Genomic DNA, 115,343 nt, shown 5'->3' on the forward strand with positions numbered 1-115,343 from the left:
GCATTACCTGCGCTCTTATACCTCGTGATACCAAGGGTCTAGAAATTGGCCGTCGCCACTTCCCGCTTAACACGCCGTTCCAAAACGGGCCTATTCGCGGTGACGATATTTTTGTTCCAATCGATTACATTATTGGTGGCCCCTCAATGGCCGGTAAAGGCTGGCGTATGCTGGTAGAATGTTTATCGGTGGGTCGTTGTATCACTCTCCCTTCATCTGCAGCGGGTGGTGCTAAGGCGATTTCATTGGCAACCGGTGCTTATGCACGAATTCGCCGCCAATTCCGTATGCCTGTCGGCCATATGGAAGGTGTAGAAGAAATGCTTGCCCGTATTGGCGGCAACGCTTATTTAATGGATGGGGTGACCCGATTCTCTACCGTTGGTGTGGATTTAGGTGAGAAGCCTTCGGTCATTTCTGCCATTTGTAAATACCATCTTACCGAGAAAATGCGTCAGGTCGTAAATGACTCGATGGACGTTCATGGTGGTAAAGGCGTCATGCTTGGGCCAAACAACTACCTAGGTCGCGGTTATCAAGGTGTGCCCGTGTCAATTACAGTAGAAGGTGCGAATATCCTTACCCGAAATATGATGATTTTCGGTCAAGGCGCAATGCGCTGCCACCCATATGTACTTCAAGAGATTCAAGCTGCGTCTATCGACGACAAGAAAGAAGCGCTAAGTGCATTTGATAAGGCGGTATTTGGGCATATTGGCTTTGCCATTGCTAATACTGTGCGTAGTGTGTGGTTCTCTCTAACAAATGGTGCATTTAGTGGCGCGCCATTCGCCGACGAAACCGCACGCTATTACAAGTTACTGCAAGGTTACAGTGCTAACCTAGCGTTACTTACCGATGTTTCTATGGGCGTGCTGGGTGGCGATTTAAAACGTCGTGAACGTTTATCTGCCCGCCTTGGAGATATTTTAAGTGGCTTGTATCTTGGCAGTACAACCCTTAAGCGGTTCGATGAAGATGGCCGTTTGAAAGAAGATTTACCTTTGCTTCATTGGGCAATGCAAGACACCTTGCACGACATTGAAACTGCAATTGATGATTTTCTAGCGAACTTCCCGAACAAAGTTATCGCTGGCGTTATGCGTGCACTAGTGATGCCTTTCGGTCGTCGTGTTGGTAAACCTTCAGACAAAACTGAACACGCGATTGCGCAAATGTTACAAACACCGTGCACTGCACGTAGTCGCTTAGGATACGGACAGTACCTCACCCGTGAAGAAGGCAACTTGTTTGGTGATTTAGAGCAAACCTTGGATGACGTGCTTGCAGCTGAGCCTATTTTCGAGCGAATCTGTAAACACAAGAAGGCTAAGTTGCCCTTTACTCGCTTAGATGTACTGGCTGATGAAGCGCTATCGGAAGCGTTGATCAATGAAGATGAGGCGAACTTACTGCGTAAAACAGAAGCAGGCCGTTTGCGTACCATCAATGTTGACGACTTTGATCACGAAGAGCTTATTGCAAAAGTGAACTCACAAAGCGAAGAGAAAAAACGCAGTGGAAAAGCCGCGTAGTTAAAGGCGTTACTTAACTAAAAAGGTCACGTTTAACGTGACCTTTTTTTTGAAAACTTATTCATAGCATAAAACAAATAAAAAAGGCGCTTTAACAATAAGCGCCTTTTTCGTCAGTACTTTAAGCCTGTATTTAGCTTAACTGAAGTTTATCCATAAGCAGTACCGCTTGAGTACGCGTATTAATTTCTAGCTTACGCAAAATTGCACTGATGTGTGCTTTAATCGTTGCTTCAGTCACGTTCATTTCGTGGGCAATTTGTTTATTCATAAGGCCGTCACGAAGATAAGAAAGTACCTGAATTTGCTTAGGCGTAAGTTCTCTGAATCGTTGTAATAGTAATTTCAACTCATCATCCACTTTCTCAAGCTCGTCTTCCATACCTTCAGGAAGCCACTTTTTGCCACCAATGATATCGATAATCGCTTGTGCAATTTCTCGGGTTGGCGACACTTTCGGAATAAAACCTTGTGCGCCTAAGCTCATTACTTGAGCGACGACTTCAACAGTATCGCTACCAGACACTACACCAATTGGAATATTTGGAAATTGTTCACGCAAGGTAATGATGCCGTTGAAGTACTCTCCACCGGGCATGTTGAGGTCGAGAAGAACTAACTCAACACCGTCATATTCATTTAACTTAGCGACAGCATCGTCTAGGCTGCCTGCTTCAAGAATTTGGGCGTTTTCAAAATAGGGTTCCAACGCGCCGCTTAACGCTTCGCGAAATAATGGATGGTCATCTGCTACAAGTATTCTTGTCATTAGCGTTACTACTTCCTTATTATCTTTACAACCTAGGTTAATACGTTAACTAGAATTCGGAAAGCCCTATATCGGAAAAAATAGCATATTTTAGCGAAATTTCTTCTTTTTCAGCGGCAATTTAGTTGTTGAGGGGTTGGTGATAAAGGTAAAATCGCCCGCAAGTTTTAGCAATGAGTAAAAAATACGTGCAAAAACACGATAACCTGTTTGCCAACCCTTTGAACAAGGTTGCTGATTTTAAGTTTGATGAATCGGTTGTAGACGTATTCCCAGACATGATTCAACGATCGGTTCCTGGTTATGAATCCATTATTCATACTATTGGGGAATTAGCCAAGTCCGTGGTAACAGAAGACTCCAATGTTTACGACCTAGGTTGTTCACTGGGTGCCGCCAGTTTATCCGTTGCACGGGCTACCGAATCTAAACGCTGCAATATTATTGGTGTAGACAGTTCGCAGGCAATGGTTGAACGCTGCAAGCGCATGGTTCAAGCATTTAATTTGCCCAACCCCATCGATATTATTCAACAAAATGCGCAAGACACCACCATTGTTAACGGGTCTATGGTTATCATGAACTTTACCCTACAGTTCATTCCCCCCTCTGATCGCGCTGCCTTGTTGGCTAAAATTTATGAAGGCCTCAACCCTGGCGGGGTGTTGGTGCTGTCTGAGAAAATCAAACACCCCACTGTGGCGGGCAATGAATTGCTAATCGACCTTCATCACCAATTTAAACGCAATAATGGTTACAGTGAGTTGGAAGTGAGTCAAAAACGTGCATCGCTGGAAAAAGTGATGTTGACTGACACATTCGCCGAACACGAAAAGCGCCTATTAGAAGCTGGGTTTAGCGATGTTGTCATGTGGTTTAAATGCTACAATTTCACCTCTCTTGTTGCCATCAAGTAAGCCAATACCTAACGGAAGGACTAAATGAGTAAGCCAGAAGCGCAGTGGTTTAACGACTGTTATAAATCTCTTTTCGATACCCCTTTAAGCCATTGGCTTCAAACGTTGCCAGCTCAATTAGATCACTGGCAACGCAACAGTAAACATGGTGAGTTTGATAAGTGGTGTCGCTTACTTGCCAAGTTACCCTCAACCACCCCTTCTAATATTGAGTTAGATGAGAAAGTAGCGGTAGGCTCCCTTGCCGATGTAGATGTCTACACGCAAAAGAAAATTAGCGGGTTATTACAGCAGTTTATGCCTTGGCGTAAGGGCCCCTTTTATGTGCATGATATTCATGTCGATACAGAGTGGCGTTCAGATTGGAAATGGGATCGGGTATACCCACACATTACGCCACTAAAAAATCGTACGGTTCTCGATGTGGGCTGTGGAAGTGGCTACCATATGTGGAGAATGCTCGGGCAAGGCGCATCTCGGGTTATCGGTATAGACCCTACCCAACTCTTCTTTATTCAATTTCAAGCAATTAAGCACTTTATTCCGCGAGATGACATTCACTTCCTGCCTTTGGGAATTGAAGAAATGCAGCCGTTGAACGCCTTTGATACGGTGTTTTCTATGGGGGTGCTTTACCACAGAAAAGACCCTATTCAATTTCTTAACCAGCTTAAACTCCAGCTTCGCAAGGGCGGTGAGTTGGTGCTTGAGACCCTCGTGGTAGATGGTGATGAGCAAACCGTGCTGATGGCCGGCGAGCGATATGCACAAATGCGTAATGTATGGTTTTTGCCTAGCACAAAAGCGTTAGCAGTGTGGCTAGAAAGGGTGGGATTCGAAAATATTCGTGTGGTAGATGTGAATCACACGACCCTCGATGAACAACGCTCTACACCGTGGATGGATAGCCAGTCACTGAAAGATTTTCTCGATCCTGAAGATATTACGCGCACTATTGAAGGATACCCTGCACCACAAAGGGCTGTTTTAATTGCCAATCGTAAATAAAAGGGGCAACCGCTGCCTTTACGTGATATTGGCATAAATGTTGATACCTCAATCTTTAGTGAATGTGCTAAATCCGCTTTGATTGAGGTAGTAACATGGATATTAAAGGGTTTTTAAAGACACAACGATTGCCCCTCGCCTACGCGGACACTGCACAAAAATGGTTCATACCTTTATGTGAGCGTCTACTAGAGCACCAAAAAGGTGCAAAGAAAACATTTATCGTGGGAATTAACGGTAGTCAAGGGTCTGGAAAATCTACACTGACGGCGTTTATTGCCGCCTATCTGGAGAGTGTGCATAACAAAAACGTGGTCGCTCTCTCTATTGACGATTTCTATTTCGACAAAGCGCATCGTGGTGAGCTGTCTTCACACGTTCATCCGTTATTAGCCACGCGCGGCGTGCCCGGAACACACGATATTTCACTTGCTCTTGATACCATTAATGCGTTGCAATCAGCACAATCGGTGGCAGTCCCGCGTTTCAATAAAGCCACTGATAATCCATTCCCAACCGCGCAATGGCCGTTAGTTGATGGCCCCGCCGACGTGGTTATCTTGGAAGGATGGTGTGTGGGAATTAAACCTCAAATTCCTTCACAGTTAAATGCGCCTGTAAATTCTCTAGAAGAAACTGAGGATCCGCTTGGTATATGGCGCAACTTCGTTAATACTGAACTGGCGAGCACCTATCAAACATTGTTTTCTCTCATTGATTATCAAGTGATGTTAAAAGCCCCTTCTTTCGATTGCGTGTTTAACTGGCGATTAGAACAAGAAGATAAGCTTCGCGCCGCCACCGAAGGCGAGTCGACCGGTATCATGAGTGAGAGTGAAATAGCGCGCTTTATACAGCATTATCAACGTTTGACTGAACATGCGTTAGAGACATTGCCTGACTCTTGCGATACCGTGTTTACGTTAGATGAAAACAGAGCCATAACATCATAGGAAGTTTGTTAATGACAAAAACGCTTGTTTTCACCGATATGGATGGCACTTTATTAGACCATCATACTTATTCATTTGACGCGGCGAAGCCCGCGCTAAACGCGCTAGACGAAAAACACATACCCGTTATTCCCACAACCAGTAAAACGTTTGCTGAGTTACAACCGCTAAGAAAATCTATCGGCCTCGACGGTCCATTTATTATTGAAAATGGGGCAGCGGTTTTCATACCACATGGCTTTTTTAAGCAAAAACCCACTGGCACTGTATGGGTAGATGGGTATTGGTGTAAGTCTTTTATTTCGAATCAGAAATACTGGATTAAGCTTATCGATAAAATTAACGCAGATTTTGCGGGTGAATTTAAACAGTTTTCTAAAATGTCGGTTCAAGACATTCAAGACGCCACGGGGTTAGATGAAGCCTCAGCGAAACTTGCGGCTAAGCGACAATTTGGTGAACCCGTTCTGTGGACGGGTTCCGAAGAAAGAAAACTCGCCTTTATTGAGGCTATCAAGGAAAGGGGGGCATACCCGCTTGAAGGTGGGCGTTTTGTCCACGTTTCAGGTAACTGCGATAAGGGTCAAGCCCTAAAGTGGCTTGCTCAAGAATTTCAAAAACAACACAACTGCAAGGTTCGCACACTGGCACTTGGCGATGGAAAAAATGATATTGCCATGCTTGAAGCTGCGCATGTTGCTATACGAATCATTTCACCGGTAAACCCTCCGCCAAACGTAAAAAAAGAAGAGGTTTATACCAGCACCCTACCCGGCCCTGAAGGCTGGAACGAAATGCTTACTCAATTGCTTTCCCTATGATCAGGAGGACACATGGCTGATTTTTATCAAAATGGTGTGGTTACAACGTTACATAATTTATCTCGTCGACCTACAGAGGAACTAGAAGCCGAGTTACTCCGTTTTTCTCAGAAAAGACCCATGGCGCTTATTCTGCCCTCACTTTTTTCTGAGTTAGAAGGAGAAGCTTTACCTCATATTGTGGAAGAACTGACCCAAGTGCCCTACTTATCTGAAATTGTAATAGGCCTTGATAGAGCAACCCAAGATCAATACAAACATGCCTTATCGTTTTTCGACAAGCTTCCCCAACACCACAGAGTACTGTGGAATGACGGACCACGCTTAAAAGCCATTGACGAAGAATTGCAAGCGCAAGGCCTAGCACCAAAAGAATTGGGTAAAGGGCGCAACGTATGGTACTGCATGGGGTACGTTCTCGCCTCTAATCGCGCTGAATCGGTTGCCTTGCATGATTGCGACATCGTGACGTACAACAAAGATCTACTGGCTAAGTTAATATACCCCGTCGCCAACCCAACCTTTAACTACGAGTTCTGTAAAGGGTATTATGCCCGTGTAGCAAATGGAAAAATTAACGGTCGTGTTTCTCGTTTGTTAGTTACACCGCTACTTCGCGCCCTTAAACGCATCATGGGCGATAACGAATATTTAGAGTTCATGGATAGTTTCAGGTATCCACTGGCGGGCGAGTTCTCCTTCCGTCGAGATGTACTAAATGATATCCGCATTCCCAGCGACTGGGGCCTAGAAATTGGTGTTCTTTCTGAGATGCACAGAAACTATTCACACAATCGTTTATGCCAAGCAGATATTTGCGATATTTACGATCATAAACATCAAGATTTGTCGCTGAACAATGACCAAGGCGGCCTATCAAAGATGTCTATCGACATTACCAAAGCGATTTTCAGAAAGTTAGCAACCCAAGGCTACACTTTCAGTAATGAAATGTTTCGCTCGATTAAAGCAACCTACTTTAGAATTGCATTAGATTTCATCGAAACCTATCACAACGATGCCGTGATGAATGGTCTTACGTTAGATATACACAGCGAAGAAAAAGCGGTAGAAATGTTTGCAAGTAACATTATGAAAGCTGGCGAGAACTTTTTAGCCAACCCAATGGAAACGCCGTTTATTCCAAGTTGGAACCGAGTAACCAGTGCTGTACCCGACATTTTAGAGCGTTTATTAGAAGCCGTAGAAGCCGACACCGCAGAATTTATGGAAAAGTAAACTATGACTTGGAATATCCTCCATGACAAAGTAAAGCACCACTTGGAATTCATCTATGCTGATGTGGATTTACCGTTAACCATAGACCAGTTAGCAGTATCTTTGATGAAAACCATAGGAATTGATGATGAGGTGGATATCGCTCAACCTCAGTCCCATTACAATTATTGGGACGAGGACGACATCATCATGATTACTTATGGTGATAGCGTGATTGATGGTGACGAGCGACCGCTTGTCACCTTAAACCGCTTTTTGCACCGCTACTGCAAAAACACGGTCAATAATGTTCATATTCTTCCTTTTTTCCCTTATAGCTCTGATGATGGCTTTTCCGTCATCGATTACTCTAGTGTCAATGAGTCGTTAGGTACATGGGAAGATATTGAAGCCATAGCAAAAGACTATGGTCTAATGACGGATTTGGTGATTAATCATTGCTCTGCCCGTAGCGCCTGGTTTGACAACTTCGTCAAAGGTGAAGGCACAGGTTCAGATTTTTTCTTTACCGCCGACCCTGCCGATGACCTATCTATGGTGACACGGCCACGTGTTTCACCGTTATTGCGTGAAACCGAAACGGCCAAGGGTACTAAACACGTGTGGTGTACCTTTAGCCACGATCAGGTAGATTTTGATTTTAGAAATCCAAACGTCTTATTGGCCTTTGTCGATATCATTCGCCTGTACATCGATAAAGGCGCGAAACTGTTCAGGTTAGATGCGGTGGCGTTTCTTTGGAAAATTGTGGGCACAAATTGTATTAACTTGCCGCAGACACATGAAGTTATTCGCTTATTACGTACCCTCATTGAGCATGTAGACCCGTCAATTATTATCATTACCGAAACGAACATCCCAAATAGAGAAAATCTCACCTATTTTGGCAACGCCAATGAAGCCCACGCTATCTACAATTTCTCGCTACCTCCCTTATTAGTAAACACCTTGGTTAGCGGTGATTGTAAGTACCTTAAAAGCTGGATGATGAGTATGCCACCGGCTCAAAATGGCACGGCATATTTTAACTTTATTGCCTCTCATGACGGCATTGGTCTTCGCCCTGCGGAAGGCTTGTTAAGTGACGAAGAAATATCTGAACTTGTGCATACTATGCAAAACTTCGGCGGTAAAATTTCATGGCGAGCGTCTGATCACGGCCAACAAAAGCCTTATGAAATTAATATTACCTTGTTTGACGCACTACAAGGCACGATCAAAGGGCCCGATAGGTGGCAGATCGATCGCTTCATATGTGCCCATGCCATTATGTTAGGCATGGAAGGCATACCCGGTTTATACATTCATAGCTTGTTAGGCACATCCAACGACTACGAAAAGGTAGCCAATACGGGGCAAAACCGCTCTATTAACCGCAGGCGCTGGGAGCTAACCGAATTAGAGGCACTGTTAGATTCGCCTTACTCTCAGCACCATAAAGTGCTAACTCGTCTATCGCAGCTTATTCGGGTAAGAAAAGCCCAACCAGCATTTCATCCTAACGCCACCCAATTTACCTTGCAGTTGGGAAATCAGATATTTGGATATTGGCGACAAAGTCTCGATCGAAAACAGAGCGTTTTCTGTATCAGTAATATCAGTGACGAAGAGCAATCTGTGCTTTTGTCTGACATTAACCTTATTGGTACAGATAACTGGATTGACTTAATTACACGTCAAGAAATTGCGTTATCAAGCAGCTTTTTACAAATGAAGCCGTATCAAACACTGTGGATCAGTAATCAAGATTTTGAATAACATTGACGAAAGTACCTCGTTGCCGTCTGCACAAGACGGCGCGTTCATCTTTGATTTAGATGGCACCTTAGTAGACTCTGTTCCAGACATTACCCGCGCTATCAACCTCGCCTTAAAGGCACTTAAGCGTCCAACTTGTGAAGAGGGTGACGTTCGACATTGGATAGGAAATGGCGCGAAGGCGCTTGTGAGACGCGCCGTATCCTCTGGGTTTCGCCCTACCATTGACGTGCCACAGAGACTATTGGAAGAGACCCATACCCAGTTTCTTAAATACTATAGCGACACACTGTGTGAAAGCTCTACCCTTTACCCTGGTGTAAAAGAAACCCTCGCCGAATTGAAACGCATTGGCTACCCATTGGCTATTGCGACTAACAAGCCTGCGCGTTTTATCGCGCCAATATGTGAAACCTTAGAGATAAACACTTTTTTCAGTCTTTGCGTAGGGGGAGATTCATTACCCGAGAAAAAACCTTCACCCTTGCCTCTTGCGCATCTATGCCACCAGCTCAACAAACAGTCTCACCATTGCATCATGGTGGGCGATTCTAAAAATGACATTTTGGCTGCCAAAGCCGCGGGCATGCGAAGTGTTGGCCTTACCTATGGGTATAATTATGGCGAGTCAATAAGCCAATATCACCCTGATTGGGTGTTTGACGATTTTAGCGAAATCACCTCCCTGTTACCTTAATCACGGTTGCGTTTGTTATCCTATTTACACTGCGTTGTTCCCAAGCAAACATAGGCCGCAAATGGCCTACCCCGCTTTCTTAATTATCACACATTAATCTTTGGTATAACCGCAATTTTTCTGTAATATCCTGCTGTTCAAAATATTCGAGGAGTTATTAGGATGTCAGCGAGTTGGCTTTCACTGGAGAGCGCATTAGACAAAGCGTTATCTGCCGCACACACAGTAACAGAATGTGAAACCGTATCGCTGTTTAGTGCTAATAACAGAATTGTGGCGACAGACATTGTTGCCACTCTAGATGTCCCGCCTTGGGATAACTCAGCCATGGATGGGTACGCAGTGAATACTGCCGGCCTGTCTACGTCATCCCCGCTAGAGGTTCAGGGTACTATTACCGCCGGCATGGCCGCTGATACCCCGTTATCAACTAATCGTGCTTTTAAAATTATGACAGGGGCTCCCGTGCCACCTAACGCTGATGCGGTGGTGATGGTAGAGAATACGGAACAACGGGAAAATAAGGTCATCATCAAATCCTTGCCAACGTCAGGTGAAAATATCCGTTTGAAAGCTAACGATATCTCAGCCGGCGAAGTACTTATCGCAAAAGGCACGCGATTAAATGCTGAACATTTAATGTTGTTATCGTCTCAAGGGCTAGACAAAGTCTCAGTATATAGAAAGCTTAAAGTCGGCGTTGTGGCCACTGGCAGCGAATTAGCACAGCCAGGTGACAACCGAAGTTCAACGCAAATATTTGAATCTAACCGTGTTGGCGTTTGTGCAATTTTAGGCAATGAAAACCTGGATATCGTGGATTTTGGTATTGTTGAGGACGACAAAGACAGCTTGCAGCAACTGTTTGAAAGTGCAATAGGCCAAGTGGATATTATGGTAAGCAGTGGCGGCGTTTCAGTGGGCGATGCCGACTACGTGAAAGAAATCATCAATCGTCTAGGTGGCGTAGATTTCTGGAAAGTCGCCATTAAGCCAGGGAAGCCTTTCGCCCTAGGTTATTTACAACAAAGTGATGCGCAAAAAAATAGCCAACGTACCTTATTTTGTGGGTTACCCGGCAATCCCGTGTCTTCCTTTGTTACCGCAAAACTCCTTGTCGTACCGGTGATACGAAAAATGCAGGGACAAGTCAATGTGTCTGCACCGCTAACGATGAATGCAACATTAACTCACCCCATTAAGCGCCGTGCTAGGCGACGGGATTTTCAGCGCGCAACCATGCACAAAATGGCCGATGGTGGCTACGAGGTAACGCCGTTTAAAACTCAGAGTTCCGGTGTCATGACCTCTATCACCTCAGCAAATTGCTTTATGATCCTTCATGAAGACGTGAGTCAATTAGACGCTGGCGACACCGTACCTGTGATGCCATTTACACTGTAACCTTTTTTTGACGAAAATGGCGAATACGTCGTGTCCGGTACAACACTAGGGTGACGTCCTCGTGTTGTTTTAATCAAACAATATTGAATTATCTGGCCCATAAGCACCTCTGCATGTGGCCATCATTGAAAAGAGTACTAGGGTGAATAAGAAACGCTTTTTGCTAGAAGCTAGAGATGTATTAAAACTGGCCTGGCCGTTGTTGATAGCACAAATAACACAGATGCTCATGGGCGTGAGTGATACCATTATGGCTGGCCGCTACAGTGCCACCGACATGGCCGCTGTAGCACTGGGTTTTAGTATCACCATTCCGCTACTTTGTTTTATTCAAGGAATCGCCCTCGCGCTTCCCCCCATTATTTCAAGGTTACAGGGGAACAAAAACTTAGCGGGCATTGCGGATGCTAGCCAACAGGCCGGCTACTTGGTCTTTTCCGTAGGCGTAGTGATTACGGCTTTTATTCCCTTTGTTTCCAACATTGTGTCTATGTTCCCCATGGCTCCCGAGCTTTACACCATCACGGTCGATTATGTCACTTATGTATTGCTTGCTATGCCTGGGTTCGCCTTGTATCAATGGCTACGTAATTATTGTGAAGGGCTAGGTAAAACCAAACCCACTATGACCATTACTGTCATTGGCCTAATGGCCAATATCCTGGGTAACTATTTGTTTATTTACGGTGCTGGACCTATTCCTGCCATGGGGGGGGCCGGCTGTGGTGCCGCTACCGCTATTGTTATTTACACCATGCTCATTGCCACCGTCATTTACGTGCGATTTGCTCCGGCATTAAAAATGTATCGCTTATTTGATACGCTATACCGCCCTAACCTAGCCGTGATTCATCGAACCTTTAAAATGGGCTTGCCCATTGCAATGACCATATTGTTTGAAGTTACGCTGTTTTCAGTCATTGCTCTTTTACTCGCGCCATTCGGCGCCACCATGGTGGCTGCCCACCAGGTGGCGCTAAACTTCTCTGCACTGATGTTTATGTTTCCTATGAGCATTGGCATGGCGGTGGCCATTAGAATAGGGTATAGAATTGGTCAGAATAATCACAGACAAGCGAAAATTGCCGCTCGTAGTGCAATAATGATTGGCTTTTTCACCTCCGTTTGTACTGCCACCTTCACCCTGTCTGCCAAAGCATTTATTATTGGCTTATATACCAGTGATGAAGCCGTCTACTCTCTGGCGAATGCGCTACTGATATACGCCGCCCTTTTTCAACTGTCTGATGCCGTGCAAGTTATTTCAGCCAATGCACTTCGCGGTTATAAAGATACAACGGCAATGTTTATTATTACCTTCGTATCTTACTGGTTGATTGGCTTACCTACAGGGGTCATTCTAGGGCGTACACAGTGGTTAACGGATGAACCTATGGCTGCGGCAGGCTTTTGGATTGGCTTATTTGTTGGGCTAAGTGCGGCGGCCATTATGCTTGGTGCTCGCCTACTGTATATTCAACGGCCTTCGGCGCGAGTCGCTAGCTGATCCCAATCCTCGGGTGTATCTATATCCCATTGTGCATTGGGTATAGATACAGCCGTTACTTTGCCGTTCTCCTGCCAATGCGAGATCAGGTGTTTAGCGCCTTTGTCCCCACTCAGTTGTATTAGCTCTTCAAACGCCTTTTGGGGGAAAATAGCCGGTACCGTATAGTTACCTTGCCATTCACAGCAAATAATATGCTCAGGTTCACGCTCACTGGCGTGAAGCAGCGCACGGTAATCTCCGTCGGTTAAACAAGGTAAATCGGCAAGGCCCACCATAATATGGGATGGCCTAGAAGAAAATGGCTGTGATTGCGACATAACGGACGACACCCCCAAGCTAAGGCTTGTCCCCATGCCCTTATGCCAATTGGGATTAAAAACGCTTTGCACTGGCAGGGCATTCAGGCTTGGTTGAATGGCTTTTTGCCATTTACCCGTGACCACCACTACCGAAGGCGTTGTGGCCTGATAACTCAAAGCCTGAATAAATCGTGCGGCAGTATGGCTCAATAATGTTTGGCCTGTTTCTGGGTGACAGGACATTAACTTATTACCATGGAACCGGCGACTTTGCCCTGCACTTAGCAGTACACCGGCTACCGTTAACTTACTCATTCACGCTTTTTGCCCATAAGTTGATGAATTAACGAGAACGACTTAACCCTTTAATGGCTTGGGTTAATCCTTCTAAAGTTAACCCATACATTTTATCTTCCACTATCTCTTGCATAATTTTTATAGAAGAATAATAAGGCCAATATTGCTCAGGCTGCGGATTAAGCCACACCGCATGGCTAAAGTGATTGAGCAATCGCTGCATCCAAGCGCTTCCCGGCTCTTCGTTCCAATGTTCTACGCTTCCACCTGGATACGTAATTTCATAGGGGCCCATGGTGGCATCTCCAACGAAAATAACTTTATAGTCACTGCCGTATCGATGAATAATGTCCCACACAGGAATACGCTCTTTATCTCTGCGCGCGTTATCTTTCCACACCTCTTCATACACGCAATTGTGAAAGTAAAAGTACTCAAGGTACTTAAATTCAGTTTGCACGGCGGAAAACAGCTCCTGTGTGGTTTTAACATGGGAATCCATTGAGCCACCTACATCGAAGAACATCAGTACCTTAACCGCATTGTGCCGTTGCGGCGTCATGTGAATATCTAACATGCCCCCTTTTTTAGCGGTTTCTCCGATGGTAGTGGCCACATCAAGTTCTTCACTTGCCCCCGTTCGGGCAAACTTGCGTAATTTTCGTAGTGCTACCTTGATATTTCGCGTACCCAGTTCAACGTCTGAAGACAGGTTTTTAAACTCTCGTTTGTCCCACACCTTTGCAGCAGAAAATTTTCGATTCCCTTTTTGCCCTATGCGTACGCCTTCAGGATTGTCGCCATACGCACCAAAAGGCGACGTTCCGCCAGTGCCTATCCATTTATTTCCGCCTTGGTGACGCTTTTCTTGCTCTTCTAAACGCTTCTTCAGCGTTTCCATCAGTGCCTCTAATCCCCCGGCTTGCCGCAAGGCTTCCCGCTCTTCTGGGCTAAGGTTTTTTTCTAATTCTTTTCGCAACCACTCTTCAGGTATGTCTTTGCCGAACAAGTCTATGGACTCAACCCCCTCGAAATAATCCGCAAATGCCCTATCGAATTTGTCGTACTGGGTTTCGTCCTTAACCATAATCGTGCGAGATAGGCTGTAAAACCCGTCGAGATCGGCGTAAACCACGTGCTTTTCTAACGCTCGCAGCAAATCAAGCAATTCCCGTAGGGTGGTTTTAACCTGATATTTTCGTAACGTAAAAAAGAACTGAATAAGCATTATCGACGCGCCATAAAGACCAGTTTTTCAAACAAATGAATATCCTGCTCGTTCTTTAACAACGCACCGTATAAAGGCGGGATAGCCGCTTTGCCATCTTTATTGTGTAGAGCTTCAGGAGAAATATCTTCCGCCACTAACAATTTTAACCAATCAATCAGTTCTGAGGTTGATGGCTTTTTCTTTAATCCCGGTACTTCTCGAATGTTGAAAAACGCCTTTAACGCCTCATCCAATAAACGCTTTTTCAAGTGTGGAAAGTGAACGTTGACAATCTCTTGCATATCTTCTGGTGAAGGGAATTGAATATAGTGGAAGAAGCAACGGCGGAGAAACGCATCGGGTAGCTCTTTTTCATTATTAGAGGTAATAATAACAATGGGTCGCTGTTTTGCCACAACTCGCTCTTGAGTTTCATAAACAAAAAATTCCATTTTATCTAACTCAAGGAGAAGATCGTTTGGAAACTCAATGTCGGCTTTATCAATTTCGTCAATCAATAACACGGGGCGCTTTTCAGCGCTGAACGCCTCCCACAACTTGCCTTTAACAATATAGTTACCTATATCGTGAACGCGATCATCCCCTAACTGTGAATCTCGCAAACGCGAAACGGCGTCGTATTCGTACAACCCTTGCTGAGCTTTCGTCGTAGATTTGATATGCCACTGAATAAGATCGGTACCAAGACTTTCAGCCAATTCTTCGGCTAACATGGTTTTACCTGTGCCCGGCTCACCCTTAATAAGCAGCGGTCGCTCTAGGGTGATGGCTGCATTAACGGCCAGTTGAAGATCTTTGGTTGCGATATAGTTAGACGTGCCACTAAAAGCCATTGTGCTCTTACTCCGTATAATTCTTCGTCTTCATGTATTTTAACAATAACATATAGCTAAAAAACACTTTGCATTTTTACGTTTGGGACCAATGATATAAGGGTAAAGTGAAATTCCCTAATTCAGGCTATGAATTATTAACTATTATTAGTGCCTGTATTCTTTGTTCACAACTAACACGACAGACGGAATTTCCACATAAATCAGGAACGAGTTAAGGATTAATAATGAACGTATTTGACGACAATTCGCTTTCTATTGGCCGTACGCCACTAGTTAAATTAAACCGCGTAACCTCAGGTAACGTGTACGCTAAAATTGAATCGCGTAACCCAAGCTTCAGTGTGAAGTGCCGTATCGGTGCCAATATGATTTGGGATGCTGAGCAACGTGGCGTGCTTACGGAAGGTAAAGAAATTGTTGAACCTACCAGTGGTAACACGGGTATTGCATTAGCCTTTGTGGCGGCTTCACGCGGTTACAAGCTAACCCTAACTATGCCTAGCAGCATGAGTTTAGAACGCCGTAAGCTACTTAAAGCATTAGGCGCAAACTTGGTGCTTACCGAAGCGCCTAAAGGCATGAAAGGTGCCGTCGCCGCAGCGCAAGAAATTGTCGCCTCTGATCCTGATAAATATGTCTTGCTTCAACAATTCGACAACCCTGCTAACCCCGCTATTCACGAAAAAACCACTGGCCCTGAAATTTGGGAAGACACAGACGGTAAAGTAGACGCGTTTGTCGCAGGTGTGGGCACAGGCGGTACTATTACAGGGGTAAGTCGTTACCTTAAAAATACCCAAGGCAAAGCGATTACCTCCATTGCGGTAGAGCCTACTGATTCACCGGTTATTACACAAGCACTGGCAGGTGAAGAATTAACACCAGGGCCGCACAAAATTCAAGGTATTGGCGCAGGTTTCATTCCTGGTAACCTCGATCTGGATCTGATTGACGAAGTTGAGCAAGTCACCAACGAAGAATGTATGGAAATGGCTCGCAAACTGATGACAGATGAAGGGATACTTGCGGGTATTTCATCTGGTGCAGCAGTAGTGGCCGCTAAACGCTTCGCTGAACGCCCAGAAAATAAAGACAAAGTTGTGGTGGTTCTACTTGCCAGCGGAACAGAGCGTTATTTAAGTAGCCCACTTTTTGCGGGCGCATTTGATGAGCAAGAAGAAGTGCAGTAACGCACGCATTAAATGTAATATAACGATGAAAAGCGAGGTTTAGCCTCGCTTTTTTGTTTATGTATTGTAGCCGTAGGAAGTTTGTAGAATAATTTACCTTCTGAGGTGGTCTTTTCGACTAAATTCGCCGGTTTGAAATTGAAACACTGGTGCCCTCATACTATGTATTAGAAACGGACGTCGACTTAAAAGGTAACCTATCTATGACTACACGTAAGTGGTACGCCCTCATTGGGCTTTTTACGGTGGTGTTTTTAACCGCATGCGGTGAAAAAGAAAAAGGCATTGGCCGATACGGAATGCTTGACGAAAGCACCCCCGAGTACGTGACTGTGGTCTTTTTGCAAAGTATTTATGAAGACGATAATTTGGATTTAGCCATGCGCCTGTCGAGTGACAGATTAGCGCGCATTTTGAAGAAATATCATACTAATCGGAACGTACAGCGGCATTTATTAAATTTAAAGTACGATTCAGTAACAATAACACCGCAGAGCAACAATAGCGTTGGACGAAGCGAGTTCGCTGAAAAATCCACCATCACCGTGTTTCTTAGCGGACAATACGACAACGATAAAGTTGAAGATATTCGAAGCCTAGATTTAGAAAAAATAGATGGTGAGTGGAAAGTCACAAAAATTCACCCCGATCATTTCTTTTAAACGTAGCGAACATAAAATCGATAGTAAAAGGCCGCGTGATACGCGGCCTTTTTCGTTTTTCATCAGTGCATTACTGGCCTACGGCCACTCCTTCTCGGCGTGGATCTGCACCACCAATTAATTTACCTGACTTAAACTGGATCCCATGCAAGCCACTGTTTAAATCTACCACTTTCACTGTGTGACCTAGCTTTGTTAACGGCGCCTCTAAATCGGCGATGGGCGTACCTTTCTCCAGCGCGGTGTAGTCATTTCTATTGGTCATTTTTGGCAGGTTGATAGCCTGTTGGATATCAAGACCAAAATCGATAATACCAATCAGGGTTTGCGCCACATAACTAATGATACGCGAGCCGCCTGGCGAGCCAATCACCACTTCGAGGTCCCCCTTATCATCGAACACCATCGTTGGGCTCATCGCACTGCGTGGACGCTTTCCAGGTTCAACCCTGTTCGGCACAGGGAAACGATTCTTGGTGGGTGAGAACGAAAAGTCGGTAAGCTGGTTATTTAACAAGAAGCCCCCCACCATAATGCCCGAACCAAACATAAATTCGATACTGGTGGTCATCGACACCGCATTCCCTTCTTTATCTACTATAGAGAAATGCGAGGTATTGGGCAGCTCCATTGACGTGCCCATGGCAATTTCAGCATCACCATATGGATTTCCAGCCTTCGCTTTGCGCCATGGCTTGTCAGCATCAATACTTTCAGCGCGTCTGGCTAAATAAGCGGTATTGATCATGGCTGCATAGGGCAATTTGGTAAAGTCCGTATCCGCTATAAACTTTTCGCGGTCGGCGTAGGTTAGCGCGCTCGCTTGGCTATACACGTTCGCAAAGGCCACTGAGTCTGGTTTCATGGTACTCAGTGGCTGGCCTTCCAGCATTTTAAGGAGTTGGAACACGTTAATGCCGCCTGAACTCGGCGGAGCCATTCCGCAAATACTCTTATCACGGTAAACACCGCATACAGGATCGCGTTCTTTTGGCGTATAGTTTGCTAAATCTTCCAGCGTCATTTTACCTGGGTTGATACTTGCGGTATTCACCGCTTTGACTATTTTCTCAGCCAGTTCACCGGTGTGGAGGTAATCAGCGCCATGCTCAGCAATACCCGTTAAAGTTTTGGCAAGTGCCTTGTTCTTTTTAATGGTGCCTTCTTTTAACGGCATGCCAGCGGGATAAAAATAAGTTGAACTGCTAGGAAAGGTTTTTAACCCCGGATGATAGTCCAGTGCCACCAGCTTAGCTAAACGTGGCGATACCTTAAAGCCTTTCTCCGCTGTTTCTATGGTATCGTCGAATAAGGTGTTCCACGGTAACTTGCCGAATTGTTTATGCGCAAGTTCAAGTGCTTTAACCGCACCGGGCACCCCCACTGATTTGCCTCCGACCACAGCCTCTAGCCACTTCATTGGTTTGTTGCCATCCATAAACCAATGCCCATCTACAGCTGAAGGCGCCATCTCTCGGCCATCAAACGTATGTAGCACTTTATTTTTATTATCCCAATATAAAATAAAGGCCCCGCCGCCGATTCCAGAAGATTGAGGTTCAACCAAGGACAACATAGATTGAATGGCTACCGCGGCATCTATTGCACTCCCCCCTTTCTCAATAATATTCTTACCGGTCCACGAAGCATAAGGGTTAGCAGCCACCACCATGTAGTCCTCTGCCACAAATGCCTTTTTCTCAATATAGCCAGTTGCCGCTTCGGGTTCACCAACCTCACGCTTTTGCTGCGCGCTGGCAGAAAAAACAATACAACTCGTTAATGCCAATGTAATGGCAGATGAATAGAACCAAGAACGTCGTATCAAAATGTGTGATCCTCATTATTTGAATTTGTCTGGATTAATTGGGCGCTTATTTAAGAAAGCATCAAAGGCTTCTTGGGCTGCATCCATACCCATAGCTTGAATAAACACATCTAGCTCTATGTCCATCTGTTGACGGATAAGATCTGTGTCGTTGTTTAAAAGCGATTTAGTTTGCAGTAATGAAAACGCTGGTTTCTCTACTAGCTTCTTACACACTGACATGACTTTATCAGACAAGCTTGTCTCGGGCACAATGTCAGTAAGTAGGCCAAATTGATAGGCATCTTCTGTGCCAAAGGGTTCGCCTAGCATTAACCACTCGCTGGCTTTTCGACGCCCAGCTATTTTGGGTAAAAGATAACTTGAGGCATATTCAGGAACAAGGCCTAAGTTGATGAATGGCAGAACAAATCGGGTATTTGGTTGGGCATACACAAAATCACAGTGTAATAGCATGGTGGTCCCTATCCCTACCGCAACACCATGAACTTGAGCAATAACCGGCTTTTCACAATCCATTAGCGCGCGCATAAAGGCTGCAGTTTCTGCTACGTGCTCGCTCTCTTCTTTGCTGGCAAAATCCTGAATATCGTTGCCAGCGGTAAAACAATCTCCGTGACCCTTCAATAAAATAACCCGTATGTCTGGGTGATGCTTTGCATCAAAAATAGCATCCGCCATTTGTTGATACATACTACGAGTTAAGGCGTTTTTCTTGTCTACGCGATTGATGACAATGTGTAAAACGTGATCTTCTATATGGGTGAGAATGTGAGACATACCTACCTCCTGCGATTAGGTGTAGCGTCCAACACCTATGTAGCGGTGGGTGATCACCCTACACAATGGACGAGTGAGAATTTTGCCAAGCTTTTACACGCTCAAGGCTATTTTTTTGTATCATAGCCAGCAAATCACTATTTCAACAATAATTTACAATGATAATGTCACTGCCGTATTCGCTTAAGTATTCTCTTGGCCCTTTAATTTTAGCCTTCATCACAACCTTAGCCTTTTTCTTCGAACCCGCTTCAGGCCAATACTTCGCCTATGACAGATACGCCATTCAGGGCCTAGAAACATGGCGCTTGCTAACCGGTAATCTGGTTCACACTAATGGCTACCACTTATTGCTCAATTTAGCTGGCGTCGTATTACTGTGGGCGTTACATGGCGAACACTACAGAGCGGGCTTATATTTAAAAGTATTTGCGTGGTGTGGTTTGGGCACTAGTGCGGGTCTTTATTTCTATGCCCCGGATCTTATTTGGTATGCCGGGTTATCGGGTGCGCTGCATGGCATTTTTGCATGGGGCGCATGTATGGATATTCTCAATCGTATGAAATCAGGTTGGGTACTACTGGCTGGCGTGGCAGTTAAAGTGATTTACGAACAGACGGTGGGCGGCAGTGCTGATGTGGCTGCACTTATTGATGCCAAAGTCGCCATTGACGCGCACTTATTCGGTGCAATGAGTGGCGTACTTTTGTTTTTCCTTATGTGGTTAACGAAATTACCCTTTCGCAAAACGGCGAAGTAAAAAATAAGGCGCCCATGAAGTGCGCCTTACTCATCTGTTGTTATACCGATAATGACTAAAGGTGAGTTTCAAACAACTTGTAGATACGTCGGTACTCATCTAGCCACGAGCTAGGCTGCACAAAGCCATGGGGTTCGACCGGGTAAATTGCGGTTTCAAAATTTTCTTTTTCTAATTCGATTAAACGCTGCACTAAACGCACGGTATCATGAAAAAACACGTTGTTATCCACCATAGGTGCATTAATCAGTAACGGCTTTTGCAGCCCATCGGCAAAATAGATAGGCGAGCTGCGCTTATAGGCAATAGGGTCGATTTGAGGCGTGTTTAAAATATTCGACGTATAACCGGTATTATAATGCGCCCAGTCTGTTACCGGCCTTAACGCAGCGCCGGCTGCAAACAAATCAGGTTCTTTGAACATGGCCATAAACGTAAGGAAACCACCATAAGAACCGCCGTAGGTCCCAATTCGTGATGTATCCACATTCGCATGGTTGGCTAACCAATTTACCCCGTCTCGTAAGTCTTCAAGTTCTGGTTTGCCCATGTGGCGGTAGATAGCCGTTCTCCAGGCACTGCCATAGCCCGCGGACGCACGGTAATCCATATCGAGCACGACATAACCTTGCTGTGCCAACATGCTGTTAAACATAAACTCTCTGAAATAAAGCGACCAGCCATAGTGTGCATTTTGTAAGTAGCCTGATCCATGGTTAAAAACCACGGCTTTATTCGGTGTACTGCTGTCGCTATTTTTCGGCAAATACAGTCTGGCGTAAATTGGCGCTTCGGTATGGCTTGAAGGTATTTCAATAATGCGTGGTTCAGTCCAAGGCATCGCATTGTAGGCGTCGGTGGTACCGAACGTCACTTGCTGGGCAGCGCTATCTTGGCCAATCTTTTTAACATACAACTCAGGCGGACGCTGGATTTTGCTGTGGGTTAACAGCAGCGTTTGTTCGTCGGGACTGAGTTTGTAGTCAGCCATGCCGCCCAAATTCGTCAGGGCTTCTGACTGCAGCGTCTCCACATTCACCCGATAAATCTCGTACATACCGGGGTGCTTGACATTCGCCTTATAGTAAACGTATTTGTCATCCTTGGTTAACGTAGGATGACTGGCCACAAATGAGCCGGCAGTCAGCGCCACAGGGCTTTCATTTAACGCTTTGATATAAAGGTGAGCGTAACCCGTTTCTTCTGATTGATAATAAAGGACATCTGAATGGTGAAGCCAGCCAAACGCATTGTGACGGTAATTAATCCAAGCGTCATTGTGTAAGCGATGTTGATTCACCAATTCGCCATTCTTAAAATTTACTGTCGCAATCCATCGGTCTTTATTGTCCCAGGCCTCCAGCATGACGGCCACTTTTTCACCCGATGTATTCCAACGAATTGTGGGTTTGTTCCAACGGGTAGCAGACATTAACCGAATATCCCGTGGAAGGCGGTTTATTTCGTAGCGCTCGCCTTTCGCTTCTGCATTTTCTCTTTTAACGTCTGCCAATACGTCTTCGTTAAAGCCGGGTAAATTAAAATACGTCAGTTCACGCTTTTCTCCAGCCGTTAAATCAATTAACCACAATTGATGGTTAACTGGCTTAGCATCAACTACACGCTGACGGACAGACTGGCTCGCAATACGCCCATCTTCTTGAATATAGTGAGGCATAATGTCGGATTTATCGCGAGTTGCTCGTTTTTCTTTAGTGGCGATAATGGCATATCGGCCATTTGGCGAGACACTCACTCCCGCCAAAGTGTGAGCGGCGTCAAAGTAAAATGGCACAGGAGCAATACTGTTATTGTACTCAGCGATTTGACGTTTTTGCGCTGCTTTTTCTGTTTTGTTGTGACGTTGTTTCTTTATGTATTCAATTAAGGTTTGTTGCTCTTTAGCAATGTAATCCTTAGCAGGCTTCACCGGTGAGGGCTTTTCGCCGAATACCCACTGAAGTAGTTCTTCACGTTGACCATTTTCTAAGTTAATGGCAATAAATCTATTGCCATTAAGTGCCATTAGTCGTCCATCGGTCATAAACGACAGCATGGAAAGTCGTGAGCCCCCCCTGGTTAACTGGACAAGCTCACCATCGGTAAACTGTACATACGCACTGTCGCCGTAAAGAAATGCAACCACGCCATCGTTACGTTCTACCCGCTCTTTGAAACGATATTTATGAAGTTGGCTTAACGGTGCCTTTTGTGTTGCCGTTGGCGCGGTTAACGGCGCAATATAGGTTTCTCGATTCACGCTTCCTTCTTCGTTAAGTTCGTAGACTAACGCCTTACCATCGACAGACCAGTTCATAGAAACAGGAAAACGCCCCATCCAACTGGGATCTGACATGATTTTCTCTAACCTAATGACGGTTTCGCCATTCTGTTTGAGCGACGACGACTGAGAGGTCGATTCCAAGGTATCATTGTTGCTTAAGCCCTTGATATCTTGAGTTATCGCGGATTCTGACTTTACTGCATGAGAGGGAGCTTGCTTCTCCGTAGACGTTGTTTGACACCCTGTGACCACCACTGTCATTAATGTGGTCAAAAATAAACATGACGAAACTTTCATAATTACTGCAATTTCTTTTTAGTTGTTTTAATTTGTACTCAGTATACCCAATTACGCTAGATTAGGGCGCGGCGCTTGCCGCTCACTATTGTCTAACAAACGCATACTTAACCCTAATAACGTTTAACCTAAACCACTTTGCTAATAACGCTGTGTAGCAAAGCCATAATACTAATACACTATAGGACAGCCACTGTGAAGTTATTCAGCCGACACACCATTGCCTCAATACTGACCCTTGTAAGCTTATTCCTTGCCCCCACCATCAGCGCAAGTGAATGCCCCGCCGTACTTAAATTTATGAAACGAAAATTAAACTCGCAAGAAACCGTCAACCTATGTGAAGACTACGCAGGAAAAACCGTGCTTGTGGTTAATACCGCCAGTTATTGTGGTTACACGCCGCAATTTGAAGGATTGGAAGCCTTATACAGTGATTATAAGGATAAGGATTTTGTGGTGTTAGGCTTTCCTTCTCACGACTTCAACCAAGAAGATAATGACGAAGGTAAAACAGCAGAACTTTGCGAGCTCACCTACGGCGTGAAATTCCCCATGTTTGAACCCACATCGGTGAAGGGAGATGATGCTGATCCCATGTTTAGAATGCTGGCAAAAGCCACGGGGAAAGCACCAAGTTGGAATTTCAATAAATACCTAATCTCACCGGATGGAAAAACCATTACTCACTATCCTGGTTCAGTAAAACCTTCTGATTACGGATTTATTGATGATGTAAAAGCGTATGTAGAAAATTAAGCGTTTGTGCCTATTCCTACACTGGCAAACATAAAAAAGCCCCGCGTGATACGCGGGGCAACAAGCACACTCAACTTGGAACACACTTTAGCGGTAACGTAGAAGATACGTTTCGCCAACTGCAATAATTTAGTCAACAAACTAGCTTAAGAGTTCAACAATTTCGCCCTTCGCTTGCTCAATACTTTTCGTTGCTTGTTCCTCACCCATGTTAAGTCCTTCTGCATAAACAAAATTAATCTCTTTTATGCCAATAAAATTAAGGAAATGTTTTAGGTATGGTGTTTGGGTATCAAAATCTGAGCCCGCATAAATTCCACCCCGCGCAGAGAAGACGGTTGCGGACTTACTCTCAAGCAAACCAACCGGCCCGGTTTCAGTGTACTTAAATGTAATTCCTGCCCGCGCAATACGATCGAAGTAGGCCTTTAAGCTTGAAGGAATACCGAAGTTGTACATAGGAACCGCGAGTACAATTTCATCCGCCTGTTTGAGCGATTCAATCAGATCATCAGAATGTTTCGCCAATGCAACTTGCTCATCAGAGCGAGCATTTTCTTCTGTCATCCACGCTTGCATCTCAGCCTGCGTTAAATGAGGCAAGGCGAGATCAGCAACATCTAAAGTAGTCACCGACGCTTGGTCGCTCGCCGTCAGCTTATTTAAATAGTCACGCGCTAAGGTTGTAGAGTTACCACTTTCGCCATTTAAGCTAGAAAATACAGCAAGTACCTTTTTCATATCTGTTCTCCAATAATAAAGTGAGCCCACTTTATTGCATATTTAAAAGAACAAAAATAAGAAAAAAACCTTACTAACATTTCAAAAAAACGAATGGTAATGCAGAAGGGTATGGAAAGAACACCGATGATATGCTGCAAGAAGCATGATCCTATACATATTTCGTCACGCAATCGAGTTTGCCACAACACAATTAGGAAGAACTAAGATGCAAAGGACCAAGATGCTTCTTGCAAAAATAATACTATCACTGTTTTTACACGAGATGCGACTTTATATTTAACGAACAGCTCTGGCCGCCCGTTAACACCTATCGCCGACACCAACATTTCCGTTAGCCGAAATACTCCGCGTTTAATGCCTGTAAAAAATCGGCAATCAAATCGTCTGTATCTTCAATACCTACTGATACACGCAGCATATTGTTTGAAATGCCCATCTCTTCGCGTTCTTGGGCACTGTTTTCAAAGTAGATGGTTGGTGCTACGGGCAATGCCAAAGTGCGGTTATCCCCTAAGTGCGTTGCACATATGACCAAATCCAGGTTGTTTAAAAACGCCACGGGGTCAATACCGTCAATTAAGTCGAAACTTAAAATTGCGCCATACCCTGCGTTTAATTGCTCTCGTGCCATAAAGTGTTGCGGGTGATCGACCAAACCTGGGTAAAACACCTTCGCTACGTTAGGATGATTGTCTAAGAAGGTCGCTAGTTTCATTGCATTTTGCTGACTACGCATCAGACGCAGCGCTAAGGTTTCCATTCCCAATGCAATAGCACTAGCAGATTGCGGCGATAATGTTGCTCCTAAGTCGCGCAAACCGCGCTTCTTAATTTGGGTTAAGCCCCATTGTGTTTCATCAGCCACTTGATAAGCCGGCTTAATGCCTCCAAACGCTTTCCAATTAAACAAGCCAGTATCAATAACCGCACCACCCAATACATTGCCATGACCGGCAATATACTTGGTTAAGGAGGTAAAAATTAATGACGCTTTGTAGTCTTTAGCACGCAGTAACGGTGGCGGCGTCATGGTATTGTCAACCATAAACAGAATGTTCTTTTCTTCACAGAATTGACCAATGGCGTGTAAGTCAGCGACCTGAGTCACCGGATTTGCAACCGTTTCTGTGTACACTCCTCGGGTATTCGGCTGGTAGGCATCCATAACCAATTCAATGTCAGTCACATCGGTATAGGTCACTTGTACACCAAAATCTTTAATGGTTTCAAAGAAACTGCGGGTATTACCAAAAAGGTATTGGCTAACAATGAGGTGGTCGCCAGCTTTAAGTAACGCAAATAAACTGCTGCTGATTGCCGCCATTCCGGTAGCATAGCAAAGTGCACCAACGCCCCCTTCTAACTCGTTTAGCATTGCTTGTAACGCCGCCACAGAGGGTGACGATGAACGAGAGTAAACATGTGCAGCCTGCTTGCCCTGAAATGCATCAATTATGCCTTGGGCATCTTTAAATTCGAACAGAACAGAGTTAGAGGTACTCGTATGAACGCCACCATGTTCAGGCGTATTAAGCATGCGATCAGCATGCACTTGTCGGGTGGTGAATCCCATTTTTGTCACGGGTGAAGCTCCGAAGTCAATATACGCGCCAGCCCCGAATTCTGCCTGACATGACAGGCTCACGCCTTCGCCTTACGCGTAGGACATCGTAAACTAGGGCTGCGTTATGCAGTTTTTAGGATATTTGCCGCAAACATTACCATAAAATGCATAAATAGTTTGCATTTGTTCGTGGGTATTCGTGACTTCGCGAATTACCGGCCCAAAAACAATCTGTTTATGTTTGTAGTCCAGCCCAATTAGTTGAATCGGAATTTGCGCTTGTTTAGCGATATGGACGAATCCTTGTTTCCAGGGAAAAGCGGCTTTTCTCGTGCCTTCTGGCGCAAGGGCCAATATGAGATCTTCCGATTGGCTTATTTGTGATGCTATGGCTGTCACCACACCATGAGCCCGGCTACGTTCGATAGGAATGCCGCCTAACTTTCGAACAATGTAACCAAGGGGGGGAACGAAAATACTGTGTTTGCCGAAAAAGCTTAGCTTCAACTGACACGAAAACACCACCAGCAAGCCAATAAAAAAATCCCAATTAGAGGTATGAGGCGCGACCGCTAAAATCGCTTTTGGCGCATTGATTAACTCACCTTTTACCGTCCACCCTCTTTGTGTCAGTAACCAGGAAGAACATCGGGACAACCATTGAGGCCATTTTCGCGGCATTAATTCACCTATGGATACTTGCCCAATGTACGACACCTGTTCTGAATATTGAGGATCATTTTTCATTTTTATTTTTCTGTTACCGCACAATATGTTAATAAGCAATTGGTTAAGCATAATGGAAACATGAATCCATGATTATTGCTAACATAAATTTAACAATGCTCGCACTCTCTCTTTTATGGTGAACCCACAAAGGGTATAGATGCTTATTCATTAACAAGACACAATTAGGCGAAAGAGTAGATTATGTGTATTTTGTTTATTGCTCGTAGAAAACGCGCTGACTACCCACTTATTATTGCGGCCAATCGTGACGAATTTTACCAGCGCCCTACCGCGCCCTCGGCGTTTTGGAAACATCATCCACACATGCTTGCTGGGCAAGATTTAGAAGCACGTGGGACTTGGATGGGGGTAACCCGCCAAGGCAAAATTGCTGCCTTAACCAATGTACGCGCGCCATCAGAAATGAAAACTGACGTAAACTCTCGCGGCGAACTCGTGGCTAATTGGTTGCAGCAACCCTTGGCTGATCATCAAAATAACAGCCTCGTGGCGATAGATGAATATTTGCAGTCGCTGCATCTATCGCGAAACCAATACAATGGTTATAACCTTTTGTTCGGCGATGTCGCGCATCTGTGTGTTTATAACAACGTGAATGACACCACCCACGGCGTTGAACAGGGCGTGTTTGGTTTGTCGAATGCAGATATTGTCACCCCTTGGCCTAAAGTTACTCAAGGTGTCACTGCATTAAATCAGTACGTTGACGCACAAGCTAAAATTGACTGTGAAGACCTATTTGCGCTTTTGAAACAAGACACAAAAGCCCAGGATCAAGCGCTACCTGACACCGGAATTGGCTATGAGTGGGAAAAGGCACTTTCCTCTATTTTTATTCAGACGCCTAAATACGGCACACGCACCTCAACCTTGCTGCTTGTGGATGCTAACAACGTGCTGACATGGAAGGAAAGAAGCTTTTCAGACACCGGGCTAGCAACGCAAACACGGGAATTTAGTTTTCAAATTTAGTGCATTTTTAGCATGACGCTTTCGCGTTTTATTAAAAAGCCGCTTTATTGAAATATTTTCAACTAATAGGGGTCGTTTTTTCTATCATCGGTGGCATAATGCCTGCCTGCTACTTTTTGCATACCAACGTGAGGACATAACGTGTTTGAAGTATTACCCCATCTCGCCCCAGATCCAATTCTTGGCCTGTCAGCTGCTTATCGCGAAGACACTAACCCTAATAAAATTGATTTAGGTGTAGGTGTCTATAAAGATGAGCAAGGTAATACCCCTATTCTTTCAAGTGTAGCGAAAGCACAAAAGATGCTATTAGAGACTGAAACCAGTAAAACGTATATTACCCCGCAAGGTAATCAAGGTTTTATTGATGGCATGCTATCGCTATTGTTAGGCAAAAGCAGTCCAGTGTTGTTATCTGATCGTGTTGCTGCAGTGCAAGCCCCAGGCGGTTGTGGCGCACTGCGTATTTTGTCTGAATTACTTGTACGTTGTAACGATAATGCGAAAGTATGGGTCAGCGATCCCACATGGGCAAACCATATCCCGCTCATCGGTTCAGCTGGCCTTAAGATTGAGAAATATCCTTATTTCGACAAAGCGACTGCTAGCATCCGTTTTGATGCCATGATGGAAACACTACGCCAAGTTGAAAAAGGCGATGTGGTATTACTTCATGGTTGCTGCCATAACCCTACGGGCGCAGATTTAACCAACGCGCAGTGGGACGAAGTACTGGAAGTGGCAAAAGAGCGTGAGTTCTTACCCTTTATCGACGTTGCATATTTAGGTTTTGGTGAAGGTTTAGACGAAGACGCCTACGGCCTTCGCTTACTCATTGAAAACCTGCCTGAAGTTATCGTAGCGGCGTCTTGCTCGAAAAACTTTGGTTTGTATCGTGAGCGTGTAGGTCTCGCCGCTATTATTACCGAAGACAGCAAAACCCGTAATATTGCACAAGCGCAAATTCAATCTATTGCTCGTGGCATTTACTCTATGCCGCCTAGCTACGGTGGCGCTTTGGTGGATATTATTTTAGCTGACGAAGCACTTAATAATGAATGGGTAAGCGAAGTTAATGATATGCGTGAACGCATGAAAACGCTGCGTGCTATGTTGGTGAAAAATCTTCACGAGAATGGCTCGCCGAAAGATTTCAGCTTCGTAAACGATCAAAAAGGCATGTTTTCGTTCCTGTGTATTACCCCAGAGCAAGTGCGCGAAGTTCGTGAAAAACACAGTGTCTACTTCGTCGACTCAAGCCGCGTAAACATTGCAGGCATTAACCAGCAAAATGTTGAAACCTTAGCGAAAGCGCTGGTATCCGTACTCTAAAATAGGTGTGATACACAGAATACATCTGTGTACCAATACCCTAAATAGAAAAGTCGCCATGCTTTTTAAAAGCTGGCGACTTTTTTGTTTTATTTGCTCTATTTGCTAAGCATGTCAATTCGGTGTCATACTCCTATCACCGATAAAATGAGGCACAGCAAACCCATGAAAATGAACCGCCTAGTAAGCCAGTTTACCAAGAACATCACGCCTCACGTTGAAGCTGAGCTTCGCCTGGCCCAACTAGCCAGCTCAAATAACCAATCATCGAAGGCGTTTTTTCACTTAGAAAATGCCCATGTACTTGGGCAAGAGTCTACGTACTGGCACGTAAAGGTTCATTTGCTGATGTTTTTGTGGGCCATTAAAAATACAAAACTCTCTGAATGTCTCGGGCAAGCTTTTCGTTTAGTTGGTGCTTTAACAAAAACGGCGCTGGGGCTGGTACCTAAAGGTAATACCGGAGGGAGCAATATAAGCCCGTTTAAAACACTCCCCTTACGACCTGAGCATGCTAGGGCCATCCAAGCCGCTAAAGGTATTTAAAAACGCGGATAAAAAACAGCGTTTCATCAAACGCTGTTTTTTATTTAGTCAACGGGATTGGCTAGCCGAGTTCGCCTCGGACTATGGCGGCCCCGGCACTCAGCGCTTGCATTTTACCTTCGGCAACAGTGCGTGAAAGCGGTGTCATACCGCAATTTGTTGACGGGTAAAGTTTGTCTGCATCAACAAACTGCAGCACTTTTCTTAAGGTGTCAGCCACTTCCTCAGGGGTTTCTATGCTATTCGTTGCGACATCAATTGCGCCTACCATGACCTTTTTACCACGTATAAGCTCAATTAAGTCCATTGGCACCCGTGAGTTTTGACATTCTAACGAAACAATATCGATAGTAGAACTTTGTAACTTAGGAAAAACATCTTCATACTGACGCCATTCTGAGCCCAGTGTTTTCTTCCAATCGGTATTCGCTTTAATGCCATAGCCGTAGCAGATATGCACGGCGGTTTCACATTTAAGGCCCTCTGCTGCGCGCTCTAATGCCGCTATGCCCCAATCGTTGACTTCATCAAAAAATACATTAAAAGCAGGCTCATCAAACTGAATGATATCAACCCCAGCCGCTTCTAGCTCTTTAGCTTCTTGATTAAGTAACTTTGCAAATTCCCATGCGAGCGCACCACGATTCTTGTAGTGGTCGTCAAAAAGTGTATCCACCATTGTCATGGGGCCTGGCAAAGCCCACTTAATGGGTTGCTTGGTGAGTTTACGCAGAAACTTAGCATCTTCCACAAATACCGACGAAGGACGAGTAACCTCATCCACCACCATTGGCACACTGGCCTCGTAACGATTGCGAATTTTAACTGTTTTACGCTTTTTAAAATCGACACCATTGAGCTGTTCAATGAATGTGGTGACAAAATGCTGGCGAGACTGCTCACCGTCACTAATGATGTCTATACCAGATTGTCTTTGATTTTGAAGGGCTAAGCGCAGTGCGTCTTGTTTCCCTTCGACTAATTCTGCGCCCTGTAACTTCCATGGTGACCATAGCGTTTCAGGCTGAGCGAGCCACGCAGGTTTAGGTAGACTTCCGGCGATTGACGTAGGTAATAGTGTATTCATGTTTGATACTGCTTATAGGTAAAGTAAATTAAAGGGCGGCGCTAGCTGACCACTGCTCAAGGGCAGATTGATACGGTTTTATGAAGTGCTCTTCTACGTATTTCCCCTGTTTCACTGCTAATTGGCTACGCTCTTCACGATCGTAAACAATGCGTGTTAAAGAGTGATCTTGTTGTCGCAATGAAGGCTTATAACAAGCTCCGGCGACTGCATTCGCGTTATAAATTTCAGGGCGATAAATTTTTTGAAACGTTTCCATTGTGCTGATAGTACTGATTAGCTCAAGATGGGTGTAATCATTGAGAAGATCGCCAAAGAAATAGAACGCTAGCGGAGCCACACTGTTCGGCGGCATAAAATAACGCACCTTCAGCCCCATTTTGTTGAAATACATTTCGGTTAGCGACGACGAATCAGGCTGATATTCGATACCCAATACAGGGTGACGATTCTCGGTTCTATGATAGGTTTTATTTTCTGACACACTTAAGCAGATAACCGGCGGTTTCTTAAAATGGGTTTGATAAACATCAGAATTAACAAAGTGTTTAAATATCTTGCCGTGCAACTCGCCGAAATTCTCTGGTATGGCGAATTTAGGCTGACCCTTATTGTAGTCAGATAACACAATGCTGAAATCGTAATCGCGCACATAGGATGAAAAGTTATTCCCCACTATGCCTTCAATGCGTTTCTGGGTATGCGTATCGACGATATTCGTTTTCAAAACTTCAATGCTTGGGAACGTTTCCCCATTGCCTTTTACATCGATATCCACAGAGACGATTTCGAGTTCAACAGAATAGCGATCGCCCGATGCATTATCCCAATGTGCGAGTGCGTTAAATCGGTTATCAATCATTGCCAGCGTATTACGCAAGTTTTCTTCACGCTGAGCGCCGCGCGCTAAGTTTGCAAAGTTAGTTGTAATACGGGTATGGCTAGATGGACGATAAGATTCATCAAAGCGCTGGTGCTTTACGGTAAATGTGACATCTTTATTCATTGCAATCTACTGTGTTGTATTTTGACAAGTTAAACCTAATGGCGACATGCGCATTGTGCGCTTAACGAGGGTTATACGCGGTTTAACCCATGAATAAAAATGACATTATTTCATTAATTAATGAACAATCCTCATAGTTTGAAATGTGAGCGTAGAAAAAAGAACGAAAAGAAAGGAGAAAGCGCGCAAAGTTACTTGGCGCGCATGCCTTGTGTAAGCAGTCTGTCTAGGGAATTAGCAAAGTTTTGTTTGTCTCGCTGGGAGAACGCTTTAGGCCCACCTGTGTGTTCGCCGCTTGAACGTAAGGTATCCATAAAATCCCGCATGGTGAGCGCAGCACGAATAGAAGACTTGTCGTATTCATCCCCTCGAGTATTAATGGCGCTGGCATTTTTCGCGAGCAAATCTGCGGCTAACGGGATGTCATTGGTGACCACAAGGTCACCTGGCTGCACTTTCTCAACAATATAGTCATCGGCGGCATCAAAGCCTGCGGGCACCAATGTAAGGGTGATATGTTTGTCTGGTGGTACAGACATAGAATGGTTCGCAACTAAAGATAAAGGCAGACCAGTACGTCGGGCTGCCTTAAAAAGTATATCTTTAATGACACTAGGGCACGCATCAGCGTCTACCCATATATGCATAGTAAAATCTCGTTCGCTTTTATTTTTACGCTAGCATACCACCATCAACAACCACTGTCGTGCCTGTCGTATAGCTTGAGGCATCGGACACGAGGTACAACACGGTGCCTGCCATTTCGTCAGGATCCGCTACCCGTCCTAGCGGGATAACCTTAAGGGCGTGTTTTAATATTTGCTCATTGGTGGTGAGCGCTGAAGCAAACTTAGTATCGGTGAGCCCTGGCAATAACGCATTAACACGAATATTCAGCTTTCCACACTCTTTGGCAAATGACTTAGTCATGCTAATAACCGCAGCCTTAGTGATAGAGTAAATGCCCTGCATATCGCCAGGGGTCACGCCGTTAACTGACGCCGTATTTAAAATAACACCGCCACCCTGCTCTTTCATCATCTTGCCCGCTTCAATGGACATAAAGAAATAGCCACGAATATTAACATCAACGGTTTTATTGTAAGCGCCTAAATCGGTATCAAGAATGTGACCGAAATAGGGGTTTGCCGCCGCATTATTTACCAAGATATCCAGCTTTTTAAACTCTTGCTTGATCGTGGCAAAGGTATCCGTAATTTGAGCCATATCCCCCACATGGCAGGCCATGGCTGTTGCTTTACCGCCGGCATCTCGAATGGACGACGCCACCGCTTCACAGCCGTCTAATTTGCGGCTAGATACAATAACGTGCGCACCATACTGGGCTAAAAGTCGAGCAATTGACTCTCCAATTCCGCGACTCGCACCAGTCACTAGTGCCACTTTTCCCGTTAAATCAAATAAATCTTTCATGTATTTTGTCCTTTTTCACTCTGTTTGCCTAAGCCAACATTCCACCATCAAGTACCACAGATTGGCCCGTCATAAACGATGACTCATCACTACACAACCAGGCAATCGCATTGGCAATTTCCTCAGGCTTGCCCAACCGTTTCATTGGGTTTGCCGCAACCAGCCCTTTTTGGCCTCGCTCATCTAATTTTGACAACACCCCTTGTACCATAGGCGTATCAACAAAACTGGGGCACACAGCATTAATACGAATATTGGCTCTGGCGTACTCAACAGCGGCAGATTTCGTTAAACCAATAACGCCATGCTTAGATGCGCTATAAGCACTGATCATGGGCGCTGATCGCAACCCTGCTACCGATGCCACATTAATAATGTGGCCCCCACCTGTTGCCGTCATGTGTTTAAGCGCATTTTTCATGCAATACCACACACCGGCCAAATTCACTTGAATGTTTTTCATAAACATCTCATCGTCAACATCGGTCATGGGAGCGGGGAAATGGTCAATACCCGCGTTGTTGATGATCACATCAATTTTTTCAACCTGGGATAAGGCGCTTTCAAACATGGCTTTTACTTGCTCAGGGTTTGTCACATCCACAGTCACCGCATAAGCTTTGCCGCCAGCGGCTTGTAATTCAGCGACTAAGGCATTCGCGTTTTCTTCATTCACATCGGCCACGCCAACAATAGCGCCTCTGGCACATAAGACAGTCGCCGACGCCGCACCAATACCAGAACCTCCGCCCGTTATTAAGATATGTTTACCTTCAACATTTGCCGCTACGTTCATTCGTTGTGCTCCACATTTATTCTGTTAGAAATAGCTTGCTTTAACGTTGTTGCATGTAGCATTTTGGCCACGCAACACTTCTATATCTCTTGAAACCAAGGGTAATTCCCAGTGTAAAAAGTATTCTGCTGCCGCCAATTTACCTTCGTAAAAGTCCACATCATGACCCTGTATACCCGTGCTTAATGCACGCTCTGCCACATTGGCTTGGCGCAACCAAATCCAACTCACCACACACGCTGAAAATATGCTTAAAAAGCAACTTGCGTTGGTCAGTAGTACAGATTGTTTGTCTGATGTTAAGTCTTTGCCGGCCTGTTGAATTAGTGCACCTAATTCGTCTAAGTAGGGTTTTAGTTTTGCAGCCAGAGCCTGTGCTCTAGGGGTTTCTGCACGGGTCATGTCATCAGTCACGCGGGTTAGCAACACTTGTAAACCTTTACCCTCGTGTTGCCATAGCTTTCTTCCCAACAAATCTAGCGCTTGAATACCGTTGGTTCCCTCATGAATAGGGTTAAGTCGATTGTCGCGCCAGCATTGCTCAACAGGGTACTCTCGGGTGTACCCTGCCCCCCCTAAAATTTGAATAGCGAGATCATTCGCCTTGGGGCCAAATTCTGACGGCCATGCCTTAAAAACAGGGGTTAATAAATCCAGTAATTGAGAGAGTTCTGCGCGCTTTGCTTCATCGACTTCGGTTTCTAATTCGTCAATTAACATACTGCCATAAAGGCACAATGACATGCCGCCTTCACAGTAGGCCTTTTGCGCTAGGAGCATTCGCCGTACATCACCGTGATTTATAATTGGCGTTGGGTCGTCCTCTGGCGCTAAATGAGGTGCTGCCCGGCCTTGCGTTCTATCTTTGGCATAGTCTAATGAGTAACGGAACCCTCTATAGCCAATCATGGCCGCGCCATAACCAACGCCTATACGAGCCTCGTTCATCATCATAAACATATACCGCAAGCCTTGATGGGGCTCACCAATCAAATAGCCGTGGCAATCGCCATTTTCACCGAAGGTTAATGCGGTAGAGGTGGTACCACGGTAGCCCATTTTGTGTATAAGCCCCGCTAATGTTACATCGTTACGCTTATCCGGGTTTCCTTCCTCATTCAATCGGTACTTAGGCACGGCGAACAGCGAAATGCCTTTTACCCCAGCAGGCCCACCTGGAATTTTTGCCAAAACTAGGTGAACAATGTTGTCAGACAGCTCGTGTTCTCCGCCTGAAATATAGATTTTACTCCCCTTTACCCGGTAACTGCCGTCACTTTGTAACTTTGCAGAAGTGCGAATATCAGCGAGTGATGAGCCAGCGTGAGGCTCGGTTAAGGCCATGGTGCCAGTAAAATCCCCGCTAAGCATCTTCGGCAAAAATGCCTGTTTAATTGTATCTGAGGCAAAATGCTTAATTACATTCGCGGCAGCAGCGGTGAGAAAAGGGTATGCAGTGGAAGAGGGGTTGGCGGCTAAGAAGTAGCCTGCGCACGCATTCATCACCGTTACCGGTAATTGCATCCCCCCCTCTTCAAAATCGAAATGACCCGCAATAAAACCGGCATCACGATAGGTGTCAAAAGCGTCCTTTACCTCATCAATCATTGATACTTTGGTGCCATCGAAGGTGGGCTCGTTCTTGTCTGCGGTGGCGTTATGGGGCAAGAACTTCTCTTCTGCCATCTTTTCAGCCATATCTATAACCGCATTAAAGGTTTCAACATTGTGTTCGTTAAAGCGAGTTCGACTGCACAGGCCTGCCGTATCTAAAACTTCATATAGTTGGAATTGCATTTCTCGACGAGGAATGAGTTGGTCGGCCATAATGATCTCCACGAATAATTGTTAATGCATTGTGTCATATTCGTTACCATGGCATTATTGTCATTAATGACACAATTATGGTGAAAACTGCCAACCATAATTTAAACTTATCCACTCAAATAAATTATATTACTCATATGAATAGAACGCCTTTTATTGTTACTGTGTTCGGCTTTGAACATGCACTGGCGTCGGCCATTACGGGGGCGTTAGATTTGTTTGCTTTTGCCGGTATCAGTTGGCAGCGTATCCATCATCAACGCCCCACGCCCCAATTTACCGTGCAATTAGCGAGCTCCCACGGCCAACCCATTGTGTGTTCAAACCAATTAACACTGAACCCTCATTTAGCCATTGAAGATGTGGCACACACGGATATTTTGCTTATTCCCACCATTGGCGGCGATATTGATACTGTGCTGCAAAACAACGCAAATCAATTGGTTCAGTTACGACGGTTACACAAGCAAGGTGCGGATATCGCTGCAAACTGCACAGGCACATTTTTGCTAGCAGAAACGGGAATTTTGAATGATAAAGTCGCCACGACCCACTGGGGTTATGCAGATAAATTCAAAGCGCGCTATCCAATGGTAAATGTACAGCCAGATAAAATGGTGACCGAAGATAACAGCGTGTTTTGTGCTGGTGGCGGAATGGCGTGGATTGACTTAGCCCTGTTGCTTATTGAACGGTATTGCGGGAACGGCATAGCAAGTGACACAGCCAAATCTCATGTACTCGATTTGTCCCGAGCTAATCAAACTGCCTATGCAAGCAGTCGACAATTTAAGTTTCATCAAGACAAAGATATTTTGGCGGTCCAACACTATATTGACGCCCATCTGCACACGCCGATGACCCTCAACGAATTAGCGGGAAAACATAATCTTACGGAACGCACGCTTATTCGTCGGTTTAAACATGCATGTGGGTTTACCCCCTTACAGTACTTACAACGCATCCGATTGGAACGGGCGCGGAAACTACTTGAAACCACGCATGCACCTATAGAGAGCATAGTGAACCAAATTGGATATGAGGATCTCAGTTCCTTTTCACGACTTTTCAAAAAGAACACTAGCCTCTCTCCATCGCAGTACCGGTCTAAGTTTCAGCGGTTTTAATTTATTAAAAATAAAGTGAAGTTTTTATTAACCGAATTGTGTAAACTATCTCGCCGCGTGCATGATGATTATTTTTTGCACCAAAACACTACAAAAGCATAAACTACAATTCTTGGTGGACACATGAGAACACACAACTTAGCGACATTAGCGCTGGCTATCAGCACAGCGTTTAGCGCCCCCGTTCTTGCTCAAGACACAGAAACGACAGAAAAAAAACAATCTGCGCTTGAACAAATCACAGTTACAGCCCAAAAACGCACCCAGTCAATTCAAGAAGTACCTATTTCCGTTGCTACCCTAAGCGGAGAAAAGTTTGAAAGCCTATTCTCCGGTGGAGAGGATATCCTGGCACTTGCTGTACGCGTTCCAGGCCTTTACGCAGAATCGTCCAATGGACGCGTTGCCCCTCGATTTTACATTCGCGGATTAGGTAACACCGACTTTGACCTAGCGGCGTCGCAGCCAGTGTCAATTATCATGGATGAAGTGGTTATGGAAAACGTTGTACTAAAAAGCTTCCCGCTTTTCGACGTACAACAAGTTGAAGTACTTCGCGGTCCTCAGGGTACGTTATTTGGACGCAATACCACTGCAGGTATCATTAAGTTCGATACGGTTAAACCCACTCAAGATGTTGAAGGTTATGCAAAGGCTGGTTTCGGCTCTTACGGTACGATGAACTTTGAAGGTGCTGTCAGCGGTGGACTTACCGATGAGTTATCAGCACGTCTCTCATTACTTTCTCAAGAACGTGATGACTATATTGATAACGCGGCTTCTGGTCAAAAGGACGCACTAGGCGGCTATGACGAAAAAGCGTATCGCTTGCAACTTCTGTGGGAACCGTCGGCAGACTTTTCTGCGTTACTGAATGTCCACGGTCGTGAGTTAGAAGGCACAGCGTCCATATTTCGCGGTAATGTCTTCGATGAAGGTAGCAATGAACTTAATGATAGCTACGATCGTGACACCGTCAATTATGATGGTGATTTAGAGGCCGATGGCACCGACAACAATCCTCAAGAATACGAAGGTTTTGGCGCGTCTCTTAAGCTTGAATATGATATGGACGAGGTCACTTTCACCTCAATTACCGCCATGGAAACTGCCGAAGGCTCAAGCCTTGGCGATATTGACGGTGATGCTATTGCCTCGCAAAACTTTGTCACTCAAGACGACCTCAACGATTTGGAACAATATACCCAAGAATTTCGTTTAGCGAGCAATACCTCAGATGCGATTAACTGGCAATTAGGTGCCTTTTACTATGACGCATCCTTCAACGTTACCACCACTGATGGGTTCTTCGGTGCGACGACGGTATTCCATGATAACCAAACCTGGGCCCTGTTCGGCCAATCGTCTTACCAAGTTAATGAAAGACTAAACATCACTGGCGGGATCCGTTACACCCACGATAAGAAATCTCTGATATTGGGTGAACAAAATGCAGATAGTTTGGGCGTATTGCTAGGTTTTGTGAGTGTTCAAGCGTATGACGACATCATGGTTGATGATGGGCAAACCAGCTACGAGTTGAGCGCAAATTATCGCGTGACCGACGATATGTCAGTATTTGCTCGCTATGCGAATGGGTTTAGAGCGCAAAGTATACAAGGGCGTGCGGTCGCATTTACAGAGTCTCCATCGGTGGCTGACGCTGAAACAATTAACTCATTTGAAGTGGGTGTTAAGTCGGATTTACTGGATGACACGCTACGCTTAAATGCCGCAGCATTTTTCTATACCGTCGACGATATGCAGTTTTCAGCCATCGGCGGTTCAGATAACCTAACCCAGCTGGTGAATGCCGATAAGGGCGAAGCGTATGGCTTTGAAGTTGATGCTCAATGGTTGGCCACTGATGAGCTTACATTCACTGCAGGTTATAGCTACAACCACACTGAAATTCAAGATGACACTTTGACCGTTGCGCCATGTGGAGCGAGCATAGCCACTGCTACCCAAAGCCACTGCACTGTATTAGACGATCGTCCTGACGGTTACAATGCAGTCATCGACGGAAACCCCTTCCCCCAAGCACCAGAGTCTATATTCAACTTTACTGCGCGTTACACCATCCCTATGGGTGATGACGGTGAGTTCTTTGTATTCACTGATTGGGCATTCCAGGGCGAAACAAACATCTTCTTATACGAAGCTGCTGAATTCAAAACAGACGATAATTTCGAAGGTGGCCTACGTATTGGTTACGAGAACTTTGCCCATAACTACACGGTGGCCTTGTTTGGACGTAACATTACCGACGAAAATAACGTTAAAGGTGCAATCGACTTTGCAAACCTGACTGGTATTGTTAACGAGCCGCGTATCTGGGGTGTTGAGTTTAAATACACCTATTACTAAACGGCGTTTTTGACCCATTCTGGTTTACCAAAGCGGCAATGTTATTCATTGCCGCTTTTTTATATAAGGTAAGCAACGTATTAACACCATTGTGCTTAGCCATGATAAACCCGGCCGTAATACTCACTGACCTGCATCCATTAATGTACTAGCTATGCTGCTAAGTGAACATCCCGAGACGTCCCTTGCACTAATTGCTGTAATTTTTTACACACTTTTACCCAGCGCGTCACACGTTGGTAATAGACTTGTTCAATTAATACCCCTTTCTCATCAAAAAGGAAGCTGGCTAACTTGCCTTTGTTCGACGGCAGATAGAAGTGATGCACCGTAAAATAGCGCGACAGCGGAGCATGAGATATTTTCGTATACATACAAAAAGGCAGAGTATCGGCTCGCTTATCTCCCCCCGTTAAGCGCATTCTGCGTTGAAAGGTATCGTAGCCCGGACAAGACATAATGCCGTGCTTAACAATAAGTTGATCTACTGCTTTTACACCTGTTTGCATACGTTAACCTCGCTTTCTGATAGTCGGCATTGACAGCGCTTTGTTCTAACGCGCCTCGCGCTAGAATGACTTACGGATAATGATGTGCGGAAATCATCGTACCAACAGAAAAATAGCACTCAAAATAAACCGCAGATTCATTTTAAACCATACTGATTTTTCATACAGTATAATCATGTTTGTACGAAATGCAAACAAAAAAGCCGCTGACACTTTATTCAAGCGTCAGCGGCTATGACTTTATCCTTCTGCCAGGTAGCAGACGGTTTAGGACGTAGGAGGTTCTGAATGTGCCAAATGAGAGTGCTTTTTCTTATTCACGAACACATTTTTGATGTCATTAAGAATGAGATACAGTGCAGGCACTAGCAGCAATGTAATAACGGTGGCAAAAAGAATACCGAACGCTAATGAAATCGCCATGGGGATAACGATTTGTGCTTGTAAGCTTCGCTCGAACACAATTGGCATCAAGCCCATAAAGGTCGTCAATGAGGTCAGGATAATAGCGCGAAAACGCTGCGTCCCGGCACTTATTGCTGCATCAATCAGCGACAAGCCTTCTTTGCGCGCGCGGTTGACGAAGTCCACCATAATCAAGCTATCATTAACCACTACTCCGGAAAGCGCGATAATGCCACAAATAGACAGCACGCTCACGGCCATGCCTAGCACCAAGTGCCCTATGATTGCCCCTACTATGCCGAAAGGGATCACAGACATAATGATAAATGGCTGGCTGTAAGATTTGAGCGGGATAGCCAACAAGGTATAAATGGCAAACAGCGCAAATAACAAACCTTTCATTAAGCTAAACATCGCATCCGCTTGTTCTTTTGAATTGCCCTGCAATTGAAATTCTACGTTAGGGTATCGAGCAAGTAGGTCTGACATGAGGTTATTGACCACGTCATTGGTAATTTCAGAAGGATCCATCAAGGCTTTATCAACCACAGCCGTCACGGTAACCGAACGCTTTCCATCTACTCGAATAATTGAATCAAAGCCTTGACCCACAGTAAAGGTGGCCACTTGTTGAAACGGGATCTCTTGACCGTTAGGTGCGCGTACTCGCATGTTCTCAAGGTGCTCTATGGAACTACGTTCAGATTTAGGGTAACGAACCATCACCTTAATTTCTTCATCATCCCGCTGAATGCGCTGTACTTCTGCACCATAAAAGCCAAACCTTACCTGTTGACCTAGTTGCTGTAGGGTAATACCAAGTGCATCAGCTTGCGGCTTAAGTGCCAATTGAACTTCTTCGCTCCCCCCGGAGAAAGTATCGTTTATATCTGTGACCCCTTCATAAGCATCTAGGGCTTCTTTTAACTCATTGCTGATCGCTCGAAGCGCTTTAATATCACCTGAACTAAATTCAAAACTGAGATCTGCGCCGCCACCAGGGCCGCCTGGAGAGCTAATGTTAAATGATTTTACGCCAGGTATTTCAGGTAGCTCTTGTCGCCACCTATCTTGGATTTCAAAATCTCTTAACGTACGGTTTTCACCCTTAGTCAACTCAACAAGAATTTGACCACCTAAATTCCCTTCATCGAAGGCTATAGCATGTTTCACCACACCTTCGCCGTCGTCTTCGGCTATTTTGTCATCCATTATCTGCATGGCATCACGAAGTGTATTGAGCACATTATCGCGCTGCTCTAGGGAAGAACCAGGCTCAAGCTCGAAACTGGCGACCATGAAATCATTAGGAATACTCGGGAAAAAGACAAAACGCACAATGCCACCACCGAATAAGCCCACGGTCAAAATTAACATCGCAACAAACACCGACACTGTGGTGTAACGATTTCGAATCGCTTTAGCTAAAAATGGCGCATAGGTATTTTGAATGAAACGCTTTATCCCTTCACTGAATATATCTCTGAATCGTTGGAAACCATTCGCCGTTGCCTGGTCGTATGGCTTCAACTTCATGTGAACTAAGTGAGCAGGTAAAATGAGTTTGGATTCGATCAAAGAGAAGGCAAGGCAAACAATCACCACCATACCGATGGTTTTCCAGATAATACCAAATGGTCCTGACACCATCAGCATAGGCGCAAAGGCAGCGATGGTGGTAAGAACTCCAAAGGTCGCTGGCATGGCAACTTTTTTCACGCCAGCGATAACGTTATCGGTACTGTGGCCTTTTTTATCAATTTCAGAATAGGCTGATTCGCCCATAATAATGGCATCATCGACGACAATCCCCAATACCAATATGAAGGCAAACAAGCTAAGCATGTTAATAGAAACGCCTATCATATCTAACGGCATCACGAGTAACGTACCCAAAAAGCACACTGGCAGGCCGACTATCACCCAAAATGCCAGTTTAATTTTTAGAAATAGCGACAACACCAAGAAAACTAGCAACGCCCCAAAGAACATATTTTCCAGCATCATATTCAAACGGTCGGCCAGATAGAAAGAGCTATCTCCCCATGTATCTGCCGTAATATGTGCAGGGAATATGTCTTTTTGGCTGTCGATATATTGATTAACTTGTTTTGAAATTTCTAGGGCATTTTGGTCGCCTACTGCGCGGACGCGCAAGCTAACAGCGGGTTTGTTGTCGAACAAGGCATATTGATTGTTTTCAATGAATCCATCATTGATGTACGCCACATCGCCCAGCGTTACTCTGGTTCCGTTTGCATTGGTGACTAATACAATTTGAGAAAAGTCCCACCCTGTATAGGCCTGGCCTTTAGTCCGTAATAAAATGTCGCCGTTTTCGGTTCGAATAGAGCCACCAGGCAAATCAACGCTGCTTTGACTCAAACGCGTGACTACGTCTGCAAAAGTAAGGTTGTACTTTTGCAAGTCTACCTCGGATAACTCAACTGAAATTTCATAATCTCTTGCGCCAACTACCTGTACGCTAGATATTCCCGGTAAATTGGCAATGTCGTCACGAAGGTTTTTGGCAAACTCTTTCAGCTCTCGCTCTGTGGCATCACCATAGACGGACACCCAAATAACGTCCTGCATCACTTTTTGACGATAAACCACCGGCTTTTCTGTGTCTGCCGGGAAGCTGGGAATGGCATCTACCTGCACTTTTACTTCATCAAGCAACGATTGTACGTCGTAGTCTTCTTCCACTTGAATCGTTACAGTACCCATTCCCTCTACAGCCGTTGAGTTGAGCTGTTTTATACCCTCGAGGTCTTTTACCGCTTCTTCAATCTTAAGCAACACCCCTTCTTCAACTTCTTGTGGCGCAGCGCCCAAGTAAGGTACCCGTACGTTGACAACATCAAACTCAAAACTGGGAAATACTTGTTTTTGAATACTAAAAGCACTGAACAGGCCGCCCACAACCAGCAGCCACATCAATAAATTCGCCGCAACGCTGTTACGAGCAAACCAGGCAATCAGCCCTTTTTGCGTATCAATTCGGCTCATTATCTACCTCCGTCAGAGGCGTCGCTAGGCACCGCATCGGTGTCGCTAGCTTTGTCTGATTCTGCTTCTTCCGATAACACAGGATCGTCGCCAGGCAAACGGACTTTCATTCCATTGTACGGGTTTGGTACCGCACTGGTGACCACCAAACTGCCTTCGTCTATGCCACCAGCAAGGTAAACATGGCTGGCAGTCGTACGGGCAACCTCCACCGGCTTAATCTCAATTTCTCTATTGTCGTTAACGACTAACACGGTGTTATCCAGCCGCAATAGGCTACGCGGTAACACCATGAGATTTTCTTGCTGACGTGATGTCACTTGTGCTTCAACAAACTGTCCAAATCTGAGCGGCGCAGCGTGAGTGGCGGCAAGGTTGTAAGGGTCTGAAACCTCCACTATCGCGTACACTACTCTACTTCCGGTATCTAACACACCTTCTGAACGCACAAGCTTGCCTTCCCAAGTACGAGTCATCCCGCCCACCGTGGCTCGCAGTGACACAGGGGCACCTTCGCTAGATTGACCCGCGATATCAATAAACATCAAATCACTGTCAGTGATAGGTAATCTAACTTCTGCTGTGTCGGTTGAGTACACGGTACCTATGGGTGTGCCCGAGGTCACAAATTGTCCTAAATCAATATTTCGTTCTACCACAATACCATTGTAGGGAGCCCGAATACGGGTACGCGCTAAATTACGTTTGGCACGTTCTAACTTTGCCTCTGCCGCTTTTACATTCGCTTGCTCTTTTGCCAATTGCGGTTTGCGCAAACCTAATTCTGGCGGCGCCACACTGCTCACTGAACGCCATTCTTGCTCGGCTACCTTACCGCGCGCAATTTCTTCTTCTAACGCCGCTTGGGCCTGTGCTAACTCTGCCTCAGCAAGCTTTACGTCGGTTCTGTAATCATCTTGCTCTAAGGTGGCCAGTACGTCCCCTTTTTTAAACGTACCGCCGACAATAAATTGAGGGGATAAACTCACTAGCTGGCCGCTCACTTGCGCGCTCAACGACGTTTTATTTCGGGGAACCACGTTACCTTGAGACGTAACGATAAAATTAACCGGCTCGCTATTCGCTGGCTTGGCATCAACTAAAAATGCGGGAATTTCGACGGGTACTTGTTCGGGCGGCTTTCGCGAACCAATCATGATTACTGCGGCTACTACAGCTACAAGTATAATCACCAACGGAACAACACTTCTTATCAGGTTGGAGTTTTTCATTTACTATCCCTAGGAATGCTAAAACATAACGCGTGGTGAGGGCTTGAAACCTATATTCACCCTGTACCGACTCAACGCCGTATGCATTAATGCAAAGCAAGATTGTTTTATTATTAATAACTGCGTAAGAGCAAGTTGCTCTAGTCTACTTTTTTTATTGTCGAAGCGCTTGCTGAAGATTGTTAGATTTTGTGAATACATTCAGCATTTCTTATATTTAACCTCTTTTTCTTGCAAGCCTAATATAAAAAATTATCAAAAGATTACAAAGTAAGATTGATAAATAATGCCTTTTCGTTGATTATTTAATCACCCACTGTACATGGGTTAACCGATGAGCCTGTTAAAACTTAATGAACGCTCAACCAGTTATCGGGACAATCAAGATTTCGCTACATTGAAGGGAAAACACACTATGAGTCTCAAGAAGCAATACCTTAAATCAAAACCTCTGTGCAAAGTAACTTTTCGACTAAATGCGGAAGCCGCGCAAGACGTGAAAGAAGCCGCGCTTTGCGGTGACTTCACCGACTGGAAAACACAGCCTCTCACAATGAAAAAGCTCAAAAGTGGTGACTTCACGCTGACGGTAGACCTAGAAAAAGATAACGAGTATCAATTCCGCTATTTACTCGATGGGGAAAAATGGGAAAACGACTGGGAAGCAGATGCGTATATTCCCTCCCCGGTTAGCATTGAGGATAACTCTGTTGTCAGGGTTTAATCCTCGCAAGGCTGTCATTTAATCAGCTCGACGCCAAGCAGATATAAAAAAGGCTGCAAGATGACCCCTTGCAGCCTCATTATCTTATTGCGTTTGCTTATAACGAACTTTCTAATTCAGGAAGCACTTCAAACAAATCACCGACTAAACCGTAGTCGGCAACTTGGAATATTGGCGCTTCTTCGTCTTTGTTGATAGCCACAATAACTTTAGAGTCTTTCATACCTGCAAGGTGCTGGATAGCGCCTGAGATACCTACCGCGATATAAAGCTGTGGTGCAACAATTTTACCTGTTTGACCTACCTGCATATCGTTAGGAACAAACCCAGCATCAACTGCAGCGCGGGATGCGCCGATAGCAGCACCTAGTTTGTCTGCAATACCTTCGAGAAGTTTGAAGTTGTCGCCGTTTTGCATACCACGACCGCCAGAAATAACCACTTCTGCCGCCGTAAGCTCAGGGCGCTCTGACTCCGTCAGTTCTGCAGAAACAAAATCAGACTTTTCGCTGCCTTTAACTACATCAATTGCTGCAATTTCAGCGCTGCCGCTTGTTCCAGCTGCATCAAATGATGCTGCACGTACAGTAATCACTTTTTTACCATCAGACGATTGTACAGTTGCGATAGCGTTACCCGCGTAAATCGGACGAACAAACGTGTCTTCACTCTCAACACCGATAATGTCTGAGATTTGCGCAACGTCTAATAATGCCGCTACGCGAGGCATGAAGTTTTTACCCGTAGTCGTAGCAGCAGCCACAACATGACTGTAATCACCTGCCAGTTCAAGCACTAAGTCAGCGGTATTTTCAGCTAATTGATGTTTGTACGCAGCGTTGTCAGCAACCAGTACTTTTGCAACACCGTCAATTTGGGCTGCGGCTTCAGCAACGGCTTGGCAACCTTCTCCCGCAACAAGTATATGGATGTCGCCACCCATTTTCTGCGCGGCATTCACAAGCTTATGGGTTTCCGTCTTCAAGCTTGCATTATCGTGTTCTGCATATACGAGTACGCTCATGAGATCACCTTTGCTTCATTCTTTAACTTTTCTACCAACTCAGCAACGTCTGCTACCTTAATACCACCCTCGCGCTGCGGTGTTGGTGTCACTTTCAGTACTTTCACATTTGATTCCAGTGAAACACCAAAGTCAGCTGCCGCTTTTACATCAAGAGGCTTGCGTTTTGCCTTCATGATATTGGGTAGTGACGCATAACGGGGCTCGTTCAAGCGAAGATCGGTAGTGACCACGGCGGGAAGCGAAAGCGCGACAGTTTGAAGGCCGCCATCAATTTCACGAGTCACATTCACTTTTTCGCCATCTACAACCACTTCTGACGCGAATGTGCCTTGGGGCATACCTGTCAGTGCTGCAAGCATTTGGCCTGTTTGGTTATTGTCAGAGTCGATACTCTGCTTACCAAGAATAACAAGTTGCGGTTGTTCTTCTTCAACGACTTTTGATAAAAGCTTTGCCACTTGAAGTGAATCAAGATTTTGATCGGTATCGATTTGAATACCACGATCAGCACCTAGGGCAAGTGCTGTACGTATTTGTTCTTGGCAGCTTTTGTCACCAATTGAAACAACAACGATTTCAGTGGCAACGCCTTTTTCTTTTAATCGAACGGCCTCTTCAACCGCAATTTCACAAAAAGGATTAATGGCCATTTTCGCGTTTGTAAGGTCTACGCCAGATTCATCGGCCTTCACTCTTACCTTAACGTTGTAATCGATCGCGCGTTTGACCGGTACGAGTATCTTCATATTTACCTCAATTGTTGAGTTCGTCGGTGCCGATTACGTTTCACTAATAATTATCTATTAAAAAATAAAAACGTATTTCTTCACCACGCTTTTTGAAACTTTAACAATGCACGCTACGTTAAAATGAATCCGTGGAACGTACGTCTTGTAAAGGCTAGCTCCAAAACGCCGTTAACACCACGTTTACGAGCATATAAAATGCTTCGCCAGTTAACGTTAACGTAAACTGCCCTGCAATGTACTTACTGTTGACGTAAACGTCAACCTGCATTACCTTTCAGGTCGACATTTAATTTACATGTTTTTGACACATCGCATTATTTGTTTCATCAATAGTGCACTATAAAAACACGAACATAAGGAGCCTCCCGTGGAACGAGAATCGATGGAGTTTGACGTTGTCATCGTCGGTGCCGGCCCAGCTGGACTATCAACCGCGTGCAAGCTGATGCAGCTTGCCAATGAAAAAGACCAAGAGCTCATGGTTTGTGTGGTCGAAAAAGGCTCAGAAGTCGGTGCACATATTCTCTCTGGTGCGGTGTTTGAACCTCGCGCTATGAATGAACTTTTCCCCGATTGGAAAGAAAAAGGCGCGCCACTCAATACGCCGGTAACCGAAGACCACATTTATTTACTTAATGACGAAACATCTGCCAAAAAATTGCCTAACGGCATGACACCCAAGACAATGCATAACGACGGCAACTTTATTGTGTCTATGGGTAATGTGTGTCGTTGGTTGGCAGAGCAAGCGGAACAACTTGGCGTAGAAGTATTCCCTGGATTTGCCGCCTCCGACGTTATTTATAATGACGATGGCAGTGTGGCGGGCGTGCTTACTGGCGACATGGGTGTAGGTGAAAATGGCGAACCTAAAGAGGGTTATATGCCGGGCATGGAGCTTCGCGCTAAATACACTGTGTTTGCAGAAGGCTGTCGCGGGCATCTAGGTAAAGACCTCATTGAACACTTTGCGCTAGACAAAGACAGCTCACCTCAACATTACGCCATCGGGTTTAAAGAGATTTGGGACATCGACCCCGCTAAACATCAGCCGGGCTTAGTGGTTCATAGTGCAGGCTGGCCACTTGAGGATGCCACCGGCGGTAGCTACTTGTATCACGCAGAAGACAACCAAGTGTTCGTTGGCTTAATTGTTGACCTTAATTACGACAACCCGTATTTAAGCCCCTTTGATGAATTCCAACGTTTAAAACATCACCCTGTATTTAAGCAATATTTAGACGGTGGAAAACGTGTATCTTACGGTGCTCGTGCCATTGCAAAAGGTGGTTTTAACTCACTACCTAAAATGACCTTCCCTGGTGGCTTGTTAGTGGGTTGCGAAGCGGGCACTTTAAATTTCGCCAAAATTAAAGGTAACCACACAGCAATGAAATCAGGCATGTTGGCAGCGGAAAGTATTTTCGAAGCCATCAGTGAAAATGCAGACACACCAGAAAAAGAACTTACTCGCTATACGGATAAATTTAAATCGTCTTGGTTGTACGACGAGCTGTTCCGTTCGCGGAATTTCGGCCCGGCAATTCATAAATTAGGTAATTTCTGGGGTGGAGCATTTAATACGTTGGAGCAAAACTTCTTTAACGGTAACTTATTTTTCACCATGAAAGATGAGCATAAAGATTATGCTCAACTTAAAGAAGCCCAGAGCAGCAAAGAAATTAATTATCCAAAGCCTGATGGTGTGTTGAGCTTTGATAAATTATCTTCCGTTTTTTTATCAAACACCAACCACGAAGAAGACCAACCTTGCCACCTTCAATTAAAAGATCCATCAATTCCTTTGCAGGTTAATTTACCTAAATTTGCAGAGCCAGCGCAACGCTACTGCCCTGCTGGCGTGTATGAGATTATTGAAGAAGAAGGTGAAAAGCGCTTTCAAATTAATGCCCAAAACTGCGTACATTGTAAAACCTGTGATATAAAAGATCCCAGCCAAAATATTAAATGGGTAGTGCCGGAAGGTGCTGGTGGCCCAAATTATCCGAATATGTAATTAACGTTATTCATCTTACTAAATTAAAAAGCGGACTTTCTCCGCTTTTTTTTTGCACTAAATTTCTTTATTATCCGTTTAAATACTTCCCACAAACGCATAAGGTTAATAAATGATCGATTTTATAGATATTTTAACCCATGGAAGACGTTTACAAGGTGCTGTTAAGGAATTAAGCATTGAAGAACTTGAAAGTGTGCAAGAAAAATTAGCAAACATTGTTAATAAGCGTAAAGAAAAAGCACTTGAAGAAGAAAGAGCTGAAATTGAAAAACGTGAAAAGCTAGCGGCAATTCAAAAACAAATGGAAGAAGCAGGCTTAAATGTAGAAGATTTGCAAGCCTTAACTCAGGACGCACCAAAGAAAACCGGCAAGAAACGCCCGGTAAAATTTGAACTGACAGACAGTGAAGGTGTCACCCACCCTTGGACTGGCATTGGACGCATGCCTCGCGTTTATAAAGATGCCCTTGATAGCGGAAAATCTCTAGACGATTTCGCTATCGAAAAGTAAAAAATTTAACGGCATATCAGGCCATCTAATCAGGCTCTGGTATGCCACTTTTACTTCACTTCCCCCTTGCCTTTTAAGGTATATGCCCCACATTAATGTCGTGGTTTTTTATTTAAAGGTGCTATGTGAACCTGCATTATAATTTATCAGAAGCGTCCTCGTCTTCTCCTTGGCTAGTGCTTATTCATGGACTATTTGGCAGTGCTGATAATTTGTCTGTGGTAAAACGTCATTTTGAGAAAACGCACAATATTATTAGTGTTGATTTACCCGATCATGGCCAATCACCATGGAGTGAAGGTTTTAGTATTGTGGATGCAGCGGAAGATGTACTTTCTCTCTTGTCATCGCTAAACGTTCAGCGTGCCGCATTTTTAGGCCATTCGTTGGGTGGCAAGGTAGCTATGCAAATTGCCTTACGAAAACCAGAATGTGTCGCTGCACTTATTGTGGCAGATATAGCACCCTCTGCGTATACGCATAGACATCAATCTGTTTTCGATGGTTTAAACGCGGTTGATTTAGAAAATATTCAATCCCGCGGCGATGCAGACAAAGCTATGTCTAAATTTATTGATGAACCAGGAGTTCGCCAATTTCTTTTAAAAAGTTTATATAAAGATGAGCATAATCATTGGGCTTGGCGTTTTAATTTAGCGGGTTTAATTTCAAGTTATTCACATATTATTGATTGGCCTCAAGACAATCGACAATTTAGCGGGTTAACCTTATTTATAAAGGGTGCAGAGTCAGATTACATCACCGCCGCAAATCGTGATGATATTGCTAAGCATTTTCCTCACGCGAAGGCACATATTATTGAGGGCACGGGGCATTGGTTGCACGCCGAAAAAACCGCCGCCTTTAATGCCGTGGTCTCCCGCACACTCAATAAGGCAGAACGCCTCTAGCGTCACTGCAGATGCGAATAACAATTATTACCAGATTTTGACCCATTGGGTCTCTGCTCGGCGTATATACTGTGATATAGTTGCGCCAGATTTTTTAAAGTAAAAACACTATGCTTGCAGAAAACTTTGAGCTTATAGAGTCCATAATGCTGTACGGCGGCTTATTTGTACTGTTTGTACTGATGACATTCGCTGTCCACGATGTATTAACAAAAAATAACGTGCCCCTTATCGGTCGCGTTGTAACCTACGGTGTGCTCGGGCTCGGTGCAATTGGCTTTTTAGCCAAAGGCATCATTGAATGGTTCTGGTTAAGCACAGGCGTATAAATAGTAACGATTAATAGAGGTTTGATATGGCAAGCGTTGGCCTGTTTTTCGGTAGCGACACGGGTAACACCGAACATGTAGCAAAAATGATCCAAAAGGAATTGGGTAAACAGCTCATTGATGTAAAAGATATTGCCAAAAGTAGCAAAGAAGATATTGCCGAATTCGATCTGTTGATTTTCGGTATTCCCACTTGGTACTACGGCGAAGCGCAATGTGACTGGGACGACTTTTTCCCAGAATTAGAAGACATCGACTTTACCGATAAGCTAGTGGCCATCTTCGGCTGCGGTGACCAAGAAGATTACGCTGAGTATTTCTTGGACGCAATGGGTATGGTACGTGACATCGTTGAAGCTAAAGGGGCTATATTAGTGGGTCAGTGGTCTACTGACGGCTACGATTTTGAAGCCTCTAAAGGGATGGCAGATGACAATCACTTTGTCGGTTTGGGTATTGACGAAGACAGACAACCTGAGTTGACTGAATCACGTGTTAAAGCATGGTGTCAGCAAATTCACGATGAGCTTTGTTTATCTGAACTAGCCTGAGGGCCTCAAAGGGTCTCTTAAAACTAACGCGCCTCTAGCACGATGAGGCGCTCGTTTTCTCTTTTATAATTGAAACCGCTCCACGGCTTTCCGTAAGCTTTCGGTTTGCGCATCCAATAACATTGTAGATTCATTCGCCTGACGGGTGCTAGTTGCACTAGAGTCGGCTAAACTGACGATGGTATTAAGGCTTTGTGCCACATCGGCCAGTAAAACATCCTGTTGTTGCGTGTCGGCCACAATATGCTCATTAATGTCATGTAATCCAGCAATTATCTCCCGTATTTCTGCCATTTGCGACGCCACCTGCTCTGTAATTTCAACGCCTTCCCGGGCTTGCTCGCGACCATCACGAATGGCCGTTACCGCTTCACTCGCATCTTTTTGCAAATTCCGGATCATGGCTTCAATTTCTTCAGTCGAGTCATGGGTTCTATTGGCCAAGGTTCTTACCTCATCTGCCACCACCGCAAAGCCTCTTCCTTGCTCTCCTGCTCTCGCAGCTTCAATAGCGGCATTCAAAGCTAGCAAGTTTGTTTGCTCTGCAATGGTCTTGATAACGTCTAAAATGCTACCTATGTTGCGGGAGTTTTCATCGAGGCGGTTAATGGTTTTGGCCGATGCTTCAGCCAGTTTCGCTTGGTGAAGCACTTGACGTTTATTCTCGTCCACAAGCTTACCGATGTCGCCACTTTGTTCACTCACCCGATGCAGTGATTCCATGGCTTGGGTAATTTGAGCTAAATTACTTCGACTTGTGTCTTGAACGTGTTGCGTATTAGTAGAGGTGGCTGTGACATGTTCACGTTGGGCATTCACCTCTGTTAAACTTTTCTCACCTAAGGCCACACTGTCTTTGGTAATTTCGATTAAACGCTTTTCTTGTTCAAGGATATTGCCAACAAGGGCTCTCAAACCATCGGTTAAACTATTCACTTTTGCCGAAAGCGCGGCAAATTCATCACTGCCATTTTCCGGCAATTTGTGACTTAGGTCTCCCTTACTCAATTGACTTAAGCCACGATTAATACGCCCAAGGGGACGGGAAATACTGCGGGTAGACACAACAGCCAGCGCAATAGCACCAAACAAACCAATAATGGCCACCACAACATTTTTAAGTAAATTAATCTCTACTGTATCTGCAATGGCTCGCTGCCCCGCTATCGCCTCTGCTTGCACCTTTTCAAATAACGCATTTATTTTTTCCAGCGCTTGGTTGAGTGCATCAATCGCTGCTGAACGTTTAGCAAAAGCAATGTCGATAAACGACAGCTTTTGTTTTTGCAAGGCAATTAAGCCGTCACGACTATTCAGCAAAGTTAGTAGGCTATCAAATTGCGAATTAAAGGCTTCAACCGTGCCCCCATCGTCTACATCAGCAGCCAAACGATTGATATACTCCTTGTCCACTTGCAAGTTGCTTATCTGGTAGCTTAAGTCATCAATAATATTCTGTGTTGCTTGAGAATCGGTGTTTTCGGTTAATTCACTAAAGGTATCGTTCATGGTCAGCAGCTTGTTGTCGATAGCAGTGCCTGCCCCTATAAGGGTTTCTACCACGGGGACATCGCTTTCTAAATAAGACAAATCAAGCATGAGTGCACTGGCCTCATCCGCTGCTCGTAAGACCTCTTCAAGTTTAGCCTCCAGCGCTATTTCAGTGCTCATACGCGATGCTAATGCTTGGTACATTTGCTTGCTATTCTCTACATACAAATTGCTCGCCTGTACCGCGTCGTTAACAAGAGGGGTATTGGATAAAGACTGACTAAGCGCGTTAAGGTCTTCTACGAACAGCACAGACAATGAAGAGAACTCTTTTTCATTTTCTGCGAGCAAACTGGGGGTGGCTTCATGAAAGCCATTCGCGGTTATCACCGATAAAGACAAAATATCTGTTTTTACTTTTACCATCTGGGTTTGAACTGGCATTTTGCGTTCAACCACATCGTCTGCAGAATGACGGATGTCACTTAAACCCACGTAAGAAAGGATACTTGTGAGAAGTAATAGGCAACCAAATAATCCAAATCCGAGTTTAATCTTATTTACTACTGTTAACTGCATACCGTGTCCGCTATTAAGAAGGTACCTAAACTGAAAATTTTCGTTTACCGTTTCATTTAGTTTAACAGGATGTTAACAGCTTGCATTAAAACTTTGCATTTTTTTGTTGAATTGTTCGGTATAACGGTAACTTACAAACTGGTCTGTCCTGAAAAATGCCGTTCGGAATTTACGCCACAAAGCTAATTAAAAAAACTGATTAAGGTAATTTTTCGCCAACTGGACACAGAAATAACGGTTTTACTTTTAAATCCTTGTGAGTTACCTATAATACCCGCAACAGACAATTGCTCTTTCTCAGTAGGTTGAAATGGATCAAAATAAAGAACTTAAAAAAGCAGGTCTAAAAGTTACCCTGCCACGCCTTAAAATTCTTCAGATACTTCAAGAGCCTGAAAATCAACATATCAGTGCTGAAGATGTCTACAAGATCCTTATTGAGCAAGGAGAAGAAATTGGCTTAGCGACCGTGTACCGCGTACTAAACCAATTCGACGATGCTGGCATCTTAAATCGTCATCATTTTGAAGGCGGCAAGTCTGTTTTCGAAATTAGCCACAAAGAACATCATGATCATCTTGTGTGCCTAAAATGTGGAAAAGTGATTGAATTTGAAGACGATATCATCGAAGAACGTCAAGAAATGATTGCGAAAAAACACAATATTAAGCTAACTCACCACAGTTTGTATTTGTACGGTGAGTGTACAGACGGAAACTGCGACAACGCTGAATAATTTATTTGGTAAATTAAAAAAGGCCCGCGACAATCGCGGGCCTTTTTGTTAGAGGTGGGCATTCAGCCTGTTTTTATGGCCAAGTACCTAGCGTTAAGCAATAAACTTGTAATCGTGATAAGCCTTAATGGCCTTCTGCCACATATCACCCACATTACCATCACCAATCGCCATGCCGTTAACTTCCACCACAGGCGCAATTTCTTTGCTTGATGAAGATAGCCATACTTCATCCGCATTGAGTAAATCATCAATACTAAAACGAGACTCTTCTACTTCAATGCTTGCTCTCGTAAAGGCTTCTAACGCGATACTTCGGGTAATGCCTGGCAATAATTGATTATCCAGTGGAGGCGTATACACAACGTTATTTTTCACGATAAATACGTTGCACGAGCTGGCTTCCGTAATTTCACCCGCACTATTGTGCAATATCGTTTCATTCACCCCCTGCTCTACACCTGTTTGGAAATGCAATACATTCCCTAACAGCGAGGTTGACTTTATATGGCAGCGTTGCCAACGTTTGTCTTCCTCGAGTGCCACTTTAAATGCTTTAACGTCGTGTTTATTGAGGGGCTGCGCTGGCGCAATTTCAAATGCAAAACCAAATACTGTTGGGGCAATATTGTCTGGAAATGCGTGAAAGCGCTTGCTGTCTGTTCCTCTGCTTACATGAAAGTAAATACCTATGTTGCCACTAGGAATATAAGGGCTATTTTTCTCCACTAAGGTCGCTAGAATGTCCCGCCATTGCGTTTCGTCATAAGGATTGGTAATGGAAATAGCAGATAAGCCACTTTTCAATCTGGCCATATGCCCTTTCATGCCCACGGGTTTAGCTTGGTAAGTAGGGATCACTTCGTAAATACCATCACCAAATAAAAAACCTCTGTCCATGGGCGAAATTTTTGCTTCAGACAGCGGTAGAAAATCACCATTTAGAAAAGCGATGGTCATTGAATGTCTCCTGATAAACGAAGGCGTTTTTGCCATTGTAAAAGAAAGCGGGCGCGAGCGTTGTCGCTATGTTCACGAACAAAGCTTACGCATTCTCCAGGCACAGCTTGTGCCAGTTTAGTTAAGTCATTAGGGGTAACACTGCCAATTTTGGGATAGCCCCCGAGTGTTTGCCTATCTTTCATCATAACGATAGGCTGGCCATCTTTAGGTATCTGAATGGCGCCTAAATGTATCCCCTCTGAGTACATACTGTCTTGTGTACTTTGTACCGGCGTACCAGATAAACGGTATCCCATACGGCTTATATCAGACGTTACCTTGTAGTCACTAGTGAAAAAAACCTGCTTAGCCACACCACTGAAACTATCGCTTTGATAGCCCTCTACTACCCGTAGGGGCTCGGTTAAATCATAACTCGGCCAGTATTTCTCAGGCAACGAACGAGAACGAAATACACGGGAAGTATCATTGTTCACTGTGATCTCTAATCCATCACCTATCTGAAGCGGCTTTCCATTGTTATGTAGTCCGCCAATGTGTTCTCGGGTGACCGTACACGCACTACCTAAATGCCTTGGCACCTGCCATAGGCCTGCCACCGCTAAGTAAGTTCGGCTACCCAACGTTTCGCTACGCAGGCTAATCTCATCCCCCTCTTTAACCCTGTAGCTCGTATAGGGGGACTTTTGCTGTTGATTAATATAAAGCACAGCATCTCGACCAGTGGCGGCAATGGTGCCATGCAATGCACATATTAAGGCTAGCTCTCCCACAATCTCGATACATGGAGTACCATGGGGGTTTGACACCAAAAAATTAGCCCACCAATATGCCTCTTCGTCCATGGCACCAGACTGGCAATACCCTTGATGCTGATGACCTTTTCTTCCCTCATCAACGAGAAGGCTTTGCATACCATTTTGTGTGATTTTAAGATGCATTACGCGCTCTAAACTCTTGCTCTGATATGGGTTCAAATTTCACACTATCGCCTACGGCTAAAAAGCTCGCGTGATTGTGACTGTCGACTAAAAGGTCTGGACATAAACCTAGCAGGTGCCAGCCGCCGGGCGATTCAGATGGGTAAACCGCGGTTTGGTTATCTGCAATGGCAACAGCGCCCTTGGGCACTCGCTTTCGCGGCGTAGACAAACGGGGACAATGTAACTGTGGCGGCGTATCCGCCATATAAGCAAAGCCGGGCGCAAATCCAACCGCATAAACTTTGTATATCGTTTCCCCATGCATTTGCACTATGCTGTCTTCGGTTAGTCCTGTGGTTTGAGCCACCCGTGCCAAGTCGTTTGCGCCTTCGGCGCCATACCAAACCGACAACACCTTAATATCCTGTTGTTTTTCCAGCGATACGTCCTGCGTAGCCAAAGTAGATAACGCCATATACACACCGTGACTATCAATAGTAAAAGGGTCAAATACCAGCATAAGCGAGTCGTAAGCCGGCACACACTCTACTATCCATGAAAACCCGCGTTTTTCACGGGTTAACGCATGCACCCACTGCTGACAATATGCGTTTGCCTCGTCGAGCTTTTCACCCTTAAAATAAATCATCAGTGCGTCTATCCCAACAGGAACAATCCGTTGTATGGTTCCAAAGGGTTGCATCACCTGTTTCATGGCTACTATTATTCCTACTTAATAAGGTTAAAATGTGGCGTTCGTGAGGAGTTTTCGGGAAAAAAGCTAGCGAAAAAGGGGGAATTATCCACTCTGCTTAACCTGTAAAGCTTTTATTTGCCTAGCAATGACCACCGCCCCCGGTGTATCACCATGCACACACAGTGAATCTGCATTTAATAATAAGGAGCGGTTAGACACCGAGGTTACCCTTCCCTCGCTTAATAATTGCTTTGCTTGGTTTAATGCTTCTTGCTCACTCAATACAGCGCCAGGTTCCTGTCGAGATTTCAAAAAGCCGTCGTCGGTATATTGTCTATCTGCAAACGCTTCAAAACGTAACCTTATACCAAACTCATCAGCGACGGTCTGACGGGAGAAATTATCTGGGGTAGCCTGAATCATTAACGCTAGTGGCACGTTTTTAGACACCCCCGAGACGGCTTCCATGACGCTGCGCAATATTGATGTGTTTTGCATCATATCGTTGTAAAGGGCTCCGTGGGGCTTAACGTAAGTTACCTGTGCCCCTACTACCTCCGCCATGCCTAGTAGCGCGCATACCTGATATTGAACGCACGCCACAAGCTCGTCGCTTGCCATGGCTAAGCTACGACGACCAAAGCCTTGTAGATCGGGGTACGAGGGATGCGCCCCAATTTCCACACCATGTTGTTTTGCGAGGGTTAGCGCTTGTTTCATCACTATAGGATCGCCCGCATGAAACCCACAGGCCACATTGGCTTGATCAATAATAGACATAATCTCGTCGTCTACTGGCATTGTCCAAGCCCCGAAACTTTCACCTAAATCGCAATTTAACTTCATAATGGTTTAGCTCTTACCCTCAATCCGATATCATGTTACCTGTTCTTGTAAAAACAGTCAGTCTTAATGATTACTATCGGAAAAATTAATACATTACGCGTTATCGCGGAATACCCCTTCGGCTACGCGTTAGCGCCACTGGTCGATTCACAAGATTACGATGATGAAAATGACCTACCTACGGTCACACTCTCTCGCGATCATGTTGAAACGCCCCTTACCCTAGAGCAAACCTTAGACGTATTTGTTGCCACAGATCAACAAGGTGAACTGTACGCCTCGATCACTGTACCTCACATACAGGTAGGTGAAACAAAGGTGTTGAAGGCCGTATCTGCTACTCACTTCGGCGCCTTCTTTGATTGGGGGTTAGAGAACGATCTCCTCATTCCTAACGACTATCAAGACACGCCGATTAATCCAGGTATGCATTACGTTGTGCATAGTTTCTTTGACGAAAAAACAAACCGGATTTTGGGCGCTACTCGCCTTCATTACTTCTTGAAGGAAGGCAGTGCCTACCTAAATGAAGGGGATGAAGTGGCGTGTTTAGTGTACGCGAAGTCAGATTTAGGCTTTAAAGTGGTTATTTGTGAAAAAGCACTGGGTCTCATTTTTCATAGCGACGCCTTTAAACCGCTAAAAGTGGGGCAAAAAACCACTGGCGTTATTAAACACATACGTGAAGACGGTAAAATAGATGTGTCTTTACAACGCCAAGATAAAACCGGTCGAGATACGCTTCAACAAGCCATTCTTGATGATCTGCATGCCCATGGTGGCATTTCTACATTAACGGACAAAAGCGCCCCTGACGCCATTTATCAGCACTTTAATGTGAGTAAAGCGGCTTACAAAAAAGCACTAGGCGCCTTATACAAGCAGAAGAAAATCACCATCAACCCAGATGCCATCAGGCTCGTAAAATAAGGAGCACAATAAAGTATGAAAGCAAACGTTTCTTGAGATAAAGACCTGACCTTTACGGGAACCACAGAAAGCGGCTACAAAACGGTTATGGACGGCAGCGGTGATGCCATTTCACCCATGGAATCGGTTTTGTTATCGGTAGGCGCTTGTTCAAGCATCGATGTGGTGGATATTTTAAAGAAAGGGCGTCATCAAATTGATGGATGTCAGTGCGAACTTAATGCAGAACGCGCAGAAAACCCTCCAAAGGTGTTCGAAAAGATTCACGCTCATTACACGGTAACGGGCAGCGGATTAACGGACAAGAGTGTGGCACGCGCCGTACAACTGTCGGCAGAAAAATATTGCTCTGTTATGCTGATGCTAAAAGGCAACGTAGCCATAACAACCAGTTACTCCCTTGAAGAAGCTGCGCAGTAAATGGGTTTAAGCGGGTGATGCGCACAAGCACGTTGCCACCCGCTTTCCACACAAAGCATGAGTTTAGCTTCGTGAAGTTAGATATTCACGCACAGCACTCGCATCACGCTCAACAGCGAAATCGATAAGGCTGATACCATTACAGGTTAAACCATCTTCTGACGTGACAAGGCGTAAAACTTCACGTTGGCTTGCACCAATACGACCTACATTACGCGAAAGGCTAGAACGCAGTACCTTCACATCATCCAATACAATCGCTTTGCAAAATCCAGCAAATTGCGTGTCGCCCACAAAGCGTACGTCTTTTTGTGGTCCAGCAGCAACAGCGTTAAATGCAAACGAAAGTGCAGCAGTAGCAGCAAGTGTCTTTAACAGTTTCATCATTAATTCCTCAAATAAGTTGGCAAACTCGGTAACGCAATGTGTCGCGACCCCTTTGCAGGTTGTCGCTGATTGCCCTTTATTTATGAACTAATTCTTAAAAATGTTCTGTTGAAAGATTGTGTTAGGAAGGTAAATTATCGGTAAATCAGAATGTTACGTAAACATTAACAATTTATATGGTTGATTTTTAAAGCATTCTTGAAATCTTATATTTCTAACCAGAATAAAAAATACTTTTTAGTGTCAATTTAATCTAATACTTTGGTCGTAAAAAGGGGCTAGGCGCCCCTTATATAATGAAAGTTTTACAAAATTTAGTACTAAAATCCGCTTTAATCATGAAAAGTCGTTAATTTTGTTGTAATAAAACTACATTTTATACGTATTTCCTTGCGCGCTTAGTAGAAATAGTATCGATATAAGCGTGCCACGAGGCATACCCGATAATGGGCATCAACACAATAAAGCCGATAAACCCAGTAACGTATCCAATCGCCACAGCACTAAAAATAATACTGCCCCAAATTACCATAGGTACTTTGTTCACCCACACTGCGTTAACTGACGTCAATAACGCCGTAGCAAGATCCACTTTTCGCTCCATCAGAATAGGTTGCGTAAAGGCGGTGATAAATAGCATTGCTAACGTAAACACGCCCCCGGCAATCGTACCAAGCACGAGGAAAGGCATCAGGCTTTCAATAGTGGTTTCCGTGTATGAGGGGTAAAGCGCGTGAATAAGGGAGGCAACCCTAAGCCAAAATATCATCATCACCATCAATAACACGCCAAATCCCCATTCGTTAACTGCGTTTCTGCGCATGGCTCGAAGGGAATGTCGAAATGAAGGCTTATGTCCCTTTTCCAGCTCCCAGCTAACGTCATATAACCCCGCAGCTAAGAAAGGACCTACAAGCATAAAACAAACAATGGCAGGAAGAATGACCAGGTGCCAACCTGTCATCTCAACTAAATACATAATAAACCAAGGTATAACAGCGAAGATAACGCCGTAAATGGCAGTGATGACTGGGGTTCTTAAAGCATCCTGTACTGCTAACGAGAGCCATTTAATAGGATCGCCTACATCGAGTTCTTTGCACGGAATGACCCGCGCAATGCCACTTTGCGTTATCGCATTTTCTGGAGCTTGTTTAAAAGGGTGCGACATAGTTTAGTAACCTCTGCTTGTAAAATTTTTCATTTATAGGGCGTTACACGGCATACGCCTTACTATTACGATAGGCATAGATTTAAAAGTTCACAAATTATTAACAGGAATTTTATTATTTTTTTAAATAAGTGAAAAAAGAGGAGGTTCTGCACACGAAGGTAAATGAATGAATTGCCGCTAAGGTTGAAATAATTTTGCGTAAAAAGGGCTATTCCGCCACCCGCATTGCGCCATGCAGGTGATAATTTAACCAAGTCGATAAAAAAATGGTTTTAAGGTTAAATAAGCTTTAGCAACCCAACCTAGTTTGCGATACTCTCACGGTATGTAAATCAACCATATAGACCATGAAAACTGTATCACGCTCACATAAATTAGATAACGTTTGTTATGACATTCGCGGCCCTATCGCAGCGCAAGCGCGAAAAATGGAAGACGAAGGCCACCGTATTTTAAAACTGAACATTGGCAACCCTGCCCCGTTTGGTTTTGAAGCGCCAGATGACATTGTTAAAGACGTTATCCATAATCTCCCTACGGCTCAAGGTTATTCAGATTCAACAGGGATTTATGCCGCCCGTGTAGCCGTGATGCAGTACTATCAGCAGCGTAATATTAAAGACATTCGTGTGGATGATGTTTACATTGGAAACGGTGTGAGCGAAATGATCATGATGGCTATGCAGGCACTGTTAAACCATGGTGATGAGGTGCTGATCCCCAGTCCAGACTACCCACTTTGGACCGCTGCGGTCAGCTTGTCTTCTGGCTCACCTGTGCATTACCGCTGTGATGAACAAGCAGGATGGTTTCCAGATTTAGACGATATAAAAAGTAAGATTACCAGTAAAACCCGCGCCATTGTGCTTATTAACCCGAATAACCCTACCGGTGCGGTTTACAGTAAAGCCTTACTGCAAGATGTGGTAAATCTCGCCCGCGAGCATGGCTTAGTTGTCTTCAGTGACGAAATATACGACAAAATTCTTTACGACGACGCTGAGCACACCTGTATTGCCTCATTAGCTGACGATGTTTTCTTCGTGACCTTCGGCGGGTTATCTAAAAATTATCGGGTGGCAGGTTTCCGGTCTGGGTGGCTCGTGGTCAGTGGAAATAAAAGATTGGCGCACGATTATATTGAAGGGTTAAATATCCTGTCGTCGATGCGAATGTGTGCCAACGTTCCCTGTCAAAGTGCGATTCAAACCGCCTTGGGTGGCTATCAAAGTATTAATGACTTAGTGAAAGAGAATGGACGTTTACGTATACAACGCGATGTTGCTGCAGATATGTTAAACGGCATTGAAGGTATTCACTGTGTTAAACCCAAAGGGGCAATGTATTGTTTTGCTCGGGTAGACGAGAAGAAATTCAACATTCACAATGATGAACAGATGATACTCGACCTATTGAGTGAAGAAAAAATCTTACTGGTTCACGGCCGCGCATTTAACTTAACCGAAGGCGTTTACTTTAGACTAGTGTTCTTGCCCCACAGCGACGTGCTAGTACCAGCGCTACATAAAATTGGCAATTTCTTCCGCCATTATCAGCAAGGAGCATAAGGTGTCTGACCGAAGTCATTTTTTCGCGCATTTGGCACGCTTAAAGCTAATCAATAGATGGCCGCTTATGCATAATGTGCGTACTGAGAATGTACAAGAGCATAGTTTGCAGGTTGCCATGGTGGCTCACGCGTTGGCCCTTATTAAAAACAAGTTCTTTAATGGCACGTTAAACCCCGACCGTATTGCCACTATTGCTATGTTCCATGATGTATCTGAAGTCTTAACCGGCGACCTCCCTACGCCCGTTAAATACTTTAATCCGGCAATCAAAGAAGAATACAAAAAGATTGAAAAAATTGCCGAAAACAAACTTATCGAAATGGCACCGGAAGCTTTTCGTGAGGATTACGCCGCGCTAATAGACCATCATTACCATAGCGAAGAAGATGCTTTTATTGTTAAAGCAGCAGATGTGCTTTGTGCTTATCTAAAAACCCTCGAAGAATTAGCTTCTGGTAATCAAGAATTCAAACTTGCCAAAAAACGCTTAGATAATATTTTAAAAGAGTATCAGTCTGAAGAAGTTGATTACTTTCTTACCCGTTACGTACCTAGCTTCTCGCTTAGTTTAGATGAGATCACGCAAGACGAAATGTAGTAAAAGGAAACCACTGTGACAGCAAAGGTGTGGGAAAACGAGTTGCAAGCGCGGCGTTTGCCCCGTAGTGCAAGCCGTGATGGTGACCATAGGAATGCATACCAGCGAGACAAAGCGCGAGTGCTTCACAGCGCTGCGTTTCGACGCCTACAGGCCAAAACTCAGGTATTAGGGGTTGGCCTGAGCGATTTCTATCGTACTCGCCTTACCCATTCCTTAGAAGCTGCTCAAATTGGAACCGGCATTACCGCTCAATTATGTGGTAAGTTTCCCGACATTGCAGACACCCTTGCCATTGATGCTAACTTAATAGAAACCCTTTGTTTAGCCCACGATATTGGCCACCCCCCCTTTGGCCACGGTGGCGAAGTTGCGCTGCATTACATGATGTACGAACATGGAGGCTTCGAAGGCAATGGCCAAACCTTTAGAATTATCACCCAATTAGAGCCTTACACTGCAGAGCACGGCATGAATTTGTGCAGACGCAGCATATTGGGCTTGGTTAAATACCCTAATTTCATTGATACCCTAACGAATGCCACTACCTACAAAAAGCGGCCTTCATCATTACGCCAAGTAAAAGCAGACGACTGGCACCCACCTAAGGGGCTTTTTCGTTGCGACGAGCCGTTGTTCGATTGGCTGCTTGCCCCTTTCAGTGAGGCAGATAAAGACACCTTTATGAAGGTGAACGTCCACACGCATAAACATAAGAAAACACGCTTTAAATCATTCGACTGTTCAATTATGGAATTGGCGGACGACATTGCATACGGCATTCATGATTTAGAAGACGCCATTGTGATGGGCATGGTGAATAAACAAGATTTCACCCATATGGTATCTGTACCATTAGCCAATTTAGCCATCAAGGGGCTATCAGATATTCTACCTGCGCTCACAGATAAACTGTTTAGTTCACTGCACCACGAGCGTAAAAATGCAATTGGGGCATTGGTGAACAGCTTTATTACCGCCATTGAAATTATGCAGGTAGAGGGGTTCGAGCACCCGTTATTGGCGTATAACGCCAAAATGCCCGATAAGCACCACGAAGCATTAGAGCTGTTTAAGCAATTTGTTCTGAAAAAGGTGATACGACGCCCTGATGTACAGTTATTGGAATACAAAGGCCAATTGGTTGTGATGGAGCTGTTTGAAGCCTTCAGCTCCGATCCTGAAAGATTGCTTCCAGAAAACACCCAAGAACGCTGGTTGAAGGCACAAGACACAGGCAATGGCATGAGAGTCCTCTCAGACTACATTTCAGGCATGACCGACGAATTTGCATCGCGACTGCATGGTACCCTATTCTCACCGAAGCAAGGCGGCGTACAGGATAACTTCCACGTGTAATAGTTTCCAACCAGGAGACCCGCCCCCAATAATCGAGGTTTGAGATAGCCCCCTTGTTCCTGTTGACTTTACGACGCCTGTTTATTGTCTAAGTATTGGAGGGGGTCATCATTTACGTCCAACCCCTTCACCGATAATGATTGTATACACAATGAAAACAACTCGGATTGCGTGGCAATATCTAATTTTTGATAGATATTTTTGCGATGAATTTTCACCGTACTTAAAGAAATATTGAGTTTACTCGCCAGCGATTTCGAAGAGTGACCATGTAGAATACATTTCACCACCTCTTGCTCTCTTTTGGTGAGAATCGACTTGCCGAAGGCATCAAAAAACGAATTATAATGTGGAGGCTTAGTGTTGCTGACAGACTCAGACGCCTGTTGGTATTCCTGCTCCCAATGCGCTTCGATAAGTTGGGTGATCATAGGGGAAATAGCGATAAGATCGGCTTTATCTTGTTGCGAAAAATGCCCACCTAGTTTATTCAGATAAAAATCGACGTAACAATTATTGATGTTAACAATAAAATCGTATTCATCGGTAATACCAATAGGCTTAACAAAGGATTTATAGTACTTACTTTCGTGAAAGCAGTCAGGCTCAATATCTTTAAAGTGGTAAAGCCCTGTCTCTACCCCGTTTGATAAAAAGCTGTAATGAGGATCAAGTAAATACATGCCGTCAAGGTAGCGATCTAGGTATCGGCTGTATTCCTTTGGGAGCTTCCCTTCAAATACATTCGTCACCTTATTCCCATCGTAAAATATCACACCCGTGCAATCTATATGAATAATTTGCGACAAGGTTGAAGATAAAAACTCAAAGAAATGTGCTTTTCCTACTTCGCGGGTTAATCGTGCCAGCGAAGCGTACCAACCTTTACTATGGGGGCGTACCATCAATATTTACTGTGTGGAATCTTAACTACCGTCAACACTAACTAAAATACGACGAAGAGTAAAATACCTTTCGTCGTCTGAAGCTTTTAAACTGCGCTAACTTACTTGTTGAGATATCAGTCAAACCCTATCAGTGCGCAACCCTCTCACCCACTAAGCGCGCCTTACTTTTCATTGAGGCGATATAGACCACGAATGAAAATATAAAGGTAGGCAGGGTAACCCCGAACATATTATTCGGTATATTGACTAACCATAACGAGAAGAGAAAGCCCCCTAACCATGTCAATACCGCCAAGAGATTTACGCCCTTTTGGTACCAATAACGGCCTCCCTTTCCTAGCAGAATGTCTTGGTGGTAACTCGCCTTTTTAAGCCAGTAATAGTCAGCAATCATGATGGCGAACACAGGCACAAATAAGGCGCCAATCAGCGTTAAAAATTCAGTAAATTTATCGAGCATGGCTAGCCAACTCGAGCCTGCTACAGAAATAGCGCCTATTACCAGTGCCACTTTCATAAACGACCATTTTTTATTTGGCGTCAAATTTATCACTGACGATACCATGCCATACACCACCATAGTGTTGGTCGCTATAACCGACAGAAAAATAGCCATTGCAAGCGGTATTCCGAATGCGTTAACTATTTCTATAGGATCGAAGCCATTCACTGCATTTCCTTGTAGCGTGAGGTAACCCATCAGCGTTGCACCTAGGCTCATTGACAGTACAGTAGAAATAACATACCCAATACCGGAACCAAGTACACCGGCCTTTTGAGTCTTTGCTAAGCGATTAAACTCAGCCGACAGTACTGTCCATGATATTGCTGTAGCGATGACCACGTCTAACACTCCGACCTCGTTCCACCCTAAACTGGCGTTTATTGGCAGTGCCTCAAACTGCGCGAGAGAGAAGTTAGAAAATGCAATAAAAAAGACATAGGCAATAATTGCCAGTATGACGAATGCGAGCCAAGGCTCTACCCTTGCAATCCCTGCATGACCAAAAATAGCAAGGCCTACCACTAACAGTTGGCACAAGACTGAGAACAAAACGGGATTAGAAAAACCAAACAGCTGCGCTGACAGAAAATTAACAGTCACCCCAGCTAAGATGGCTTGAACCCAACTCCACCCCATTAGAATGATGACGTTAGCCATGGAGGTGGCATAAGCGCCACGCAGCCCGAAAGCCCCCTTGGTGAGCCCCATCGTCGACAAGCCAGTACGCGTCCCCATATTGCCTACAAGGACTAAAACACTGGCCCCAATGACGGTGCCGATAATGATGAGTGAAAGTGCAATATGCCAAGCTACACCAGGTACGAACAGCGTACCTGTGAGCAAGGTGGTCACCACCAAATTAGCTGCTAGCCAAATCATACCAATTCGATAAGACGACAATGTGCCTTTGACCGGCCCGTATCCATCGGATTCAGCCTGTTCGTTATACCCACATTTCGTTAATGACAAATGTACCTGTGACATTATTTATTCCTTAACTGAAATGCTTAAAACGTGTATTTATAATCAATACCGTAGGTGCGTGGGGCGCCACGAAAGAAGAATAATCCATTCCAATCGGCGACTAAATCAACAGAATAAGTAACATATTCTTTATCTGTTAAGTTTTTCACGTAAAGCCCTACTTTGTGACTCTCATCACCAAACGTAACGTTTACGCGTGCGTTATGAATGCTATAGGCAGGTTGTGCCAAACGGTCATCATTAAAGGGTTCAAAATACTGCTTCGAAATATAACTGCCGTCATAATGCAATTGCACCCACAAATTGTCACTTTCCCATAGATCGTAATCGAGCATCAGGTTCACATTGACTTCAGGGGAAGAAGGTAACGTATTGCCCGACAAATCAACGCCCGCATACCGCATACTTACGTATTCGGCGTCTAAAAGCCCTACGCCCGCGTTTATCGTTAGTTTGTTAGTCGCTTGGGTTGTCAGTTGAAGCTCGGCCCCCTGTATTTCCGACTCGCCAGCGTTTAACAGATACTGAAGACCCGCATCAAATATTAAAAATTGTTGGTTTTCATAGTTATAGTGGAACACAGCGCCGTTTAGGCGAGTTCTGCCGTTTTGGAGTGTGGATTTGAACCCGAATTCCCACGCTGATAACTCTTCAGGCTCTACGGAAGTAAACTCTTCTGGGGCAAAGGCAAAGCCATTAAACGCGCTTCCTCGATATCCTGTGCTATAGGCGCCGTAAACCAACAAATTATCCGCTATTTTCCAATCTACCCCTAATTTTCCTGAGGTATTGGCATCATCAATTTCATCACTTTCGTTATCTAGGCCTAAACTTCCTAATATGGGGCCATCACTTTCCTGGTAATAGCTATTCTCTGCTTCTCCATACCAAGAAGAATAGTTATCTATTTCTATGGTGTCTCTCGTGTGCCTTAATCCAAAGGTTAATGAGACCGCCTTGGTAACATCAAAAGTACTGTGAAGATAAATGGCTTTGGTACTGCGTGACTGTTCGTAGCTATTTGCGTAATAGCACCCATAAAAAAAGGTATCTTCGCAGTTATTAGACAGAGCCATAATGCCGTCGCCATAATCTGCCAGCCAACGGTATCTTGTTGCGCCATCTGTGGAGTCTGAACTGTAAAAAAGACCGGCAATGAAATTGAAGGCGCCACCGTAACTAGAAGAAACACGAATATCTTGTGTGAATTGATCAGTCTCTGCGAAGAAGTCATCTTCCAACAATTTAAAAGGGCTTCCATCAGCGTCCTCGGGAACAAAATATTCTCCACTATCGAAAGACGTTATCGACGTTAGCGTATAATCCTCTACGGTATAATTTAAGGTGAGATTAACACCGGTTAGATCAAACTCTTTCTCTTCAACTCTGTTTGATTCAGTTTCATGAAATCCAAGGTCTTCGCGTGCATAGCCGGTATACCCTAAACCCACACCCCCGTTTTCACCACCACCGTCTGCTTCTATTAAGAGAATACTAGAATGATTTGCCCTACTTCTACTTTTATGAACACGCAATATGCCATTTAGATTGTCGCCTTCGTACATTAATGAAAAACGCATTGCTTGTTCATCAATTTGGCTAGGATTTTCTACATTATCCAACTTATTTTCTACGAAGCCGTCGTTTTCAGACGAGGTAAATGCTAAACGTGCCCCCCAATTATCAGCTAATTCAGTATCGAAGGCACCACTGACGGTTTTATAGCCAAAATTTCCTACACCGACATCTAAGTAGCCACTAGTACCAAGCATTTGAGGCCGGGTAGTCATAATATTTGCTGCCCCCCCTGTCGTATTTTTCCCATACAAGGTACCTTGTGGACCTAGCAACATCTCAACGCGGTCAATATCAAATAACTGCACACCCGACGCCAAGGGGGTCGCTCCCATGTAGACTTCATCCACATATAACGCAACGGCTCCACTGCCATTAGGGCTATAGTCAGATTGCGTAACTCCTCTCATGCCAAGTACCAGTTGCGCATCACCATTACTGCCCAGCATTTGTACATTAGGCGCTTGAGATACAATCTCTTGGCTATTGCGCATCTTCATGTTGCCCAATTTGTCTGCACCCAGTGCCACAATGCTTACGGGAACACTTTGAATATCTTCAACTTTCTTTTGTGCTGTAACGACTATTTGCTCTAGTTTCAACGATGATTCAGAACCCTGAGAATCTGGCGCAGTAGCCTCAGAAGAAAATGCAGAAAAAGAGATGCTTGCTGCTAAACTCAGCAAGATGGGGTTCAATTTGAACGAACGCATGTGTATTCCCTATATGAATATTTATTATTTTATTTACTATCTAACACCTGTATTTATTCATGAAACTACGTTTTTTATTCAGTTGAAATAGTCCTAAAGAACTATAAGCGTTTCACCTATTCAATTAATGACATGACAGTAAGCGTAAAAATGAAATCTTTCCTTTGAATGGCAGGTCTTATGTAGGGTGAGCAAAATATCTTTTCATGTTGTACGTATTTAAACACATACCCAGAATAAAAAGTTTATTTTTCAGCTTGTTATACGCGGAGTATTTCTATGCCAAAACCTTTTAAACCCTCTGTGAGGCTGACAGATAACGATGTTACTGATGAAAGCCTGTATTTTAATCGCCGAAAACTTCTTAAATCCATGGGGTTTGTCGGTGCATCCACATTGCTAGGCTCGCCTGTCAAGGCTTCTGGCTGGCTATGGGGCGATGATGATGAAGATAACACCGTCACGCCATCGCCGCTCTCCTACAGTCAACCTAAGCAGTACCAAATAGATGAAACAAAGACACCCGAAGAAAAAGTCACCTCATACAACAACTTTTATGAATTTGGCACTGGCAAAGACGATCCCGTTAAAAATGCCGGCGGATTCAACCCTGACCCTTGGACATTGCGTATAGATGGTTTGGTTGAAACACCGACTACGCTTGATCTCGACGCGCTACTTACCCAGTTTCCTCTAGAAGAACGTATTTATCGACTTCGCTGTGTAGAAGCGTGGTCTATGGTAGTCCCTTGGGTTGGCTTTGAACTGGCAAAATTAATTCAACGGGCGAAGCCTCTCGCTTCGGCTAAATATGTGGCGTTTGAAACCCTGTATGACCCAGAACAAATGCCTGGGCAAAAAAATAGGTTTATAGGAGGGGGGATTAACTACCCTTATGTTGAAGGCCTAAGGCTCGATGAAGCCATGCACCCGCTTACACTTATGTCAGTGGGCCTTTACGGAAAAACCCTGCCACCGCAAAACGGAGCCCCCATTCGTTTAGTCGTTCCGTGGAAATACGGATTTAAAAGTATTAAGTCTATTGTGCGCATACGTTTAACAGATAAAATGCCGCCAACTACATGGAATCGATTAGCCGCCAATGAATACGGCTTTTATGCCAATGTTAATCCGCAGGTATCTCATCCACGCTGGAGCCAAGCCAGCGAAAGGCGGATAACTACCGGCGGCCTGTTGTCTCGAAATCGCGTTCCAACGCAGCTATTTAACGGCTACAGCGAGGTTGCTCCCTTGTATAAAGATATGAATTTAACTCGTTATTATTGAAGCACTCATTTAATGAAACCTCGCAGTAAAAAGCCTTGGCGCTTTTCCCATTTTCAAAGACGGGCGCTAAAAGCCGTCATACACCTCATCGCAACCGGCTATTTAGTTGCCCTTTTTTACTTAGGCGTAAATGACCAACTTGGGCCCGACCCAGTAGATGCATTGCTCAACGAAACCGGCATTTGGGCTATACACCTATTATTCGTCACCCTATTATTAAGCCCGCTTGCCAAGCGTCTACCCAGTCCAGAACCGATTAAATTCCGGCGAATGCTAGGCATCTATGTTTTTGTTTATGCTATCGCGCACTTTTTTACTTATGCTTTTTTTGAGCTGCAACTCGATTGGCATTTACTCACCAGTGAATTAGTCAAACGCCCCTATATTGTGGTGGGCATGGTTGCGCTTATCTTGCTTATGGCATTGACGGTAACGTCGTTGTCTGTATTACGAAGAAAGATGGGTAAACAATGGCAACGGCTTCATTACAGTATTTACGCTATTTTACCTTTAGCCTTGCTGCACTTTTCTTGGTCACAAAAAACATTTTGGCAAGCGCCTATTTTCTACTGGCTAATTGGGCTTATTATTATGCGTGGAAGGATAACGCGCACTGCCGCTAAAACAGTGAAACGATTGAAAGCCTATCAGTAAAAATAATACACAATAACGCCATATCTCAGCGTTTTCGTACACGCTACCACACTAAGAAAGAACCAAAACTGTGTTCTGAGCACACCGCCCATCAGGGTTAGGGGATCACCAATAATAGGGACCCAGCAAAGTAACAAGCTCCACTTACCCCATTGTTTAAACATCTGCTGCGCACGTAAAAATGTACGCGGCTTAATACCAAGCCATGACAAGACGAATGTCTCTCCATATCGCCAACCTAAAACATAATTGACGAGCGCCCCCAATACATTGCCCACACTTGCCGCCACCAGCAAGTAGGCCTCATTTGCACCTGTACTGAGTAAAGTCACTAAGACAATTTCTGAACTAAACGGGAGGATGGTAGCGGCCAAAAATGCCGATAAGCACATACCCACATACCCTAAGTTCGCTAAATCAAGCATGCTGTTTGGTCAGTAGCCATAAAACGATAATCCTCCAATTTTACTAAAAAACAAAGAGATAGATAGCGTTAACAGCCCAAGAGCGAAAATAAAAACGACAAGGTGTTTGCTGCTGATTGAAAAAAACACAATTTATGCTTGCAATATGATCAAAGCGCAACTACTGTATACATATACACACTGTATATTTAAACATGTTAAATTAAAGCGTCGGACTAACGCAATAATCTTTATACAGACGTACTTTCTTAACTAGATAGTGAGGCCACAGTATGAATACATCATCAGTAGATAGACTTAACGCCCTTAGAGCTTCCGCTTCTAATGTGGTTCAACTACCCTTGCCTATTGAAGGCTTTCCTGGCGACAATAATAAGAACGAGAATAAAGGTTGGAGTTATCTGCTGTCTCACTCAGTATCTTTTAAGAAAGACGTTGATCATGCTATTCGTATTCAGAAGCCGAAAAAGGAACAAGTTCCAGAATGGATCAGTAAACTGATTACGGGCGGCCAATGTAAAACACTGTATGTGGAAAACCTAGACTTGGATCTACAACCTACTGATAGCGAAATGATACGGAAACTATGTGATTTATATTCTGTATCGCTGATTAATGTAAGAGTAGAAAAAGAAACCACCGCGGTGGCAATGGGGCCATGGTAATTCGTTAAAAATCCCGCTAGCATTGCCATTTCGCCATCTAGTAGGAATATTCTAATATGCGCTGTTACTGTTGTTCATCTCTGGCTTTCGCAGACTGTTGTCACCCCTTTGTTACACAAAGCAAGCAACCTGAAACAGCCGAACAACTTATGCGCAGTCGCTTCACCGCCTATGTATTAGCGAATTTCACCTATGTACTGAATACGTACAGTAGCGAAAAACAAATTGGATTGAGCACTGAAGGGCTAAAAGAAAGTGCTGGAGACGCGGTTTGGTTTGCGTTGAAGGTGGCAAATAGTTCCGCCGATACAGTGGAATTCACCGCCTATTTTTTTGAAAACAAAGGCCTTTACCAACTCCACGAAACCTCAACTTTTGTTAAAGAAGGGTCTTTATGGCGCTATCATGATGGCATTCTGCATGATGATTGCGGCAAATTAAAATACGGAAGAAATTTACCTTGCTTATGTCATAGCGGTAAAAAGTTTAAGCAGTGCTGTGCAAATAAAATGCGTTAACTGATAAAGGGTAACCTAGACAGGCTTGTTAGGCCTCTCTGTGAAGTGCTCTTTGCTTTAGGATTAACCCAGCAATAAATCACCTGAAATAGGATGAAAAACACTGGCAGACATTGACAGTGAATCTGCAGTGAGCTGAGGTACGCCATACACTTCCACGACCTTGCCTTTTTCTTTGGCTAACTTATTGACTAATAAATCAAAGTCACCATCTCCAGAGACCAAAACGAACACGTCTGCTTGGTTGATGGCATCCATCATATCGATGGTTATGCCTACGTCCCAGTCGCCTTTTGCTGAACCATCGGCGCGCTGAATATAAGGTTTGAGTTTAACGGTAAACCCTATTCCCCTGAGTATATTTTGAAAGCTTCGTTGCTTAGCGTCGTTACGGTGAATGGCATACGCGTTTGCAACCACAGGCGTTCGGTTCAGCGTTGCTCTTCGCCAAAACTGATTGTAATCAAAGTGCTTTTGATAGGCTTGACGGGTTGTGTAATAAACATTTTGCACATCAACGAAAATAGCAACTTTTTGCATGCTCACCATAATAAACTGTTAAAAACGGCCCGCACTATAGCATGTAACTGATTCAATCACTTGCCCTAAAACCTCGGCACTAGGATTTAATCAACCAGTCTTTCTCTTCAATAATTTCAATAAGCGTAGTGCTAACTTTTACATGCTCAAACGTATCTTGGTTTTGTGTAGCCGTACCTGTCATTTCCAGCCTTTTGTTCATTTGCTGAACCAAGGCATCGCTTAACAACTTTAACTGAGTATGGTTGAGGTCGTGAACAGGCAAGTTTCCGCGCTCGTGAAGCGCCAAAAGTACCTTACTGCAGGTTTCACGTTTTCGTTGGAAGGACGCTCTTTGCCATGCAAGTGCATTAGCGTTATGGAGTAAATCGGCGTCGTCCGAGACAGTGCCCACCGCCACTTGGATAGTATCGGCAACAGTGGCTTGCTTTTGGGAAGAGCCAGTACCGTCGCTGCATGCTGATAACGCGCACACAGAAATCGTCAGCGTTGCCATCGCAATAGGGTTAAGTTTCATTATCTGTCCTTGATAAATGTAAATACAATAAAAGTGTAGATTAAATTTGAATCGAATGCACCTTTAAAACGGCTTAGCCATGCTTATTCATTTAACACGCTGTTACCATTATGCTTTTTAAACATTACCTAACTATGGTGCATTCGAATTTTTCTCAGCGAGCTAATTTCTTCTGCCAAAACACCGCATTACCCGCTTCAGGATCGAGTTCATAACTGGAAAAGCCGAATTTTTCATAGGCCGATTTTGCAGCGGTATTATTGGTTAATACTTCTAGTGTTAACTTACAACAGCCTTTTGCTTGGGCAATCGATTCTACTTTTTCTAATAACCGTTGGCTTAAGCCAAGGCCCCGGTAAGGGGGTAATACACACATATCGTGAATATTCACCAGAGGTTGGCACGCAAAGGTAGAAAACCCTTCAAAGCAATTGGCTAAGCCTGCGGGCTTATCGTCTACATAGGCAATCACACTAAACGCATGGGGAAGTTCACTTAATCGAGCCACCAGGTTTTCTTTCACGGCCTCGTTGAGCGCTTCTCCCCCACCCATTGGATCGAGCGCATACTCGTTGAGCAAATAGGGAATATGCTGTCGATGCTGTTCATTGAGGTAATCGGCTTGCACTAATTGAATTTTCATCTTTACCTTATTAACGTTGATATGAATGGCTGTCTCCCATTATTCCATAGCTAAAGGCAAGATTACATTAGGCTTTTTTGCTAGCACACCCACGCAAACCGCGTTGCATTCGTCCATATATTCTCACCCACTACTTTTGTACGATTTTTGACTAGATGAATTTAGGTTAATGTAGTGCTTCATGCGCCTAGCCGAGCAAATAATGAAGTCGATTATCTCTAGAACATTTCTTATCCTAGCCCTTGTTCTTTTTCCCCATTGTGTATTCTCGCAAGAGATGCCTAGCTCTCTTCCCTTGTTTAAAACCTATGGTTTAAGTGACGGTCTTTCTCAAATTTCAGTTTCAGATGTCACCGAAGACAAACACGGCTATTTGTGGCTAGCCACCCAGGCTGGATTAGACAGATTTGACGGCTATGACTTTAAACACTTCGGTAAGTGGAAAGAAGACCAAAACGATGGGTTGCATGCGATAACGAGTTTTCAAGTTGAGGCCAGCCATGATGGCGAGTACATTTGGGTAGGAACTATCGCGGGAATTAGTCGCTTCCATGTAGATACAGAAACCTTCGAACATTACACACTCCCCAACAACAGCAATATAAAGCCCGGCATCATAAAACGCATTTACATAGACAATAAAGGCGGTGTGTGGGTAGTCAGTGGTAAAAACCTGTACTCGTTTTCTCAGCGCAAAAATGCCCTAGAACCTATAGCTTATCTAACCACCCCAACCAGCACACTCACTGACATTTTTATTGATTCCAATAACACCATATGGCTTGGCGCCACCTCGGGAGTTTACAAGGTAGATGAGGATGCAAACCGTATTGCCTTGTACAGTCACAGTGGGAAAAACATTTCAGTGCTCTACCCTAGCCCACTGGGTGGTATTTGGGTGGCCAGTGAAGCAAAAGGTGCCTGCTATTATTCTTCCATGACTGACACCAAAAGCGCGCCCCTATATTGTTATAACAAAGCCTCGGGCCTGCCGAGTAATAGTATACTGGCCATTTTGGAGCTTGGTAATGGCGATGTTTGGATTGCCACAGAAGCGCAAACGGCGATAGTTTTTAAGAATAATGCCCAAAACCCAGTACTCTTGTCACCCACCTCCACCCGTATTGCTAACCGAAGAATTAATACCCTATTTCAAAGCGATAGCGGGCTTATTATTGCTGGGTCTAGAGACAACGGCTTCTCAGTGTATAACCCTAAAATCGCCCGTTTTAGTAGCTATGCGATTGCCGACACACCGAATGTGACCGACTTAACCTTGGCCGCCAACAATCAAATGTGGTTTACCAGCGACAGCGGCCTTTGGCGTTATAATCCCCAAACAGGTGATAAACTAGGGCCTATAAAAACGGCATCGCAAAACAACGAATTAGATTCATTAGATATGCTGTTGTCACTTCAATATCATCAATCGACAGGTGATATTTGGCTAGCCACGCGTAAAGGTTTAGGGCATTTCCGGCCGGGTGACTCCCAAGTTGATATTGTCGCTCTTGAAGGTACTTCTGGCTACACAGTAAACGTTGATGACGCGGGGGATGTGTGGTTTGGTGGCTATAGCGATGGCGTATTTGTGTACCGTCCTAGTGAGCAAAATGTAGTGAGACACTGGCCACTTCCCTTGACAACAAAGATACATTTTCAAAATAGTGAAAGTGCGTGGATAGCCACGGTATCGGGGCTATATTTTGCCAACAAACTCACTGGCGATATCACCAACATCGGCGAACTATACGAAGGCTTTCCTTCATCAGCAGTCGTCACATGGATTTCACCTAGCATGCGTGGCGGATTTTGGGTAGCCACCCAAGCCAACGGCATCTATCTGATTTCGATAAACGCGCAAAAGTCGAATGTTGAATTTGTCACTCCGGTAACTCCGCACCCGCATCTAAGTGAAATTTCACTGGGCGCCATTGAAGAAGATGAAAACGGCAGCATTTGGGTATCTCACAGCGAAGGTATTGCTTATATCTCTCCAGATTTAGAAAAGGTTTCTTATTTTGGCGTGGAAAATGGCGTATTTGAAAACGGCTATTACGTAGGAGCCTCTGTACAATCCGATGATGGCACTATATTCATGGGCGGTCCGAGTGGGATTACCCAGTTTAACCCTAAAAACATTACCCATTCTCCGTGGTTGCCCAACGTTAAGATTACGCAGGTTGAAGTGGTCAACTACAGTGAAGGTAGCGCCAATATCACGCGCATCGATAATGTGGAAAAGTTAACCCTTCAGCCCAACGAAATGTCATTCTCCGTTGAATTTGCTGCGCTAGAGTTTACACGCCCTAACGACGTTAGCTATGCGTACAAGCTGGCTGACTTCGATCCAGCATGGCGATTTACCGACGCTTCACGACGAATTGCCACCTATACGAATTTAGATGCAGGAAGCTACACCCTTATTGTGCATGCCATTAATAAAGAAGGGGTTTGGAGCAATGAGGCAGCCCGAATGGAGGTGATAGTTGTGCCTGCATGGTGGGAAAAAACGCTTTGGCAAAGCATTTTCGTGCTCACTTGCTTTTTACTGGTTGTGCTTATAATGAAGCTACGAATAAGTGCACTGAAAAAACGCTCCGCTCATTTGGCGCGTGTCGTGGAAGAGAAAACCAAGGATTTGGAAGCCGCCGTTACAAAGCTTACCCAGCTGTCTAGCCAAGATCCCCTCACCAATCTTAAAAATAGACGTTACTTTACTCAACGGTCAAAAGAAGCCTGGGATGCGTTCCAACGCTATGGACAAGCATTTTCTCTCATGCTGATAGACGTTGACCACTTTAAAAACATTAACGATAAATATGGGCATCATGCTGGCGATTTGATTTTAGTCAAAATTGCCGACATTTTACGGGCAAATTTACGCAGTTCTGATGTTATCGCCCGTTGGGGCGGAGAAGAATTTTTAATCTTTCTTCCTGAACTCAATTTACATGAGAGTTACTGGGTGGCTGAAAAAATACGTAAAGCAATTTCTAGCTTTAACTTCTATTGCGAAGGCGTAGATATATCAGTCACCATTACCGCAGGGATTGCTGATATTAGAGACTGTACCAGCGTTGAGCACTGTATTCACAGTGCAGATAAAAAACTCTATAGAGGGAAAGCGGAAGGACGAAACGCCATAATCAAATAATAACGTCAGTATATTTGCACCTCATCCTTATAATACGTGGGTTAAACGAGGGCCGTGATCTTATTTTGCCGAGTGACTTATGAATAGGCACATAGGTAATAAGGAGACAAAATATTATGGCGACAATTCTAGTAATAGGCGCGTCAGGTCAAATAGGAAAACAAGCCACGGGTAAATTGTTGGAAGCTGGGCACAAAGTTATTGCCCCCGTGAGAAGCCCTGAAAAGCTTGAAGACATTCAAAGTGACAACCTCACCGTGAAGAAACAAAACTTAGAAGAGGACTTTTCTGAGCATTTCAATGGCGTAGATTCAGTGGTTTTTACCGCGGGCAGTAGTGGAAACACGGGCGCAGACAAAACGCTGCTTATCGATCTTTGGGCAGCACGTAATGCCGTTAATTACGCAAAAGACGCCAATATAAACCAGTTTATTATGGTGAGTTCAATCGGCGCGGGGGACCCAGATGGCGTTGATTCAGCAATTAAGCCTTATCTGGTTGCCAAACACATGGCAGACGAGCATCTTAAAAATAGCAACATTCCTCATGTGATATTGCGCCCAGGCACTTTATTAAACGAGCCGGGAACGCATTTAGTAACCACAGACATGCCTGACAATAAAGATGATGCAGTCATTCCAAGAGAAGATGTGGCCACCGCCATCGTTGAGTGCGTTAGCCGCTCAACAAACGATAATAGTGTCACCTACTTGTTTAAAGGTGAAACCCCTATTTCACAACTATTTGCCTAAGAAGCATCAACCCACTTTTAGCAGCCTTTCTCGAAGGCTGCTATTGCCCCAGCGCCAAGCACGAAAAGCAAACAAATACACCCATTAAGGGATGATAGATTGGCTTAACCAGTTACCCTGTTCATCGGTGTAATGCAATTCTCGGTATTGAGGAGAGCCTCGTAAGTTGAGGTAATCGACTTTGTGTATAGCCAGTAAAATAACACAAAAGTGTTGGGGAACGGCTGAAAAGTCTCCCGATACGTGAAGCGCACTGCCATCATTTCTAGGCGTACCGGGCTCCCCCCATAAAAACTGCTTTTTACCTGCATCTGACAAGCGCTCCCAATGTGCGCTCACCAAAGGCGTATCCATCTCCAACGACAGCACTTTAGCGGTAACACTGAAACGATATTGCTCTCTTGTTTTGGCGAAATACCAACAACCGTGTGCATGGGGCTGTTGAGCTAACTGATCACACTTATCTGTACGTGTATCAGATATCACTACAAGGCAATTGTCGTCAGTCAACCCTCTATACACAACGGTTCTACAATAAGGTAGCCCCTGCGCATCCGCTGTCGCCAGTTGAAAATATCGACTTTCCGGCACACTACGTGTTTTGTGTAAACTTTTTGTCAGTCCTTGTCGCCACTGAGGCATCGTTTGCTCCTGCTGTTTTAATTAGGTTTACGTGCAGCAAGGGAAAATAGAGTATAAAAGTTTTCAGTAGTAATACGTGCCAACTCAGCAACCGTGATGCCTTTTAATTCAGCGATAAACTCTGCCACTTCCACCACATACCCAGGCTGATTTTGTTTGCCTCTGTGCGGCACAGGGGCTAGCCAAGGTGAATCTGTCTCAATTAGCAATCGCTCTAAAGGAATGGCTTTTACCACTTCGCGCAGCTCTTGCGCTGAATTGAAGGTCACGATGCCAGAGATAGAGATATAGAAATCAAGCTCCATGGCAGCTTCAGCCATTTCTAGCGACTCAGTGAAACAGTGCAAAACACCTTTCGTGTGCGGTGCTTTGTGCGCTTTTAACAGATTTATTGTATCTTCGCGGGCGTCACGGGTATGAATTATTAACGGCTTTTTAGTTTCATTCGCCACTTTGATATGGTCGATAAAAGACTGGAGCTGAACATCTTTGCTCTCGGGGCTATAAAAGTAATCTAAGCCCGTTTCACCAATGGCCACAACTTCATGACGGCTAGCTTTTTCCAGCAATTCATCATAGCTGCAGGCTTCGTCCTGATGCAAAGGGTGCACACCACAAGATACCGATACGTCGTTAAAGTCTTTCACTGTCTCTAACATACTGTCGTAATCATTAACCGATACACAAACACAGAGAAAGTGCTCGACTCCCCGTGTGCGAGCAAAGTTTAAGGTTTCAACTAAGGATTCGGGCGACTGTTTTAGCCTATCTAAGTGACAATGAGAATCTACAAACAAAATGCACCTGTATTCGAGTTAATTTCAATTAAGTTAAGAATTTAGACGTTTCTCTTCACTGCCCGTAGCCCGATTAACAGCCATCGTGCTAGGTTAGTGCTGAAACGCTTGTAATACGCCAACTAAAATCAGCGCTTTGTTCACCCCTGGATGTTGCAAACGTTCTAATGCCTCAATGCAATTTTCGTAACGGGCATAGGCTCTGGGGTCACGATTGGCCAAATAAGCTTGTTGCGCATCGTGTTGACACCACTGGACAACTTGAACCGCGTTGTCTTTCCATTTATTCGCTAAGCTTAATAACTGTTGTTTTTGCCCGCCACCACTGGCACTAGCAAGTAATGCTCCAAACCCTTCTTTGAAGGTGCGGTAAGAAAAGCTATCTTCCTCACTCAATGCTCGCTCTACTCGTAAAGGCGCGTTGCCGTATGCTTGCAGTAAAGCTTCGCTAGCATCCCCAATTCCTTTTTCATGAAGGTAAGCCAAACTTGTTGAAACCGGCGGCAGTGACAGTGTCTGCTTTTCGCAACGGCTTAAAATGGTTGGCATCAGGCGGTTAATGCTATCGCTGATTAATATCAAGTAGGTATTATTTGTGGGCTCTTCGAGTGTTTTCAACAGGGCGTTGGCTGCAGCTTCTGTCATTCCATGTGCATTTGGAATAATCAGCACCTTACTGCCGCCCATTTGCGCGGTTCCACTTAGCTTTGTTATGCCGCCACGAATACTGTCTACCCCTAATTGCTTTTCGCTTTCTAGTACATAGTAATCTGGGTGATTCCCGGCTTCTCTCAAATGACAACTTTGACACTGCCCACAGGCTCCCTTAGAGGAAGGGTGCTTGCACAACATGACGTAGCCTAACTGGGCGGCTAACTCATGCTTACCTATGCCCTGTGGCCCACTTAGCAAAATAGCATGATGCAGCGTTTTATTCACATACCGCTGAATGAGGTGTTCGAATGTATCAAGAAGCCAAGGAAACATTAACCAAGGTACTCCTGTAATATACGCTGTACATCGCGGTGAACCTCTGGCATGTCGTTCATTGCGTTGACCACCACGATAGACTCGTCGTTTTCAGCCAACGACAAATATCTCGCCCGTGTACGTTCGAAAAACGCAAGACCTGCTTGTTCTATTCTATCAAGCTCCCCCCGACCTCTTGCTCGGGCCAACCCCGTGGCAGGCTCCACATCCAGATAGAGGGTTAAATCAGGCTTAAAGCCACCCAATGCTATCTCGCTAATTGCCTGCATGGTGCTTGCGTCAACACCTCGCCCACCGCCTTGGTATGCTTGAGAAGACAAATCATGTCTATCTCCTACTACCCAACATCCTCGTTCAAGGGCGGGAAGAATGCGGTTTTTAAGGAGTTGAACCCGCGCCGCATACATCAGCAGTAACTCAGTTTCTTCTGCAACGGATTCTTCCCAGTCATGCTTTACACACTCCCTGATAGCTTCGGCCATAGGCGTACCACCGGGTTCTCGGGTTAGCTCTACGCTTATACCTGCATCAATTAAGGTGTTTTTAACAAGCCCAATCACTGAACTTTTACCGGCACCTTCCAGTCCTTCTACAACAATAAATTTTCCGTGCTTCATGTTTTTGGGCTTTTACTTCTGATTAAGTTGGTATTTTCGCACAGCTTGGTTATGCGCTTCCAGCGAAGATGAAAATACGTGACTGCCATCGCCATTGGCCACAAAATACAGTGCGTCGGTTTGCATTGGATTAAGGGCGGCTAAGATGGCCTCTTTCCCTGCCATCGCAATGGGCGTGGGGGGCAAGCCTTTAATTACGTATGTATTGTACGGCGTTGGGGTACGTAAGTGTTTTCTTGTGATATTACCATCGAAGTGCGCACCTATTCCGTAAATAACGGTAGGATCGGTTTGTAACCGCATATTGCGCATTAAGCGATTAACAAACACGCCCGCTATCTTTCCTCTTTCTTCAGGAACGGCCGTTTCTTTTTCTATAATACTGGCAAGAATTAATGCTTCGTAAGGCGATGATAAGGGCAAGTCGGCTTGCCGTTGTTGCCACGCGTTCGACAGAAAATCACGCATTGCATCATGTGCTCGTTGCAATACCACGCTGGCTTTATCGCCGTCATTATAGAAATAGGTGTCCGCCAAAAATAAGCCTTCTCCATGCTGGGTATCAGGTGCAATTCTGGATGATGCGATAATTTTTGCAACAACACTATCGCTAATATCAAAAACCAGATTTTCTTGCTGTTTGAGGGTTTGAATCCACTGAGAAAGGGTTAGCCCTTCAACGAGACTTACCGGAAAGCTATGTTCCTGACCTAGCGCGAACATGGCGATAAGTGACGCAAAGCTCGCGTCTTTCTCAATAAGATACGTTCCCGATTTTATATGACCAGATGGCGCCAGAAATTTTAACCACAGTTTGGCCACGGTAGGCGATATATCGGTTAGTCCTTCTGCGGTAAGTTTGTAGACAACGCCATAGCCTGACATCCCTTTATCAACAACAAAAAGCCGCTCCTGTTCTATCAATAATGGTGTGTTTGCTTCCTTTTCCACATAAGTAATACCACCGATGACTGCAGAAACCACCACAATAACTAAAACTAATAACCTAACTAAAACGCGCATCTTCTTCTCGGTACTTCGTAAGTAATGCATCTGCTAACACCTGACTGTGACTAGTGTCAAAGGTAAGCTTGTTGCCATTTTCCAGGGTAAGCGACTTGACTGGCATAACCCCCATAAGGGCATTCGTCACCACGAGACAATCCGCGCCTATGAGTGCTTCCATGCTGTATCTAGCCTGGGTGATCTCTATGCTGCGGTCATCTCGAAAATGGGACAACAAAAACTGTCGCACCACCCCATTGACGCCACTTCCGTCAAGGATTGGCGTGTGCCACCCTTGGTTATTCTTAAAGAACACATTGCCGGCACTGGCTTCCACAATATGATGTTGAGTGTCTAGCACTAACGCGTCATCAGCATTCGCCGTTTCAATCTCGCGCTTGATCAACACTTGCTCTAAACGATTAAGATGTTTAACCCCAGCCAACAAAGGTTGAATCGACAAAGGGGTCTGCGCACAAATGAGATCTGCGCCTTTCTCCCGTAATGATTCGTAATGCTGAGGGTAAGGAAAGCACATCAATCGAATTAAAGCTGGGTTAGCCTTGTCGCGCGCATAACCTCGCCCACCTTCTCCGGCCGAAACATGCACCTTAAGTACAAACGATTGACGGGATTCTGCTTTTGCAGTTTTCACCATGGCATCGCTTAACGCTTTCATATCCAGCGCTATATTCAATACGCTAGCGTCATGGGCTAACCGACTTAAGTGAAAATCAAAAAGTTGTATTTTCCCATGTTGAACATGGGTGGTAGTAAAAATCCCATCACCGTAGTTAAACGCGCGATCTTGGGATAAAACTTTACCATCACTAACAAAAATGTTCACAAAGTACTCGCATTGTCTTGTGTAGCGGTAAAGTATACCAAGTTACTGAGGGCAAACAAGAAAGGCAGCCATAGGCTTGTAATACTTAAGAACAAACAAAGCCGACAAAAGAGGCGAGTGCAATCGCCTCTGATGTCTTTAACGAATCTGTCATAGATAATTGTGAGTAAGTGATGAAAACGAAGAGTACCACTACATTAGTAAGCTGCAGTATTTTCGTTAGTGCATTATTTTCTACTGCCAGTTTCGCTGACACCTCGGCTGCACATTATAACAACCAAGTTCAAACCCACGCTATCGAGCAACCGTTAAAGAAAGCACGTAGCGACAGAAAAACCTCTTCAACGGTGCTTAAACGCTTTTTAGACGCGTCAGCAAAGTCATCTAACAAAACAAAAACTATACACCTTATTCATGCCGTGCTTCCCGTACAGACAAGTGCATCCGAGTAACGTGTTGGTCCGTTACCCGGCATATTGAGCCTTTCTATTTGAAGGAACAACGTGGGCCGCTGTTTATGGCACCACCACCATTTTACCTTTTACTTCTCGATTCATCACTTTTTTCATTGCTTGCGTAGCTTGGTGAAGAGGTACCGCCTCGTCCACCACCACTTTCACTTTTCCTTGTACATACCAGGTTAATAGCTCTTGCATGTTTTGAGCGAAACCTTTGGGGTCGTGCTGAGTAAATGCCCCCCAAAATACGCCCATGACACTATAGCCTTTCACCAAGGCAAGGTTGACGGGAAACTTTGGAATTTCTCCACCTGCAAACCCTACTACAAGCAAGCGCCCTTCCCACGACATACTTCTGCTGCATGCATGGAAGGTATCGCCACCCACACATTCATATACCACGTCAGCGCCCTTACCTTCAGTGACTTCTTTTAACGTCTCTTTCAAGTCGTTTTCTTTGTAATTAATTAAGACATCAGCTCCGTATTCTTTTGCTAACGCTAATTTTTCTTCAGTAGAACACACGGCTATAACCTTAGCACCCATGGTTTTACCAATTTGTACTGCCGCTAATCCCGTGCCTCCCGCAGCACCCGTCACAACAAGCGTCTCACCAGGCTGCAGTTTGGCGCGTTGTTTGAGCGCGTGATGGGCGGTAGCATGCGCTGTGACCAAAGCAGCACCTTCGTTAACGTGAATGGCATCAGGAAGAGGCAGCACATGGGTGGCTGCAATGCGTGCTTTTTCCGCATAGCCCCCCAAATTTGACAGTGCAATGACCCTTTGCCCAATGTGTAAATGGCTTACCCCTTCTCCTAATTCTACTATGGTACCGGCCACTTCGTTACCAGGCACAAAGGGGAAATCAGGCTGCATTTGATATAGCCCTTGCACAAGGAGGCCATCGGGAAAATTGACGCCGGCCGCTTCAACATTAACAACAACGTGCCCAGGCTCTGCCACGGGATCTGCCACGTCTTTATATTGTAAATCGTCAATGGGACCAAAGGCGTCACATACTATTGCTTTCATACATACTCCACAGTCTTTCTGAGACAGTTTCAGGTAGGGCTGCTACCGTGTTTTAACCTTATCAAGCAATGTATTATTTCATTTCTTGATGTATTGTTTGGTTTGCAATTTGTGCCAAAGGACGCACCATGGCACCTAGTTGCATGGCTTTTTCACTAGAGGCATTCCCATCATGGGCTCGCTTTACTACCCCTTGCAAAATAGCAGCTAGGCGGAAAAAGCTAAACGCAAGATAGAAGGTCCAGTTTTCGATAACACCAATGTTTCGGCGCTGACAGTAAGCTTGTATATAAGCCGTTTCAGATGGAATGCCCAGCTGCTCCCTATCAAGGCCCCCCAGACCCGCAGCGTGGGCAATATTGGCGGGTAATCGTAACTGCATGCATTGATACGCTAAGTCTGCATAGGGGTGACCTAGAGTAGACAACTCCCAATCTAAAACTGCGACCACTTTCGGCTTATCTGGATGGGACATATCAAACATCATGTTATCCAGCCTGAAATCACCATGGACTAATGCAACTTGGCCGTCGTCATCAGGCAGGTTCGCTTCTAAGTAAGCAATAAGCTGTTCAATTTCGGCGATATGCTCTAATTCAGACGCGCGATATTGCTTAGTCCAACGACTTAGCTGACGGTGAAAATAACTGCCAGGTTTGCCATAGTCATTTAAACCGGCCTGTTCAATGTTGACACTGTGTAGGGCAGCTAAAACACGATTCATTTCATCGTACATCGCCCCTCGGGTATCGGGGGAAGTAATTTCAGGCAGTGCACTATTCCAGTAAATATCTCCCTCTACATACGCCATGATATAAAACATGCTGCCAATGACGTGGGTGTCTTCACATAAATGGAAAACCTTTGGGACGGGCACATCACTGCCCGCTAACGCTTGAATGACACGAAATTCTCTGTCTACCGCATGAGCAGACTTTAATAACTTCCCAGGAGGCTGACGGCGTAAAACAAACACCCCCTTGTCGGTTTCAAGCTTGAACGTGGGGTTTGATTGGCCACCGGAAAACTTTTGTGCATTTTTTATAAGCCCAACTTCTGGGCACGCTTCAGTGAGATAGACATTCAGGCTATCTAGATCGATATGGTGAGATTTTGCTTGGTTATCGCTAGCCACGTTTACTCCTTACGCATTCTTGTCTGCAATGAGATTTCTGCCAAGCTGCATCATATGAACCTGATCTGGCCCATCAGCCAGCTTTATGGTTCTTGCATAGGCATACATAGCAGATAGCACAAAATCTTGGCTAGTTCCTGCGGCACCATGCATTTGAATGGCTTCATCAATGACTCGACATGCCATGGATGGCGCAACAATTTTTATGGCCGCAATAAGATCCCGTGAAACTTTGTTGCCATACTTATCCATCTTGTCTGCTGCTTTTAGGGTAAGTAATCGTGCTTGCTCTATTTCACAGTGCATCTTCGCGATACTCTCGCGCACAGACTGCTGTTTTGAAAGTGGTTTTCCAAATGCGACTCGCTGTTCAACCCGTTCACAGGCAAGATCTAACGCCCGTTGAGCGCAGCCGATAAGGCGCATACAGTGATGAATACGGCCAGGGCCCAAACGGCCTTGAGCAATTTCAAATCCTCTACCCTCGCCTAACAGTAAGTTGTCTGCCGGCACACGCACATTATTAAATTCAACTTCGGCGTGACCCACAGGCTCATCATAATATCCCATTGCGGACATTGGCCGAACCACTGTCACCCCAGGGGTGTCCATGGGCACTAATATCTGAGATTGCTGTTCATGGCGAGGGGCGTCAAAGTCGGTTTTCCCCATCACCACCATAATTTTGCAATTCTCATTCATTGCCCCACTGGTGTACCATTTGCGCCCGTTAATTACATATTCGTCGCCATCTCGCGTAATCGACGTTTCAATATTTGTTGCATCACTCGACGCTACAGCCGGTTCGGTCATGGCAAATGCTGAACGAATTTCGCCATTGAGCAAAGGAACAAGCCATTGTTGCTTTTGTGCTTCGTTACCATATTTTGCCAACACTTCCATGTTGCCTGTGTCCGGCGCGCTGCAGTTAAAAATTTCTGAGCTAAACAACACGCGCCCCATTTCCTCGCAAAGAGGCGCATATTCGGCGTTGGTCAGTCCTGCACCATAAGGCTTATACTCTTCAGGTAAAAACAAATTCCACAAACCTGCATCACGGGCTCGCTGCTTTAATGTGTGCATCAACGCCGGGGTTTTCCAACGATCTTCGCCATTTTCAACCCCATGAATGTACTCTTGCTCGATGGGATAGACTTCTTTTTGCATGAATGCTCTCAACTGAGTTAAAAGCGATTGCGTTTTTTCATTGTACTCAAAATTCATATCTGCACCGTTTAGCTGTAGGTAATTGCGTGTAACTTTTCAATCACATCTAAGTGAGGCACGCTGTTAAAATTGTTAAGGTGAATGCTGCGTGAATTGGCGTAACATTGTGTAAAGCTGGCATTGCGAATTTGAAGGTTCATGTTAATAACCATAGGTGCGCTGTAACCTAGGATATGTTTAAGCATCATGGCGATAGCCCCCCCCGAACTCACCACTAAAATGCGCTGTGCACTGCTATTTTGTAGGCTGGTTAAAACGTTCGCTGCCCGCGCCTCAAACTGCTGCCACGTTTCTTCAACTAGCGCTTCAGGTAATGTGTTTTCAGACCACGCAAGCATGGCCTTTTTCAAAAGCCGGTAATATTCAGCAGGTGATGCGCCTTCTGGCACCCTATCCTGTGGGTTAGCCGACAGATAGGCCTGTGCGACGGCTTGAAAGTTGAACTCGTTAAGATCTGAAGTCACCGTGGGGTCTGGCAGATACTGTAAACCGTTGGCAATGCCCTGGGTGGTTTCATGATGGCGCACCATATCGCCTGACAAGACTTCGTCAAAGACAATATCGCGCTGCTTAAAATACTCGCCTAGCCAATGGGCTTGCTGCCCGCCAAGGGGGCTTAACTTGTCATAATTCGCTTTTCCAAACGAAGCTTGCCCGTGGCGAACTAAATAGATATCTGTCATTACGCGCTCTAATGTTATCAATATGTTAAGCATGGTAAGAAATATAAACCCATAAGTTTAATTGATATTTTGAATGAGCATTCATCAAGTGAAACTATAACGCACAGGTAGAATATTAGACCTTAGTTTAAGATTGGCATTTTAAATTGCGCTTAAATTGCACATTCTGACACAATAAGCTGGTCATTTAGCCACGCGCTAATTGTGAATAAAGCTAGGAAAGCTGTTATATATCAAGGTTGGGAATACCTTCATCCCCTCATAGAGGCACCTAGGAAGCTTTTATTATCAAAATGATTACGCTAAATTTGAACAGCGACGCCCCCCTTCTGCCACGTGCATTGGCTGTATTGTGTGCATTCGCAACTTTATCCCCATCAGTTCACGCCACACAAGGTGATAAGAACCAGCTTGAGCATATCGTGGTAAATGCGCAGAAATCGCCGCAAAACTTACAGGAAGTCCCTGTGGCGGTGACGGCAATGTCTGGTGACAGCTTAGTAGAAGCAGTAATAAAAGACGTATTCGACTTACAAAATTATGTTCCGTCGTTTGCCGCCTTTCAAAACCAAAGCGTAACCAATTCTGGATTTTCAATCAGGGGCATCGGGACTTCCTCGCAAAATTTTGGCTTTGAGTCTTCAGTAGGATTATATGTAGATGGCGTGTACCGCTCTCGTCAAAACGCGCTCATTAACGACCTGGTAGATATTGCTTCTGTAGAAATTTTGCGCGGGCCTCAGGGTACCTTGTTTGGTAAAAATACCGCTGCGGGCGCCATGACAGTCTCCTCCGTCGCGCCCTCATTTGAAGAGACTGATGGCTTTGTTGAAGTCCTTGCCGGCAATGACGAACTTTTGCGTTTAAGTGGCGCGGCGTCTTTTGTGGTACTTGATGACATTTTAGCGATGCGCATTTCAGGTTTCAGTAGCCGCGCAGAAGGTTTTATTGAAGACACCCATTCAGGAAAAACGCTAAACAACAAAAACCGCTCTGCGGTGAAAGTACAGTGGCTGTATACGCCCTCAGATACGCTTAGCCTTCGTGTTGTTGCTGACTATGGAGAACTAGATGAAAGGTGTTGTGGTGCATTAACATGGCAAAGTAACCTGCAAGCGAATGGCGTTCCCGGCAAGTTTGGTACTGATGCCCTGTTGCAGGCCCCTCCCTTCAATGCCACTCTTTACAGCCGCGATAATTTTTTCCAGTACACCACGTCACTTTCTCAGGTTCCCACCTCAAAGATGACAGACAAAGGCATTTCTGCTCAATTGGACATTAAGTTCAATGATGTGTGGTCGTTGGTGAGTATCAGTGCGTTTAGGGCTTTCGATAGCTTTGATATTATTGATAGCGACTTCTCCGATGCCAATTTGCTCACGGCTGAAAACGATGCCCGACAACAGTCTTTTTCACAAGAGATACGCGCTCACTACAAAAGTAAAAGCATGCGCGCCATTTTTGGCGTCTACTATTTCACGCAAAATCTCGACGTAGATTTTAATACGACGACCCAAGAAGACTTTTCATCATTTTTTACTATTGCCGCTGCCGATTTATTGCCTCTTGCTGATGCGATTGACGGGTTAAGTCAAGCCACTGCTGGGGCTATTGCACCCGCGGGCGTGTTAGCACCTAGCAATACCGTCTTTTATCATTCGGCCTATCAAGAGCAAGACAGTTTTGCCCTTTTTACCCAAGCTGACTGGCGACTAAATGGGAAAACAACCCTAACCACAGGGTTACGTTATACCATTGAAGATAAGGACATTTTGGGCCAATACGGTGAACAAGGGCCAAGCATTGATGGGTTAGCCAAAAATTCTCAGGAGTGGCCGAATGTGTCCAAAGCACTGGCCGGATTGCAACAAATTGGCACGGCCCTAGCTGCTGGAGATGCACCGAGTGATTCTGCACTCGCTGCTATTTCTCCCTTTCAATCGGATGGTTGGGGATATTATTTTCTTGGTGCAGCGACGGTATTGCCTAGGGACGATCTCATGGCGACATTCAGCGACAACCAACTGACCGGCACAGTCAAATTGGCGTATCGTCCCAGCGAAACCACTATGCTTTATTCTAGCTTAGCCACAGGTTATAAAGCCGGCGGCACCAATACAGACCGAATTTCACCCCAGTTTGATGCGGTATTTGATGCAGAAAAGGCACGCAGTGCAGAAATTGGCGTTAAACAAGAATGGCGAGAGCTAGGTCTTAGAATGAACCTTGCTGCACACTACACCCAAATTAGCGATTTTCAAGCCACCACATTCGATGGCACTGGATTTAACCTGCAAAACGCAGGTGACATTGATGTAAAAGGTATTGAACTGGACGCTAACTGGTATATGACTGACACCACAGAGTTAGCCTTCAGTGCAGCCCGTACACTCGCTAATTTTAAGACATTTAAAAAAGGGACCTGTTGGGTTGCCTATACGTGGCATACGGGAGATGACGACCCAGGTAGGGCGACGCCAGAAGATCCATTTTGTGCCAGAGACGGTGACAGGGTGGGTTTCGAACCTCAAAATAGTGCGGCCCTCACCGTCACTCAATATTTCACCTTATCTGACATCGATGGATGGGTGAGTGTAGACTACCAATACACGGGAAATGTGTATTTAGACGATACCAACGACCCCTATAAACGTTCACCTGCTTACCAGATAGTTAACGCAAGACTAAACCTGTATTTCGCTGACCTAGACAGCCACCTGACCTTTTGGGCGAGAAACCTTTTCGATGAAGAATATGTAGCAAGAAGTGGTTTTGATGTGCCCGTTCAACAAGGAAAAATTATGGCTTACCCGGGCGCACCTCGCAGCTACGGCGTGACGGTGAGAAAGCGCTTTTAGCGCTTCCCACTGCTTTCCTTTCCCGCCAAAACGCTATGACACTGTGCAATAACGGACAGCGCGATACTCTCAGGTAATTCACCGCCAATATCAAATCCTGCAGGGCTTACAAAAACGCCGCTAAATGCACTTTCCTCAACCTGTGCAAGCGACAGAATTTCCTCTTTTCTGTGCTTGGGGCCTAACATCGCGATGTATTGCAGGTGATGAGCACTCAGTGCTTTCAACGCTTCAGCGTCTATATTTCTATGGTGGGACATTAATACCGCCGCATCAACATTATGGACACTCATGTGTTCTGATACAGCCGAAACCTCGCTGGATGACACGATGTAATTCGCCAAAGAGAAATGCTCAACTCTGGCCTGCGCCGGCCTTGGATCCCAAACACTGACTGTCCAACCTTGTAAATGGGCCATTTTAACCACAAAGGTTGCGTCAAAACCCCCGCCCACGACCAGCAAATGTGGCGGACAGGTGAATGGAATATCGATATAAGGAGGGGCGTAATTCACATGGTCATCGAGTTTAGCCAGCTTATTTAACTGTTGTACTTCACTAGGAGAGCTCACTTGGCTATTTGATATATCCTCCAAATTAAGCTTCCAACGACAGTGCTGCCCATTCAGTAGGGTTTGATATGCCTTTTCCAGAGATAAATAACAGTTTTCAGCCTCTACGGGTAATAGTGCTAGATGAACCACGCCACCACAACCCACCCCCAACTTAAACGCAATATCTTCTTCGTCGTTGTCGTCATAAATAGTATGGCGTACCTTTTTGTCCTGCATGACACGACGCGCTTTACGATGTATGTCACTTTCCAGACAGCCGCCACTTAAAATACCTAATTGATGACCGTCATCGCTAAATAGCATGAGTGCGCCAGCTTTTCGGTAGCAGGACCCCTCGGTCTTGTAAATTAACCCCAGCACCCACTGGTGCTTATCTTTAAGTGGCGCCCACTGAGACAACAAATGCAGCGTTTGATTACTCATCAATTACCGTTTGCTTCTTGTAAGATGGCTTCTTGAATAAAGGCAGCAAGGGTTTCTGGAGGCTGCGCCCCGGCCACACCTTGATTCCCGATCACAAAGGTGGGCACACTCTGAATCCCGCGTTGCATCCACAGTTGTTCTTCCATTCTAACCTCATCAGCATAGGTTTGTTGCGCTAATGCTTGTTGAATATCTTCTTTTTCCAAACCTACTGCTACTGCTTCATCGATAAGCACACTAATATCGCTGACGTCTTTGCGCTCACTAAAAAATGCCGCGAACAAGCGAAGCTTAAGCGCCTCTTTCTTGCCTTTTAAACTGGCTAAATGCAGTGCCTGATGAGCGTTGAACGTATTTACCATTTTCATTTCATCGAAATAGTCGAACTTAAAGCCAACGGCATCACCAATGTCGGTGAGCTGCTCTCTCGTTTGCTGGCTCTGCGCTTCGGTTACGCCGTACTTTTGCATAACGTGCTCACGCAGATTTTGCCCTTCTTCAGGCATGGAAGGGTTTAGTTCAAATGGATGAAAATTAACCGAAACTTCAACATCATCCAGCATAGCCACCGCGTGTTGCAGATGCTGATAACCAACAATACACCATGGACACACTACGTCGGATACTATGTCTATTGATACTTTTTTCACTATCACTCCTGTAGGCATTTACAAATGTGAACACCTGTTCAAATAATTCTATTGTAGGCGGTACGAATGCGGCTTCAAGTCAGTGACTATCGAATACCGATAAAAAGCGCACCATTGTCGGCCACTGACATAAACGCTAGGCACATTGACGCTGAACTCTGCCCCAAGACCGTCTGGCATTCCACGCCCGTTAACAAATTCTTTGTAAATTCATACGCTCAATAACGACAAGAGTTCACCCTGACTGCGGGTGAATGTAAAGCAGAAATAGGTGACACTAAAGGTGAAAAAAATTTAACAGACATAACAAGACAAAGCTTGCACCAGATCAACATTTGTAAAATTTAACTGTACTACACTTCAGGCATAAGAATTATTGGATGTGCGCAAAGTATTCACTACTGATGCAAGGCATATCAGCATCATTAACAACACCGAAATGTGCGACGACGTAAAAAGAGTTAAATTATGACTACGCCCCCGTTAGTGCCAAATAGCACCGTTATTAAATATGCTCAACAAGCGCCCAGGTATACCTCTTACCCTACCGCATTAAAGTTTAGCCAGGTTCCTGCTAATGCACTTAACGAAGCGTCGTGGAAATATGGCACAGACGATCTGGCCTTATACATCCACATTCCTTTTTGCGATACGCTATGTTATTACTGCGGCTGCAATAAAACGGTCACCCGACACAACGATAAGGCAGACGATTACCTCAGTTATCTTGAGCAAGAAATGCTACTAAAAAAGCCGCTGTATGATGGTAAGAAGGTGGTATCTTTGCACCTTGGGGGCGGTTCTCCCAGCTTTCTATCCAGTGTGCAACAAACCTACTTAATGTACTTGCTACGCCGACACTTTACGTTTTCCACGCAGACTGAAATGTCGATTGAGCTTGACCCTAGACATACCACAGAAGCCTACTTGTCTTTATTGGCTGAACTTGGATACAACCGCGTCAGTTTTGGTGTGCAAGACACAGACATCGAAGTACAAAAAGCCATTAATAGGGTTCAAAGCACGTCGCATATCGCGAATATGGTACTTGAGGCAAAAAACAAAGGGTTCTCATCGGTTAATATTGATTTAATTTACGGCCTTCCAAAGCAAACCCTTGAAACGTTTAGCAAGACGCTGATGGCAGCAAAAGCGATGCGCCCAGACCGAGTCGCCTTGTTTAGCTACGCTCATCTCCCCGAACGATTCGCGGCACAGCGAAAAATTCCCCACTCCACCCTTCCGTCTGCAGAAATGAAGGCACAGCTCTATCAATTGGCGGTAGATAGTTTTACAGAAGCGGGGTACGACATGATTGGGTTAGATCACTTTGCTAGTCAAAGTGACGAATTAAGCCGCGCCAAAAATAACGGCACATTACATCGTAACTTCCAAGGTTATACCACCCTTGGGCAAGCGGACTCTCTGGGCTTGGGGGTATCAGCAATCAGTACAATTGGTGACGCTTACGTTCAAAATCCCAAAAAAATAAAAGACTATTACCACAAAATAGATAATCAATTGCCGCTTGCGGAAAAAGGTGTGTTGCTGACGAAGGACGATCTCGTTCGAAGAAGCGTCATCATGTCATTAATGTGCAACTTAAGCGTGAATATTAAAGATATAGAAAGCCGATATGCTCTGTGTTTCAACGACTATTTCGAATCAGAGTTAGAGGCGCTGACACCGTTAGCAAAAGATAATCTGGTACACGTTGGGGAGAATGAAATACGTGTACCAGAAGCAGCGCGCATTTATATTCGAGCGGTTTGTGCTCGCTTTGATGCCTATTTAAACAAGCAATATACACTCACTGGTTATTCAAGCGCCATTTAATCCCAATTAATGGCGCAACAGTTTAAACCTTGCCGTGACTTTCATTCCTGGTGCAAGCTTTAGCTTTTCAAAAGAGAGCACGCTGATATGGGTTATCAGTGTTTGCGTGCCTTGGCTGCCAGCCCCATCAATGATCGCCAGTGTAACCGTCACGCTGCTTGCAGATGCATTTTTGGGATGCGCGACATCCACGATTTCACAAGGTAACGCATTTATAATACTGGTTTGCCACTGGTGAGAGTCGGTAAGGGTGTCTATGCTAACTTCGTTGGCAGGTACCGTTAAGCGAACGGTATTACCTGGCGTGGTACTGATAAACAGCGCATCAGGTATCTCAGCGTAAATCCAATGGTTACCTAACTGAACGCGCTTAAATGGGTAGGGAAAGCCCTGATCGTTAGGTATTAGCTGCCCCTCCAACACCGAAAACGTCACGAATTCTTCGCCCTCATCGTTGCTTTCATTTGACGCTGCGTTTCTGTTGATGTGATTAATCACGTCTTTCGTGTTTCCAGAAAAAGCCAACGCGCCCCTATCAATCAATAGAATTTCATCAGTGAAAACGGCCAAGTCATTTAAATCGTGAGACACTAAAATACAGCGCATTTGATTGGCATGACAAAATTGACGAATAAACGCCAACACAGACCGACGTAACCTCCCGTCTAACGCACTGATAGACTCATCGAGTAACAATACATTTGGCGCGTTAAGTAGAGCCCTAGCGAGCGCTACACGCTGAGCTTCACCACCAGAAAGCGTCTGAATAGGTTTATCGAGTAAATGCGCACACTCACAGCCTTTCACAACTTCTTCGAAGTTGACTGTATTATTACCTGCATATTCCTGTGCTAACGCTAAATTACCCCTAACATTGAGATGAGGAAACAACATAGGCTGTTGAAACACAATACCGACTTTTGTTTCTTTTTCAGTTGGTAACGCTAGCTGCCAATTGACAGTAACGTGGGCGTTTTTTTCAAAGCCCGCCAACGCCCGTAATAGCGAACTTTTGCCAGCCCCAGATGGCCCAGTCACACCGACTATAGTGGCGTGTAAAGACAGTTCGGCACGAAGCGAGATGCGCGTACTTAACGAGACGACAAATTCCAACCTAGCCCCCCTTTGCCGCTAAAACGATAGAGTAAAACTAAAAGCGAAAACGAAAAAAGGAGTAGCGCCATGGAAAGTAGATGGGCTTGCTCGTATTCAAGCGCCTCAACCTGTTCGTAAAGTGAAATAGACAATACTTGCGTTTCGCCGGGGATATTCCCGCCAATCATTAATACCACCCCAAATTCACCTATGGTATGGGCGAAACTAAGCCCAAATGCCACCAAAGCTGGCGCTCTACAAAGGGGAAGCACCACCTTTATAAAAGTATGAAAACGATTCAAACCCAAGGATTGTGAAACTTCTAAATAACGGCTATCCAACTGCACAAACCCTCCATAAAGTGGCTGCAAAGCAAAAGGAAAAGAGTAAATAATCGAGCCCAACACCAACCCCTCAAAGCTAAATGCCAGCGTTTCTCCAGTCATGGACACCCACACTTCCCCGACTGGGCTTTGAGGAGAGAAAGCCACCAAAAGATAAAATCCCAAAACCGTAGGCGGCAAAACGAGAGGCAATGAAAATATCGCTAGCACAAACGGTTTAAAGGCACTCTGCCACCGAGATAAACGCCACGCCATTGGCGTCACAATGAGCATAAGCAAAACACTAGTAACAAGTGCCAACTTTAAAGTAAGTGCCACGGCGGCAATGGTAGACTCATCCATGCCCATCATTCGCTTATCGCTCTCTGCACAGGAAGCACTGGTTTATAACCAAGCTCCACCAGCTTTTCTTGGACACCCACAGATAAAACGTAATCCACAAAAGCCTTTACCCTTTCATGCTTGCTTCTGTGGGTGTCTAGCTTTGTGTGGGTGTCCAGCTTTGTGTGGGTGTCCAGCTTTGTGTGGGTGTCCAGCTTTTCCTGCGAGTGAGGTGTTAAAATTGCCAAGCTTTGAACAATTGGGGAATATACGTTGTCTGGCACCAGCACTGAGGGTGCGCTGTTTTTAACTAGGGAATACGCGACCAATGCAGCCCCTACATTTTTAGTAGTAAAAAATTGATAAGTTTGCTGAACGTTCTTACCCATGACTAAGCTAGGTTTAATATCATCCCACAACCCTAGGTTAACTAAAGCCTGCTGCGCCGCTACGCCATAGGGGGCGAGCTTTGGGTTAGCAATAGCTAGACGGTGCTGTTCTAGTAACGTATTTACATTTTCGTCAGTAAGCCCGTTTTCAATGATTGCATGGTCATGCGTTACAAAAGCGAGCCTTCCTTGAGCGTATGGAACGACGTCACTTTCTGAAATTCGACCGGCATCGATTAAAGCTCGAGGCCTTTGCGTGTCCGCAGAGAAAAAAACATCAAAGTTGGCGCCATGAATAATTTGCGCGTACAAGGTGCCGCTCGATGAAATGGTAATAGATAATTTTTCACCCGTCTGATGAGAATACTCATCAACAATATTTTTTAATGGTGCAGCAAAATTTGCGGCGACGGCTAAGCGAATGGTGTCTTCTGCCCACGCGTAGGGACTTCCAATCAAGAGAAACAAAACTGCACTTAATAGACGAAGAGACATCTTAATTTTAGACATCAGTGCTGCCAGAAAGCGTCCAAGGCGCCTCACTATTTTAACCACTTAAGTGCGGCATCATCATCGGAGGCTTTTGGTTTAACCCAAATGGATTCTCCCTGGTTAAGCTCTTTTTTCCATAAAGGAACAGATTGCTTAAGCATATCCATTAAAAAGCTTGCGCCATCGAAGGCGGCTTGCCGATGCGCAGCTGCACATCCAACCCAAACAATTTGTTCGTCGTTGAGCAAGCGCCCCACTCTGTGCACAACCCCTGCACTACGCAAAGAAAACCGGAGACTCGTCTCTTGTACTAACTTTTCCAGCGCCGCCTGAGTCATTTCTGGATAATGTTCTAACTCAATACCCTCTATACGGCCAGATTGATTGTTATCTCTCACCAAGCCAGTAAAGGTCACTATGGCACCCACATTGCCTTTATGATTGGTATCAGCGTCTTTTCTCAATCGTTCAAACAAGGTTTCTTGACTGAAGTCATGAACTTGGATTTCTGCAAACATACTTTAATTACCCCCCCGTCACCGGAGGGAAAAAAGCAACTTCATCCCCATCACAAAGCACCATATCCTTTTCACACAGTTGGTGGTTACAAGCGGTCAGTACACTGGTATCTAGCGCTAATGACCAATTTTCATCGCGCTCTTGGAGTTTAGCCATAACACTCGCCACCGTGGCTTTTTCTTCAACGTCTAGTTCTAAGCTCGGCGTTTTAGTAATTTCTCGTGTTTGAGCGAATGTCTTTATCGTAATTTTCATGCATTATTCACTCGTATTTTGCCAATGACCTGTTTTCCCACCGACTTTTTCAAGTACTTTCACACCTTCAATATGCATGGCGGGGTCAATTGCTTTACACATGTCGAATAAGGTTAATAACGCAATATTTACTCCTGTCAACGCTTCCATCTCCACCCCAGTTTTTCCGCTCAGTTTACAAAAGCACGTGGCTTTTATGCGCCCATTTTCGGGTTCAACCTGAAACCCAATATCCACTTTTGATAATGCGAGCGGATGGCATAGCGGGATCAAGTCAGCGCATCGCTTTGCGCCTTGGATACCAGCAACTCTAGCAACAGCGAAGACATCACCTTTCGCGATTTTAGCGTCGCTAATTTGAGTCAACACAGAAGCATTTGTATAAAGATACCCTTCTGCGGTGGCTTGTCGCACGGTGGTCGCTTTTTCACTCACGTCCACCATATTGGCCTCACCACCCGTATTTAAATGGCTAAAGGTACTCATGACTGTACCAAGTGTTTAACGAAGTTACATGGTTTGAAATCTGCATTTAACTGACTTGAGATTATCTTCTCCCATGCGGTTTTACAGGCCCCCGTAGAGCCGGGTAGGCAAAAAATAACCGTGTCGTTTGCAAACCCCGCGATAGCCCTAGACTGAATCGTCGAGGTGCCTATTTCCTGATAACTGATATGGCGAAATAATTCACCGAACCCTGGTACTTCTTTATCAAAAAGTACACTGATGGCCTCGGGCGTGGAATCTCTGTGTGTAAAGCCTGTGCCACCCGTAATAAGAATGACTTGAATGTTTTTGTTTGCTATCCATTGAGACACTATGGCACGTTGCTGATAGATATCGTCTTTCACTAACGCTCTATCTTCTAATACATGCCCTTCTTGTGAAAGCGCGTTATGCAGATAGTCACCTGACTTATCGGTTTCCAGTGTTCGGGTGTCTGAAATAGTAAGGACGGCGATGTTTAGCGGCTGGCTAACGGAAGACATATAAAATCCTAAATTGCTGTGCGACTATGGCGCTAGTTTGGTAAAGTACGCGCATAATTTTGTTATTGGTTAACACTTTATAAGGGTGCACACCATGAATTCAACAATAATCTTGTCATAACCTATGCCTAAGATGCTTTCAACCACACAAGCCTTGCGCTACAACCGTCATATTGTGCTTCCGCAAGTTGACCTTGATGGACAAGAAAAGCTGGTGAACGCCCACATTGTGATAATAGGCTTAGGCGGCCTAGGCAACGCTGCCGCAAGCAGTTTGTGCGCTAGTGGAGTGGGTAAACTAACGTTGCTAGACTTTGACGACATAGAGCATCATAACCTTCCAAGGCAAACTTTATTCAATGATAAAGACGTAGGCAAGCCAAAAGTGCTAGCGGCAAAAGACAAGCTGGCGCAAATGAACAGTGATTGCCAGATAATGACGGTTGATGCCCCCATTAGCGAGCAGCATCTAGACTTGATAAAGCATGCAGATGTTGTGCTAGATTGCACTGACAACAGCGATGCTCGCAAACTCATCAACAAGCTTTGTTATACCGCCCACACGCCTTTAATTAGTGGCGCCGCCATAAGGTTTGAAGGGCAATTATTTGTTGCATTACCTGGTACGAGTTGCTGCTACAATTGTTTTCAGCGGTTGTTCTCGTCCCCCCAACTAAGTTGTGTTGAAGCGGGCATATTTTCCCCTGTGGTTAATATCATTGGAACATACCAATCCTTGTACGCTATGCAAGTCATCATGGGCGTGGGCGATTTACCGTTAAACACCTTAATGACCTTCGATGGGTTGTCTCATGAATGGCAGAAATGGGCGTTACCAGAAGGCACTCACTGTCATTTATGCAAGTAAACTCCCTGTTATAAAGCAATAATGATCACGAAGAATTAGAACTAAGAAATTGCAAAAATAAGAGGATCAATCATGACTACAGAGGTTGTGAAATCACATCTCGTCGTTGCGCAAAATGCGTCGGGGCGAAACATGAATGTGCCCATTTACCGAATGAAAGGCGCTCGCCCTGGCCCTACCGTTTATATTCAAAGCTCTATCCATGGCGCAGAAGTACAAGGAAATGTGGTTATATATCACCTGATACAGCGTTTAAAAAATATGGATATATGTGGCGAGATTATATTGGTTCCCAACTGCAACCCAATTGGCACCAATATCAAGGCCGGAGAATATACGCTCGGTAGATTCGACCCGGTAAATGGCACAAATTGGAACAGAGGCTATTTTTATGACAAGGGAAGTGTTGAAACCTTTGCTAATACAGTAACCCCTGAAGAGTCCATAGCTGGTATTAAGCAACGCTTTCGTCAACATCTTACAAACGCCATAAACGAGAAATTGGCCGAGCCTTGGGGACTGGGTTTAGCCCAGCAATTAAATCTGAAACTGCAGCAGTTGGCAGTGAATGCAGATTATGTATTAGATTTACATAATGGCCCTGTATCCACCCGTCATATTTATATTCCAGAATACGCAAAGGATAGTGCAGCATTATTTAATATTCCCCATTGCATATTCATTCCTAACATATTTGCCGGCGCACTAGATGAGGCCACGTTTTGCCCTTGGTGGACGCTTCAAGAGCACGTAAAAAGTCGATTAGACAGAGATGTTTCATTTGACGTTGAAGCTTTCACCTTAGAAATGGGTAGTCAGGAAGTCATCAACTTTAGTGAAGGAGCGATTGATGCGGCTAGCATAATCAGCTACCTCAATGCAAAAGGCGCTTTTTATCAATGCGACGTGAAACCCGAAAGCATGCAAAGAATTGGCGTCAACTTACGGGACTATAAAACTTTGTTCACCGATTGGGGGGGAATGGTTGAGTATTTAGCGAAACCAGGCCATGCAATTACAAAAGGTCAACCATTGGCGCAAATTCTCAATATTGATGATTTAGACAACAATAATGGCAGTAAACTGTTAAATGCTCCTTGCGACCTTATCCCCATCCTGCATTTCCCATCCGCATCCGTGTTAAGTGGAACCCAATTGTACAAGGTATTTACCAATTACTACTCAATTACCTAGCAAATAACAGAACCTTGGACACCCACACATTTTAGTGGGTGTCCAACCTTTGAAGTTCACACCTCGAATTTCTTGTATTATTTCAAAATCCATTCCTTTGGACAGTTTCACAGAGCGTTAATATGTCTCACTATCATAAGCCTTATAATTTTGAGCCAGTGCCTACTATGCCTCTTCCACGCAAGCAGCTAATTAATCTCGATAATACAACGTACTACCACTGTATATCACGATGCGTGCGGCGTGCTTATTTATGTGGAAAAGACAGTAGGTCAGGGAAAAGTTATGAACATAGGAAACAGTGGGTAGAGAACCGGAGCCTTACCCTATCCTCTATTTACGCTATTGACGTCTGCGCTTATGCGGTGATGTCTAACCATACCCATTTAGTATTGAACGCGAATAAAGCGCAAGCCCAGTCATGGAGTATAGAAGAAGTACTACATCGCTGGCACCGGTTACATAAAGGCACGTTTCTTACGAGGCAATTTGTGAACAAGTCAAAGAGGAAGCTACTGACTCAGCATCAGCTTGCCACCATTATGGAGACAGTCGAAATCTACCGTAAACGTCTATACGATATAAGTTGGTATATGAGACACCTAAATGAATATATTGCTCGACGTGCAAATAAAGAAGATGATTGCACTGGTCGCTTTTGGGAAGGACGATTTAAATCGCAAGCACTGTTGGACGAGGCGTCACTCTTAGCGTGTATGGCTTATGTTGATTTAAACCCTATGCGAGCTGGCCTAGCTGACAAGCCAGAAGATTCTTTGCATACCAGTATAAGACGCAGGATCCTGGCGGCAAAGGTAGGTAAACAGGCAAAACGACTTGCACCATTCGTAGGTAGTCACTCAAAAAACATCAACCAGGGCATTCCCTTTTCATTAAGAGAATATCTATTACTGGTTGATTATATAGGCAGAAAAAATAGAGATAGTTCACCAATGAACACGCCAGAATATTGTGAGTCCATATTAGAAAGAACGGGGCTTTTGCAAGTCAATTGGTCAGAACTTGTATACGGTATCGAAAATAAATTTGCGTCTAACATAAGTTTACCTATTGCCATACGCAGGCTGGCGTCATAAAAACTCAAGTCCTAATCGGCGAGTATCTACTCTCAAATTAACTATCTCATACTCACTTCTAATGTCACCGTCAGGTAATTGTCCTCTATTTTTCGTAAAACCTCGGAATATCATGTTTACAATACTGTTTTGTACATATGATGATCTGCAGGGTAATGATACCTTCTCGGTTTTCAAAACTTCCCGGTATTGGACAGCCACCTTTTAAACCGGGTGTCTAGATTCAAAGTTTGTGATTTCTAAAGAATTGGACATCCACCAATTTTGGTGGATGTCCAAGTTTGGAAGGAAGGCTATATTGGTGAGCCCGGCGGTAGCGGTTTCACGTTGAATGAGCCAGGCCACTGTTTTGTTTTCCAATAGGTTTCAAAATAGGTATGGAGAATGTCATATTCATCATTGTCCGCTTCATCGTCCAACCATTCATCAAACTCCAGTAGCGCGGTTTCTGCGGCAAGTTTCACTTCAGGCGCCAGAGCGTCACTTGTTACAGTATCCATTATTGCGTTTAGTGCAACCAGTCGAAGTCGTTTTGCCAATGGACTTTGCTCACCTTTATACCAATGCACCGTCAATATTTGCTTAACCAGTAATTCGACACCTACTTTCTTGCGGCGGTCGTTGCTACTCGATACTTGCCACTCCAGTCTATTCAACCGCTCAGGGTGCAAAAGTAACCGTAATGAAAAATCACTAGCCGATGCAGCCGCCGACACAGGGTCTAACATTAATCCCATTTTGCTTTTAAAGTGTTCGCGAGTGATATCACTGCCGTAAGCCGTTGGGGGGATCAGCGCCAACACTGACTCTGGTATTGTAAGGTATTCAGGGGTGGAGGCTTTTATAAGTTGTTGCATTGCACGCTGCTGCACCTGTGGTGCAACAAAAGTTTGACCTTGGGGAGTGGTGTAATCTCCCTTCCTCTCATATTCATACACCAGCCCACCCACTTGTTTAGCAACAGCTTCAAGTTGATATCGATGAAGAAGATAAATGGGAACAAGCGCATTTTCTAATGATGACAAAGGGGCGTTTGCCGGCAACGTGTTTAACCCTAAATTATCTAATGCTAAACGCCTTACCTCCGATATGTGATCGAATGCATCTAAAGGGTCGTCACCATTTTCCCACATATGACCATTGGATGAACCATGGCGTGAACTACGCGTATCTGTATCAGACTTAAACGCCAGCCCTGCATTTCTTCCTTTCACCACAATTTTAGCGAGCCCTTCTTGTTCATCACTGATGCTCGCAAAATCTTGATAGCCATAGGCCACAGCATGCTTATCCCAGCTACCAATACCTTTGTCGTACGCTCCTTCTAAACTTATCTCCCCATTGACTATGGTCAATTTAGGGTGTGGATAATCCATCACAGACGCGCGCTCGTTTTCACTCGCTGCAAAATTGTGGGCAATGCCCAAAGTATGGCCGACTTCATGAGCCGACAGTTGCTTAATTCTATCTAGCGCCATTTCCTGTGCCGCTTGAGTGTCATTGCCATTCCCCTCAAACGGGCTCGTTAAGCCTAGTGCAATTAAATAATCCTGTCGCACGCGCAACGAACCAAGTGTCACGTGCCCCTTAACAATCTCTCCAGTTCGTGGGTCTACTACTGAAGAACCATAAGACCACCCTCGTGTTGCACGATGAACCCAATTAATGACGTTATAGCGAACATCCATTGGATCGGCACCGTCAGGTAAGACTTTCACTTGAAACGCATCTTTATAACCTGCTGCTTCAAATGCTTGATTCCACCAACTAGCGCCTTCTTTCAAAGCGCTCATCACCGGCTCGGGGATACCTGGATCAAGATAATAGACAATAGGCTCAACCGCCTCACTAACCCCCGCATGGGGGTCTTTTTTATGCAGTCGATGTCTGGTAATAAAGCGCTGTTCTGTGGGCTCATTAATGGGGGTGGAGTAGTCGAAAAAACGAAACTTCCAATAGCCAGAATAAGGGTGGTAGTCTCTAGGTTGATAGCCTTCATCAGGTAGCGCAATAAAGGAATGATGTAAGTGTACCGTCATACTTTCTGCATCTGGCGTTACCTGTCGAACATATTCTCCAGGTTTTTTTCCTTTAAACGTAACGAGGGCTTCAAGCTCAGTGTTCAACGCAAATCCTTTCGTCCTCGCCATGTAAACACCACTTCGATTACCATCCACACTATATGTGCCCTGCTTACGGCCGGAGAGTCTATTACCAATCCCATGAATATCGCTTAATAAGAATGGCGTATAATCAATAAGATTAGCCTGCCCGCTTTTGGCTTTTATAACAAAACCTGCAAGCACCGAATCGGCAAATGCTTCATCAATACTTTGCTTCTCGGCCACACTCCCGTGTTCGGCACGATATTGGGTATTCAACTGCTTAAGCAATAGCTTGTTTCCAAAACGTTCAAACCGTATCAAACGTGTCTTACCGAGTTGGCCGCGATCCAGCCCAATATCATTAGAGCCTACACCTTGTGGCAAACTACTTTGAAACAAGTACTCGCTGGCACTGACGTCAACCGCCAAATACACGTTGTCGTTATTTTGATCATAATAGAGTGGAATAAGCCCCTCTTTTTTCACCATACCATCGGTAAACTCTTCAATACTTGGCAGCGCCGCGCTCGCTGAACAGGTAAAAACAATGAGCAATAAAAATAGGGCCACCCAAGGGTAACGCAATGTTGCGCCATCATTTTTTGGCCACTGGGATAAGTGCAACTGCAGCATTAAAGATTTCCTTCTATGTACTTGTATTAATAGTCATAAAGCGAACACGCATTGTTTTCAACGTAACGGGACGAAGGCTACTCTCCAAGCCTTGGAGAGGCCATGCGCTTGATTTATTTGACAATATAAAACAACGAGTTATGTTTTTTATTCTAATTTAACTACCCTACAGCAAGTTGAAACTTTTGCCTATTGTTGTTCACCTTAAAATTGGGGGTTCTAAAGAAAATACTTGAATATCGAACCTGGGTGCTCCCTAATAACGCAAAACGTTTTACACCTTTCAGCATCACAGGTTTTAATCTTGAAATTTGCCACACGAGCTACAGAAATATCGCCATTTTTAGCAATGGCTTACGGAGAAAAAGCAGCCCAATTAGCAGCAACCGGGGCGGATGTGATTCGCCTCAATCTAGGCGAACCTGATTTTGGCGCCCCCACGCCCGTGCTAGACGCCATGAAGGCCTCGCTGGATACGCCAGATTATCCCTACACGTCAGCCCTTGGACTACCCGAACTACGTGAAGCCATTGCCAACTTTTACCACAAAAAGCACGGTTTACATGTTCCATCATCTCGTATTGTGGTAACTGCAGGCGCTTCAGCCGCACTTCTTCTTGCTAGCGCTGCCCTTGTGGAGCCTGGTGATAATGTCATTTTGGGGGACCCTTCTTACCCTTGTAATCGACGTTTTCTCAACGCATTCGGAGCAGACGTTAGCTTGGTGCCAACACGAAGTCAGAATAACTTTCAACTCTCCTGTGAAGATGTTAAGAAACATTGGAAAAGCAATACTAAGGGAGTCTTGATTGCCACGCCAGCGAATCCAACTGGCACCGCTATTTGCCCCGAAGAACTAGCCGCCATAGGCCAGATATGTAAGGAAAACAACGGCTTTTTGATTGTAGATGAAATATATCTCGATTTGGCTCTAACGCCGCCCCATCAACAAGAAAGCGCACAACTTCACTCTGTATTAGCAAACCGCAACCTGCAAGACACCCTTATTGTCATCAATAGCTTTTCTAAGTATTTTGGTATGACAGGCTGGCGCCTTGGATGGAGCGTGGTGCCAAATGCAATGACGCCTATCGTTGAAAAACTCGCACAAAATTTATTTATTTGCCCGTCAACTCTGTCTCAAAAAGCCGCCCTTGCGTGCTTTACACCAGGTGCGTTAGCACAATCAGAAGAAAACAAGAACACACTCAGTGTGCGCGCAAATATAGTATTCAACGCCATTTCAACAATGGGGCTAAGTATTGATGCATACCCAGATGGCGCATTTTATGCCTACATCAATATCAGTAGTACAAAACTGTCAGCCATTGAGTTTTGCGATGAATTATTGGACACCCACCACGTTGCCCTTACCCCTGGCAACGACTTTGGTGAACACAACGCCAGTCAGTACGTGCGTCTCTCCTTCGCCACTGAGGAATCAAGGTTAATTGAAGGTTTAAACCGGCTTGCTCAATTCGTCGCTTCGTGCCGTAAATAGCAGCTCATGGCGTACTACATTGACAAGCTAACAAAGAGACAATACCTGGTTTTAGTCCAACGGTTTCATGAATAGACACCCATTATGGAAAAAAATAATCGTGTCGCTTTCTTGTGCGTATATTGAAAGCACAAATACATTTTCATAAGAAGTCAGGAACGAATCATGAGTAATGAACGGGAATTTGATGTTGTCATATACGGCGCAACAGGCTTTACCGGCAAACTGGTTGCAGAATACTTTCACGCCCAATACAAAGACAATAACCAAGTAAAATGGGCGATTGCTGGGCGTAATGCTGAGAAGCTAGATGACATAAAAGCATCACTAGGCATAAGTGAAAACGTTTCTACCATTGTCGCCGATGGTGGCGACGCTGATGCACTCGATGCCTTAACAAAACGCACCCAAGTGGTATTAACAACGGTGGGGCCATATCAACTATATGGAGAACCATTGCTAAAAGCCTGTGTAGACAACGGGACGGGTTACACGGATTTGTGTGGGGAGCCCGCATGGATGCATCAAATGATTGGCAAATACCAAACTAAGGCAAAAGAAACTGGCGCGAATATCGTATTCTCATGCGGCTTTGATTCAGTACCTTTCGATTTGGGCGTGTTTTATTTACAACAGCATGCACATGCAAAAACCGGCGAGCCCATTGATTATGTAAAAGGCAGAGTACGTAAGATGCAAGGCACATTTTCTGGCGGCACCGCGGCGAGCCTTAAAGCCACTATGGCGGCAGCGCATAAAGACAAGTCCATCATGTCTGCCCTTATCAACCCTTACTCTCTTGCAGACATGAACAATAAAGCGCCACAACCTGACGGCACCAAACCTTACTATGATGAGGAACTTGGCACCTGGGTAGCCCCTTTTATCATGGCAGCAATTAATACCAAAAATGTTCATCGCACTAACTTCTTAAATGACTATGCGTATGGAGATGCGTTTCAATACGACGAAATGATGATGACAGGCCCCGGCGAAAAGGGAGAAGCTATGGCGAAACACGTCGCCAATGATAAATCTTTAGCCAGCGACAAGGGCCCAAAACCCGGTGAAGGACCAAGTAAAGAGGAACGAGAAAATGGGTTTTATGATGTTCTATTTGTAGGCCAAGCCACCAATGGTGACACCCTAGCGGTTTCGGTAAAGGGCGATAAAGATCCCGGATACGGCTCTACATGTAAAATGATATCAGAATCTGCGCTGTGTCTTTGTCAGGATGTCACTTTACCTGGCGGCTTTTATACGCCAGCAGCAGCCCTTGGGCAAAATCTCATTCAGCGGCTAGAAGAAAAAGCCGGCTTAACATTTACCATAGAGTCTGAATAAACTGCAAAAAAGCCACATTCACGCTTTTCGATACAAAAAAGGCCCAATGTTTTCTGCATAACGCACAGTAAACTGGGCCTACTTTGGCGCACTATCAGTATTGATTCATGCTAGCCGGTTTCAATTTAAGCTAAAACCACCTTTAGCGCCTTCACACACGCATCTGTTTCAGCAGGTGTTCCTACACTAATTCGCGACCAAGTGTCGTAACCAGGCCATGTTCTGCCTACCACTTTAATGCCTTGCGCTTTCATCTTTTCTGCAAATTTATCATGTGGCATTCCTGTATCTAGGTAAACAAAATTGCCTTGCGGGTGCTTAGCATAAGGTTGACCTAGGGCTTCGGCTGCACCAATTAATTTATCTCTCTCAATTTTAATGCGCTTACGCATAACATTAAGGTTTTCATGGTCGTCCATACTCGCCATGCCTGCAACAAGCGCTAAATAATTCACGCCCCCCATTCTTAACAGTCTACCCATTGAAGTAGCCTGTTCTGCAGGCATGATTGCGTAACCTAAACGCTGCCCAGCCATGGCATGAATTTTCGAAAAGGTGCGACAAATCACAACGTTATGCCCCTCAGCAACAAGTTTAGATTGCACATTTGCGGGGTATGCGTCTGACATTTCAATATAAGCTTCATCAATAAACACTTGCGCTTTTTTCGACACGCGCTTAGCAAATGCCGTCAGTTTAGCCGCATCTACCATGCTCCCCGTAGGGTTATTTGGGTTACACACGTACACCGCCGTTGTATCTTCTGTTACCGCAGCCTCTATCGCGTCTAAATCAAATGTCATATCGGCAGCTAAAGGAACGTAAGTCACATCTGCGCCCATGAATTCTGCCCCCCGAGGGATCCCTTCATAGGTAGCCATTGACGTAACCAATTTATTACCGTTTTTGGTTATCCAATCTGCATAGCCAAATAAGATGGGTGATGAGCCGTTAGTAATTACGACTTGCTCAGGGAGTACACCTTCCTGCTTTGCAATCTTTTTCGCTAGCACGTCTACAGTGGCGTCGGTATAACGCGCTAAGTTAAGCAATTCGCTTTGCATTGCCTTAGCGGCTTTTTTCGATGGACCAAACGCATTTTCGTTTGACGAAAGCCTAACAAGACCGTCATTCACGTTTGGTGTAGCCGAAGGAAAATGTTCCGTAGGCATACCCGCTGCGTGTAAATCTTTAACGAAAGAATCAACGCTTGAAGTTAACGCAACAGCGCCTGCGCCTAAACCGACCGACTTAAGCCATTGCCTGCGTGAATTGTTCTCGGGTTGGAGGTTTTGATTGTTATGTTGACGCATATTTTTCCCTGCCTTAGAAGTGAACTCAACCTAGACTAGTCGGGAAAAACGAGGCTTGCAAGCGCCAATTTTCGGTAAATCATTGATATAAATGCACTTTAATTGTGCAACGTTGCACCACGCCTTGTAAGCTTATTAAACTATTAGGCATTTTTGCTTCTATTAAGTGCAAGGTAAATCAAACGCTGTTTACCAATGCGGTAAACGCCATTATTTTTCCGATAGTTTTCTCTTCTTTTTTAGAGTAATCCAAGTCTTTCCTATACGAGTAACTACACATAGACGCCAAAATGACCAAAAAGTGAGAAGAGAGGAAACTTATCATGGCGAAGGATCACGGGAATCAAATTAAGAACGAAGAGACCTATGAAGCATTAAGGGATGAGGGCTATAGCAAGGAGAAGTCTGCTCGCATTGCAAACGCTCAAGCCAACAACAGCCAATCGCCTTCCCAAAAGGGAGGAAAGGCAGAAAAATATGAAAAGCGCACGAAAAAGGAACTGTATGAGAGGGCAAAAGAAGTGGGTATCGACGGCCGTTCATCCATGTCGAAAAGTGAGCTGATAGACGCTCTTCGACATCACTAAGCCTGTAGGTACACGGTGTTCTAACGCTCTGCCAAAGCATTATTGCCTAACCGCATAGGTTAGCGGGCAATCTAGGTATTTTAATACACGGTTCACTTCCCGCGGTACGTTTACCTGTGCGGTTTTCTCACTTCCTTGCGCAGTGGCTTCCACGTAGATATCACACTCATCGTAGGCTAACTGTTGTCGAATGAAATAGTCATTCAATTCGTCGAAATGGGCTTCTATCAAGGGCACTACGCCGACAAACACCTCTTTTGCTTCATCTTTGTAAAACCAAGCACCACTCACTTCCTTTTTCAGCGTATAGGCTTGCATCATGTCTAAAGATAAAAATCGAAAACTGGCGGTTACGGGCTGATCAATGCTTTTCATTTATCACTTAAAGCTAATAGGGAACAAGGGTTTAGTATCCCACATACAACAGGCAAGAAAAACCTCGCCTGCCATCAATCCCTTGCTTTCCAAGCATAGCCCCTTGATACACAACTATTGCCCAAACACATAGCCGAATTGTTCAATATCTTTAGCGTACATAGTGTTCACTACCTTGAGCAGTTCATCGTCATAATACTCAGTATAATGTTTTTTCACGCGAGACTTTTGCCCGCTAAACATGTGCCTACATTTACGTAGCAAGGCACGTCGAGGGCTATAAGAGGAATTTTTGTGAGGTAACTGAGCCGCGCCCAATTCTAATTTATTGCAGATAACCGCAAAGGATTCGTGTAAATGTTCAAAGCGTCCAATGTAATCTACGTTCTGGTTCCCATTTGCATCAAAGAGAAAATCGTACTGTGGAATAACATGTCGATAGGCATCACAGAGGGGATCAGGGTCTGGTAAACCTTCAAGGACAAACTCTTTTAATGACATTTTGCGATCTATTTTCTTATGCAGATATTCGGAAACGAGTCTTTGCCAGGGGTTACGTACAAAACCAAAGGTAAAATAGTGCTGATAGGCGTCTTCATCTAGGTGCCCACATGCAACATATTCTTCACTACGCAAGTGCGCTAATCGAGCCGGCCCTTTTGCGGGGTCGTCATTTTTTGTAATCAGTAATTCCTCGCAGTACTTTTCGTTCACTTCAAGTTTTTCTTTAAAAAACTGTTCTACGCTTTGTCCAGCTGTTTTAGGGACATGTACAAATACACATTTGAATTTATGAGAAATCATAAAAAAGAGTTCACCTTTGCTTTTCTTATTATGGCGAGGTCATCCCCTCCCCTCTAAACCTATTGTCATTCATTCCATGCTGCTGGCTTCTCATTCCATGCATATGATATGAACAACCACGTCGCAATTACCGCCTTTGAAATATAAGGCAAATTGCAGGCCACTTTGTTAGAAATACTTAGGAGTTAATGAAGCAACACTGAAACAACAAAGATGGCAAAGTGTATGACCGTTTAGAAGTATTAAGTGCAAGGCTTTACAAAATCTTTGCACTTGTACAAAGGTGACCTTGTTGCTCAAAAGGAGATAAATGACTAATTAGGCGTAGTGAATGTGTATCTTGATCTGCATCAACCCGTCATGGAGGGCTATCCCTTACACTTTTTCACAGTCTCAAGTTTATAAATGATAGCGTATGGTTAATTTAGATTCTGATCGCGTTACAGGGGTGGAGAACATTATTCAAACTGACAGCCCAGCTTTGTTCAAGCTTTCTTTTCGCCAGGATATTCCTCTGGCATTAACAGTACAAAGCAAACCTGTTTTCGGCGCAAATATTACCCTTCATAAAAACCTATTAGCGCACGCCAGTTATATTCTTTCGCCTGCCGATATTGTGGGCTGGGTGGATAGCAACAGTTTGTCTTATTTTGAAATCAACAATGCGTCTGATATAAATCACAATAAGTATGATGTTCCGTGCCTACCCTCTCAATTTTTCACCTGCGAGCGCGGCGTTATCAAGGTGACAAAGCCCACTCGCATCAATCTTATTGCGAAAAATAGTGACGATATTCTCCGTTATGGGCTGTGTTTTTTTGCCCATATCAAAACACGGTGAGTTATTGTGAAACCTCGGATAAGCCCATGGTCTTCTCACTGATAGCATTTGCAAGGCCTGAATAACGGGTATCTAGGTTTATCACCATGTCTTTAAATGTGGGGCTATCAGCAATGATTAAACACCCTTTTTTGGCACGGGTGAGCCCGGTGTAAACTAATCCCCGGTGAAACAAACTCGCAGATTTGGCACTTTCAGGCTTAGGCAAAAGCAATACAACATTGTCAAACTCAGAACCCTGTGACTTATGAATTGTCATGGCATATACGGTTTCATATTGAGGTACCCGTGAAAGGGCAATATGCCGCAAATCACCCTCTTGCGTTTCAAACCAAGCGTAGAGTTTGCCGCTAGAATCTGGCCAGATAATGCCCACTTCGCCATTAGATAACCGTTGCGGGTGATTATTTTTAGTGATCATAATAGGTTGCCCTTGATAAAAGCTTCCTTCCCGACGGACAATGTTATGTTTAATGGCGTCGTATATCAGCGTATTTAACCCCTCTACGCCCATGCTGCCATTGCGTATAGGCGTTAACCAGCGCACCTTGTTTAACCGCTTGAGTGCATCGTCAACGGTAGTGGCGGCAAACACGGTGGCATAACTTTCTTTCGCCATGCGCTGCAACTGCACCTTACTGATATCTTGCTCTGATCGCATTGTCACGCCCGACTGCAATACTGATACATAGGTTGTCGAATCAGCCAACTCATCGACTCCAGGGGTTATATTTGCTAACGCCGCGTCAGCCTCACCTTTTTGAATGGCTGTTGCAACCTTTGCGATTTGCCCTTTAAACCGTTGTGGCGCTTGTAAGGTGTGTACCCATGTTTTTGCGTCTTCATCCACCGGGAGTAAAGGCAGATGTGGACATAAGGAAGCAATATGCTGCCTTAGCGGCGTAGGCACCGCACCAAGTTTAGCCTCATCTAGATTCGCGTGCGGTGCATCGTGTGCTGAATGCCCCACTAATTGCTCTAAAACGTTTCCTAGTTCAACCGCAGGCAATTGGTCAGCATCGCCAATAAAGTAGAGTCGCGCGTGATCAGGAAGGGCCCGCATTATTCTTGTCATCAAGGCTAAATCAACCATACTGGCTTCATCAACAATCAATACATCAAGGTTTAAAGGGTTGTATTGATCGTATTTCGTCGCCACCGTATATTCTCGAATGCCCAACAATCGGTGTAAGGTGGTCGCTGTGGTGGGTACACGATTTAAGTAAGTATCGTCTACTTTGCCACGTAGACCAGCAATATTGCTTAGAATGGACTCTGTCATCCGCTGTTGTGCTTTACCTGTAGGCGCTGCGAGCACAATATTTAGCCCTGCATCCATGGCTTGCAATGCTAATATTAAGCGAAGCACCGTATAGGTTTTACCCGTACCAGGCCCTCCATTTATCACACTAAAATGCTGAACTAAGCTTTTAGCTACTGCAATCTGTTGCCAGTCTTGGTGCGCCTGCATACTCGTAGGGAACATTGCTGGCCACAATGCTTTAACTTGGCTAAGTGCTTGCTCTTCCAGATTAACGAAGCGCGTTCTATTCGCTAATTGCCCTGCCACTTCCTGTTCAAATTCAAAATACCGACGGCTATAAAATACGCCTTGAGAATAAACAAACAGCGAGGAAATATTGGGCGCTAACAACGCCTTTTTCACCACACCAATTAAGGGCGTGAGGGCGCAAAAACGATAACCCACTTTTACCTCGTCTACGGTTTTTGTGTCGGTGTCTTCAACAACATCAGAAAGACCGGGATCACTAAACCATGTACAACCTGCCAATACGTTTAACGGTAAACAGCTGTGTCCATTGCGCTGCATATAAGAAAGCGCAACTAACAGATGCAGCCAAATTTCATTTTCTTTTTCATCTAAGCTTTCAGTTAAGGCAAATTCTATTGCAATAAATTTGTCTATGGCCTCAATACCATATAGCCCATTGAAAATGTCCGTGGCAATCCGTCTATTCTTTGTCATTCATAAGCCCTAATTATCATCAGCGTCTGCATTTAGGCAGATATCTTGGGTGGCTTTACCGTGGAAAATGGCATCTAATGCACACAATGTTGCTTCGTCAATCTTCGTGTAAAATACCCCTTCCCCGTCTAGGTTTTCTGGATGCATCCCTCTCAGATACAAATAATAAACGCCCCCAAAATGCGATGAGGGTTGATAATCGGGGAGCGCATTTTGCAAATATCGATGCAGCGCCAAGCAGTAAATCAGGTACTGTAGGTCATAAAGATGCTGCTGATTGTTTTCAAACAGGGCGTTTGGTGTGTAGTCTGACAAGGAATTTCCAAGCCATGTCGATTTATAATCTGCCACAAAATATTGACCATTGTGCTCGAAAATTAAATCTATAAATCCGTGCATCATACCGGCTAATTCCTCGGTCATGAGTTGCGGAGCAGTTAAAGCTTCAGTGCCTAACGTGGCGGCAACATACTGTCGGTGTTGAGTTAACAGTGTACGTAGATTAGACCATTTGCTTTCGCTCATCGGGAAATAAAATTCAGCCTCTCTCAGCGTTTGTGAAAGAGCCAGTTGACCTAGGGTTAGGGTGTCGTCCGGAAAAAGTGGTGTATCTACCACTTCTTCCAACCACTCGTACAGCCGTGGAATTGCCTTTTCCTCCAACCCAAAGCGCCTCGCCAATTCGGGGCCATGCTCGTGCCAAGTGGGCGCTTGAAAATCATTTAACTCAAGTAAATCATGTAACAAATTACCCGCACTGGCTCCTTTTTCTAAGGTGAAGCGTAGTTTGTCCGTAGGCTCACTATGAGTAAGTAAAAGCGGTGCTATGCCATCCAATTCGGTAGCGTCCAATGTTACAACTTCTTCATCACGCTGAGTTTGAATAACCATAATCGTATTAACCAACTCACGTGACACTTGGCTACTGCGATGAACGGCGAGTCGACTGAGGGCGGAAAAAGAAAAAAGACGCCAATTTTCACTGTCACTACCGGAAAATTCGTTAGTACTAAGCTGAACATCCTGATGCGCCTCTTCAAAACCGCAGTACACTTCGTCAAATTCATCACCAACGATATGACACGTGTATGCGTCTGGCTCTTGGCTGATGGCAGCTAATACATCATGCCACCCCCTTTCTTCGTCTCCCTTTTCTTTGGCTGAGCTTACCCCTAGTGCACGGGCCAGCGCACTCTTTTGATTTCCCTCTAGGGGTATCACCCCCATGTAACAGCGATGTGCTGCGCGGGTGACTGCAACGTAAGCCAAACGCATGTCTTCAGCTTCGCCCTCTGCGCGAACCCTCGCTATGGCTTGCTTTGTCTGCCCCAGCTGTAACTGTAAATCTTGTTTTTCTTCATCAAAGTAGGTGAAAATTTGCGATAACGACTTTCCGTTTCTCGCTGGGTCCTTATAGCCGCTGGCGAAAGGTACAAAAACAATGGGATATTCCAACCCTTTTGACCCATGCTGAGTAATAAGCCGAATTAGCTGACTATCACTTTCAAGACGAAGGGTCATTTCTTCATCTGATTCCGGTTGATAGATTTGCTTGTGTAACCAATCAAGGAGTTGTTCAGGCCTAGGCTGCGTGGTACTGGCTTTTTCTAACACCTCGGCAAGGTGTTGATAGTTGGTTAACGCTCGTTCTACATCCACGCCAACAGGTTGATAGCGGGTTTGCAGTAAATGGAGCAGTACGCTCATACAGCCTTTTTGCAGCCAAACATCTCGTAACCGTAACACCCGTTCGTAGGCCTCATCCCATTGCTCATCATCTTCATGGTAAAGCAAACTAATTAACGTGTCGGGGCTATACCCCCAAAGCGGTGACGCTAAGCTTGAGGCAACTTTACTGTTGTCACTTGCATGCCAAATACCGTTGAGCAAGCGAAAAACATCCTTCGCTTGAGGCGTTAGAAACAAATTGCTTCTGTCACTTAAATATACGCTCGCTAATCCTTTTTGTTGTAGCACCTGTTTAATGACATTCGCTTCTGTTCTGTCTTTTACCAATATGGCGATGTCAGCGGGTCTCACCGGTTCACGTTCAGGGCTAACCTCGCCCCCATCATGGCTGCGCTTAACAAAACTTGCTTCATTTAAAAGACGGTAAATTTCCTGGGCTATCCATTGCGCCATATTACGCCGCATTGTATTCGCATCCTGCTTTTCTTCTAAGCCCATGCTCACATAATTCATGGCACTACGTTCGTTATTTGGATCTTCTAGCGGCTGTTTAGCTGCACTGGCATGTTTAGTATGCAACACAGGGGTATAACGGATATCAAAACCAAATACATCAGCAGGTGCGTTACTTGCCACAGGTGCGCCATAAAACAGCCTATTATAGGCTTTCACCATGCCAGAGACTGAGCGCCAATTGGTATTCATCACCCAACGGTAATCCGCTTGACGGCCTGCTTTTAAATACGTAAAGATATCGCCACCACGAAAACGGTAAATCGCCTGTTTAGGGTCACCTATCATCAACAGTGCTGTTTTATTATCTTCCCCATCCTGCGCGTCGTCTTTTGCTACGTTGGCGCTGGGGTACACCGCGTCCAATATTGCATATTGCTTAGCATCGGTATCTTGGAATTCATCGATGAGTGCCACGGGAAAGTT

General features: G+C 44.8%; 107 protein-coding genes (2 of these 107 cut by a window edge). 47 read left to right on the plus strand and 60 right to left on the minus strand.

Annotation, left to right across the window (positions count from 1 at the left end; genetic code table 11):
- A protein-coding gene (gene fadE / locus EP13_RS10460) for an acyl-CoA dehydrogenase FadE (protein WP_044057245.1) crosses the window boundary here: on the plus strand, positions 1 to 1,535 show its 3' portion. 928 nt of this gene lie to the left of the window's left edge; only the last 1,535 of its 2,463 coding nucleotides appear in the window; its start codon lies beyond the left edge, outside the window; its stop codon occupies positions 1,533 to 1,535.
- Positions 1,536 to 1,668: 133 nt separating this feature from the next.
- Here the strand turns inward: fadE and EP13_RS10465 are convergent, their stop codons facing one another.
- Entirely contained in the window at positions 1,669 to 2,304 is a 636-nt protein-coding gene (locus EP13_RS10465) for a response regulator transcription factor (RefSeq protein ID WP_044057246.1), read from the minus strand.
- Between the two features lie 188 nt (positions 2,305 to 2,492).
- Here EP13_RS10465 and cmoA point away from each other — a divergent pair, with 188 nt between their 5' ends.
- The 9 genes from cmoA (at position 2,493) to EP13_RS10510 (ending at position 12,608) form a co-directional block, all read left to right on the plus strand.
- Positions 2,493 to 3,221, plus strand: coding sequence for a carboxy-S-adenosyl-L-methionine synthase CmoA (gene cmoA / locus EP13_RS10470; protein ID WP_044058903.1), 729 nt, complete (start codon positions 2,493 to 2,495; stop codon positions 3,219 to 3,221).
- Between the two features lie 24 nt (positions 3,222 to 3,245).
- Positions 3,246 to 4,229: a tRNA 5-methoxyuridine(34)/uridine 5-oxyacetic acid(34) synthase CmoB gene (gene cmoB / locus EP13_RS10475; protein ID WP_044057247.1), complete on the plus strand. Its 984-nt coding sequence runs from the start codon at positions 3,246 to 3,248 to the stop codon at positions 4,227 to 4,229.
- Positions 4,230 to 4,324: 95 nt separating this feature from the next.
- A complete protein-coding gene (locus tag EP13_RS10480; RefSeq protein WP_052364361.1) occupies positions 4,325 to 5,182 on the plus strand; it encodes a kinase in 858 nt (285 codons plus the stop codon).
- Positions 5,183 to 5,193: 11 nt separating this feature from the next.
- On the plus strand, positions 5,194 to 6,003 hold the full coding sequence (locus tag EP13_RS10485; RefSeq protein ID WP_044057248.1) for an HAD-IIB family hydrolase: 810 nt from the start codon (positions 5,194 to 5,196) through the stop codon (positions 6,001 to 6,003).
- A 12-nt stretch (positions 6,004 to 6,015) separates the two neighbouring features.
- The gene (locus EP13_RS10490; protein ID WP_044057249.1) at positions 6,016 to 7,242 is read left to right on the plus strand and encodes a glycosyltransferase family protein; all 1,227 of its coding nucleotides are present in this window, start codon (positions 6,016 to 6,018) and stop codon (positions 7,240 to 7,242) included.
- Between the two features lie 3 nt (positions 7,243 to 7,245).
- Positions 7,246 to 9,000, plus strand: coding sequence for a sugar phosphorylase (locus tag EP13_RS10495; RefSeq protein ID WP_044057250.1), 1,755 nt, complete (start codon positions 7,246 to 7,248; stop codon positions 8,998 to 9,000).
- On the plus strand, positions 8,993 to 9,697 hold the full coding sequence (locus tag EP13_RS10500) for a phosphoglycolate phosphatase (protein ID WP_231497852.1): 705 nt from the start codon (positions 8,993 to 8,995) through the stop codon (positions 9,695 to 9,697). The genes EP13_RS10495 and EP13_RS10500 overlap by 8 nt, the downstream gene beginning before the upstream one ends.
- 162 nt (positions 9,698 to 9,859) lie before the next feature.
- Positions 9,860 to 11,101: a molybdopterin molybdotransferase MoeA gene (gene moeA / locus EP13_RS10505; RefSeq protein ID WP_044057251.1), complete on the plus strand. Its 1,242-nt coding sequence runs from the start codon at positions 9,860 to 9,862 to the stop codon at positions 11,099 to 11,101.
- Between the two features lie 142 nt (positions 11,102 to 11,243).
- A complete protein-coding gene (locus tag EP13_RS10510) occupies positions 11,244 to 12,608 on the plus strand; it encodes an MATE family efflux transporter (protein ID WP_044057252.1) in 1,365 nt (454 codons plus the stop codon).
- Here EP13_RS10510 and EP13_RS10515 read toward each other — a convergent pair.
- From EP13_RS10515 to EP13_RS10525, 3 genes are read right to left on the minus strand one after another with little or no spacing between them, the layout of a single operon-like run.
- Positions 12,578 to 13,225 carry a nucleotidyltransferase family protein gene (locus tag EP13_RS10515; protein WP_044057253.1) on the minus strand — a complete coding sequence of 216 codons (648 nt, stop codon included), beginning with the start codon at positions 13,223 to 13,225 and terminating at the stop codon, positions 12,578 to 12,580. The two genes, EP13_RS10510 and EP13_RS10515, sit on opposite strands and share 31 nt — an antisense overlap.
- Positions 13,226 to 13,253: 28 nt before the next feature.
- The gene (locus EP13_RS10520; RefSeq protein ID WP_044057254.1) at positions 13,254 to 14,435 is read right to left on the minus strand and encodes a vWA domain-containing protein; all 1,182 of its coding nucleotides are present in this window, start codon (positions 14,433 to 14,435) and stop codon (positions 13,254 to 13,256) included.
- Positions 14,435 to 15,271: an AAA family ATPase gene (locus EP13_RS10525; RefSeq protein ID WP_044057255.1), complete on the minus strand. Its 837-nt coding sequence runs from the start codon at positions 15,269 to 15,271 to the stop codon at positions 14,435 to 14,437. Before EP13_RS10525 ends, EP13_RS10520 begins: the two co-directional genes overlap by 1 nt.
- Before the next feature lie 227 nt (positions 15,272 to 15,498).
- Here EP13_RS10525 and cysK point away from each other — a divergent pair, with 227 nt between their 5' ends.
- Positions 15,499 to 16,464 carry a cysteine synthase A gene (gene cysK / locus EP13_RS10530; RefSeq protein ID WP_044057256.1) on the plus strand — a complete coding sequence of 322 codons (966 nt, stop codon included), beginning with the start codon at positions 15,499 to 15,501 and terminating at the stop codon, positions 16,462 to 16,464.
- Positions 16,465 to 16,667: 203 nt separating this feature from the next.
- A complete protein-coding gene (locus tag EP13_RS10535; protein ID WP_044057257.1) occupies positions 16,668 to 17,126 on the plus strand; it encodes a nuclear transport factor 2 family protein in 459 nt (152 codons plus the stop codon).
- A 70-nt stretch (positions 17,127 to 17,196) separates the two neighbouring features.
- Here the strand turns inward: EP13_RS10535 and ggt are convergent, their stop codons facing one another.
- Entirely contained in the window at positions 17,197 to 18,951 is a 1,755-nt protein-coding gene (gene ggt / locus EP13_RS10540; protein ID WP_044058906.1) for a gamma-glutamyltransferase, read from the minus strand.
- A gap of 18 nt (positions 18,952 to 18,969) precedes the next feature.
- On the minus strand, positions 18,970 to 19,734 hold the full coding sequence (locus EP13_RS10545) for an enoyl-CoA hydratase (RefSeq protein ID WP_044057258.1): 765 nt from the start codon (positions 19,732 to 19,734) through the stop codon (positions 18,970 to 18,972).
- Positions 19,735 to 19,895: 161 nt separating this feature from the next.
- On the opposite strand from EP13_RS10545, the gene rrtA reads away from it, so the two are divergent.
- Positions 19,896 to 20,495 (plus strand): rhombosortase, encoded by a 600-nt coding sequence (rrtA, locus tag EP13_RS10550; RefSeq protein WP_044058907.1) that lies wholly within the window; start codon positions 19,896 to 19,898, stop codon positions 20,493 to 20,495.
- A gap of 55 nt (positions 20,496 to 20,550) precedes the next feature.
- Here rrtA and EP13_RS10555 read toward each other — a convergent pair whose 3' ends face one another.
- Positions 20,551 to 23,076 carry a S9 family peptidase gene (locus tag EP13_RS10555; protein WP_044057259.1) on the minus strand — a complete coding sequence of 842 codons (2,526 nt, stop codon included), beginning with the start codon at positions 23,074 to 23,076 and terminating at the stop codon, positions 20,551 to 20,553.
- 219 nt (positions 23,077 to 23,295) lie between these two features.
- Here EP13_RS10555 and EP13_RS10560 point away from each other — a divergent pair, with 219 nt between their 5' ends.
- The gene (locus EP13_RS10560) at positions 23,296 to 23,835 is read left to right on the plus strand and encodes a glutathione peroxidase (RefSeq protein ID WP_044058908.1); all 540 of its coding nucleotides are present in this window, start codon (positions 23,296 to 23,298) and stop codon (positions 23,833 to 23,835) included.
- Positions 23,836 to 23,976: 141 nt separating this feature from the next.
- Here EP13_RS10560 and EP13_RS10565 read toward each other — a convergent pair whose 3' ends face one another.
- From EP13_RS10565 to EP13_RS10575, 3 genes are all read right to left on the minus strand, one after another.
- Positions 23,977 to 24,576 carry an FMN-dependent NADH-azoreductase gene (locus EP13_RS10565; protein ID WP_044057260.1) on the minus strand — a complete coding sequence of 200 codons (600 nt, stop codon included), beginning with the start codon at positions 24,574 to 24,576 and terminating at the stop codon, positions 23,977 to 23,979.
- Between the two features lie 334 nt (positions 24,577 to 24,910).
- On the minus strand, positions 24,911 to 26,161 hold the full coding sequence (locus EP13_RS10570; RefSeq protein WP_081869574.1) for a cystathionine gamma-synthase family protein: 1,251 nt from the start codon (positions 26,159 to 26,161) through the stop codon (positions 24,911 to 24,913).
- Between the two features lie 93 nt (positions 26,162 to 26,254).
- Positions 26,255 to 26,890 (minus strand): 1-acyl-sn-glycerol-3-phosphate acyltransferase, encoded by a 636-nt coding sequence (locus EP13_RS10575; protein WP_052364531.1) that lies wholly within the window; start codon positions 26,888 to 26,890, stop codon positions 26,255 to 26,257.
- Positions 26,891 to 27,073: 183 nt separating this feature from the next.
- Here EP13_RS10575 and EP13_RS10580 point away from each other — a divergent pair, with 183 nt between their 5' ends.
- The 3 genes from EP13_RS10580 to EP13_RS10590 all read left to right on the plus strand — a co-directional run bounded on the left by EP13_RS10580 (position 27,074) and on the right by EP13_RS10590 (position 29,743).
- A complete protein-coding gene (locus tag EP13_RS10580; RefSeq protein WP_044057261.1) occupies positions 27,074 to 27,865 on the plus strand; it encodes an NRDE family protein in 792 nt (263 codons plus the stop codon).
- A 141-nt stretch (positions 27,866 to 28,006) separates the two neighbouring features.
- The gene (locus EP13_RS10585; RefSeq protein WP_044057262.1) at positions 28,007 to 29,197 is read left to right on the plus strand and encodes an amino acid aminotransferase; all 1,191 of its coding nucleotides are present in this window, start codon (positions 28,007 to 28,009) and stop codon (positions 29,195 to 29,197) included.
- 165 nt (positions 29,198 to 29,362) lie between these two features.
- Positions 29,363 to 29,743 (plus strand): DUF3703 domain-containing protein, encoded by a 381-nt coding sequence (locus tag EP13_RS10590; RefSeq protein ID WP_231401127.1) that lies wholly within the window; start codon positions 29,363 to 29,365, stop codon positions 29,741 to 29,743.
- A 61-nt stretch (positions 29,744 to 29,804) separates the two neighbouring features.
- On the opposite strand, the gene EP13_RS10595 is transcribed toward EP13_RS10590, so the two are convergent.
- The 6 genes from EP13_RS10595 to EP13_RS10620 all read right to left on the minus strand — a co-directional run bounded on the left by EP13_RS10595 (position 29,805) and on the right by EP13_RS10620 (position 35,893).
- Entirely contained in the window at positions 29,805 to 30,830 is a 1,026-nt protein-coding gene (locus tag EP13_RS10595) for a methionine synthase (protein ID WP_044057263.1), read from the minus strand.
- A 28-nt stretch (positions 30,831 to 30,858) separates the two neighbouring features.
- On the minus strand, positions 30,859 to 31,836 hold the full coding sequence (locus EP13_RS10600; protein WP_044057264.1) for a DUF1852 domain-containing protein: 978 nt from the start codon (positions 31,834 to 31,836) through the stop codon (positions 30,859 to 30,861).
- A gap of 191 nt (positions 31,837 to 32,027) precedes the next feature.
- Entirely contained in the window at positions 32,028 to 32,483 is a 456-nt protein-coding gene (locus EP13_RS10605) for a YaiI/YqxD family protein (protein WP_044057265.1), read from the minus strand.
- A 25-nt stretch (positions 32,484 to 32,508) separates the two neighbouring features.
- Positions 32,509 to 33,270 carry an SDR family oxidoreductase gene (locus tag EP13_RS10610; protein ID WP_044057266.1) on the minus strand — a complete coding sequence of 254 codons (762 nt, stop codon included), beginning with the start codon at positions 33,268 to 33,270 and terminating at the stop codon, positions 32,509 to 32,511.
- A 28-nt stretch (positions 33,271 to 33,298) separates the two neighbouring features.
- Complete coding sequence (locus tag EP13_RS10615) at positions 33,299 to 34,066, minus strand: SDR family NAD(P)-dependent oxidoreductase (RefSeq protein WP_044057267.1); 768 nt, start codon at positions 34,064 to 34,066, stop codon at positions 33,299 to 33,301.
- A gap of 24 nt (positions 34,067 to 34,090) precedes the next feature.
- Positions 34,091 to 35,893, minus strand: a complete 1,803-nt coding sequence (locus tag EP13_RS10620; RefSeq protein WP_044057268.1) for an acyl-CoA dehydrogenase — start codon at positions 35,891 to 35,893, stop codon at positions 34,091 to 34,093.
- A gap of 137 nt (positions 35,894 to 36,030) precedes the next feature.
- Between EP13_RS10620 and EP13_RS10625 the strand changes: the two genes are divergently transcribed.
- Entirely contained in the window at positions 36,031 to 37,020 is a 990-nt protein-coding gene (locus tag EP13_RS10625) for a GlxA family transcriptional regulator (protein WP_044058912.1), read from the plus strand.
- 123 nt (positions 37,021 to 37,143) lie between these two features.
- Positions 37,144 to 39,390: a TonB-dependent receptor gene (locus tag EP13_RS10630; RefSeq protein ID WP_044057269.1), complete on the plus strand. Its 2,247-nt coding sequence runs from the start codon at positions 37,144 to 37,146 to the stop codon at positions 39,388 to 39,390.
- Between the two features lie 152 nt (positions 39,391 to 39,542).
- On the opposite strand, the gene EP13_RS10635 is transcribed toward EP13_RS10630, so the two are convergent.
- The 3 genes from EP13_RS10635 to EP13_RS10645 all read right to left on the minus strand — a co-directional run bounded on the left by EP13_RS10635 (position 39,543) and on the right by EP13_RS10645 (position 44,548).
- A complete protein-coding gene (locus tag EP13_RS10635; RefSeq protein WP_044057270.1) occupies positions 39,543 to 39,899 on the minus strand; it encodes a hypothetical protein in 357 nt (118 codons plus the stop codon).
- Between the two features lie 267 nt (positions 39,900 to 40,166).
- Positions 40,167 to 43,316 carry an efflux RND transporter permease subunit gene (locus EP13_RS10640; RefSeq protein ID WP_044057271.1) on the minus strand — a complete coding sequence of 1,050 codons (3,150 nt, stop codon included), beginning with the start codon at positions 43,314 to 43,316 and terminating at the stop codon, positions 40,167 to 40,169.
- On the minus strand, positions 43,316 to 44,548 hold the full coding sequence (locus tag EP13_RS10645) for an efflux RND transporter periplasmic adaptor subunit (protein WP_044057272.1): 1,233 nt from the start codon (positions 44,546 to 44,548) through the stop codon (positions 43,316 to 43,318). Before EP13_RS10645 ends, EP13_RS10640 begins: the two co-directional genes overlap by 1 nt.
- Positions 44,549 to 44,963: 415 nt before the next feature.
- Between EP13_RS10645 and EP13_RS10650 the strand changes: the two genes are divergently transcribed.
- The gene (locus tag EP13_RS10650) at positions 44,964 to 45,272 is read left to right on the plus strand and encodes an isoamylase early set domain-containing protein (protein WP_044058913.1); all 309 of its coding nucleotides are present in this window, start codon (positions 44,964 to 44,966) and stop codon (positions 45,270 to 45,272) included.
- A gap of 97 nt (positions 45,273 to 45,369) precedes the next feature.
- Here the strand turns inward: EP13_RS10650 and EP13_RS10655 are convergent, their stop codons facing one another.
- Positions 45,370 to 46,296 (minus strand): electron transfer flavoprotein subunit alpha/FixB family protein, encoded by a 927-nt coding sequence (locus tag EP13_RS10655; protein ID WP_044057273.1) that lies wholly within the window; start codon positions 46,294 to 46,296, stop codon positions 45,370 to 45,372.
- Positions 46,293 to 47,045 carry an electron transfer flavoprotein subunit beta/FixA family protein gene (locus tag EP13_RS10660; protein WP_044057274.1) on the minus strand — a complete coding sequence of 251 codons (753 nt, stop codon included), beginning with the start codon at positions 47,043 to 47,045 and terminating at the stop codon, positions 46,293 to 46,295. The genes EP13_RS10655 and EP13_RS10660 overlap by 4 nt, the downstream gene beginning before the upstream one ends.
- Before the next feature lie 370 nt (positions 47,046 to 47,415).
- On the opposite strand from EP13_RS10660, the gene EP13_RS10665 reads away from it, so the two are divergent.
- The 5 genes from EP13_RS10665 to fldA all read left to right on the plus strand — a co-directional run bounded on the left by EP13_RS10665 (position 47,416) and on the right by fldA (position 51,370).
- A complete protein-coding gene (locus tag EP13_RS10665) occupies positions 47,416 to 49,065 on the plus strand; it encodes an electron transfer flavoprotein-ubiquinone oxidoreductase (RefSeq protein ID WP_044057275.1) in 1,650 nt (549 codons plus the stop codon).
- 112 nt (positions 49,066 to 49,177) lie between these two features.
- The gene (locus EP13_RS10670) at positions 49,178 to 49,579 is read left to right on the plus strand and encodes an H-NS histone family protein (RefSeq protein ID WP_044057276.1); all 402 of its coding nucleotides are present in this window, start codon (positions 49,178 to 49,180) and stop codon (positions 49,577 to 49,579) included.
- A gap of 125 nt (positions 49,580 to 49,704) precedes the next feature.
- The gene (locus EP13_RS10675) at positions 49,705 to 50,490 is read left to right on the plus strand and encodes an alpha/beta fold hydrolase (RefSeq protein ID WP_044057277.1); all 786 of its coding nucleotides are present in this window, start codon (positions 49,705 to 49,707) and stop codon (positions 50,488 to 50,490) included.
- A gap of 110 nt (positions 50,491 to 50,600) precedes the next feature.
- Entirely contained in the window at positions 50,601 to 50,819 is a 219-nt protein-coding gene (locus tag EP13_RS10680; RefSeq protein ID WP_044057278.1) for a DUF2788 domain-containing protein, read from the plus strand.
- A 26-nt stretch (positions 50,820 to 50,845) separates the two neighbouring features.
- On the plus strand, positions 50,846 to 51,370 hold the full coding sequence (gene fldA, locus EP13_RS10685) for a flavodoxin FldA (RefSeq protein WP_044057279.1): 525 nt from the start codon (positions 50,846 to 50,848) through the stop codon (positions 51,368 to 51,370).
- 63 nt (positions 51,371 to 51,433) lie between these two features.
- Here fldA and EP13_RS10690 read toward each other — a convergent pair whose 3' ends face one another.
- On the minus strand, positions 51,434 to 53,440 hold the full coding sequence (locus EP13_RS10690) for a methyl-accepting chemotaxis protein (RefSeq protein WP_044057280.1): 2,007 nt from the start codon (positions 53,438 to 53,440) through the stop codon (positions 51,434 to 51,436).
- A 310-nt stretch (positions 53,441 to 53,750) separates the two neighbouring features.
- Here EP13_RS10690 and fur point away from each other — a divergent pair, with 310 nt between their 5' ends.
- The gene (gene fur / locus EP13_RS10695; RefSeq protein WP_044057281.1) at positions 53,751 to 54,176 is read left to right on the plus strand and encodes a ferric iron uptake transcriptional regulator; all 426 of its coding nucleotides are present in this window, start codon (positions 53,751 to 53,753) and stop codon (positions 54,174 to 54,176) included.
- Positions 54,177 to 54,269: 93 nt separating this feature from the next.
- Here the strand turns inward: fur and EP13_RS10700 are convergent, their stop codons facing one another.
- The 4 genes from EP13_RS10700 to EP13_RS10715 all read right to left on the minus strand — a co-directional run bounded on the left by EP13_RS10700 (position 54,270) and on the right by EP13_RS10715 (position 57,605).
- Positions 54,270 to 55,136 carry an aminotransferase class IV gene (locus tag EP13_RS10700; protein ID WP_044057282.1) on the minus strand — a complete coding sequence of 289 codons (867 nt, stop codon included), beginning with the start codon at positions 55,134 to 55,136 and terminating at the stop codon, positions 54,270 to 54,272.
- Complete coding sequence (locus EP13_RS10705; protein ID WP_044057283.1) at positions 55,133 to 56,080, minus strand: 5-oxoprolinase subunit C family protein; 948 nt, start codon at positions 56,078 to 56,080, stop codon at positions 55,133 to 55,135. The genes EP13_RS10700 and EP13_RS10705 overlap by 4 nt, the downstream gene beginning before the upstream one ends.
- Positions 56,070 to 56,777 (minus strand): 5-oxoprolinase subunit PxpB, encoded by a 708-nt coding sequence (pxpB, locus tag EP13_RS10710; RefSeq protein WP_231497853.1) that lies wholly within the window; start codon positions 56,775 to 56,777, stop codon positions 56,070 to 56,072. The genes EP13_RS10705 and pxpB overlap by 11 nt, the downstream gene beginning before the upstream one ends.
- A gap of 84 nt (positions 56,778 to 56,861) precedes the next feature.
- Complete coding sequence (locus EP13_RS10715) at positions 56,862 to 57,605, minus strand: 5-oxoprolinase subunit PxpA (RefSeq protein ID WP_044057284.1); 744 nt, start codon at positions 57,603 to 57,605, stop codon at positions 56,862 to 56,864.
- A 66-nt stretch (positions 57,606 to 57,671) separates the two neighbouring features.
- Here EP13_RS10715 and EP13_RS10720 point away from each other — a divergent pair, with 66 nt between their 5' ends.
- Complete coding sequence (locus tag EP13_RS10720) at positions 57,672 to 58,535, plus strand: CvfB family protein (protein ID WP_044057285.1); 864 nt, start codon at positions 57,672 to 57,674, stop codon at positions 58,533 to 58,535.
- A gap of 45 nt (positions 58,536 to 58,580) precedes the next feature.
- On the plus strand, positions 58,581 to 58,955 hold the full coding sequence (locus EP13_RS10725) for an OsmC family protein (protein ID WP_231497956.1): 375 nt from the start codon (positions 58,581 to 58,583) through the stop codon (positions 58,953 to 58,955).
- Between the two features lie 63 nt (positions 58,956 to 59,018).
- Here the strand turns inward: EP13_RS10725 and EP13_RS10730 are convergent, their stop codons facing one another.
- Positions 59,019 to 59,342 carry a DUF3718 domain-containing protein gene (locus EP13_RS10730; RefSeq protein WP_231401131.1) on the minus strand — a complete coding sequence of 108 codons (324 nt, stop codon included), beginning with the start codon at positions 59,340 to 59,342 and terminating at the stop codon, positions 59,019 to 59,021.
- Positions 59,343 to 59,718: 376 nt separating this feature from the next.
- Complete coding sequence (locus tag EP13_RS10735; protein WP_044057286.1) at positions 59,719 to 60,513, minus strand: DUF2189 domain-containing protein; 795 nt, start codon at positions 60,511 to 60,513, stop codon at positions 59,719 to 59,721.
- Positions 60,514 to 60,863: 350 nt separating this feature from the next.
- Between EP13_RS10735 and EP13_RS10740 the strand changes: the two genes are divergently transcribed.
- Genes EP13_RS10740 through EP13_RS10750 form a run of 3 tightly spaced genes read left to right on the plus strand, consistent with a single transcriptional unit; the run spans position 60,864 to position 64,044 of the window.
- Entirely contained in the window at positions 60,864 to 62,084 is a 1,221-nt protein-coding gene (locus tag EP13_RS10740) for a pyridoxal phosphate-dependent aminotransferase (protein WP_044057287.1), read from the plus strand.
- A gap of 1 nt (position 62,085) precedes the next feature.
- Entirely contained in the window at positions 62,086 to 62,685 is a 600-nt protein-coding gene (yfbR, locus tag EP13_RS10745) for a 5'-deoxynucleotidase (protein WP_044057288.1), read from the plus strand.
- 15 nt (positions 62,686 to 62,700) lie between these two features.
- Complete coding sequence (locus EP13_RS10750) at positions 62,701 to 64,044, plus strand: anti-phage deoxyguanosine triphosphatase (protein ID WP_081869492.1); 1,344 nt, start codon at positions 62,701 to 62,703, stop codon at positions 64,042 to 64,044.
- Between the two features lie 68 nt (positions 64,045 to 64,112).
- Here the strand turns inward: EP13_RS10750 and EP13_RS10755 are convergent, their stop codons facing one another.
- The 3 genes from EP13_RS10755 to EP13_RS10765 all read right to left on the minus strand — a co-directional run bounded on the left by EP13_RS10755 (position 64,113) and on the right by EP13_RS10765 (position 68,729).
- Positions 64,113 to 64,949, minus strand: a complete 837-nt coding sequence (locus tag EP13_RS10755; RefSeq protein WP_044057289.1) for a transcriptional regulator — start codon at positions 64,947 to 64,949, stop codon at positions 64,113 to 64,115.
- Between the two features lie 130 nt (positions 64,950 to 65,079).
- Entirely contained in the window at positions 65,080 to 66,441 is a 1,362-nt protein-coding gene (locus tag EP13_RS10760; RefSeq protein WP_044057290.1) for a purine-cytosine permease family protein, read from the minus strand.
- Positions 66,442 to 66,464: 23 nt separating this feature from the next.
- Positions 66,465 to 68,729 carry a TonB-dependent receptor gene (locus EP13_RS10765; protein WP_044057291.1) on the minus strand — a complete coding sequence of 755 codons (2,265 nt, stop codon included), beginning with the start codon at positions 68,727 to 68,729 and terminating at the stop codon, positions 66,465 to 66,467.
- Positions 68,730 to 69,008: 279 nt separating this feature from the next.
- Between EP13_RS10765 and msrP the strand changes: the two genes are divergently transcribed.
- On the plus strand, positions 69,009 to 70,016 hold the full coding sequence (msrP, locus tag EP13_RS10770) for a protein-methionine-sulfoxide reductase catalytic subunit MsrP (RefSeq protein WP_044057292.1): 1,008 nt from the start codon (positions 69,009 to 69,011) through the stop codon (positions 70,014 to 70,016).
- Between the two features lie 12 nt (positions 70,017 to 70,028).
- Entirely contained in the window at positions 70,029 to 70,670 is a 642-nt protein-coding gene (locus EP13_RS10775) for a protein-methionine-sulfoxide reductase heme-binding subunit MsrQ (protein ID WP_044057293.1), read from the plus strand.
- Here the strand turns inward: EP13_RS10775 and EP13_RS10780 are convergent.
- Positions 70,664 to 71,095 carry a YqaA family protein gene (locus EP13_RS10780; protein WP_231401133.1) on the minus strand — a complete coding sequence of 144 codons (432 nt, stop codon included), beginning with the start codon at positions 71,093 to 71,095 and terminating at the stop codon, positions 70,664 to 70,666. The genes EP13_RS10775 and EP13_RS10780 overlap by 7 nt on opposite strands.
- A gap of 272 nt (positions 71,096 to 71,367) precedes the next feature.
- Between EP13_RS10780 and EP13_RS10785 the strand changes: the two genes are divergently transcribed.
- A complete protein-coding gene (locus EP13_RS10785) occupies positions 71,368 to 71,760 on the plus strand; it encodes a hypothetical protein (RefSeq protein ID WP_044057294.1) in 393 nt (130 codons plus the stop codon).
- A gap of 56 nt (positions 71,761 to 71,816) precedes the next feature.
- Positions 71,817 to 72,278, plus strand: coding sequence for a YchJ family protein (locus EP13_RS10790; protein ID WP_044057295.1), 462 nt, complete (start codon positions 71,817 to 71,819; stop codon positions 72,276 to 72,278).
- A 63-nt stretch (positions 72,279 to 72,341) separates the two neighbouring features.
- On the opposite strand, the gene EP13_RS10795 is transcribed toward EP13_RS10790, so the two are convergent.
- The 3 genes from EP13_RS10795 to EP13_RS10805 all read right to left on the minus strand — a co-directional run bounded on the left by EP13_RS10795 (position 72,342) and on the right by EP13_RS10805 (position 73,978).
- On the minus strand, positions 72,342 to 72,818 hold the full coding sequence (locus EP13_RS10795; protein WP_044057296.1) for a LabA-like NYN domain-containing protein: 477 nt from the start codon (positions 72,816 to 72,818) through the stop codon (positions 72,342 to 72,344).
- Positions 72,819 to 72,897: 79 nt separating this feature from the next.
- On the minus strand, positions 72,898 to 73,335 hold the full coding sequence (locus tag EP13_RS10800; protein WP_044057297.1) for a hypothetical protein: 438 nt from the start codon (positions 73,333 to 73,335) through the stop codon (positions 72,898 to 72,900).
- Between the two features lie 154 nt (positions 73,336 to 73,489).
- Positions 73,490 to 73,978 carry a GNAT family N-acetyltransferase gene (locus EP13_RS10805; RefSeq protein ID WP_044057298.1) on the minus strand — a complete coding sequence of 163 codons (489 nt, stop codon included), beginning with the start codon at positions 73,976 to 73,978 and terminating at the stop codon, positions 73,490 to 73,492.
- Between the two features lie 202 nt (positions 73,979 to 74,180).
- Between EP13_RS10805 and EP13_RS10810 the strand changes: the two genes are divergently transcribed.
- Both EP13_RS10810 and EP13_RS10815 read left to right on the plus strand, forming a co-directional pair.
- The gene (locus tag EP13_RS10810) at positions 74,181 to 77,135 is read left to right on the plus strand and encodes a ligand-binding sensor domain-containing diguanylate cyclase (protein ID WP_044058918.1); all 2,955 of its coding nucleotides are present in this window, start codon (positions 74,181 to 74,183) and stop codon (positions 77,133 to 77,135) included.
- 116 nt (positions 77,136 to 77,251) lie between these two features.
- Positions 77,252 to 77,887, plus strand: a complete 636-nt coding sequence (locus EP13_RS10815; protein WP_044057299.1) for an SDR family oxidoreductase — start codon at positions 77,252 to 77,254, stop codon at positions 77,885 to 77,887.
- Between the two features lie 84 nt (positions 77,888 to 77,971).
- On the opposite strand, the gene EP13_RS10820 is transcribed toward EP13_RS10815, so the two are convergent.
- The 6 genes from EP13_RS10820 to pabC form a co-directional block, all read right to left on the minus strand.
- Positions 77,972 to 78,529 carry a pyridoxamine 5'-phosphate oxidase family protein gene (locus EP13_RS10820; RefSeq protein ID WP_044057300.1) on the minus strand — a complete coding sequence of 186 codons (558 nt, stop codon included), beginning with the start codon at positions 78,527 to 78,529 and terminating at the stop codon, positions 77,972 to 77,974.
- Between the two features lie 17 nt (positions 78,530 to 78,546).
- Positions 78,547 to 79,326 (minus strand): TatD family hydrolase, encoded by a 780-nt coding sequence (locus tag EP13_RS10825; protein ID WP_044057301.1) that lies wholly within the window; start codon positions 79,324 to 79,326, stop codon positions 78,547 to 78,549.
- Between the two features lie 93 nt (positions 79,327 to 79,419).
- Positions 79,420 to 80,313, minus strand: a complete 894-nt coding sequence (locus EP13_RS10830) for a DNA polymerase III subunit delta' (protein WP_044057302.1) — start codon at positions 80,311 to 80,313, stop codon at positions 79,420 to 79,422.
- Positions 80,313 to 80,933, minus strand: a complete 621-nt coding sequence (gene tmk, locus EP13_RS10835) for a dTMP kinase (RefSeq protein WP_044057303.1) — start codon at positions 80,931 to 80,933, stop codon at positions 80,313 to 80,315. The genes EP13_RS10830 and tmk overlap by 1 nt, the downstream gene beginning before the upstream one ends.
- 12 nt (positions 80,934 to 80,945) lie before the next feature.
- Positions 80,946 to 81,986 (minus strand): endolytic transglycosylase MltG, encoded by a 1,041-nt coding sequence (gene mltG, locus EP13_RS10840; RefSeq protein ID WP_231497854.1) that lies wholly within the window; start codon positions 81,984 to 81,986, stop codon positions 80,946 to 80,948.
- Entirely contained in the window at positions 81,940 to 82,785 is an 846-nt protein-coding gene (pabC, locus tag EP13_RS10845) for an aminodeoxychorismate lyase (RefSeq protein WP_052364364.1), read from the minus strand. Before pabC ends, mltG begins: the two co-directional genes overlap by 47 nt.
- Before the next feature lie 173 nt (positions 82,786 to 82,958).
- On the opposite strand from pabC, the gene EP13_RS10850 reads away from it, so the two are divergent.
- On the plus strand, positions 82,959 to 83,237 hold the full coding sequence (locus EP13_RS10850) for a hypothetical protein (protein WP_044057305.1): 279 nt from the start codon (positions 82,959 to 82,961) through the stop codon (positions 83,235 to 83,237).
- A 63-nt stretch (positions 83,238 to 83,300) separates the two neighbouring features.
- Here EP13_RS10850 and EP13_RS10855 read toward each other — a convergent pair whose 3' ends face one another.
- From EP13_RS10855 to EP13_RS10870, 4 genes are all read right to left on the minus strand, one after another.
- Positions 83,301 to 84,275 carry an NADPH:quinone oxidoreductase family protein gene (locus tag EP13_RS10855; RefSeq protein WP_044057306.1) on the minus strand — a complete coding sequence of 325 codons (975 nt, stop codon included), beginning with the start codon at positions 84,273 to 84,275 and terminating at the stop codon, positions 83,301 to 83,303.
- Positions 84,276 to 84,348: 73 nt separating this feature from the next.
- Positions 84,349 to 85,410, minus strand: a complete 1,062-nt coding sequence (locus EP13_RS10860; RefSeq protein WP_044057307.1) for a phosphotransferase family protein — start codon at positions 85,408 to 85,410, stop codon at positions 84,349 to 84,351.
- Positions 85,411 to 85,419: 9 nt separating this feature from the next.
- Positions 85,420 to 86,634, minus strand: coding sequence for an acyl-CoA dehydrogenase family protein (locus EP13_RS10865; protein WP_044057308.1), 1,215 nt, complete (start codon positions 86,632 to 86,634; stop codon positions 85,420 to 85,422).
- Between the two features lie 11 nt (positions 86,635 to 86,645).
- Positions 86,646 to 87,320, minus strand: coding sequence for a histidine phosphatase family protein (locus EP13_RS10870; protein WP_044057309.1), 675 nt, complete (start codon positions 87,318 to 87,320; stop codon positions 86,646 to 86,648).
- 293 nt (positions 87,321 to 87,613) lie between these two features.
- On the opposite strand from EP13_RS10870, the gene EP13_RS10875 reads away from it, so the two are divergent.
- Positions 87,614 to 90,178 carry a TonB-dependent receptor gene (locus EP13_RS10875; RefSeq protein WP_052364365.1) on the plus strand — a complete coding sequence of 855 codons (2,565 nt, stop codon included), beginning with the start codon at positions 87,614 to 87,616 and terminating at the stop codon, positions 90,176 to 90,178.
- Here EP13_RS10875 and EP13_RS10880 read toward each other — a convergent pair.
- Complete coding sequence (locus EP13_RS10880) at positions 90,175 to 91,176, minus strand: XdhC family protein (protein WP_044057310.1); 1,002 nt, start codon at positions 91,174 to 91,176, stop codon at positions 90,175 to 90,177. The two genes, EP13_RS10875 and EP13_RS10880, sit on opposite strands and share 4 nt — an antisense overlap.
- On the minus strand, positions 91,176 to 91,826 hold the full coding sequence (locus tag EP13_RS10885) for a DsbA family oxidoreductase (protein ID WP_172655518.1): 651 nt from the start codon (positions 91,824 to 91,826) through the stop codon (positions 91,176 to 91,178). The genes EP13_RS10880 and EP13_RS10885 overlap by 1 nt, the downstream gene beginning before the upstream one ends.
- 468 nt (positions 91,827 to 92,294) lie before the next feature.
- Between EP13_RS10885 and hemN the strand changes: the two genes are divergently transcribed.
- The gene (gene hemN / locus EP13_RS10890) at positions 92,295 to 93,662 is read left to right on the plus strand and encodes an oxygen-independent coproporphyrinogen III oxidase (protein WP_044057312.1); all 1,368 of its coding nucleotides are present in this window, start codon (positions 92,295 to 92,297) and stop codon (positions 93,660 to 93,662) included.
- 6 nt (positions 93,663 to 93,668) lie between these two features.
- Here the strand turns inward: hemN and EP13_RS10895 are convergent, their stop codons facing one another.
- Genes EP13_RS10895 through moaB form a run of 7 tightly spaced genes read right to left on the minus strand, consistent with a single transcriptional unit; the run spans position 93,669 to position 98,066 of the window.
- A complete protein-coding gene (locus EP13_RS10895; RefSeq protein WP_052364366.1) occupies positions 93,669 to 94,775 on the minus strand; it encodes an ATP-binding cassette domain-containing protein in 1,107 nt (368 codons plus the stop codon).
- Positions 94,754 to 95,452, minus strand: coding sequence for a molybdate ABC transporter permease subunit (modB, locus tag EP13_RS10900; protein ID WP_044057313.1), 699 nt, complete (start codon positions 95,450 to 95,452; stop codon positions 94,754 to 94,756). Before modB ends, EP13_RS10895 begins: the two co-directional genes overlap by 22 nt.
- Complete coding sequence (modA, locus tag EP13_RS10905) at positions 95,449 to 96,321, minus strand: molybdate ABC transporter substrate-binding protein (protein WP_052364367.1); 873 nt, start codon at positions 96,319 to 96,321, stop codon at positions 95,449 to 95,451. The genes modB and modA overlap by 4 nt, the downstream gene beginning before the upstream one ends.
- Before the next feature lie 32 nt (positions 96,322 to 96,353).
- Positions 96,354 to 96,821 (minus strand): molybdenum cofactor biosynthesis protein MoaE, encoded by a 468-nt coding sequence (locus EP13_RS10910; RefSeq protein ID WP_044057314.1) that lies wholly within the window; start codon positions 96,819 to 96,821, stop codon positions 96,354 to 96,356.
- A gap of 7 nt (positions 96,822 to 96,828) precedes the next feature.
- The gene (locus EP13_RS10915; RefSeq protein ID WP_044057315.1) at positions 96,829 to 97,077 is read right to left on the minus strand and encodes a MoaD/ThiS family protein; all 249 of its coding nucleotides are present in this window, start codon (positions 97,075 to 97,077) and stop codon (positions 96,829 to 96,831) included.
- Positions 97,078 to 97,080: 3 nt separating this feature from the next.
- Positions 97,081 to 97,563 carry a cyclic pyranopterin monophosphate synthase MoaC gene (gene moaC / locus EP13_RS10920; RefSeq protein ID WP_044057316.1) on the minus strand — a complete coding sequence of 161 codons (483 nt, stop codon included), beginning with the start codon at positions 97,561 to 97,563 and terminating at the stop codon, positions 97,081 to 97,083.
- Positions 97,560 to 98,066: a molybdenum cofactor biosynthesis protein B gene (moaB, locus tag EP13_RS10925; RefSeq protein WP_044057317.1), complete on the minus strand. Its 507-nt coding sequence runs from the start codon at positions 98,064 to 98,066 to the stop codon at positions 97,560 to 97,562. Before moaB ends, moaC begins: the two co-directional genes overlap by 4 nt.
- Positions 98,067 to 98,190: 124 nt before the next feature.
- Here moaB and EP13_RS10930 point away from each other — a divergent pair, with 124 nt between their 5' ends.
- The 3 genes from EP13_RS10930 (at position 98,191) to EP13_RS10940 (ending at position 101,225) form a co-directional block, all read left to right on the plus strand.
- Positions 98,191 to 98,934: a HesA/MoeB/ThiF family protein gene (locus tag EP13_RS10930; protein WP_044057318.1), complete on the plus strand. Its 744-nt coding sequence runs from the start codon at positions 98,191 to 98,193 to the stop codon at positions 98,932 to 98,934.
- A gap of 72 nt (positions 98,935 to 99,006) precedes the next feature.
- Positions 99,007 to 100,128, plus strand: a complete 1,122-nt coding sequence (locus EP13_RS10935; protein ID WP_044057319.1) for a M14 family metallopeptidase — start codon at positions 99,007 to 99,009, stop codon at positions 100,126 to 100,128.
- Between the two features lie 491 nt (positions 100,129 to 100,619).
- Entirely contained in the window at positions 100,620 to 101,225 is a 606-nt protein-coding gene (locus tag EP13_RS10940) for a transposase (RefSeq protein WP_408605296.1), read from the plus strand.
- A gap of 293 nt (positions 101,226 to 101,518) precedes the next feature.
- On the opposite strand, the gene EP13_RS10945 is transcribed toward EP13_RS10940, so the two are convergent.
- The gene (locus tag EP13_RS10945) at positions 101,519 to 103,963 is read right to left on the minus strand and encodes a zinc-dependent metalloprotease (RefSeq protein ID WP_081869493.1); all 2,445 of its coding nucleotides are present in this window, start codon (positions 103,961 to 103,963) and stop codon (positions 101,519 to 101,521) included.
- Positions 103,964 to 104,267: 304 nt separating this feature from the next.
- Here EP13_RS10945 and EP13_RS10950 point away from each other — a divergent pair, with 304 nt between their 5' ends.
- Positions 104,268 to 105,464, plus strand: a complete 1,197-nt coding sequence (locus tag EP13_RS10950; protein WP_044058925.1) for an aminotransferase class I/II-fold pyridoxal phosphate-dependent enzyme — start codon at positions 104,268 to 104,270, stop codon at positions 105,462 to 105,464.
- Between the two features lie 165 nt (positions 105,465 to 105,629).
- Positions 105,630 to 106,808 carry a saccharopine dehydrogenase family protein gene (locus EP13_RS10955; protein ID WP_044057320.1) on the plus strand — a complete coding sequence of 393 codons (1,179 nt, stop codon included), beginning with the start codon at positions 105,630 to 105,632 and terminating at the stop codon, positions 106,806 to 106,808.
- 125 nt (positions 106,809 to 106,933) lie between these two features.
- Here EP13_RS10955 and EP13_RS10960 read toward each other — a convergent pair whose 3' ends face one another.
- The gene (locus tag EP13_RS10960) at positions 106,934 to 108,121 is read right to left on the minus strand and encodes a pyridoxal phosphate-dependent aminotransferase (RefSeq protein ID WP_044057321.1); all 1,188 of its coding nucleotides are present in this window, start codon (positions 108,119 to 108,121) and stop codon (positions 106,934 to 106,936) included.
- Positions 108,122 to 108,444: 323 nt separating this feature from the next.
- Between EP13_RS10960 and EP13_RS10965 the strand changes: the two genes are divergently transcribed.
- A complete protein-coding gene (locus EP13_RS10965; RefSeq protein ID WP_044057322.1) occupies positions 108,445 to 108,708 on the plus strand; it encodes a DUF7218 family protein in 264 nt (87 codons plus the stop codon).
- A 39-nt stretch (positions 108,709 to 108,747) separates the two neighbouring features.
- Here EP13_RS10965 and EP13_RS10970 read toward each other — a convergent pair whose 3' ends face one another.
- Positions 108,748 to 109,083: a hypothetical protein gene (locus EP13_RS10970; protein ID WP_044057323.1), complete on the minus strand. Its 336-nt coding sequence runs from the start codon at positions 109,081 to 109,083 to the stop codon at positions 108,748 to 108,750.
- Between the two features lie 114 nt (positions 109,084 to 109,197).
- Complete coding sequence (locus EP13_RS10975) at positions 109,198 to 109,887, minus strand: sulfotransferase family 2 domain-containing protein (protein ID WP_044057324.1); 690 nt, start codon at positions 109,885 to 109,887, stop codon at positions 109,198 to 109,200.
- A gap of 415 nt (positions 109,888 to 110,302) precedes the next feature.
- Here EP13_RS10975 and EP13_RS10980 point away from each other — a divergent pair, with 415 nt between their 5' ends.
- Positions 110,303 to 110,728, plus strand: a complete 426-nt coding sequence (locus EP13_RS10980; RefSeq protein WP_044057325.1) for a hypothetical protein — start codon at positions 110,303 to 110,305, stop codon at positions 110,726 to 110,728.
- A gap of 1 nt (position 110,729) precedes the next feature.
- Here the strand turns inward: EP13_RS10980 and recD are convergent, their stop codons facing one another.
- Positions 110,730 to 112,715 (minus strand): exodeoxyribonuclease V subunit alpha, encoded by a 1,986-nt coding sequence (recD, locus tag EP13_RS10985; RefSeq protein ID WP_044057326.1) that lies wholly within the window; start codon positions 112,713 to 112,715, stop codon positions 110,730 to 110,732.
- Between the two features lie 9 nt (positions 112,716 to 112,724).
- Positions 112,725 to 115,343, minus strand: partial view of an exodeoxyribonuclease V subunit beta gene (gene recB, locus EP13_RS10990; RefSeq protein ID WP_052364368.1) — the 3' portion only. It continues 1,176 nt past the right edge of the window; 2,619 of the gene's 3,795 nt are visible here — the last part of the coding sequence; the start codon falls outside the window, past its right edge — the gene reads right to left on this strand; its stop codon occupies positions 112,725 to 112,727.

Source organism: Alteromonas australica (assembly GCF_000730385.1).
GTDB classification, from domain to species: domain Bacteria; phylum Pseudomonadota; class Gammaproteobacteria; order Enterobacterales; family Alteromonadaceae; genus Alteromonas; species Alteromonas australica.

Coding starts and splice junctions, on each gene's coding strand:
- EP13_RS10465 (WP_044057246.1), bottom strand. CDS start 2,304: ATGACAAGAATACTTGTAGCAGATGACCATCCATTATTTCGCGAAGCG.
- cmoB (WP_044057247.1), top strand. CDS start 3,246: ATGAGTAAGCCAGAAGCGCAGTGGTTTAACGACTGTTATAAATCTCTT.
- EP13_RS10480 (WP_052364361.1), top strand. CDS start 4,325: ATGGATATTAAAGGGTTTTTAAAGACACAACGATTGCCCCTCGCCTAC.
- EP13_RS10485 (WP_044057248.1), top strand. CDS start 5,194: ATGACAAAAACGCTTGTTTTCACCGATATGGATGGCACTTTATTAGAC.
- EP13_RS10490 (WP_044057249.1), top strand. CDS start 6,016: ATGGCTGATTTTTATCAAAATGGTGTGGTTACAACGTTACATAATTTA.
- EP13_RS10495 (WP_044057250.1), top strand. CDS start 7,246: ATGACTTGGAATATCCTCCATGACAAAGTAAAGCACCACTTGGAATTC.
- moeA (WP_044057251.1), top strand. CDS start 9,860: ATGTCAGCGAGTTGGCTTTCACTGGAGAGCGCATTAGACAAAGCGTTA.
- EP13_RS10515 (WP_044057253.1), bottom strand. CDS start 13,225: ATGAGTAAGTTAACGGTAGCCGGTGTACTGCTAAGTGCAGGGCAAAGT.
- EP13_RS10520 (WP_044057254.1), bottom strand. CDS start 14,435: ATGCTTATTCAGTTCTTTTTTACGTTACGAAAATATCAGGTTAAAACC.
- EP13_RS10525 (WP_044057255.1), bottom strand. CDS start 15,271: ATGGCTTTTAGTGGCACGTCTAACTATATCGCAACCAAAGATCTTCAA.
- cysK (WP_044057256.1), top strand. CDS start 15,499: ATGAACGTATTTGACGACAATTCGCTTTCTATTGGCCGTACGCCACTA.
- EP13_RS10535 (WP_044057257.1), top strand. CDS start 16,668: ATGACTACACGTAAGTGGTACGCCCTCATTGGGCTTTTTACGGTGGTG.
- EP13_RS10545 (WP_044057258.1), bottom strand. CDS start 19,734: ATGTCTCACATTCTCACCCATATAGAAGATCACGTTTTACACATTGTC.
- EP13_RS10555 (WP_044057259.1), bottom strand. CDS start 23,076: ATGAAAGTTTCGTCATGTTTATTTTTGACCACATTAATGACAGTGGTG.
- EP13_RS10565 (WP_044057260.1), bottom strand. CDS start 24,576: ATGAAAAAGGTACTTGCTGTATTTTCTAGCTTAAATGGCGAAAGTGGT.
- EP13_RS10575 (WP_052364531.1), bottom strand. CDS start 26,890: ATGAAAAATGATCCTCAATATTCAGAACAGGTGTCGTACATTGGGCAA.
- EP13_RS10580 (WP_044057261.1), top strand. CDS start 27,074: ATGTGTATTTTGTTTATTGCTCGTAGAAAACGCGCTGACTACCCACTT.
- EP13_RS10590 (WP_231401127.1), top strand. CDS start 29,363: ATGAAAATGAACCGCCTAGTAAGCCAGTTTACCAAGAACATCACGCCT.
- EP13_RS10595 (WP_044057263.1), bottom strand. CDS start 30,830: ATGAATACACTATTACCTACGTCAATCGCCGGAAGTCTACCTAAACCT.
- EP13_RS10600 (WP_044057264.1), bottom strand. CDS start 31,836: ATGAATAAAGATGTCACATTTACCGTAAAGCACCAGCGCTTTGATGAA.
- EP13_RS10605 (WP_044057265.1), bottom strand. CDS start 32,483: ATGCATATATGGGTAGACGCTGATGCGTGCCCTAGTGTCATTAAAGAT.
- EP13_RS10610 (WP_044057266.1), bottom strand. CDS start 33,270: ATGAAAGATTTATTTGATTTAACGGGAAAAGTGGCACTAGTGACTGGT.
- EP13_RS10615 (WP_044057267.1), bottom strand. CDS start 34,066: ATGAACGTAGCGGCAAATGTTGAAGGTAAACATATCTTAATAACGGGC.
- EP13_RS10620 (WP_044057268.1), bottom strand. CDS start 35,893: ATGGCCGACCAACTCATTCCTCGTCGAGAAATGCAATTCCAACTATAT.
- EP13_RS10625 (WP_044058912.1), top strand. CDS start 36,031: ATGAATAGAACGCCTTTTATTGTTACTGTGTTCGGCTTTGAACATGCA.
- EP13_RS10630 (WP_044057269.1), top strand. CDS start 37,144: ATGAGAACACACAACTTAGCGACATTAGCGCTGGCTATCAGCACAGCG.
- EP13_RS10635 (WP_044057270.1), bottom strand. CDS start 39,899: ATGCAAACAGGTGTAAAAGCAGTAGATCAACTTATTGTTAAGCACGGC.
- EP13_RS10640 (WP_044057271.1), bottom strand. CDS start 43,316: ATGAGCCGAATTGATACGCAAAAAGGGCTGATTGCCTGGTTTGCTCGT.
- EP13_RS10645 (WP_044057272.1), bottom strand. CDS start 44,548: ATGAAAAACTCCAACCTGATAAGAAGTGTTGTTCCGTTGGTGATTATA.
- EP13_RS10650 (WP_044058913.1), top strand. CDS start 44,964: ATGAGTCTCAAGAAGCAATACCTTAAATCAAAACCTCTGTGCAAAGTA.
- EP13_RS10655 (WP_044057273.1), bottom strand. CDS start 46,296: ATGAGCGTACTCGTATATGCAGAACACGATAATGCAAGCTTGAAGACG.
- EP13_RS10660 (WP_044057274.1), bottom strand. CDS start 47,045: ATGAAGATACTCGTACCGGTCAAACGCGCGATCGATTACAACGTTAAG.
- EP13_RS10670 (WP_044057276.1), top strand. CDS start 49,178: ATGATCGATTTTATAGATATTTTAACCCATGGAAGACGTTTACAAGGT.
- EP13_RS10680 (WP_044057278.1), top strand. CDS start 50,601: ATGCTTGCAGAAAACTTTGAGCTTATAGAGTCCATAATGCTGTACGGC.
- fldA (WP_044057279.1), top strand. CDS start 50,846: ATGGCAAGCGTTGGCCTGTTTTTCGGTAGCGACACGGGTAACACCGAA.
- EP13_RS10690 (WP_044057280.1), bottom strand. CDS start 53,440: ATGCAGTTAACAGTAGTAAATAAGATTAAACTCGGATTTGGATTATTT.
- fur (WP_044057281.1), top strand. CDS start 53,751: ATGGATCAAAATAAAGAACTTAAAAAAGCAGGTCTAAAAGTTACCCTG.
- EP13_RS10700 (WP_044057282.1), bottom strand. CDS start 55,136: ATGACCATCGCTTTTCTAAATGGTGATTTTCTACCGCTGTCTGAAGCA.
- EP13_RS10705 (WP_044057283.1), bottom strand. CDS start 56,080: ATGCATCTTAAAATCACACAAAATGGTATGCAAAGCCTTCTCGTTGAT.
- pxpB (WP_231497853.1), bottom strand. CDS start 56,777: ATGAAACAGGTGATGCAACCCTTTGGAACCATACAACGGATTGTTCCT.
- EP13_RS10715 (WP_044057284.1), bottom strand. CDS start 57,605: ATGAAGTTAAATTGCGATTTAGGTGAAAGTTTCGGGGCTTGGACAATG.
- EP13_RS10720 (WP_044057285.1), top strand. CDS start 57,672: ATGATTACTATCGGAAAAATTAATACATTACGCGTTATCGCGGAATAC.
- EP13_RS10730 (WP_231401131.1), bottom strand. CDS start 59,342: ATGATGAAACTGTTAAAGACACTTGCTGCTACTGCTGCACTTTCGTTT.
- EP13_RS10735 (WP_044057286.1), bottom strand. CDS start 60,513: ATGTCGCACCCTTTTAAACAAGCTCCAGAAAATGCGATAACGCAAAGT.
- EP13_RS10740 (WP_044057287.1), top strand. CDS start 60,864: ATGAAAACTGTATCACGCTCACATAAATTAGATAACGTTTGTTATGAC.
- EP13_RS10755 (WP_044057289.1), bottom strand. CDS start 64,949: ATGGTACGCCCCCATAGTAAAGGTTGGTACGCTTCGCTGGCACGATTA.
- EP13_RS10760 (WP_044057290.1), bottom strand. CDS start 66,441: ATGTCACAGGTACATTTGTCATTAACGAAATGTGGGTATAACGAACAG.
- EP13_RS10765 (WP_044057291.1), bottom strand. CDS start 68,729: ATGCGTTCGTTCAAATTGAACCCCATCTTGCTGAGTTTAGCAGCAAGC.
- msrP (WP_044057292.1), top strand. CDS start 69,009: ATGCCAAAACCTTTTAAACCCTCTGTGAGGCTGACAGATAACGATGTT.
- EP13_RS10775 (WP_044057293.1), top strand. CDS start 70,029: ATGAAACCTCGCAGTAAAAAGCCTTGGCGCTTTTCCCATTTTCAAAGA.
- EP13_RS10780 (WP_231401133.1), bottom strand. CDS start 71,095: ATGCTTGATTTAGCGAACTTAGGGTATGTGGGTATGTGCTTATCGGCA.
- EP13_RS10785 (WP_044057294.1), top strand. CDS start 71,368: ATGAATACATCATCAGTAGATAGACTTAACGCCCTTAGAGCTTCCGCT.
- EP13_RS10790 (WP_044057295.1), top strand. CDS start 71,817: ATGCGCTGTTACTGTTGTTCATCTCTGGCTTTCGCAGACTGTTGTCAC.
- EP13_RS10795 (WP_044057296.1), bottom strand. CDS start 72,818: ATGCAAAAAGTTGCTATTTTCGTTGATGTGCAAAATGTTTATTACACA.
- EP13_RS10800 (WP_044057297.1), bottom strand. CDS start 73,335: ATGAAACTTAACCCTATTGCGATGGCAACGCTGACGATTTCTGTGTGC.
- EP13_RS10805 (WP_044057298.1), bottom strand. CDS start 73,978: ATGAAAATTCAATTAGTGCAAGCCGATTACCTCAATGAACAGCATCGA.
- EP13_RS10810 (WP_044058918.1), top strand. CDS start 74,181: ATGAAGTCGATTATCTCTAGAACATTTCTTATCCTAGCCCTTGTTCTT.
- EP13_RS10815 (WP_044057299.1), top strand. CDS start 77,252: ATGGCGACAATTCTAGTAATAGGCGCGTCAGGTCAAATAGGAAAACAA.
- EP13_RS10820 (WP_044057300.1), bottom strand. CDS start 78,529: ATGCCTCAGTGGCGACAAGGACTGACAAAAAGTTTACACAAAACACGT.
- EP13_RS10830 (WP_044057302.1), bottom strand. CDS start 80,313: ATGTTTCCTTGGCTTCTTGATACATTCGAACACCTCATTCAGCGGTAT.
- tmk (WP_044057303.1), bottom strand. CDS start 80,933: ATGAAGCACGGAAAATTTATTGTTGTAGAAGGACTGGAAGGTGCCGGT.
- mltG (WP_231497854.1), bottom strand. CDS start 81,986: ATGCATTACTTACGAAGTACCGAGAAGAAGATGCGCGTTTTAGTTAGG.
- EP13_RS10850 (WP_044057305.1), top strand. CDS start 82,959: ATGAAAACGAAGAGTACCACTACATTAGTAAGCTGCAGTATTTTCGTT.
- EP13_RS10855 (WP_044057306.1), bottom strand. CDS start 84,275: ATGAAAGCAATAGTATGTGACGCCTTTGGTCCCATTGACGATTTACAA.
- EP13_RS10865 (WP_044057308.1), bottom strand. CDS start 86,634: ATGAATTTTGAGTACAATGAAAAAACGCAATCGCTTTTAACTCAGTTG.
- EP13_RS10870 (WP_044057309.1), bottom strand. CDS start 87,320: ATGACAGATATCTATTTAGTTCGCCACGGGCAAGCTTCGTTTGGAAAA.
- EP13_RS10875 (WP_052364365.1), top strand. CDS start 87,614: ATGATTACGCTAAATTTGAACAGCGACGCCCCCCTTCTGCCACGTGCA.
- EP13_RS10880 (WP_044057310.1), bottom strand. CDS start 91,176: ATGAGTAATCAAACGCTGCATTTGTTGTCTCAGTGGGCGCCACTTAAA.
- hemN (WP_044057312.1), top strand. CDS start 92,295: ATGACTACGCCCCCGTTAGTGCCAAATAGCACCGTTATTAAATATGCT.
- modB (WP_044057313.1), bottom strand. CDS start 95,452: ATGATGGGCATGGATGAGTCTACCATTGCCGCCGTGGCACTTACTTTA.
- modA (WP_052364367.1), bottom strand. CDS start 96,321: ATGTCTAAAATTAAGATGTCTCTTCGTCTATTAAGTGCAGTTTTGTTT.
- EP13_RS10910 (WP_044057314.1), bottom strand. CDS start 96,821: ATGTTTGCAGAAATCCAAGTTCATGACTTCAGTCAAGAAACCTTGTTT.
- EP13_RS10915 (WP_044057315.1), bottom strand. CDS start 97,077: ATGAAAATTACGATAAAGACATTCGCTCAAACACGAGAAATTACTAAA.
- moaC (WP_044057316.1), bottom strand. CDS start 97,563: ATGAGTACCTTTAGCCATTTAAATACGGGTGGTGAGGCCAATATGGTG.
- moaB (WP_044057317.1), bottom strand. CDS start 98,066: ATGTCTTCCGTTAGCCAGCCGCTAAACATCGCCGTCCTTACTATTTCA.
- EP13_RS10930 (WP_044057318.1), top strand. CDS start 98,191: ATGCCTAAGATGCTTTCAACCACACAAGCCTTGCGCTACAACCGTCAT.
- EP13_RS10935 (WP_044057319.1), top strand. CDS start 99,007: ATGACTACAGAGGTTGTGAAATCACATCTCGTCGTTGCGCAAAATGCG.
- EP13_RS10945 (WP_081869493.1), bottom strand. CDS start 103,963: ATGCTGCAGTTGCACTTATCCCAGTGGCCAAAAAATGATGGCGCAACA.
- EP13_RS10955 (WP_044057320.1), top strand. CDS start 105,630: ATGAGTAATGAACGGGAATTTGATGTTGTCATATACGGCGCAACAGGC.
- EP13_RS10960 (WP_044057321.1), bottom strand. CDS start 108,121: ATGCGTCAACATAACAATCAAAACCTCCAACCCGAGAACAATTCACGC.
- EP13_RS10965 (WP_044057322.1), top strand. CDS start 108,445: ATGGCGAAGGATCACGGGAATCAAATTAAGAACGAAGAGACCTATGAA.
- EP13_RS10970 (WP_044057323.1), bottom strand. CDS start 109,083: ATGAAAAGCATTGATCAGCCCGTAACCGCCAGTTTTCGATTTTTATCT.
- EP13_RS10975 (WP_044057324.1), bottom strand. CDS start 109,887: ATGATTTCTCATAAATTCAAATGTGTATTTGTACATGTCCCTAAAACA.
- EP13_RS10980 (WP_044057325.1), top strand. CDS start 110,303: ATGGTTAATTTAGATTCTGATCGCGTTACAGGGGTGGAGAACATTATT.
- recD (WP_044057326.1), bottom strand. CDS start 112,715: ATGACAAAGAATAGACGGATTGCCACGGACATTTTCAATGGGCTATAT.